General features: G+C 59.5%; 89 protein-coding genes and 6 pseudogenes (1 of these 95 running past the window's edge). 66 read left to right on the top strand and 29 right to left on the bottom strand.

What is annotated here, in order from left to right; translation table 11 throughout:
- The 4 genes from AWB69_RS10185 to AWB69_RS10170 form a co-directional block, all read left to right on the top strand.
- Window positions 1–1,829: the 3' portion of a hydantoinase B/oxoprolinase family protein gene (locus AWB69_RS10185; protein WP_062084773.1), read on the top strand. The gene continues 187 nt to the left of window position 1, outside the view; the window shows 1,829 of its 2,016 coding nt (coding positions 188–2,016); the start codon falls outside the window, past its left edge; its stop codon occupies window positions 1,827–1,829.
- Window positions 1,830–2,094: 265 nt separating this feature from the next.
- Window positions 2,095–3,627 (top strand): ABC transporter substrate-binding protein, encoded by a 1,533-nt coding sequence (locus tag AWB69_RS10180; protein WP_062084815.1) that lies wholly within the window; start codon window positions 2,095–2,097, stop codon window positions 3,625–3,627.
- Window positions 3,628–3,657: 30 nt separating this feature from the next.
- Window positions 3,658–4,935, top strand: a complete 1,278-nt coding sequence (locus AWB69_RS10175; RefSeq protein ID WP_062084772.1) for an NAD(P)/FAD-dependent oxidoreductase — start codon at window positions 3,658–3,660, stop codon at window positions 4,933–4,935.
- Window positions 4,936–5,169: 234 nt separating this feature from the next.
- A complete protein-coding gene (locus AWB69_RS10170; protein WP_062084771.1) occupies window positions 5,170–5,805 on the top strand; it encodes a GNAT family N-acetyltransferase in 636 nt (211 codons plus the stop codon).
- Window positions 5,806–5,877: 72 nt separating this feature from the next.
- Here the strand turns inward: AWB69_RS10170 and AWB69_RS10165 are convergent, their stop codons facing one another.
- Entirely contained in the window at window positions 5,878–6,774 is an 897-nt protein-coding gene (locus AWB69_RS10165; protein ID WP_062084770.1) for a fructose bisphosphate aldolase, read from the bottom strand.
- A gap of 805 nt (window positions 6,775–7,579) precedes the next feature.
- On the opposite strand from AWB69_RS10165, the gene fliD reads away from it, so the two are divergent.
- Together fliD and AWB69_RS10155 are read left to right on the top strand one after the other, a co-directional pair.
- Window positions 7,580–9,172 (top strand): flagellar filament capping protein FliD, encoded by a 1,593-nt coding sequence (gene fliD / locus AWB69_RS10160; RefSeq protein WP_082913338.1) that lies wholly within the window; start codon window positions 7,580–7,582, stop codon window positions 9,170–9,172.
- Window positions 9,173–9,353: 181 nt separating this feature from the next.
- Window positions 9,354–9,743, top strand: a complete 390-nt coding sequence (locus AWB69_RS10155; protein WP_062084769.1) for a DUF2306 domain-containing protein — start codon at window positions 9,354–9,356, stop codon at window positions 9,741–9,743.
- Between the two features lie 63 nt (window positions 9,744–9,806).
- Here the strand turns inward: AWB69_RS10155 and AWB69_RS10150 are convergent, their stop codons facing one another.
- Window positions 9,807–10,538 carry a GntR family transcriptional regulator gene (locus AWB69_RS10150; RefSeq protein ID WP_062084768.1) on the bottom strand — a complete coding sequence of 244 codons (732 nt, stop codon included), beginning with the start codon at window positions 10,536–10,538 and terminating at the stop codon, window positions 9,807–9,809.
- 292 nt (window positions 10,539–10,830) lie between these two features.
- On the opposite strand from AWB69_RS10150, the gene AWB69_RS10145 reads away from it, so the two are divergent.
- Entirely contained in the window at window positions 10,831–12,372 is a 1,542-nt protein-coding gene (locus AWB69_RS10145; RefSeq protein ID WP_062084813.1) for a methyl-accepting chemotaxis protein, read from the top strand.
- Here the strand turns inward: AWB69_RS10145 and AWB69_RS10140 are convergent, their stop codons facing one another.
- Window positions 12,373–13,098, bottom strand: a complete 726-nt coding sequence (locus tag AWB69_RS10140; RefSeq protein WP_062084767.1) for a GntR family transcriptional regulator — start codon at window positions 13,096–13,098, stop codon at window positions 12,373–12,375. It abuts the gene before it with no gap.
- Window positions 13,099–13,339: 241 nt separating this feature from the next.
- Between AWB69_RS10140 and AWB69_RS10135 the strand changes: the two genes are divergently transcribed.
- The 3 genes from AWB69_RS10135 to AWB69_RS10125 are packed head-to-tail and all read left to right on the top strand — an operon-like array spanning window position 13,340 to window position 17,239.
- On the top strand, window positions 13,340–14,686 hold the full coding sequence (locus AWB69_RS10135) for a cation:dicarboxylate symporter family transporter (RefSeq protein ID WP_062084766.1): 1,347 nt from the start codon (window positions 13,340–13,342) through the stop codon (window positions 14,684–14,686).
- 19 nt (window positions 14,687–14,705) lie between these two features.
- Complete coding sequence (locus AWB69_RS10130; RefSeq protein ID WP_062084765.1) at window positions 14,706–15,872, top strand: enolase C-terminal domain-like protein; 1,167 nt, start codon at window positions 14,706–14,708, stop codon at window positions 15,870–15,872.
- Between the two features lie 14 nt (window positions 15,873–15,886).
- Window positions 15,887–17,239 (top strand): class-II fumarase/aspartase family protein, encoded by a 1,353-nt coding sequence (locus tag AWB69_RS10125; protein WP_062084764.1) that lies wholly within the window; start codon window positions 15,887–15,889, stop codon window positions 17,237–17,239.
- Window positions 17,240–17,425: 186 nt separating this feature from the next.
- Here the strand turns inward: AWB69_RS10125 and AWB69_RS10120 are convergent, their stop codons facing one another.
- Together AWB69_RS10120 and AWB69_RS10115 are read right to left on the bottom strand one after the other, a co-directional pair.
- The gene (locus tag AWB69_RS10120) at window positions 17,426–18,160 is read right to left on the bottom strand and encodes an ABC transporter substrate-binding protein (RefSeq protein WP_062084763.1); all 735 of its coding nucleotides are present in this window, start codon (window positions 18,158–18,160) and stop codon (window positions 17,426–17,428) included.
- 199 nt (window positions 18,161–18,359) lie between these two features.
- On the bottom strand, window positions 18,360–19,277 hold the full coding sequence (locus AWB69_RS10115; RefSeq protein WP_062084762.1) for a LysR substrate-binding domain-containing protein: 918 nt from the start codon (window positions 19,275–19,277) through the stop codon (window positions 18,360–18,362).
- A gap of 147 nt (window positions 19,278–19,424) precedes the next feature.
- On the opposite strand from AWB69_RS10115, the gene AWB69_RS10110 reads away from it, so the two are divergent.
- Together AWB69_RS10110 and AWB69_RS10105 are read left to right on the top strand one after the other, a co-directional pair.
- Window positions 19,425–20,276, top strand: coding sequence for a class II aldolase/adducin family protein (locus AWB69_RS10110; RefSeq protein ID WP_062084761.1), 852 nt, complete (start codon window positions 19,425–19,427; stop codon window positions 20,274–20,276).
- A 107-nt stretch (window positions 20,277–20,383) separates the two neighbouring features.
- Entirely contained in the window at window positions 20,384–21,748 is a 1,365-nt protein-coding gene (locus AWB69_RS10105) for an MFS transporter (RefSeq protein WP_062084760.1), read from the top strand.
- A gap of 11 nt (window positions 21,749–21,759) precedes the next feature.
- Here AWB69_RS10105 and AWB69_RS10100 read toward each other — a convergent pair whose 3' ends face one another.
- Window positions 21,760–22,452 (bottom strand): GntR family transcriptional regulator, encoded by a 693-nt coding sequence (locus AWB69_RS10100; RefSeq protein WP_062084759.1) that lies wholly within the window; start codon window positions 22,450–22,452, stop codon window positions 21,760–21,762.
- A 244-nt stretch (window positions 22,453–22,696) separates the two neighbouring features.
- Between AWB69_RS10100 and AWB69_RS10095 the strand changes: the two genes are divergently transcribed.
- The 4 genes and pseudogenes from AWB69_RS10095 (at window position 22,697) to AWB69_RS10080 (ending at window position 27,157) form a co-directional block, all read left to right on the top strand.
- Window positions 22,697–24,241: a Rieske 2Fe-2S domain-containing protein gene (locus tag AWB69_RS10095; RefSeq protein WP_062084758.1), complete on the top strand. Its 1,545-nt coding sequence runs from the start codon at window positions 22,697–22,699 to the stop codon at window positions 24,239–24,241.
- A gap of 68 nt (window positions 24,242–24,309) precedes the next feature.
- Window positions 24,310–25,299, top strand: coding sequence for a PDR/VanB family oxidoreductase (locus tag AWB69_RS10090; RefSeq protein WP_062084757.1), 990 nt, complete (start codon window positions 24,310–24,312; stop codon window positions 25,297–25,299).
- Between the two features lie 157 nt (window positions 25,300–25,456).
- Window positions 25,457–26,599: pseudogene (locus AWB69_RS10085) on the top strand (cysteine desulfurase family protein); the annotation flags it as partial.
- A 297-nt stretch (window positions 26,600–26,896) separates the two neighbouring features.
- Complete coding sequence (locus AWB69_RS10080; protein WP_156528797.1) at window positions 26,897–27,157, top strand: hypothetical protein; 261 nt, start codon at window positions 26,897–26,899, stop codon at window positions 27,155–27,157.
- 33 nt (window positions 27,158–27,190) lie between these two features.
- Here AWB69_RS10080 and AWB69_RS10075 read toward each other — a convergent pair whose 3' ends face one another.
- On the bottom strand, window positions 27,191–28,105 hold the full coding sequence (locus AWB69_RS10075; protein WP_062084754.1) for a LysR family transcriptional regulator: 915 nt from the start codon (window positions 28,103–28,105) through the stop codon (window positions 27,191–27,193).
- Window positions 28,106–28,276: 171 nt separating this feature from the next.
- Here AWB69_RS10075 and AWB69_RS10070 point away from each other — a divergent pair, with 171 nt between their 5' ends.
- The 7 genes from AWB69_RS10070 to AWB69_RS10035 all read left to right on the top strand — a co-directional run bounded on the left by AWB69_RS10070 (window position 28,277) and on the right by AWB69_RS10035 (window position 41,470).
- Complete coding sequence (locus tag AWB69_RS10070) at window positions 28,277–29,581, top strand: aspartate aminotransferase family protein (protein WP_082913336.1); 1,305 nt, start codon at window positions 28,277–28,279, stop codon at window positions 29,579–29,581.
- Window positions 29,578–31,077, top strand: coding sequence for an APC family permease (locus AWB69_RS10065; RefSeq protein ID WP_062084753.1), 1,500 nt, complete (start codon window positions 29,578–29,580; stop codon window positions 31,075–31,077). Before AWB69_RS10070 ends, AWB69_RS10065 begins: the two co-directional genes overlap by 4 nt.
- A gap of 226 nt (window positions 31,078–31,303) precedes the next feature.
- Window positions 31,304–31,882, top strand: coding sequence for a DUF1349 domain-containing protein (locus tag AWB69_RS10060; RefSeq protein ID WP_062084752.1), 579 nt, complete (start codon window positions 31,304–31,306; stop codon window positions 31,880–31,882).
- A 127-nt stretch (window positions 31,883–32,009) separates the two neighbouring features.
- Window positions 32,010–32,312: a class II aldolase/adducin family protein gene (locus tag AWB69_RS10055; protein ID WP_156528796.1), complete on the top strand. Its 303-nt coding sequence runs from the start codon at window positions 32,010–32,012 to the stop codon at window positions 32,310–32,312.
- A gap of 893 nt (window positions 32,313–33,205) precedes the next feature.
- Window positions 33,206–39,388 carry an ESPR-type extended signal peptide-containing protein gene (locus tag AWB69_RS10050; protein WP_082913335.1) on the top strand — a complete coding sequence of 2,061 codons (6,183 nt, stop codon included), beginning with the start codon at window positions 33,206–33,208 and terminating at the stop codon, window positions 39,386–39,388.
- A gap of 118 nt (window positions 39,389–39,506) precedes the next feature.
- A complete protein-coding gene (locus tag AWB69_RS10045; protein WP_231937051.1) occupies window positions 39,507–40,301 on the top strand; it encodes an OmpA family protein in 795 nt (264 codons plus the stop codon).
- A gap of 914 nt (window positions 40,302–41,215) precedes the next feature.
- Entirely contained in the window at window positions 41,216–41,470 is a 255-nt protein-coding gene (locus AWB69_RS10035; protein WP_062084748.1) for a hypothetical protein, read from the top strand.
- A gap of 108 nt (window positions 41,471–41,578) precedes the next feature.
- On the opposite strand, the gene AWB69_RS10030 is transcribed toward AWB69_RS10035, so the two are convergent.
- Complete coding sequence (locus AWB69_RS10030; protein ID WP_062084747.1) at window positions 41,579–42,322, bottom strand: TetR/AcrR family transcriptional regulator; 744 nt, start codon at window positions 42,320–42,322, stop codon at window positions 41,579–41,581.
- A 617-nt stretch (window positions 42,323–42,939) separates the two neighbouring features.
- Between AWB69_RS10030 and AWB69_RS10025 the strand changes: the two genes are divergently transcribed.
- From AWB69_RS10025 to AWB69_RS09995, 7 genes are all read left to right on the top strand, one after another.
- Window positions 42,940–43,728 (top strand): enoyl-CoA hydratase/isomerase family protein, encoded by a 789-nt coding sequence (locus AWB69_RS10025; RefSeq protein ID WP_062084746.1) that lies wholly within the window; start codon window positions 42,940–42,942, stop codon window positions 43,726–43,728.
- A 263-nt stretch (window positions 43,729–43,991) separates the two neighbouring features.
- Window positions 43,992–44,249, top strand: coding sequence for a hypothetical protein (locus AWB69_RS10020; RefSeq protein ID WP_156528795.1), 258 nt, complete (start codon window positions 43,992–43,994; stop codon window positions 44,247–44,249).
- 67 nt (window positions 44,250–44,316) lie between these two features.
- The gene (locus tag AWB69_RS10015) at window positions 44,317–46,056 is read left to right on the top strand and encodes a CocE/NonD family hydrolase (protein ID WP_062084744.1); all 1,740 of its coding nucleotides are present in this window, start codon (window positions 44,317–44,319) and stop codon (window positions 46,054–46,056) included.
- A gap of 65 nt (window positions 46,057–46,121) precedes the next feature.
- Window positions 46,122–46,910: an enoyl-CoA hydratase/isomerase family protein gene (locus AWB69_RS10010; RefSeq protein ID WP_062084743.1), complete on the top strand. Its 789-nt coding sequence runs from the start codon at window positions 46,122–46,124 to the stop codon at window positions 46,908–46,910.
- A gap of 112 nt (window positions 46,911–47,022) precedes the next feature.
- The gene (locus tag AWB69_RS10005; RefSeq protein ID WP_062084742.1) at window positions 47,023–48,747 is read left to right on the top strand and encodes an AMP-binding protein; all 1,725 of its coding nucleotides are present in this window, start codon (window positions 47,023–47,025) and stop codon (window positions 48,745–48,747) included.
- Window positions 48,748–48,820: 73 nt separating this feature from the next.
- Complete coding sequence (locus AWB69_RS10000) at window positions 48,821–49,717, top strand: hydroxymethylglutaryl-CoA lyase (protein ID WP_062084741.1); 897 nt, start codon at window positions 48,821–48,823, stop codon at window positions 49,715–49,717.
- Between the two features lie 88 nt (window positions 49,718–49,805).
- Window positions 49,806–50,180 (top strand): BON domain-containing protein, encoded by a 375-nt coding sequence (locus AWB69_RS09995; RefSeq protein WP_062084740.1) that lies wholly within the window; start codon window positions 49,806–49,808, stop codon window positions 50,178–50,180.
- 49 nt (window positions 50,181–50,229) lie between these two features.
- Here the strand turns inward: AWB69_RS09995 and AWB69_RS47565 are convergent, their stop codons facing one another.
- A complete protein-coding gene (locus tag AWB69_RS47565) occupies window positions 50,230–50,412 on the bottom strand; it encodes a hypothetical protein (protein ID WP_156528794.1) in 183 nt (60 codons plus the stop codon).
- Window positions 50,413–50,690: 278 nt separating this feature from the next.
- Here AWB69_RS47565 and AWB69_RS09985 point away from each other — a divergent pair, with 278 nt between their 5' ends.
- The 3 genes from AWB69_RS09985 to AWB69_RS09975 are packed head-to-tail and all read left to right on the top strand — an operon-like array spanning window position 50,691 to window position 54,556.
- Entirely contained in the window at window positions 50,691–51,662 is a 972-nt protein-coding gene (locus tag AWB69_RS09985; protein ID WP_062084738.1) for an amidohydrolase family protein, read from the top strand.
- 22 nt (window positions 51,663–51,684) lie between these two features.
- Window positions 51,685–53,154 carry an aldehyde dehydrogenase family protein gene (locus AWB69_RS09980; RefSeq protein ID WP_062084737.1) on the top strand — a complete coding sequence of 490 codons (1,470 nt, stop codon included), beginning with the start codon at window positions 51,685–51,687 and terminating at the stop codon, window positions 53,152–53,154.
- A 28-nt stretch (window positions 53,155–53,182) separates the two neighbouring features.
- Window positions 53,183–54,556 carry an MFS transporter gene (locus tag AWB69_RS09975; protein ID WP_062084736.1) on the top strand — a complete coding sequence of 458 codons (1,374 nt, stop codon included), beginning with the start codon at window positions 53,183–53,185 and terminating at the stop codon, window positions 54,554–54,556.
- 71 nt (window positions 54,557–54,627) lie between these two features.
- Here AWB69_RS09975 and AWB69_RS09970 read toward each other — a convergent pair whose 3' ends face one another.
- Window positions 54,628–55,014 carry a MarR family winged helix-turn-helix transcriptional regulator gene (locus tag AWB69_RS09970; protein ID WP_331712665.1) on the bottom strand — a complete coding sequence of 129 codons (387 nt, stop codon included), beginning with the start codon at window positions 55,012–55,014 and terminating at the stop codon, window positions 54,628–54,630.
- 541 nt (window positions 55,015–55,555) lie between these two features.
- Here AWB69_RS09970 and AWB69_RS09965 point away from each other — a divergent pair.
- The 5 genes and pseudogenes from AWB69_RS09965 (at window position 55,556) to AWB69_RS09950 (ending at window position 61,287) form a co-directional block, all read left to right on the top strand.
- Window positions 55,556–57,205, top strand: coding sequence for an FAD-dependent monooxygenase (locus AWB69_RS09965; RefSeq protein ID WP_062084734.1), 1,650 nt, complete (start codon window positions 55,556–55,558; stop codon window positions 57,203–57,205).
- Window positions 57,206–57,315: 110 nt separating this feature from the next.
- Window positions 57,316–58,467: a porin gene (locus AWB69_RS09960; RefSeq protein WP_062084733.1), complete on the top strand. Its 1,152-nt coding sequence runs from the start codon at window positions 57,316–57,318 to the stop codon at window positions 58,465–58,467.
- 160 nt (window positions 58,468–58,627) lie between these two features.
- A pseudogene (locus tag AWB69_RS49255) lies at window positions 58,628–58,789 on the top strand (YceI family protein); the annotation flags it as partial.
- 37 nt (window positions 58,790–58,826) lie between these two features.
- A complete protein-coding gene (locus AWB69_RS09955; RefSeq protein ID WP_062084732.1) occupies window positions 58,827–59,411 on the top strand; it encodes a YceI family protein in 585 nt (194 codons plus the stop codon).
- A 208-nt stretch (window positions 59,412–59,619) separates the two neighbouring features.
- Entirely contained in the window at window positions 59,620–61,287 is a 1,668-nt protein-coding gene (locus tag AWB69_RS09950) for a helix-turn-helix transcriptional regulator (RefSeq protein ID WP_062084731.1), read from the top strand.
- Between the two features lie 60 nt (window positions 61,288–61,347).
- Here AWB69_RS09950 and AWB69_RS09945 read toward each other — a convergent pair whose 3' ends face one another.
- Window positions 61,348–64,413: an ATP-binding protein gene (locus tag AWB69_RS09945; RefSeq protein ID WP_062084730.1), complete on the bottom strand. Its 3,066-nt coding sequence runs from the start codon at window positions 64,411–64,413 to the stop codon at window positions 61,348–61,350.
- Between the two features lie 326 nt (window positions 64,414–64,739).
- Between AWB69_RS09945 and AWB69_RS09940 the strand changes: the two genes are divergently transcribed.
- The 3 genes from AWB69_RS09940 to AWB69_RS47560 all read left to right on the top strand — a co-directional run bounded on the left by AWB69_RS09940 (window position 64,740) and on the right by AWB69_RS47560 (window position 66,413).
- The gene (locus AWB69_RS09940) at window positions 64,740–65,540 is read left to right on the top strand and encodes an acetoacetate decarboxylase family protein (RefSeq protein WP_062084729.1); all 801 of its coding nucleotides are present in this window, start codon (window positions 64,740–64,742) and stop codon (window positions 65,538–65,540) included.
- A gap of 92 nt (window positions 65,541–65,632) precedes the next feature.
- A complete protein-coding gene (locus AWB69_RS09935) occupies window positions 65,633–66,019 on the top strand; it encodes a tautomerase family protein (protein WP_062084728.1) in 387 nt (128 codons plus the stop codon).
- Between the two features lie 226 nt (window positions 66,020–66,245).
- The gene (locus AWB69_RS47560; RefSeq protein WP_156528793.1) at window positions 66,246–66,413 is read left to right on the top strand and encodes a hypothetical protein; all 168 of its coding nucleotides are present in this window, start codon (window positions 66,246–66,248) and stop codon (window positions 66,411–66,413) included.
- A 1,072-nt stretch (window positions 66,414–67,485) separates the two neighbouring features.
- Here the strand turns inward: AWB69_RS47560 and trxB are convergent.
- The 6 genes and pseudogenes from trxB to AWB69_RS09905 all read right to left on the bottom strand — a co-directional run bounded on the left by trxB (window position 67,486) and on the right by AWB69_RS09905 (window position 72,263).
- Entirely contained in the window at window positions 67,486–68,520 is a 1,035-nt protein-coding gene (gene trxB, locus AWB69_RS09930) for a thioredoxin-disulfide reductase (RefSeq protein ID WP_082913332.1), read from the bottom strand.
- Between the two features lie 51 nt (window positions 68,521–68,571).
- Complete coding sequence (locus AWB69_RS09925) at window positions 68,572–69,798, bottom strand: CaiB/BaiF CoA transferase family protein (RefSeq protein WP_062084727.1); 1,227 nt, start codon at window positions 69,796–69,798, stop codon at window positions 68,572–68,574.
- A gap of 13 nt (window positions 69,799–69,811) precedes the next feature.
- Window positions 69,812–70,174: pseudogene (locus tag AWB69_RS09920) on the bottom strand (acyl-CoA dehydrogenase family protein); the annotation flags it as partial.
- Between the two features lie 13 nt (window positions 70,175–70,187).
- Window positions 70,188–70,526, bottom strand: a complete 339-nt coding sequence (locus AWB69_RS09915) for a thioredoxin family protein (RefSeq protein ID WP_062084725.1) — start codon at window positions 70,524–70,526, stop codon at window positions 70,188–70,190.
- A complete protein-coding gene (locus AWB69_RS09910; protein WP_062084724.1) occupies window positions 70,523–71,098 on the bottom strand; it encodes a UGSC family (seleno)protein in 576 nt (191 codons plus the stop codon). The genes AWB69_RS09915 and AWB69_RS09910 overlap by 4 nt, the downstream gene beginning before the upstream one ends.
- Before the next feature lie 37 nt (window positions 71,099–71,135).
- Window positions 71,136–72,263 carry a hypothetical protein gene (locus AWB69_RS09905; RefSeq protein ID WP_062084723.1) on the bottom strand — a complete coding sequence of 376 codons (1,128 nt, stop codon included), beginning with the start codon at window positions 72,261–72,263 and terminating at the stop codon, window positions 71,136–71,138.
- A gap of 890 nt (window positions 72,264–73,153) precedes the next feature.
- On the opposite strand from AWB69_RS09905, the gene AWB69_RS09900 reads away from it, so the two are divergent.
- From AWB69_RS09900 to AWB69_RS09885, 4 genes are all read left to right on the top strand, one after another.
- Window positions 73,154–74,407 carry an MFS transporter gene (locus AWB69_RS09900; RefSeq protein ID WP_082913344.1) on the top strand — a complete coding sequence of 418 codons (1,254 nt, stop codon included), beginning with the start codon at window positions 73,154–73,156 and terminating at the stop codon, window positions 74,405–74,407.
- A gap of 363 nt (window positions 74,408–74,770) precedes the next feature.
- Window positions 74,771–75,718 carry a LysR family transcriptional regulator gene (locus tag AWB69_RS09895; protein WP_062084722.1) on the top strand — a complete coding sequence of 316 codons (948 nt, stop codon included), beginning with the start codon at window positions 74,771–74,773 and terminating at the stop codon, window positions 75,716–75,718.
- Window positions 75,719–76,600: 882 nt separating this feature from the next.
- The gene (locus AWB69_RS09890; protein WP_062084721.1) at window positions 76,601–77,305 is read left to right on the top strand and encodes an aspartate/glutamate racemase family protein; all 705 of its coding nucleotides are present in this window, start codon (window positions 76,601–76,603) and stop codon (window positions 77,303–77,305) included.
- 183 nt (window positions 77,306–77,488) lie between these two features.
- The gene (locus AWB69_RS09885; RefSeq protein ID WP_062084720.1) at window positions 77,489–78,121 is read left to right on the top strand and encodes a LysE family translocator; all 633 of its coding nucleotides are present in this window, start codon (window positions 77,489–77,491) and stop codon (window positions 78,119–78,121) included.
- A 249-nt stretch (window positions 78,122–78,370) separates the two neighbouring features.
- Here the strand turns inward: AWB69_RS09885 and AWB69_RS09880 are convergent.
- Window positions 78,371–79,296, bottom strand: a pseudogene (locus tag AWB69_RS09880) (LysR substrate-binding domain-containing protein).
- Between AWB69_RS09880 and AWB69_RS09875 the strand changes: the two are divergent.
- The 7 genes from AWB69_RS09875 to poxB all read left to right on the top strand — a co-directional run bounded on the left by AWB69_RS09875 (window position 79,246) and on the right by poxB (window position 87,969).
- A complete protein-coding gene (locus AWB69_RS09875; RefSeq protein ID WP_231937050.1) occupies window positions 79,246–80,664 on the top strand; it encodes an MFS transporter in 1,419 nt (472 codons plus the stop codon). The pseudogene AWB69_RS09880 and the gene AWB69_RS09875 sit on opposite strands and share 51 nt — an antisense overlap.
- A gap of 215 nt (window positions 80,665–80,879) precedes the next feature.
- The gene (locus AWB69_RS09870; RefSeq protein ID WP_062084719.1) at window positions 80,880–81,659 is read left to right on the top strand and encodes an alpha/beta fold hydrolase; all 780 of its coding nucleotides are present in this window, start codon (window positions 80,880–80,882) and stop codon (window positions 81,657–81,659) included.
- Window positions 81,660–82,479: 820 nt separating this feature from the next.
- Window positions 82,480–83,394, top strand: coding sequence for a LysR family transcriptional regulator (locus tag AWB69_RS09865; RefSeq protein ID WP_062084718.1), 915 nt, complete (start codon window positions 82,480–82,482; stop codon window positions 83,392–83,394).
- Window positions 83,395–83,505: 111 nt separating this feature from the next.
- On the top strand, window positions 83,506–84,339 hold the full coding sequence (locus AWB69_RS09860) for an aldolase/citrate lyase family protein (protein ID WP_062084717.1): 834 nt from the start codon (window positions 83,506–83,508) through the stop codon (window positions 84,337–84,339).
- 23 nt (window positions 84,340–84,362) lie between these two features.
- Complete coding sequence (gene ripB / locus AWB69_RS09855; protein ID WP_062084716.1) at window positions 84,363–84,890, top strand: (R)-specific enoyl-CoA hydratase RipB/Ich; 528 nt, start codon at window positions 84,363–84,365, stop codon at window positions 84,888–84,890.
- A gap of 15 nt (window positions 84,891–84,905) precedes the next feature.
- Window positions 84,906–86,237: an acetyl-CoA hydrolase/transferase family protein gene (locus tag AWB69_RS09850; RefSeq protein WP_062084715.1), complete on the top strand. Its 1,332-nt coding sequence runs from the start codon at window positions 84,906–84,908 to the stop codon at window positions 86,235–86,237.
- Between the two features lie 13 nt (window positions 86,238–86,250).
- The gene (poxB, locus tag AWB69_RS09845) at window positions 86,251–87,969 is read left to right on the top strand and encodes a ubiquinone-dependent pyruvate dehydrogenase (protein WP_062084714.1); all 1,719 of its coding nucleotides are present in this window, start codon (window positions 86,251–86,253) and stop codon (window positions 87,967–87,969) included.
- Between the two features lie 235 nt (window positions 87,970–88,204).
- Here the strand turns inward: poxB and AWB69_RS09840 are convergent, their stop codons facing one another.
- Both AWB69_RS09840 and AWB69_RS09835 read right to left on the bottom strand, forming a co-directional pair.
- Complete coding sequence (locus AWB69_RS09840) at window positions 88,205–89,116, bottom strand: LysR family transcriptional regulator (protein ID WP_062084713.1); 912 nt, start codon at window positions 89,114–89,116, stop codon at window positions 88,205–88,207.
- Window positions 89,117–89,118: 2 nt separating this feature from the next.
- Complete coding sequence (locus AWB69_RS09835; protein ID WP_062084712.1) at window positions 89,119–90,075, bottom strand: LysR family transcriptional regulator; 957 nt, start codon at window positions 90,073–90,075, stop codon at window positions 89,119–89,121.
- A 168-nt stretch (window positions 90,076–90,243) separates the two neighbouring features.
- Between AWB69_RS09835 and AWB69_RS09830 the strand changes: the two genes are divergently transcribed.
- The 7 genes from AWB69_RS09830 (at window position 90,244) to AWB69_RS09800 (ending at window position 96,434) form a co-directional block, all read left to right on the top strand.
- Window positions 90,244–91,068, top strand: coding sequence for an ABC transporter substrate-binding protein (locus AWB69_RS09830; protein WP_062084711.1), 825 nt, complete (start codon window positions 90,244–90,246; stop codon window positions 91,066–91,068).
- A 33-nt stretch (window positions 91,069–91,101) separates the two neighbouring features.
- A complete protein-coding gene (locus AWB69_RS09825) occupies window positions 91,102–91,800 on the top strand; it encodes an amino acid ABC transporter permease (RefSeq protein ID WP_062084710.1) in 699 nt (232 codons plus the stop codon).
- 3 nt (window positions 91,801–91,803) lie between these two features.
- A complete protein-coding gene (locus tag AWB69_RS09820) occupies window positions 91,804–92,541 on the top strand; it encodes an amino acid ABC transporter permease (protein ID WP_062084709.1) in 738 nt (245 codons plus the stop codon).
- Window positions 92,519–93,244: an amino acid ABC transporter ATP-binding protein gene (locus tag AWB69_RS09815; protein WP_062084708.1), complete on the top strand. Its 726-nt coding sequence runs from the start codon at window positions 92,519–92,521 to the stop codon at window positions 93,242–93,244. The genes AWB69_RS09820 and AWB69_RS09815 overlap by 23 nt, the downstream gene beginning before the upstream one ends.
- Before the next feature lie 95 nt (window positions 93,245–93,339).
- Window positions 93,340–94,860, top strand: coding sequence for a Rid family hydrolase (locus AWB69_RS09810; protein ID WP_156528792.1), 1,521 nt, complete (start codon window positions 93,340–93,342; stop codon window positions 94,858–94,860).
- A 31-nt stretch (window positions 94,861–94,891) separates the two neighbouring features.
- Window positions 94,892–95,677, top strand: coding sequence for an SDR family oxidoreductase (locus AWB69_RS09805; protein WP_062084706.1), 786 nt, complete (start codon window positions 94,892–94,894; stop codon window positions 95,675–95,677).
- A 22-nt stretch (window positions 95,678–95,699) separates the two neighbouring features.
- Window positions 95,700–96,434 (top strand): ribonuclease activity regulator RraA, encoded by a 735-nt coding sequence (locus tag AWB69_RS09800; RefSeq protein ID WP_062084705.1) that lies wholly within the window; start codon window positions 95,700–95,702, stop codon window positions 96,432–96,434.
- A gap of 108 nt (window positions 96,435–96,542) precedes the next feature.
- Here the strand turns inward: AWB69_RS09800 and AWB69_RS09795 are convergent, their stop codons facing one another.
- Window positions 96,543–97,442: a LysR family transcriptional regulator gene (locus AWB69_RS09795; protein WP_062084704.1), complete on the bottom strand. Its 900-nt coding sequence runs from the start codon at window positions 97,440–97,442 to the stop codon at window positions 96,543–96,545.
- A gap of 199 nt (window positions 97,443–97,641) precedes the next feature.
- On the opposite strand from AWB69_RS09795, the gene AWB69_RS09790 reads away from it, so the two are divergent.
- On the top strand, window positions 97,642–98,466 hold the full coding sequence (locus tag AWB69_RS09790; protein WP_082913331.1) for an amidohydrolase family protein: 825 nt from the start codon (window positions 97,642–97,644) through the stop codon (window positions 98,464–98,466).
- 148 nt (window positions 98,467–98,614) lie between these two features.
- On the opposite strand, the gene AWB69_RS09785 is transcribed toward AWB69_RS09790, so the two are convergent.
- On the bottom strand, window positions 98,615–99,556 hold the full coding sequence (locus tag AWB69_RS09785; protein WP_062084702.1) for a glutamate cyclase domain-containing protein: 942 nt from the start codon (window positions 99,554–99,556) through the stop codon (window positions 98,615–98,617).
- A 46-nt stretch (window positions 99,557–99,602) separates the two neighbouring features.
- On the bottom strand, window positions 99,603–100,904 hold the full coding sequence (locus AWB69_RS09780) for an MFS transporter (protein WP_062084810.1): 1,302 nt from the start codon (window positions 100,902–100,904) through the stop codon (window positions 99,603–99,605).
- A 338-nt stretch (window positions 100,905–101,242) separates the two neighbouring features.
- Between AWB69_RS09780 and AWB69_RS09775 the strand changes: the two genes are divergently transcribed.
- Together AWB69_RS09775 and AWB69_RS09770 are read left to right on the top strand one after the other, a co-directional pair.
- Window positions 101,243–102,397, top strand: coding sequence for an iron-containing alcohol dehydrogenase (locus AWB69_RS09775; protein ID WP_062084809.1), 1,155 nt, complete (start codon window positions 101,243–101,245; stop codon window positions 102,395–102,397).
- Between the two features lie 42 nt (window positions 102,398–102,439).
- Complete coding sequence (locus tag AWB69_RS09770; protein ID WP_062084701.1) at window positions 102,440–102,850, top strand: cupin domain-containing protein; 411 nt, start codon at window positions 102,440–102,442, stop codon at window positions 102,848–102,850.
- Between the two features lie 5 nt (window positions 102,851–102,855).
- On the opposite strand, the gene AWB69_RS09765 is transcribed toward AWB69_RS09770, so the two are convergent.
- A complete protein-coding gene (locus AWB69_RS09765; RefSeq protein WP_062084700.1) occupies window positions 102,856–103,782 on the bottom strand; it encodes a LysR family transcriptional regulator in 927 nt (308 codons plus the stop codon).
- A gap of 307 nt (window positions 103,783–104,089) precedes the next feature.
- Here AWB69_RS09765 and AWB69_RS09760 point away from each other — a divergent pair, with 307 nt between their 5' ends.
- The 3 genes from AWB69_RS09760 (at window position 104,090) to AWB69_RS09750 (ending at window position 107,457) form a co-directional block, all read left to right on the top strand.
- Complete coding sequence (locus AWB69_RS09760) at window positions 104,090–105,490, top strand: short-chain fatty acid transporter (RefSeq protein WP_231937049.1); 1,401 nt, start codon at window positions 104,090–104,092, stop codon at window positions 105,488–105,490.
- 246 nt (window positions 105,491–105,736) lie between these two features.
- On the top strand, window positions 105,737–106,591 hold the full coding sequence (locus tag AWB69_RS09755; protein ID WP_062084808.1) for an SDR family NAD(P)-dependent oxidoreductase: 855 nt from the start codon (window positions 105,737–105,739) through the stop codon (window positions 106,589–106,591).
- Window positions 106,592–106,833: 242 nt separating this feature from the next.
- Window positions 106,834–107,457, top strand: coding sequence for a class I SAM-dependent methyltransferase (locus AWB69_RS09750; RefSeq protein ID WP_331712664.1), 624 nt, complete (start codon window positions 106,834–106,836; stop codon window positions 107,455–107,457).
- A gap of 204 nt (window positions 107,458–107,661) precedes the next feature.
- Here AWB69_RS09750 and AWB69_RS09745 read toward each other — a convergent pair whose 3' ends face one another.
- From AWB69_RS09745 to AWB69_RS51085, 4 genes and pseudogenes are all read right to left on the bottom strand, one after another.
- Complete coding sequence (locus AWB69_RS09745; protein ID WP_062084697.1) at window positions 107,662–109,131, bottom strand: efflux transporter outer membrane subunit; 1,470 nt, start codon at window positions 109,129–109,131, stop codon at window positions 107,662–107,664.
- Window positions 109,124–110,308: an efflux RND transporter periplasmic adaptor subunit gene (locus AWB69_RS09740; protein ID WP_062084696.1), complete on the bottom strand. Its 1,185-nt coding sequence runs from the start codon at window positions 110,306–110,308 to the stop codon at window positions 109,124–109,126. The genes AWB69_RS09745 and AWB69_RS09740 overlap by 8 nt, the downstream gene beginning before the upstream one ends.
- Window positions 110,298–113,507, bottom strand: coding sequence for an efflux RND transporter permease subunit (locus AWB69_RS09735; RefSeq protein WP_062084695.1), 3,210 nt, complete (start codon window positions 113,505–113,507; stop codon window positions 110,298–110,300). The genes AWB69_RS09740 and AWB69_RS09735 overlap by 11 nt, the downstream gene beginning before the upstream one ends.
- Before the next feature lie 630 nt (window positions 113,508–114,137).
- Window positions 114,138–114,245: pseudogene (locus AWB69_RS51085) on the bottom strand (IS6 family transposase); the annotation flags it as partial.
- Window positions 114,246–114,463: 218 nt separating this feature from the next.
- Here AWB69_RS51085 and AWB69_RS45635 point away from each other — a divergent pair.
- Window positions 114,464–114,805 (top strand): hypothetical protein, encoded by a 342-nt coding sequence (locus AWB69_RS45635; protein ID WP_075643889.1) that lies wholly within the window; start codon window positions 114,464–114,466, stop codon window positions 114,803–114,805.
- Window positions 114,806–115,067: 262 nt separating this feature from the next.
- Here AWB69_RS45635 and AWB69_RS09720 read toward each other — a convergent pair.
- Window positions 115,068–115,343 (bottom strand): annotated as a pseudogene (locus AWB69_RS09720) (malate synthase G); the annotation flags it as partial.

Here is a 115,343-nt window from a genome sequence, read left to right as displayed (position 1 = left end):
GGTATCCGGGTCTCGACTTCGGCGCGGTGATCGACATGATCGATCATTACGAACCGGGCGATATCTGCATGACCAACGACGCGTACAGCGGCTACGTGGCGACCCACACGCCCGACGTGATGATGTGGAAGCCGGTGTTTTTCAACGGCGAGATTGTCTGCTACGTCGGTGGACATATTCATAACACCGACATGGGCGGGGCGGTGCCGGCTTCCCTGTCGCGCACGCTGACCGAGATCTACCAGGAAGGCATCCGTTTCGCGCCGACCAAGATTGTTCGTGCGGGCGTGCTGGACGAGGTCCTGCTCGAACACATGGCCATCAACGTGCGCGCACCCGAGCAGAATCGCGGCGACCTGAAGGCGCAGATCGCGATGCTGATGACCGGCGAGCGCCGGGTGCTGGAGATCATCGAACGTTTTGGAATCGAGCAGTTTCGCGCCGGGATGGAGGCGCTGCTCGAGTACTCGGAAGAGCAGGCGCGCACGATTGTCAGGAGCATGCCGGACGGCGAATATTTCTTCGCCGAATACGCCGATGAGGATTCGGTCAATGGCAAACCCCTGCGTGTTGCGTTGACGCTGACCGTCAAGGACGGTTCGCTCGTCTTCGATTTCACCGGCAGCGATCCACAACTGAATTCGTCGCTGAATATGCCCACGGGCGGCAAGGAGCGGCACGTGCTTGCGCTCGTCGGGCTGAACTACATCCTGTACTCGCTCAATCCCGATCTGCTGCTCAACGCCGGGATGCTCAAGGTGGCGCGCTGCATCCTGCCTGAAGGCACGATCATGAATTGCGTTCCGCCGGCGGCGGTCGGGATGCGCAGCCTGACCGCGAAGGTCGCGCAGTACGTGACCTTCGGGGCGTTCTCCATGGTGTGCCCGGAACATTTGCCGGCGTGTCCGGCTGGCGGCATGTCGATTCTCAACGTCAAGACCGTGGACCGCCGGGGTCGCGCGGCGATCGCTTCCATCGGTCCGGTGGGCGGCGGCGCGGGCGGCATGATCTCGGGCGACGGGTCGGATGCGTCGGGCGCAAACGTGGCGTTCCTGCGCAATACGCCGGTGGAGATCAACGAAGCCGAAGTGCCAATCCGGATCACCAGGTATGGCGTCGTGCCCGGCAGCGCGGGTGCGGGCAAGTACCGCGGCGGGCTGGGAACCGTGATGGAGTTCAGGGTGTTTTCGCCGGGCACGCTGGTGACCGCGCGCAATCGCGACCGCTCACGCTTCGCGTCCTGGGGCGTGCTTGGCGGCAAGGCGGGCGCCGTCTCGCGCTTTACCCGCAATCCGGGCCGCGAGGACGAGGAGGACCTGGGCGTGACGGACCTCGTGATGTGCGGTCCCGGCGATGTCATCCGCCTCGAAGGCTGCGGCGGTGGCGGCTACGGCCATCCTCACGAACGTGACGCTCAGAAAGTGGCCGAGGACGTGCGGCGCGGTTACCTGCGAGTCGATCAGGCCCGCGAGCTTTATGGCGTGGTGCTGGTCGACGGGGCGATCGACACAGCGAAGACGGCTCAACTGCGCGAAGAGGCGAAGCGGATAACGGACCAGACGGTCACCGCTCATTTCGACTATGGCGCGGAGCGCAGCGCGTATGAGGCGAAGTGGACACGGGAGCGTTATGACGTATTGACCGGCATCCTGGCTCGCGCACCGGTGGTATGGCGTCATTTCCTCAAGCACAAGATCTTCGATGCACTCGACGCGAGGGAGGCGGCCGGCACGATGACGGCCGGCGCTGGAATTATCGACGAACTCCATGCCGGCGTGCTGCGGCGATATCCGCAATTGCTTGACGTGGAGCAGGCCGCCGTTGCCTGACACATGAGGGAAAACGAGCACGTTTTCATCACCGGGTTGGCGGCCATGCAAAGCACCGCGTTAGCGATGCGATAACAAGCGATTTATGCTGTTTCGCGGTTTTTGTCGGTGTTTCACGCGGATTCTGCAAGCATACGATGCTGCTGAAGAGACGCGATAAACCTTGTCCCCATCGCCTCCCGAGCGTTTTTTTCAGATCCCTTACCCGTCCGGAGTCATTCAAGTGAAAGATGATACAAAAAGCGGTGGCGTAAGCCGCCGCGACATGATGCGCGTGTTGGCCGGCACCGGCATGATGGCAGTCACCGGTGGCGGCCTGCTGTCTGTATCGGCGTCTGCGCGGGCCGCCGATACCCCGAAGAAGGGCGGCAGCATCCGGGTGGCGTACGACGCAGGTTCGGTCTCCGACACGCTCGACCCCGCCCTGGGTTCGACGGGTAGCGACTATATCCGTTTCTTCATGTTCTACAGCGGCCTGACCCAGCTCGACGAGAGCCTGACGCCGCGCATGAATATAGCGGAGTCCGTATCAAGTACCGACGCGAAGACGTGGATCATCAAGCTTCGCCAGGGCGTGACTTTCCACGACGGCAAGCCGCTGGCTCCAGCCGACGTGGTCTATTCGCTGATGCGTCACAAGAATCCGCAGACGGCGTCGAAGGTGAAGACACTCGCCGATCAGTTTGCCGATATCAAGGCGAGCGGCCCGAACGAAGTGACCATGGTGCTCGACGTGCCGAACGCCGACTTGCCGGTGATTCTTGCTACGCCGCAACTTGTGATCGTCAAGGACGGTACGACCAGCTTCGGCTCGGGGATCGGGACCGGGCCCTACAAACTCAAGAGTTTCAAGCCGGGTGTCAGCACGGTCGGTGTGCGCAACGACAACTACTGGAAGACCGGACAACCGTACCTCGACCAGATCGAACTGGTGGGCATCAGCGACAACGCCGCCCGAGTGAATGCACTGCTCGCGGGCGACGTGCACCTGATCAATTCCGTCGATCCGCGCTCGACACAGCGGATTGCATCGACCCCGGGTTATGCGGTCAAGGAAACCAAATCCGGTCTTTACACCGACCTGATCATGCGTCGCGACAACACGCTCACGGGCAACCCCGACTTCGTGATGGGCATGAAGAACCTGTTCGATCGTGAGCAGATCCGCACGGCCGTGTTCCGGGGCTTTGCAGTGGTCGGCAACGACCAGCCGATCCCGCCCGGGCACCGCTACTTCAACGCTTCGTTGCCGCAGCGCAAGTTCGATCTCGACAAGGCCAAGTTCTACATGCAGAAAGCGGGTGCGGTCGGCCCCGCCTTGCCGCCGATCTACGCCACGACCGACGCGAACGGTTCCGTCGAAATGGCCGAGCTGATGCAGCAGACGGCGGCGAAGATCGGGGTCAACCTGACCGTCAACCGGGTTCCCGCCGACGGCTATTGGTCGAATCACTGGATGAAACATCCGCTTGGTTTCGGCAGCATCAATCCACGCCCTAGCGCAGACGTATTGTTCACGCAGTTCTTCAAGTCCGACGCGCCCTGGAACGAGTCGGGCTGGAAGGACCCCCGCTTCGACCAGTTGCTGTTGAGCGCGCGCGCTGAAACCGACGAAGCCAAGCGTAAGGCGATGTACGGCGAAATGCAGGTGCTGGTGGCGGATCAGGGTGGCATCGGCATTCCGTCGTTCATCAGCTTGCTCGACGCCAACGACAAGCGGTTGAAGGGGTTGGGCTCGATCCCGACCGGTGCGATGATGGGCTTCTCGTTCGCCGAACATGTATGGTGGGCTGCCTGACGAACCGCGCCACATTCAACTGAAAAATCAATGAAGCTTGATTCGTATTGGCTGGATACGGCGCCCGTATTCAGCGAAGGTGTGCAGGGTCCCGTGGAAGGCCGCGCCGATGTGGTGGTGATTGGTGGCGGCTTCACGGGTTTGTCGGCTGCGCTCGAACTCGCTACGCGCGGTGTGTCGGTCACCGTGCTGGAAGCAGGGCGCATAGCAAGCGAGGCGTCCGGGCGTAACGGCGGCCAGTGCAACACCGGTGTCGCGCAGGACTTCGCTTCGCTGGCCGCGAAAGTCGGACTGGAGCAGGCCCGGAGTTTCTATCGCGCGTATGAAAGTGCGGTGGCGAGCGTGGAGTCGATCGTCTCCCGTCATCAGATCGATTGCGACCTGGTCCGCACGGGGAAGCTCAAGCTCGCGGCCAAGCCCGGGCATTTCGAAAAACTGGCGCGTACCTACGAGGTGTTGCGTCGCGAAGTGGATCCCGAAGTCGAGTTGATTCCGCCGGACCGCATGCGCAGCGAGATCGGCTCGGATGGTTTTCATGGCGGGCTGCTGCAGCGCAATGGCGTGCAGATGCACATGGGCAAGTTCGGGGTCGGGCTGGCACAGGCTGCCACGCGTCACGGCGCGCGTATCTTCGAAGGCGCGGCGGTGACGCAACTGAAACGCCTCGACGGCGAGCGCTACGAGCTCACGTCGGCGCGCGGTGTCATCAGGGCGGACCGGGTGCTGGTGGCAACGGGGGCATCGCGCGTGGGGCCGTTGCAGTGGTTCCAGCGGCGCATGGCGCCGGTGGGCAGTTTTATCGTGGTGACGGAACCGCTGTCCACGCAGCAACTCGACGCGTTTTTCCCTCACCGGCGCAGCTATGTGACGTCGCTCAACATCGGCAATTATTTTCGGGTGACACCCGATAACCGGCTGCTGTGGGGCGGCCGCGCGCGCTTCGCAATGTCCAATCCCCGTTCCGATGAAAAGAGCGGCAACGTGCTGCGTAAGGGACTCGCGAAGTACTTTCCGGAGCTGGCCAACACGAGGATCGACTACTGCTGGGGCGGTCTCATCGACATCACCGTGGACCGGCTTCCCCGTGCGGGACAGCATGAAGGACTCTACTATTCGATGGGTTACAGCGGCCACGGCGTGCAGATGTCGACGCATATGGGGCGCATGATGGCCGACATGATGTCGGGTTCCGAACAAGCCAACCCGTGGCGTTCGCTACCCTGGCCGGCTGTGCCCGGACATGCCGGCCGTGCGTGGACGCTGCCGTTGGTCGGCGCGTATTACCGGTTGCAGGATATTTTGTTCTGACCCGAGGCGGGGCCATCTTGTGAATTTGACTCACGTCGCGGCGCGGGCGGAGTGCATTGGTTGTCGTCCGGGCAAGGACCACGAAGACCTGCACCACCGCAAATAAAAATGCCGTAAAGCCGCAAGCGACTTGCATATATATGCCGTAAAACATGAAATATTTACGGCATTTTTTCTTGTTATCAACCGTCGAGGAATCCTACACTTCTGGCAAATGATGAGACCGGGGGTGTCATGTCGAAGCAACACACAGCAACGAAGAATCACACGCGTATCAGCTATGTTCATCGTGGTGTGGGCAGCGTAGTGCTGAGGCGCTTTGACCCGGCGTGCGATTCGTTCGAAGAGTTGACCCAGATGCTGCACCGGTCATTCGCGCGGCTGGGCGCGATGGGACTCAACTGCACGTGCGTTGACCAGTCCGCGCTGGTTACCCGTGCGCGTGCCACGCGCGGCGACTGTTATGTCGCGGTATGCAACTGCCGGCTGGTTGGAACCATGACGCTGTACACGCAAGATAGCGAGTCGTTATGCGGGCTTTATCAGCGGGATGATATTGCGAGCGTTCGCCAGTTCGGTGTTGAGCCTGCCTACCAGAGCAGGGGGATCGGAAAGTCGTTATTGGCCTATGCGGATCACTGGGCCGCCATTCGCGGTTACGCGGAGCTCGCGCTGGACACACCACAGCCCGCTACCCATCTGATTGAGTTCTACCGGGGCCAGGGTTTCCGGATCAACGACTTCATCAGGTTCGCAGGCAAGCAGTACGACAGCGCGATCCTGAGCAAAACACCCATCGCTTTCCGCCATCTTGCCACCTGGTCGCGCCGTCTTGAACTGCCGCAAGCAAGCGTTGCTCGTGCGGCATGACAGACAGGCCGCACTCATGCCTCAAGTGCGGCCTGTATCAAAGTTCCATGAAACCCCGGTGAAACCTGAAATTCAGACCTTTACGACCGAGGCCTGGTAGATCTCATCGACAGACGTTGCCAGCGTTGTGTCGAACTCGCTGTCGCTCATCGACTTCTTGAGCTCGTTGATCAGCGCCCGGGAGAAGCTCGCGATCATGCCGTGATTCTTCGTCAGGCGATTGCATGCGTCGGTGCGTGAATAGCCGCCGGAGAGCGCCACCACGCGTACGACGGCCGGGTGCTCGATCAGCGGACGATAGAGATCCGCCACGTCCGGGATGGTCAGCTTGATCATGACCTTGCTGCCTTCGGGCAGTGCGTCGAGACCCTTGAGCAGCTCAGCCAGCAGGATGGTTTCCGCTGCCGCCTTGTCCGGAATGTTGATGGACACCTCGGGTTCCAGAATGGGCACGAGGCCGTGCGCCTGGATCTGCGCCGCGACTTCGAATTGCTGTTTGGCGATGGCCGCGATTCCTTCCTCGGACGCATGGTCAACGACCGAGCGCATCTTCGTACCGAATACGCCCAGCTTGACGGCACGCTCGAGCAACGCGTCCAGCCCGGGGATCGGTTTCATCAGACGCACGCCGTTCGCTTCCGCCTCGAGTCCCTTGTCCACTTTCAGGAACGGAACCACGCCGCGGTCTTCCCACAGGAAGGCCGGGACGGACTTCCCTTCCGCCTCTCCGTCCATGGTGGCTTCGAAGAGAATGGCGCCGATAACCTTGTCACCAGTGAAGGCGGGTGCGGTCATGATGCGTACCCGCATCTCGTGCATCAGCTTGAACATCTCGGCGTCGCCGTTGTAGTCGCTTTCCGGAATTCCATAGGCCCGCAGGGCGCCAGGGGTGGATCCGCCACTCTGGTCGAGGGCCGCGATAAACCCCGGTTTGTTGCTCATTTGCGCCAGCATCTTGTCATTAGCCACGTACGTTTCTCCCTCTTAACTATCAAACACCGGACCCGGTTTCTCTGGTCTGGACCATTGCTTTCGATTCAATAAGTGTACTGGATTGGCGGATGGGCTTCGAAAACAAACCAATGGTGGCCGTCTGTTTTACCGCACTGTGCCGGGCGAGCGACTGCCGGACACAACCGCCGACCCGGCGAGAGGCCGCTTTTCCCGGCTTCGATCCTCGCATAAGCGTCTGAATTTCCAGAAGTTCGCTTGGGGTCCATGCGCGCCGCCTTTAGAGCTGCAAGTTTATTTTGAATTGCGGTTTTAAAGCGATTTTTAAAAACGAACTAACGCGCGTCACAATCCAGTGCGACCGGTTGCATCGCGGACGAAACTCCTCGCAAGAAAGGTGCCTCGATGACGGCGCTCAGCCCCTTCAGCTCCTCTACACGATGTTTCATTGATCTCGTCCTGCCTGGATTGCACGTGGCCGTGCTTCGCGCTCAAGCATCCGCGAAAAATATTGGAATAAAAATCAAAAAATGGCGGCAGTGCGCGGGCATCGACAGTCCCGAACGGCCTGGACAGACGCGTGGAAATCTTTTCAAAGATTTGGAAAGAACCTGCGGGAGGCGCGTGTTGCTCGCCGTTTCACCCTTGCCTGAAGTGCGCAACCATGACTGTGCCGATAGACGATGGTCAGCCGGCGGTGCCCGGCCCGGGCAACGCGCGGCTGCCGCATCGCGTCGCGCGTCCTGACGCTTGCCGCAAGCGGGCAGTCCATAGGCGGTTCTCATCCAGGCTCAACAGCAAACCTGACGTACGGAGCATTTTAATGTCGACGATTTCCAGCGCATCCAGCGCGCCCAGCGTACCCAACCCTTCAAGCGTGCCCGCCCCGGTCGCCGCCATTCCGAGCGCAGCCGACACGACGGCCGCCGCCAACTCGGCCAGGGCGTTCGCCGCGCAGTCCGTCATCAGCGGCTCGACGGGCAACGCATCGCTGGATGTGTCGTCGCTGGTCACGAGCCTCGTCAACGCGAAGGTGGCGGGCCACACCGGCTCGCTGATCGCGCAGCAGCGCAACGACAACACCAAGCTCTCGGCGATCGGTGCCCTGCAGGCCGGGTTATCGGCGTTGCAGGCGGGCATTGCGCCGCTCTCGAACGGGACCGCTCTGGGCCAGTTCACCGCGACCGCGGACGGTACCGGGCTGACGGCAAGCGGCAGCAGCGGCGCGGCGACCGGCAGCTATTCCGTCGCGGTGACGCAAATTGCCAGCGCGCAGACGCTCTCGTCGGCAGCGTTCGGGGCCACGACCGCACTGGGCACCGGCTCGATGAACGTCTCGGTCGGAGACAAGTCGATGAGCGTCGACATCACGTCGGCGAACAACACCGTGAGCGGGATTGCGAGTGGGATCAACTCGTCGTCGAGTAATCCTGGCGTCACGGCAACTGTCGTGACCGGCACGGACGGCGCGCACCTGATCTTGCGTTCGTCGGCCACGGGCGCATCGAACACGATCAATGTTTCAGTGGGCGCCGTGACGGACGATGCCGGCCTGTCCAGCCTCGGCGTAACGTCCACGGCCGGCGCCAGCGCCGCGGACCCATCGACTATTGCATCGGTGTCCGCCACGAGTCCGTGGACGCAGACCGAATCCGCCAAAGACGCCATGTTCGCCATCGACGGCACGGCCGGCACCAGTTCAAGCAACACCGTGACCACCGCTATCCAGGGCGTCACGCTGAACCTGACCGCGGCGGCCATTGGCGTGCCTGCCGGCACGCCGCAGACGCTGACCGTGGCGCAGGACACCACGTCGGCATCGGCTGCCATCAATAACTTCGTCAACCTCTATAACACCCTGGTGACCACTTACAGCCAGGTTGCCGGTTTCGACAGTGCGAAAGCCAAGGGTGCGCAAGGCGGACCGCTGCTTGGCAACGCGATGTTCAACACGGTCAAGAACACGCTTGCGAGTATTGTCAGCGGCGGCGTCAAGAACGGCAGCGCCAGCATCTCGCTTGGCGCTATCGGTATCACGCTGAACAAGGACGGGACGCTTACAGCCGACAGCACGAAGATGACGAACGAGCTGACGAGCAATCCGCAGGGAGTCGCGGCCTTGTTCAATTCGACGACCGGCGTGGCCGCGAAGATGACCAAGAGCCTGAACGGATTCCTGGGCGAGGGCGGCCTGATTGCGAATAACCAGGACCCGCTCAACGCGGACCTCAAGGGCATCAGCACGCAGCAGGACACCCTCGCGAGCTACACGGCCCAGCTCACTCACCAGTACCAGGCGCAGTTCACCGCGCTCAATACGGTCATGGCGACGATGAACAAGAATTCGCAGTACCTGACGCAGCTGTTCGGCGGCGCCAACAGCGACGGTGCGCTGGCGAAAGGCAAGCCCGGTTGATTGACGAGGCAGCGATGAGGCGGGAGCAGGCAGTGACCCGACCGGCAACCCGCACGCCTCGCGCTAATTTATCAACCCCTGGCGACAGGATTCGCAGGCTTCGTCGCAAGCTGCTCGAAAAAAATCCGGCTGCTGCGCAGACTCCACGCATTGCGTTCGCGCGTCTTGCCGGGAGTCCAGCATGCGTACCGTCATTGCTGTCCATATCACCGCGGCCGTCCTGTCCCTCGTGGTCGGGGCGTCAATGCTCCTGCTCCAGAAAGGCACCACGCGCCACAGATTGATGGGCCGCCTATGGGTGGCGGCCATGTTCGTCACCGTGCTGAGTTCGTTCGACATCCGGGAGTTGAACCACGGTCATTTTTCCTGGGTTCACAGCCTGTCGGTGCTGACCGCGCTTAGCCTCGCACGCGCGATCTGGGCTATCCGGCAAGGTAACGTCAGCAGCCATGCAGCCGCCATGAGCGGATCGTTCATCGGGCTTGCGGTGGCCGGCATTGCAGCCGTGGTGACGCCGCATCGTTTGCTGAACATCATGCTTGGCGGCTGGTTTGCGCACACACTCTGGTAGCTGTGGCCCGCGTTTTGCCAGGTCCTTTGGCAAGCGCCAATGCATTTCGGCGCGGCAAGCTCTTTACGGCCGGTCGCGCCGAAGCCGCATTGAAACCTGCATCCTGTCGGCCGGGTGAACCGTCACCGTGATCTCGAAGGCTTCGTTCGCCTTGTCGAGGTATCGACGAATAATTTTCAATCCCGGCGTACCTTCTCCCGCATTCAGGCTTTCCGCCATCCCGGCTGCGAGCGAGATCGCGCAAATGGTTTGCTCGACTTCCGCCACCCGTTTGCCGAACTTCGATTCAATGAGCGAGCTGACAAGCTCGGTCGGCGATTCCTTCAACAGTTTCGGAATGTCCGCGTAGGCGGGGTCCAGATACGCGTCTGTCCATCCAATTGGCAACGTGTCGCTCTTGCGGTCCAGCCGCAGTATCTGCATGCGCACCCACTTGCTGCCCGGCGTGCATCCCAGCTCGCGTGCGAGCGCCCGGTCTGCCACGATCTCGTCGACCGCCTTGACCACACGCTCCTGGTCTTCGGCAAGTTGAACAAGGCCGTCGAGCGAGGCGATTGACTGAGTGTAAGCACCCGATGGAGAACTCGATTCCACCCGCGTGCCTACATGCTTTCGTCGCGATACCAAGCCCATTCCCTGCAATTCCTGCAGCGCGAGCCGCACGGTGGGACGGCTTGTTCCGTAGTGCTCACAGAGTTCCATCTCGGTCGGCAATAACGCTCCAACCGGATACCGTCCCGATCCGATAGCCTCGGCGAGATCCTGTGCGACCCGGGAGTAAAGAGGGCTTGCCATGTGGGTGAGGGAAACAGAAAGATCGAAAGGAACGGAAATAGTAGCAGGGCCATTATTCGGGACGGACCGGGCGACAGGCCCGAGCGCTGTTGGCGCTGCGGGGTTCGCCAAACCGGAAAAGGCTTACCGGATTCGATCTAGTAAGGGTTTATACCTATCCTTTAAGCGCGACCGCGACCGATATCTATATGTAATCACATATTGATATCGGCGTCGTGAGCTGGCGTCGTCAAGCGGTCGGCCGCGTCTCCTGCCCATCTTGCGCACTTCCATGTTGAATAGGTCAATGTCCATGTTCTCGAATTTTTCGATCAAAGCGCGCATCGCCCTTGCGTTCGGCTTGCTCGTTGCGCTTTTGCTGGTGGTAGCGGCCTTCGGCCAATACGGAACCAAAGCGGGCAAGGACGCGCTGCACGACACTTATGCTGTCCAGCTGTCGTCGGCGATTGCGATCGGAGACATGAAATACAACCTGGCGATAGCACGGGTTTCAATGGACCGCGCGCTGCTTCATCCGCAAGCCCCGGATGTCCCGGCGTTGGTGACGAAGGCGCGCAGTTACATTGACCCGGCGAGGAAGGCTTACGCGCGCTATCTCGCGCTACCCAAGAGCGCCGGCGAACAGGTTCTGGCGGACGACGTGTCGAAGACCTTCGATAGCCTGGTCACCGGCGCGATAGAGCCGACATTGCAGGCGCTGCAAACCGGGGATGCGGCCACCGCAGACCGCATCACGATGACGGACATGCCGGTCCTTTCGCTTGCGCTCACCAAAAGCACGAACGCGCTCAACGACTACCTGATGCAACACGGGGCCAGCAACTACGAAGAATTCCAGTCGACGCTGCGCGCTGTCAGCCTTGCTTCCGGCATCCTGTTTTTCCTCGCCGTGGCCGTTGCGCTGGCGAGCGCCGTTGGCCTGCACCGGGCGATCTCGCGGCCTCTGGCTGAGGCGCTCGACGCATGCTCGTCGATGGCGCGAGGCGACCTGTCACAGCGAATTGAAGCGCATGGCCGCGACGAGATGAGCGCGCTGATGCGCGGCTTGTCGACGATGCAAAGTGGTCTCGGTGAGACCGTGTCGACCGTTCGCACGAGCAGCGAGTCCATGGCGACGGCAACCCATCAGATTGCATCGGGTAACGCGGATCTGTCGCGTCGAACGGAATCGCAGGCTGCCGCATTGGAGCAAACGGCTGCCAGCATGGAAGAGCTGACCGCGACTGTCCGGCAGAACAACGAGAGCGCCAGCACCGCGAGCAACCTGGCAAGCGAGGCCGCCAGGATTGCGGAAACCGGCGGCGCGATGATGGGCCGCGTGGTCGACACCATGTCGGGGATCAGCAATCAGTCGGCGAAAATCGCGACCATTATTGGCACCATCGAAGGCATTGCTTTCCAGACCAACATCCTCGCGTTGAACGCAGCCGTTGAAGCTGCGCGTGCCGGGGAACAAGGCCGGGGTTTCGCGGTAGTCGCAACCGAGGTTCGAACGCTTGCGCAGCGCTCGGCCAGCGCGGCGAAGGAGATCAAGGCGCTGATCGACAGTGCTGCGGTGAGCGTCGCCGAAGGCACCGGTCTGGTCGGCTCCGCAGGCACGACCATGGACGAAATCGTTCGCGCGATCCGGCGAGTGAACGACATCATGAGCGAAGTGGCCGCCGCATCGAAGGAGCAAAGCGACGGCATTGCACAGGTCAATCGTGCGGTGGCGCAAATGGACGAGGTCACGCAGCAAAACGCCGCACTGGTTGAAGAGACGACGGCAGCGGCTGTGTCGCTGGCTGAGCAGGCGCAGATACTTCGCGAGGCTGCTGTCCGCTTCCGTATCTGATCAATCGTGCCGTCGAAGCTGCAGCGAGTAAGTGAACCGGTCGGCGGGAAAAACGCTGACCGTCGCTTCGAAGACAATGCCGTTTTCATCGACGTAGTGCCGCGTAATCTCGAGCGCGTGTCCGTCCGGTTCGGTCATGAGCTGCCTGGCGACGCGAGCGGGCACGCCTATCGCCCGGATTTCCTGCCGCACTTCCTTGACCACGCGGCCGAAACGCTGCTCGACCATTTCGCAGATCAGGCCCGTGCTCTTGCGCAGTTCCCGCTTGATACCCGCACCCAGCGTGGGCTCGAGGTACACGTCTGTCCAGCAGATGGGCGTATCCGGCTTGGCCGGATCCACACGCAGCATTTCGGTCCTGAGCCAGCGTGAACCGGTGACCACTCCCAACTGTGCGGCCAGTGATGGGCTTGCCGACACTTCGGTGACCGACTGCACATGACGCTCGGTGACGACCGCGAACTGAATCAGGTCTTCGACGCTTGAGAGCGACTGGTCGAACGCTACACGCGGTTTTGTCGCTTCGACGCGTATGCCGGCCCGCTTGCGCCGCGATATCAGGCCAAGGTCCTGCACCCGCTCCAACGCTGAGCGCACCGTCGCACGGCTGACGCCGTACTGGGCGGACAGGTCCAGCTCGCTGGGCAACGCGGAGCCGACTTCGAACGTTCCGTCGCCGATAGCCTGGATGAGCTGCTCTGCCAATTCGGCGTAACGGGGTTTCATCTATATCAATCCTTTTCTGGTTTCAAAGCCGCTGCAGTGCCGCGGCGCGCTAATGCTAGCTCGCAGCACGCGCATTGCCAAGCGCATGGGCGGCTCAGGCAAAAACGCGGATGTTCATCAAGGTAAACCCGAGATTGACCCGTTGCACCTATAGCTAATATAGTCCGGACATATAAAACAAGTACGGACATATTGAGCGAGCCGGTCCATGCCTGGGCAGCCGCTGAACCAGGAGAAGAGCATGGCTGTTCATACGGAGACCGCACCTCACCACGGCCCTGACGCGGAGCCGGCAACGGCGCGCAAGAAGACGCCGTTCTACGCCCGGCTCGGCGTGCAGATTGTGGTGGGGATCGTGCTGGGCATCACGCTTGGTTTCGTCGCGCCGAAGCTCGCGGTGGACATGAAGGTACTGGGCGACATCTTCCTGCGGCTCATCAAGATGATTGTCGCGCCGCTGGTTTTCCTGAATGTGGTCCTGGGTATCGTTGCCGCGGGCGACCTCAAGAACGTTGGCCGTATCGGGCTGCGTGCGCTGATCTACTTCGAGGTCGTGTCGACCATCGCGCTCATGGTTAGCATGGTGATCGCCAACCTGTCCGGCGTGGGAATGGGCATGCATCTCACGCAGAGTCCCGAGGCAGCGGCTGCCGCGCACGCTCAATACGGCAAGGCCGGCCCGGTGTCGGTTGAACATTTCCTGCTGACCCTGTTCCCGGACAACTTCGTGGGGGCTTTCGCAAATGGCTCCCTGCTACAGGTTCTCGTGATTTCGATTGGCTTTGGCGCAGCGGTCCTGATGTTGAAACAGGACCAGCGCGTCAGCGTCGAGCATGCGTTGTCGCGGATGTCCGACTGCTTCTTCAAGTTCGTCGACGTCATCATGAAGTTTGCGCCGCTGGGTGCGTTCGGCTCGATTGCCTTTGCGATTGGAAGCAGTGGCATGAACGCGGTGATTTCCCTTGGCTACCTGCTCATCGTGATGTACCTGTCGCTCGCGTTCTTCGTTGTCGTGGTGCTCGGCATCGTGCTGCGCCTATACGGCTTCAACGTATTCCGCTTCTTGCGTTACTTCAAGGAAGAAATCTTCCTGCTGTTCGCCACGGCCTCGTCAGAGAGCGCGTTGCCCCGGCTGTTCGAAAAGCTTGAACGGCTCGGGTGTTCGCGACAGTCCACGGGACTCGTCCTCCCTACCGGCTATGCATTCAATCTCGACGGCACGGCGGTCTACATGTCGCTCTGCGTGATGTTCATCGCCAATGCATACGGTGTGCCGCTCGACTTGCATCAGCAGCTTGGCCTGCTCGTCATCATGCTGATTACGTCGAAGGGTGCCGCCACTGTATCGGGCGGAACGTTCATTGTCTTTGCGGCCACCGTCACGGCGTCGGGTATGTTGCCCATTGAAGGCCTGCCCATTCTTTTCGGTATCAATCGATTCACATCGCAGGCGGTCTCGATCTGCAACGCGATGGGTAACAGCGTGGCAACGCTGGTGATCGCCAGGTCGACCGGCGAGTTCGATGAGAGCGCCGCGCGCAGCGAGTATCAGCGCGTATTCGGCGCGGCTCCCGGCAAGGTCATCTGATTTCAAAGAGGGATTAGTCATGCGTATTACCGCGGTCAGGGAAATATCCGTCCCGCTGGAAGGGAACGTTGCGAACGCTCTCGTGAGTTTCGCTGAGCATGATGTATCGCTTGTTGCGCTGGAAACCGACGTGATGCGCAACGGCAAACCGGTCACGGGTTATGCGTTCGACTCCATCGGCCGATACGCTCAGGGCGGCATTCTGCGCGACCGGATGATTCCCCGTCTCATGGCTGCAAAGCCTGGGGATTTGCTCGATGCGTCAGGGCATTTCCTTGACGCTGAGAAGGTGCTGCAGACCGTCCTGCGCAACGAGAAGCCGGGTGGTCACGGTGACCGCGCCGCGGCGGCTGGCGCAATCGAGCTGGCCGTATGGGACTTGAATGCAAAGCTGCTGGATGAACCCGCGCACGTCACCATCGCGCGGCACTACGGCAGGCAGGGGAAAGCCGATGGCGTGAACGTCTATGCGGCGGGCGGTTATTACTATCCTGAGGAAAGCACGCAGCGTCTGGTCGATGAATTCAATGCTTATCGCGAGCTGGGCTTTGACGCGTTCAAGATGAAGATTGGTGGAGCGAGCCTTGAGAAGGACATCGCACGTATTGAAGCCGCGATGACGGTTGCGGGAGAAGGGCAACGCCTTGCAGTCGACGCAAATGGCCGTTTCGATCTGAAGACTGCGCTTGCTTATGCGGAAGCCATCACACCGTATGACTTGCGCTGGTTCGAAGAGATTGGCGACCCGCTTGATTTCGATTTGAATCGTCAGGTCGCGCAGGCTTACGCGGGGCGGATTGCCACGGGCGAGAACCTGTTCTCGGTGCCTGATGTAAAAAACCTCGCGCTGTTTGGCGGCATGCGGCCGGGCAAGGACGTCTTCCAGATGGACGCGGGGCTTGCCTACGGGCTGACTGAATACGCGCGGATGATCGACCTGATCGAGAGCCGTGGTTTCACCCGCGCGCAGGCGTATCCGCACGGCGGCCATCTCATCAACCTTCATATTGCGGTTGGTCTGGAGCTTGGCGGGTGCGAGGCCTATCCGGGTGTGTTCCAGCCGTTTGGCGGATATCCGCCGGGTTGCGGTGTGGGCGGCGGACGTGTGCGCCCGACCGATGCAGCGGGCTTCGGACTTGAAGAAAAAGATGCGCTGCGCCCATGGCTTGCGCGCCTTGCAAACTGATTGAGGAATAGGCAATGGCAACGACAGTTTTCGACTCGGTACTTTTCCGCGACATGTTCGGCACGCCCGAGATGCGGGAGGTGTTCTCGGACGAGGCGTATCTCCAGCGATGTATTGACACCGAGACCGCGCTGGCGCGGGCGCAAGCCAAGTCGGGCCTGATTCCGGAGGAAGCCGCGCGCGATATCACCGCGCGGGCTGACTTCGCGAAGCTTGACCTGGGTGCGCTGCGCCATGAGACAGAAATAGTTGGTTATCCTATCTTGCCGTTGGTCAGACAGGTGAGCGAAATGTGCGGGGAGGCTGGCCGGTATCTGCACTGGGGCGCGACGACGCAGGACATCATGGATACGGCCACGATGCTGCAGTGTGCGCGCGGCGTGGCGATCATCGAGAAGCAGCTGGACGAAGTGCGCGGGGCGTTGCGCGAGCTGGCGCTCAAGCATGCCGATACGGTGACGGCCGGACGTACCCATTTGCAGCATGCGTTGCCGGTGACGTTTGGATTCCGGGCTGCCGTGTGGTTGTCTGCACTGAACCGTCACGCTGAGCGTCTTCAGCAGGCGAAGGCGCGGGCATTGATGGTTGAGTTCGGCGGAGCGTCGGGCACGCTGGCTTCTCTGGGCGACCCGGAGAGGGCGTTGGAAACGCGCAGGCTGCTTGCGGAAGAACTGGGTTTGCGCAATCCCGAGATCACGTGGCATGTTGCTCGCGATGGGTTGAATGAGTTGGTATCGCTTCTGGCGAGCATTGGCGGGTCGCTTGGCAAGATTGGGCTTGACGTGATGATGATGGCTGCCTCGGAGTTTGGCGAAGTGGCTGAACCGTTTGTCCCGGGGCGGGGCGCAAGTTCCACCATGCCGCAGAAGCGCAATCCGATTTCGAGTGAACTGATGTTTGCGGCTGCGAAGATGTTGCGTGAGCGGGCAGCGCTTATGCTGGATGCCATGATGCATGACTTCGAGCGTGCGACGGGTCCGTGGCATCTTGAATGGAGTGCGGTACCGGAGAGTTTCCTGCTTGCTGCGAGCGCGCTGTTCCAGGCGAACTTCATGTTGCGCGGCCTTCAGGTCGATAGCGAAAAGATGCGCAAGAACCTGGGTCTGACGGGTGGATTGATTGTGGCGGAGGCGGTGATGATGGGGCTGGCGCCAGCCATTGGCAGGCAGCACGCGCACGATGTAGTGTACGACGCGTGTCGTATTGCCATTGAGAGTGGCCGTACGTTGCATGACGTTCTGATTGAAAACACGCAGATACGGGAAAGCTTTGGTGAGGCCGAGTTGCGAACGCTGACTGACCCGGCGAATTATCTGGGTGCTGCTGCTCATATGGCTCGTTCGGTGGCTAACGGGACGTCAAGGTAACGGTGATTGATGGTGTAAGCGATTGCCAACCCGCCTTCGGCGACGTCAGCGACTACAAGTATTCAGGACTCCGTCCGTTGCTTGATGATTCACTGACTCATCCGTCAGTCGAGGGCATGCGCGTGATTGAAGCGCTGTATCTTCGCGTGCTCGGTCCTGTCAATGCGCAAGCAGTGGCACACGTGATCAGGACACGGGTGCCACTGAGGCACCGCCAATCTTGTGCCGCTGCAACGCGTCCGCAACGAAGCCTGACGCTTTCATCTCCTCTACGAAACGCCGGAGATAATCAGCCGCAGCATTGCCACGGCTCTTCGGCAATCCCATTGCTTGCTGGATCACCATGAAGCGCTCGCCGAGCAACCGAAGGCCCGGTGTTTTCGCGGCATCGCTTTCGAGTTGTTGTTTTACCCCTGCCGCGACCTCCAACTCCTGTTCGAGGAACGTCTGCACCACGGCAGGCGACGAAGGCGCGCGAATAATTTCCGCGTGCTTCAATTCCCGCGATAGAAACAGATCATAAGCGCTGCCCTTACCGACCGCGACGCGCGTATTGGCGCTATCGACCTCGTTGTTGTGCTGTATCGGAGAGTCGTTGCGGACCATGTAAAAGCCTTCGATCAGCACATACGGCGCGGTAAACGCAATGCTTGCTCCTCGCACCGGATCGATTGCGAAGAAGCCGATATCCGCGCGTTCGTCGCCAACTGCTTCAACGGACTTTCCGGCGGTATCGAAGACGACGAGATCGACCGGCAGCCCCAAGCGCTTGCCGAGTTCCCGTGCCAGGTCGATAGAAACACCGACCGGCTCGCCAGTAACGGTATCCTTGTTAGCGAGAATCGGATTGCCCAGGTTGATGGACGCGCGCAGCTTGCCGGTGGGCGCGAAAGCGGACAGCACTGATGAGTCGGTTGTCATGGAGTCTGAGCAATAGAAGGTTGGCGTAAGCCTGACGTGGGGTTTGAGAATGTTGCCGATGCGCGAAACCCGGCAGGCCGACAAAATCCGGAATTGAAACCGCGAGTATTTCCCATGCACCCTATTTTGCGTTTCACTATTTATAAATGCAATGTTCGGGGTGCCTGATTCGTGCGGCCCGGTTGACGGCGAGCATCGTTTACAACGTGGCGTCGGCTTGCCACTGAGCGGTCATTCCCGCTATGTCGGCAAGCCAGAGCCTGAACAACTTGACCTTGTCGAGGTTGCGTTCGTTCGTCCGGTACGACAGGAAGTGGGTCTCGCGCAGGAAGGGCTTGAAGTGCCCCTCACCAAACTCGATCAGTTCACCGCGCGCGAATTCGCGTTCGGCCAGACGCGTGGTTTCCAGCGCGATACCCATGCCGTCGACTGCGGCCGATATTGCCAGCGCACCGCGATCGAACGAGGAGCGAGGCTTGTTCGGAAACGCCAGGCCGTTCAACGTGAACCAGTCCCGCCATGTCACCCGGCTGAGTTGCGAATCGATCAGTGTGAAGTCGACGATCTGCTGCTCGAGCGGCACCCCTTCGCGCAACATGCCCGGCGAGCACATAGGCACGATCCGTTCCGCGCCGAGCGGAACCACATGTAGCCCGGGGCGCTCCACTGCCATGCCGTACGAGATGGCGATATCGACCTCATGCACGCGCGTCAGGTCAATCGGTTCCGCTCCGGACGACAACCGGATCGTGATGTCGGGATGCGCCTGCATGAATTTAGGCAGGCGCGGGCCGAGCCATTTCACCGCAAGGCTGGGCGCGCAATGAACCGCGAGCACCTGCGCCTGGGGCGATAACGCGACTTCGCTGCAGGCGGCTTCAATCACATCGAATACGCGCCCGAGGCTGTCGAACAGCCTTCTGCCTTCAGCGGTGGTTTCAACGCGCCGGTTGCGTCGATGAAACAAGGGCAGACCGAAATACGTCTCCAGTTCCTTGACCTGATGACTGATCGCGGATTGTGACAGATGCAATTCCTCTGCCGCCAGCGTGAAGCTTTCAAGTCGTGCCGCCGCTTCGAACGCGCGCAGCAGCACGAAATTCGGTATGCGTCGCATGCGCGTGCCGTCTCCGTCGGAATGTTTTTCACCAATGCATGAATCCTGTTCATCTTTCTATGAACAGTCATCGTTTGTCAATGAGGGTCATGCGGACGACCATGAAGCCCTGAAAACAATCCCACTTGTTCCACAGGAGAAAACCAAATGGCGGCTGTCATGCAAGCGCGTCCCGACGCACCGGAAAAGCTGGTGAAGGACGGCAGGATATCGATTTATCAGCCGGAACAGGACGGGCTGATCTTCCCGGAATTGCCCACGTTCGCGAACCCCGCGGCACATCGGCAGCACTTGAAGGAGCGCCTGGTCGGAGCGTGCAGGGCGTTCGCGCAACAGGGCTTCGACTATGGTTTCGCCGGTCACCTGACTGTGCGCGATCCGGAAAATCCCGGCTTGTACTGGACGAATCCGATGGCCATTCACTTCTCGCAAGTGAAGGTATCGAATCTGATTTGCGCGGATCACGAAGGCCGTGTGGTCGAAGGCAATCATGCGATCAATCGAGCAGGTTTTGTGTTGCATGCAGCCGTTCATGAGATGCATCAGGACATTGTCGCGATGTGCCATGCGCACACGGTATATGGCACCGCGTTCGCGGCGCTGGGTAAAAAGCTCGAACCGGTCACGCAGGACGCCGCTGCATTTTTCGAAGACCATGTCGTGATCGGCGATGAAGCCGGACAGGTTGCGGTTGAAGTAAAAGCGGGCCATAAGGTCGCGAGTGCGTTCGCGGGTGTGAAAGCAGCCATTCACCAGAATCACGGTTTGCTCACCGCAAGCCGTCACAGCATAGAGTCCGCCGCGTTCTGGTTTATCGCGCTGGAACGCTGCTGCCGGCAGCAATTGCTGATTGATGCGACCGGCATCACGCCGAAGCTCGTCACGCCGGAACGCGCTCGTTATAGCCGCCAGCACGTGGGTAGCGAATACATTGGCTGGCTGCATTTCCAGACGATCTGGAATGATCTCGTTGCCACGCAGCCCGACATGTTCGACTGAGCAAGCCATGCGTTGAACGCAGTTCAAGCAAGTCAGCAAGGGGACGACACAGTCGCCATCAAGAGAAGGCTGGCGTCCCCCTTCCATTCGTCCCCAGGAGACAAGACATGAATCCCGCTAGTCCGGCCGCATTCAGCAAACGCGACGAAGCGTCCACGTTTTCCAGGATTACGTGGCGACTATTGCCGTTCCTGTTCCTTTGTTATTTGTGCGCCTATCTGGATCGCATCAACGTGGCGTTTGCGAAGCTGCAAATGCTCAAGGACCTTAATTTCAGCGATGCCGTTTATGGCGCCGGCGCGGGCGTGTTCTTCGTCGGCTATCTGCTCTTCGAAGTGCCCAGCAATCTACTGTTGTTGAAGGTGGGCGCGCGGCGCTGGATCGCACGGATCATGATCACGTGGGGCATTATTTCGGCCGGCATGATGTTCGTCACCACGCCAGCCAGTTTCTACATCATGCGCTTCCTGCTCGGCGTGGCGGAAGCGGGTTTCATCCCCGCAATCCTGTTCTATCTCACGTACTGGTTCCCGTCGTCGCGACGCAGCAAGGTGACCGCGCTGTTCATGACCGGCATTCCCATGTCGGGTGTTGTTGGCGGCCCGCTGTCGGGCTGGATCATGAACCACATGGGCGGCGCGCATGGGCTCGCGGGATGGCAATGGCTGTTCGTGCTCGAAGGCATTCCGACCGCAATCTTCGGGCTGATCGCGCTGGTCTACCTCGACGACAAGGTCAGCGACGCCAAGTGGCTCTCCGCGCCGCAGCGAGCCTTCCTTGAAAGTGCATTGGTCGAGGAACGGTCGGCGCACGTGCTGCATTCCGTGAAGGACGGCCTGCTGCATCCGAAGGTCCTGCTGTTGAGCGTGATCTATTTCTTCTTCACGATGGGCCTGTACGGCGTGAGCTTCTGGCTGCCGACGCTGATCAAGGCAAGCGGCGTGGCCGATCCGCTGGACATTGGTTTGCTGAGCGCCATTCCCTATGCCGCGGCGGCCGTGACCATGGTGCTCGTCAGCCACAGTTCGGATGCCAGCGGTGAGCGGCGCTGGCACCTCGCGTTGCCGGGCATTGCCGGCGCGGTGGGTCTGTACTTCAGTGTTTCGTATGCCCATTCCACGCCCATTGCAATGATTGCGCTGACCCTTGGCACGATGGGCGTGATGACAACGATCTCGCAGTTCTGGGTTCTGCCACCTGCCATTCTGGGCGGGGCGGCTGCGGCGGCCGGCCTGGCCGTCGCCAACTCGGTAGGCAGCATCTCGGGCGTGGTCAGCCCCTACGTGATCGGGTTGATCCAGACCGCGACGGGATCGACAGGAAACGGCGTGCTCGGGCTTGCAGTGAGCTTGATCATTGGCAGCGTGCTCGTGTTCACGGTGCCAGCAAAACTCGTGAACAGCCGCAAGCGCGAAGCGATGAAGGACATGGAGCGCGACGTGATCGAAAGCGGCGCGCAGACGCGTGCTTGAGACGGGTTTGCTTAAGGAGTGTGCGCCGCGTCTTCGAGTTCCTCAGCCAGCACTTCACCCAGCCGTCGCACCAGGTTCTCGCGGGCGCGGCTGGTGTGGAGGTTGGTGAGTTCCGCGGCGCGTTGCGCGTCGCCTGCGGCGATAGCCTCGGCAATTGCCGCGTGTTCGTCCCAGATGGATTTGCGTTGAGCCGACGATTGCAGCACGGCGCCCATCACCCGGCGCAGATGAACCCAGTGAAGATGCGCTGTTTCCGCAATCAGCGGATTGCCCGATGCAAGGTAGATGGCGGAATGAAAAGCCCAGTCTGTGTCGATCATGGCCTTGACGTCGTCACCTTTCGACGCGCGGCGGCCTTGCGTGATCAGCGCCTTGTCGAGCTTCGCGCCGCGTTGCGCCGCAAGACTCGCGGCGAGGGAATCGAGCGCGCCGCGGATTTCGTAGAGATGCGCGATCCAGGTGGGGTCGAGCGGGGTGACAAGAAGTCCGCGCCCCGGTGCGTCCTGCACGAGTCCGTCCTTCTTGAGCAGACGCAGCGCCTGCAGGACGGGTGACCGGGAGACCGCGAGCTGGTCGGCAATTTCTTCCTGCGTGATGCGGGTTCCCGGTGCAAGCGATCCCTCGCTGATGGCGTCGAGCAGCACTTTATAGACTTCATCGACATAGTCGGTACGTGCCTGAAGCTTCAGAAGTTTGGCGACCATGATGGCTCTCGATAAGTTTGGATACTGAGTTCAACAGGTTACAGGCTGGCGCCGGACAGCGTCAAACGGATTGACCGGATAGCGTGAAACGGAGGGTACCAAGCGTTTACCTGTAGAGACAGTGTGGTATTCCGAATCGTATCTTTGTATACAGAGTTCGGAGTTCAGAATCTAGAGATTGAAGACAAACGAACCGGACGACAACCCGGCTCGGCACGATGGATAACCCCAGCAGAGGATCCCCATGAACATCAAGTCGGACAAAGCAGAAGGTCAGAAGAGCGCCGGTGGCGGCGTGGTGCAGAAGAAGCTGGTGCCGTTTGGCGGTTACTACACCAACAAGGTCCCGGGACACGATCCGGAATTGACCGAGACCGGCCCCGGTACGCCAATGGGTGAATACATGCGGGCGTTCTGGCATCCCGTCTGCATGTCGATCGAACTTACCGACACCCCGCGTTTTCTTAAGATCCTGTGCGAAGAACTGGTCGCATTTCGCGACGGCAGCGGTCGCGTGGGCGTGCTGCATGCGCATTGCGTGCATCGCGGGGCATCGCTGGAATATGGTGCGATCCAGGAGCACGGTATCAAGTGCTGCTATCACGGCATGGTCTTCGACGTGGACGGCACCTGTCTTCACGTGCCGTTTCCGAAGGGCGAAGAAAAGGAAGCCGACAAATACGCGTGCTCGATCCAGCAGGGCGCGTACAAGGCCATCGAACGCAACGGCCTGGTGTTTGCGTACATGGGGCCGCCCGACAAGGAGCCGCCGTTTCCGGAATGGGAGGGCGACTTTACCGTCGCGCCCGGCGATGAACTCGTGGCTTATAGCAACTTCCAGCATTGCAACTGGCTGCAAGTGCAGGACAACGCAGCGGACAACTACCATCCAACCGCGCTTCACGCCGGCAAGAACGTGGTGAACGGCAAGTACCAGGGCACGACGTTCGACGAAGTGGGCGCCAAGTCCATGGAGGTCGCGCCCGACATGCATTTCGTGCCGGTGCAGCAGGGCCGCAGTCTGGCTTGCGCGGGAGCACGACGAGTCGATAAAGACAGGCTGTTCGTGCGCGTCCAGCATCAGGTCCTGCCCAACCTCAGCTTGCACGCGTACACGTCCGAAGATGGGTCGAAGAAGAAGTTGTTCAGCCGTTTCCACATCATCCGCTGGACGGTTCCTGTCGACGATGAAAACAGCAAGATGATCGGCTGGCGCGTGATGGGGCCGGGTATTGACACGCGTGGTATCTGCGATAAATCGCTGGTCGGCTACGAGACGATCGACTTCCTTGAAGGGCAGGTGGCCATGCGCCGTCCCGAACGCTTCGGCAAATACAAGCTGGAGGATTTACCGCCCATCCCGCCGAACCACCGTGATCGGGAGAACTACAAGGACGCTCAATACGCCCCCGGTGATTACGAAGCCATCATCAGCCAGCGGCCGATCGCCGTGCATGCGCTCGAGAATCCGACGAAGTTCGACGCTGGCCTGTTCATGTTCCGCAAGATGCTGCGCGATGCGGTGCGGGGGACGAACCCGGCGGCGTCGGCGGATAACTTCGTGGAGTGGTTCCGGGCTAACGCGGGCGCACCGAATAGTTATTGCTCGGGCAATGTGTTCGATATCCCTGAAGGCGAGACCGTCGAACAGGAGGTGGCGAATCGCCGCAACGTGACGAAGCGGATCGTCGCGATCCTGACGGAAAGCGAGACGCTGAAGGGCGAAGAGCGCGCCGCATTCGTGCGTGAAAAATTCGATGCGCTCGAGGCTTCAGTCAAGGAGGGTTGAACGGAGTTTTGAAGGGAAGGTAACGTGCGAGTTGCACGTTACCCGGCTTGTATATGCAAGGAAAGGTAATGGCAAGTTCAGATAATGCGGCGGACGACCGTACACTCGAGTTGATGGTGCGCCAGATCCGCTTCGAAGGCAGGGGCATCCATTCCTACGAGTTCGTCGATCCGTCAGGTGATTTGTTGCCTGTGTTCACCGCAGGCGCACACATCGATGTCCATTTAAGCGACGGGTTGATCCGTCAGTACTCGCTCAGCAATTCGCCGAATGAACGGCATCGCTATGTGATCGCGGTACTGCGTGACGAAACGGGCAGGGGCGGCTCGAAAGCGTTGCACGACAGATTGCGCGTGCAGGACAAGGTGCGCATCAGTCGCCCACGCAATAACTTCGAACTCGTAGCCGATGCCGGTAAAGTCATTCTATTGGCCGGCGGTATCGGCGTGACGCCGTTGAAATCTATGGCCCACCGGCTTGAAGAAAGAGGCGTTGACTATGAGATGCACTACTGCGCCAAGGATGAAAGCTGCACGGCCTTCGCGGCGGAGCTTGCGCCCATGCATACCAGCGGCAAGCTGCAATTTCACTTCGACAACGGTGATCCTTCGAATGGGCTGGATCTAAAGCGCTTGTTAAGCGAGGCCGCGCCCGGTGTGCATGTCTACTACTGCGGTCCCGGCGGGTTCATGAAAGCGTGTGCTGCGGCGACTGAGCACTGGACGGCCGGTACGGTTCACTTTGAACATTTCAAGGCGCCGGAACGGGCAGTGAGCGAAACAGTCGCCGCGGCTGCGGGCGAGTTCATCGTGAAGATTGCCAGCACCGGGCAGCAGATACCGGTGTCAGGCGACCAGAGCATCGCCGACGCGTTGGAGGAGGCCGGCGTGGCGATTGAAACGTCGTGCCGCGCCGGATTGTGCGGCACTTGCAAGGTGCGGTATTTATCGGGTGAAGTCGAACACAACGACTGCATTCTCGGCGACGACGAGAAGCAGGAGTACCTGACTGCTTGTGTGTCGCGGGCGTCAAGCCGGGAACTGGTGCTGGACCTTTAGACTGGAGGCCGTGCGCGACTCGCACACGGCATAGAATAAAAATCTAAGGTATCGGCTATTTCTTTGATCTGGTTCTATCGGTCCGCGAAATCATCGAAATATTTGGGAAATTATTTCGATGTCGTCACCTTAAAATTAGCGCTCCGCCAACACTTGAATAACAATGAGCGCTGACCTGCATTACTTCGATTACGCGGCCACCACTCCGGCGGATCCGCGTGTCATCACTTCAATGGTCAACTGCCTGGGAATAGACGGGGTGTTCGGCAATCCGGCATCCAACTCGCACGCGGCAGGTATCCGGGCACGAGGTCTGGTCGAACAAGCGCGTGAGCAAGTTGCAATGCTGATCGGCGCCCGCACGGACGAGATCATATGGACTTCCGGGGCAACGGAGTCGAACAACCTCGCGTTGAAGGGATTCGCCGAAGCAAGCGGAGCGCTGCCGCATATTGTCACTAGCGGGATCGAACACAAGGCCATCCTGGACACGGCCGCCAGCCTCGAACGGCGTGGATTGTCGGTGACTTATGTCGAGCCCGATCAAGACGGCGCCATCACTGCCGCCGCGGTTAGCGCGGCACTAAGACCAGACACGGGCATGGTCTCGCTCATGCTGGTCAACAACGAAATCGGAACGGTCACCGACATCGCGGCGATCGCGCTTATCGTTCATGCCGCGGGTGCGTTGTTGCATGTGGACGCGGCTCAAGCGCTTGGCAAGACACCAATCGACGTCAAGGCCCTGGGTATCGATTTCATGTCGATGTCTGCCCACAAGGTCTACGGGCCGAAGGGTATCGGAGCACTGTACGTCGCTCGTGAAGCGGCTAACCGGCTTGCACCGCAGATGCACGGAGGAGGGCATGAGGGCGGCTTGCGCTCAGGGACCCTTGCTACCCATCAGATCGTGGGCATGGGCACGGCCTGTGCAATCGCCATGGCTGAAATGGAGGCCGACACCGCGAGAATTACCGCGCTCGGCAAACGGCTGCTCGATGGTGTTCTGTCGGTTGACGGTGTCGAGAAAAATGTGCGCGACGGTTTGCACATTCCGCATACGCTTAGCTTGCGAATTGACCGCGCGGGTTTCTTCCCCTTCATGCTCGCCGCGGATCTCGCCATCTCTTCCACGTCTGCTTGCAGTTCGGCCTCCAGCGCGGTGTCGCACGTATTGAGTGCGATTGGACTTGATGAGCATGCAGCGGCCCGGACAATACGCGTAAGCCTCGGGCGCTTTACCACGGAGCAGGACGTGGATCGAGCCGTTACCTGCATTCGGCAGGTAGTGGACCAATGCCTCGTGATGCAGTAAGGCCTGTATCGTCGAAGCGCAAAGGCGTTAGTGTATTTGCGGCCGGTCAAGTGTCATTCTGACTTGGGCACGAGCCGGCACGGAAGCCTTTTCGGTGCTTCCTTGAAGGCCCCACTCGAATGAAAAATCGAATTACTAACGTTCGCGGCTGAACTCCAGATCGCACGGAGCCGACACAATTCATTTCCATTCGAAGTCCATGAGCGGCCTGGCGCGTCGAGAGCGTTCGGCGAATGAAATCCGCTCGCTGCGAGTAAGTGCATGATCTTCAGAGCCCAAGCCATGAGCAAGCCGCAAAGTCCGTTTCCTGTGCAACTGCGCTTAACCGGATCAGAGTTGCTGTACGCACTGGAACTGATAGCGCCCGATGCGTTCAAAGTCGGGTTCGACCGCCAGCATCCACAGTTGATGGGTGTGATCGTGATCGCTGGAACCGCGGTGCCCTCCAAGGACTTCTGGAGTGCCGCGCACGAGTGGAAGATGTCGGCAGGTGCCGTACTACCGGCTCGAGCGGATAACCTGCGCGACCGACATTCCTCCTAGGCGTTGAGGTCGGCTGGCAAGCTTTCCAGACGCTCATGTCGCCCGACTACTCCGGCTACGCAATTTCGCCGCAACCTCGATCGCGATTCGCACAAAGTTGGCCGCGGCCACCGTAGGTTCGTGTGACACAGCTACTGCAACCGTACATGGCGGCATGTCTCTGATAACCGGGAAAGCTACGCCAGGCCGGGCATAGAATTGAGCAGTGGAATAAGCCGTGATGCTAATGCCCCGGCCCGAAGCGACCGTCTGCAATTCGCTTTCCACGGTCGCTGCTTCATGGACAACAGGGGCAGCGCGTCCTCCGCGATACTCGTCTCCTGTCCAATAGTTGCGCCATACGCCGCTGCCAGGCGCAGCAACAATAGGATCGTCCAGCAAATCAAAAATGCTGACGGATTCGGCGCTTGCGAGCCTGTGACTGGCCGGGAGACAAGCCACGCAGGCCTCTTCGATCAGCGTTTCACAAACAAGCCCTTCCACGCCGACCGGTGGCCGCAGGACGGACACCTCCATGCCGCTAATGATGCCGGCCTCGGGTGCGGAAAAATCGAACTCCTTTACGATCACGTTGACATCCGGATATCGCTGACCGAACGCCCGGAGAATTTGCGGCATCAGGTCGACCCCGGCACCAATCAGGAATCCTACTTTTAGTGTTCCCCGAATCCCCCGAGCGTAGTCACGCGCGTGTTCGGCGAGATGCGACACGCGCTCCAGGATCTCCCGTGCGTCCTTCAGGAGTTCCTGGCCGGCCTCAGTCAGTGCCACGGACCTTGTGGTTCGATCGAACAACTGAACGCCCAGCGTGCTTTCAAACTGCCGGATAGTTTGCGACAGCGCGGGTTGCGATATGAAAAGTCGTTGGGATGACCGGACGAAATTCAGTTCTTCAGCGATTACAACAAACGCCTGAAGCTGCCGGACGTCAATGCCCCGAGTGTTCACGCATCTCCCCCGAACTGGATCAAAGTGGTCGGACTGTCGCACCGATAGTGACACGATATATAAGCACGATCAATATATCGGTTTTTATTTCGTCTTTATATCTTCCCGTTGTCACCGCATAGGATTGAAGCACTCGAGCTCGACCGAGTCCTGACACTTATAGGAGACGACATGAACCATTTGAATTCGTTGGCCGATCTGGACGTGCCGGCAACGCCCGTAGCCAAGCAGCCCTCGGCAGAAAAAATCACGCTGGTCAAAGCGCGAGGCTCGCTCGTCTGGGACGACGCCGGCCGCGAATATATCGACTGCACAGCGCAGGCCTGGTCGAACAATCTGGGTGCAAACGATCCGCGTGTTGTCGAAGCGGCCGTCGCGCAACTACGCGAGATGACGCATATTCGCCCCAATTTCGAGTCGATCCCGCACAAGAATCTCGTCGCCAAATTGCGCGAGATCTCGGTGGGTTCGCTCAATCAAACGGGCTTCGCGCTGCACGGAAGCCTGGCTGGCGAAATGGCGATGAAACTGGCGTTCAAGAACCGCCCGCACGCGCAGAACCTCGTCGTGCTTCAGGATGGTTATCACGGACGTTCGCTGGCCACACTGGGCGCGAGCTGGCCGCATCCAAACAATCCGTTTCTCGCGATCCAGCCGCGCTTCACCCGGGTGCCGCACCCGTATCCGTACCGGGCGCGCATGGGCATGGACCCTGAGGCCGAGTCGCAACTGTGCCTGGGTTTGCTCGAAGACACGATAGTCAAGGGCGTGGATGGCCCGGTCGCAGCCGTCATGATGGAGCCGATCCAGGGCAACGGCGGTCACATCGAATTCCCGCGCTCTTACTATAGAGGCGTGCGTGAAATCTGTGATCGCCACGGCGTGCTGTTGATTTTTGACGAGGTCCAGACTGGATTTGGCCGCATGGGTACGATGTGGGCGGCGCAATACTATGGCGTGACGCCGGACATTATCGTATTTGGCAAAGGCGTTGGTGGCGGTTTTCCGCTCGCCGGGATCCTTGCCGATGATCGCCTGAAATGGTTCGACGAAGGCGAGGAAGCATTGACCTTCGGCCACTTCCCGGTGTCCCTCGCGGCGGCATGCGCGACCATCGACGCGATCCGCGATGACAAGCTCTGCGAAAAGGCGAAGGACTCCGGTGAGTACGTAACCGGGCGGCTGCTCGAGATGCAGACGCGCAGAAAGCTGATCGGCGATGTCCGATGCCCGGGCTTGATGGCATCCATTGAACTCGTGACGGATCGGGTCACCAAGGCCCCCGCGCGGTATGCCTCCCAGGAAGTCTATCGACGAGGCGTGGAACTTGGCGTTCTGTTCGGCGAAAGTCGTTATGCGGGCCTTGGCAACCTCATCAAGGTCAAGCCGCCGCTTGATATTGAACGGCCGCTGCTCGCTCGTGCACTGGACGTCCTGGACGAAGTGCTGGGCGCTATCGAGGAGGAAGGAAAATGAACTCGACCGTCAAGTCGATAGGGGCGGCGATGGAGCCATCGCTTGCCGATTCCGAGAATAGTCGTGACGACGCGGATCTGGCGGCACTCGGATATAAGCAGAAGCTGCATCGCACAATGGGCCCGTTTACCTCGTTTGCACTTGCCTTCTCGATGGTCTCCATCAACACGGGTGTGGTGACGCTGTTTTCCGACCCGTTCACGCGGGTCGGCGGCGTCGGCATCTTGTTGTGGCTGCTGGTGATACCCCTCGTTTTCTGTATCGTGCTGGTGTATTCGCATCTCGCCGGCCGGATTCCGTTGACGGGCTACGCGTATCAGTGGTCCAGCAGGCTTGCCGGAAATCACTTCGGCTGGTTCACCGGCTGGGTCGCGTTCGTGTCTTTCCTCGCGGGGACAGCGGCAACCGCCGCGGCAATTGGCAGCGTGTTTGCGCCGGAGATCTGGGCGCATCCAACCCAGGGGCAGGTCCAGGGCTTGAGCATTGCGGCGACGCTTGTGGTCGGCTTGCTGAACATATTCGGCATCAAGCTGGCAACCCGGATCAACGACATTGGCGCAAGCATTGAACTTGTCGGCACCGTGGTCCTGGCTATCGTCCTTGTTGCCGGGGTGTTCTTTTTCTTCGGGCATACGCAGGGATTGCACATTCTCGTATCAGCAGAACCTACCAGCAAGCAGCCGATTCACTTCGCCACCGTGGCGCTCGCCACCTTGCTGCCCGTGTCCGTACTGCTAGGCTGGGAGGGCGCGGCGGACCTGGCTGAGGAAACGAAGGATCCCCGCAGAACCGCACCCCGCGCAATGATTCGTGCCGTAGTTGTATCCAGTGTGCTCGGGTTCGTTGTCTTCGCGTTGCTGGGGATTGCCATCCCCGGTTCGGTGTCGGACCTGCTTGCCCAGCCTGAAAATCCGGTCATTCAGATCGTACGGCTGCAACTCGGGCGCATTGCGGGCAGCTTGATGGTCGCCGTTGCCTTCGCCTCCATTCTTGCGTGTCTGATTGCAAACATGGCGGTGGCGACGCGCATGACGTTCGCCTTGTCCCGTGATCGGATGCTCCCTGCGTCAACATTCCTGTCGTCGATCAACCCGCGCTTTGGGACGCCGGTCGGCGCCATCGTTTTGATCACGGTCATTTCGGTCGCGCTTAATCTGGCCAGCGGCGGCTTTGTGACCGCCATCTATTCGATGGTCGGCCTGACTTACTACCTGACCTATCTGCTCACGCTTGTCGCCGCGTATTACGCTTACAAGAATGGGCGCATGCCGTCTGCACCCACGGGTGTGTTCGATTTAGGACGATGGCTTGTACCGATGATCGTGATCGGCGCGATCTGGGCAGTGTTTGTCATCGTCACGCTGACGTTGCCCGATGAGAATCACAGCGCCGCTGTTACGACGGTCATCACGATCGCGGTGGGTGTGATCTGGTGGCTGGTTTCGCTGCGTGGGAGGCTTAACGCGGGCAAGGCCGGACCGAGCCACAGTCTTTAAACGTGGTGCGCGGGGTTTAACCGCGCGTCCTGCCGGCTGCACGTCGACAGCCGGCACGGTACGGTGTTGCGCTAAAAGCGGCTAGCATATAGTTTGCCGCGGCGCATCCGGTCGCGTGCTAAAGCAGCATGGATCCAGCGCGGTGCTATTGACACATAGAGTAATGGACGACCCGGTCGCAGACGTTCGTCTACCAGATCCGGAACGTCATTAAAGGGGGAGCGGCATGGCAAGATTCGAAGAGCTCAGATGGTTGAACCAGCCCGAAAATTTTGAAATTTGTGGAAACGAGTTGTATGTTCGAACCAATGGCCAGACTGACTTCTGGCGCGAGACCTTTTATTCGTTCTGGCGTGACAGCGGGCATTTTGCCTATCAAACGGTGGAGGGCGATTTCACCGCGGAGGCCACGATCAATGGCCGCTATGAGACCCTGTACGACCAGGCCGGCCTGATGGCGCGCCTCAGTGAGACGCACTGGGTCAAGGCGGGTATCGAATATTCAGACGGACAGAGTTACTTCTCGGTAGTTGTCACCAATGACACCTCGGACTGGTCCATGTTGAGAATCCCCACTTCTACTTCGGGACTGCGTCTGCGTCTGACGCGTCATGGTGAAGCAATCCGTGTTCAATATTTCGATGTCGAAAGTCAGTTGTGGCAAATAGTGCGTCTCGCCTATTTACCTCGTTCGGCGGCCATCGATGTTGGAGTAATGTGCTGTTCGCCGGAGCGGGAAGGATTCGAGGTGGTTTTTAGCGATTTTACAGTTGGACCCGCGATCGAGCGGAAACTGCATGATTGACAGGATCACTTAGCTTAGGAAGCTATCGTGAAGGAACATTGTGTTGCTGGTGTTCTTGCCCGAGTCGGCTCAATACCTTGCCTCCCGCGGCACGTACCCTGATCGGGTGAGGGCGATCTTGCGGCGCATGGGTCACCACATAGCGGGCAAGGGCCGCTACCTGGCTCGTGCGCTTGGCAATGCGAGCGTGGTGCTGCTGCGCGGGCACGGCTCGGTGACGGCCGGGCGCGATCTGCCGGAGGCGGTCTTTCGCGCGGTCTATCTCGAACTCAATGCAAGAATTCAAACCAATGCAGTGGCGCTGGGCGGCGAGATCGAGTTCCTGACCGACGAGGAGGCGCACGCCGGAACCGAGGCCGACGCGGCCCAGACCGCTCGTCCGTGGGCCCTATGGTCCGAGCAGGCGCAGGCACGCCGGGCGATGCGCTGAGTCGGTACGAACTCGAAGCGGGGCGTCGCGGCGCTTCATCGCGCGTTGACGGCCGGGCGGTGCTACGCCAGGCTCCGCGCTCACCTCTATTAACTAACCCACTACGCTTGATCGATGCACACACGTCTACCGGCGGGTGAGCGAAGCTGCGTCCGTTTGGGCGCTGTGCTCAAGTCGGTATTTGAGCTCCGTTGCCATCGAACCCCGTTTGCTATTGCCCAATTGTTAAATCTCGCGACGTTCCCCGGTTTCATGCAGAGTTTCGGTAGACAAATTAAAACGCTTATGCCAAAGTTTTATTAAGAACTTACCGGAACTTATCTTATATTACGCAACGTCACGGAACGTGCGCGTTGACGCAAACGTTTGCCGGCCATCAGTTCACATAGTGCGAAAAACGCAGTTGAAACAGAAATGACGCTTGTAGCGCGGCACGTGTGCGTTTGCCATGTCGCGCTGAGCGTACGATCGAAGCACTTCATCGGGGAACCGGTAATTATGAGTATTCCGGGCAGAACAGTGAAAAGCAGACGTTTGACAAACAAACGATCGCATTCAGATAGGCAATTGGCGCGTTTTCACGCCGTTGTCGTTAATACGCCGTGGTCCTTCGGACCTTCATAAGCCAAGCGCCCTCTGCAGTCTGCGCGGCCAGGATGCCAGAAAACAGGCACGGTCTGGCCGCCCCTTATTGATACCTTCGTCATGTAAATTTCCAGGCATGAGGACGGCGCACGTCAGTACTTAGGATTTCTAAGTACTAAGGCAGAACACAAAAGAATGCAGTTCCCACACCAAAGCAACGCAACGCCAACACTTTCTTTGTGATTTGTATATGTAGTAATCCTTACAAAAAGTAAAGGCGAGCGCTCGCAATATCGAACAGGAAAAATATGAACAAGGTATATCGGTCGATCTGGAATAAGGCGCTGGGCGCCTTTGTAGCTGCCTCCGAGCTGGACAGGTCGTGCGGGAAGGGCAGGTCGGGGGCGGGGGCCACCGTATGCGACGGGCGAAGCGATCAGCGTGATGGGCTCGGCGCCTCTACGCTGCACGGCCCTGATTCGCGCGTCCTGACCGTACTGTTGTTGATGGGCCTGGGCGGATGGGGCGCGCAAGCGCAGGCGCAAGTGAGCTGCGCTACGGCACCCTTCAACTTCTATAGCGGCAGCACCACGTGCGTGGGCTTTCAGTCCACAGCCTCTGGAGGCGGAGCCACTGCGGTAGGTTTTGCCGCCACCAGTACGGGACTTAATGCCTTGTCCCTCGGCTTTCAAGCCATTGCTAGTGTTACCAACGCCATTTACGTGGGCGCGCGCACTGCCGCGGGTACCGGCGCGACCGCGGAGTCGGCGATTGGCATCGGTACGGATGTTGCCGCTAGCGGCTCGGGGGCCATCGGTGTTGGCGTTGACGTTGTCTCGAGCGGCAACCTTTCGACTGCCGTCGGCCCCTCAGCTAAAGCAACTGGCGACAACGGCGTTGCACTGGGTGCGAGCGCCAGCGCCGCCGCGTCGGGGGCGGTCGCAGTGGGCGGCGGGGCCACCGGTTCGCAAACCAACGGTATAGCCGTTGGCTCGGGAGCCAATGCCAGCGGTGCCAACGCCGTTTATCTAGGAGCGCGCACTGCGGCGGGCACCGGTTCGACGGGGACGGCGTCTATTGCCGTTGGCACTGACGTTACCTCTAACGCCGACTATGCCACCGCGATTGGCTTCCAGGCGGTGGGCAGCGGGCCTGCGGCCGTCGCAATGGGTTATACCGCCACTGCGTCCGGGACGCATGGCGTCGCTGTCGGCTTTCAGTCCATCGCCAGCGGCCTCAACGCGGTTTATCTTGGGCCGCGTACCGTCGCAGGCACGGGCGCAACGGCGGCGGGGGCGATTGGCATTGGCACGGATGTCACTGCTTCCGGTCCATCTTCGCTGGCCGCCGGCACAGTGTCCAAAGCCTCGGCACAGAATGCAGTGGCATTGGGGGCGGGCGCCGCCGCATCGGGGCTCAACGCGCTCGGCATGATGAACGGCTCCAACGCCAGCGGTGCAAATGCGATAGCGTTGGGGGGAGCGGATTCCATCGCGGAAGGCGGTGCATCTGCCCCCGCGACGGTGGCGGGCGCCGCGGCGTCGGGCATTCGCGCCATTGCGATTGGCTCCGGCGCGAGCTCGGCTGGCTCCTCGTCCATTGCGATAGGCGATTCGGCTCAGACGGGAGCCAACACCAATGCCGTAGCCATGGGTACCTCCGCGACGGCTAACGCTACCAATGCTTCTGCCATAGGCAATGGCGCGCATGCGCTCGCCGCCTCCACGGTCGCCCTCGGCGACGGCAGCACCGTCACTGCGGCGGCCGGCGCGGGTTCGTTCGCCGGCGGACAGAATTCCCAGGTGCTTAGCGGGACGGGCGCGGTGGCGCTCGGTCAGGCGCAGACCGTCAGCGGCAACGGCGCCGTCGCGATTGGCGATCCCAATACCGCGACCGGCAATGGCGCGGTCGCCGTGGGCGCGAACAATACGGCCACAGGCAATGGTGCGGTGGCGCAGGGCAACGGCAATACCGCTAACGGGCAGGGCGCGGTCGCACTGGGCAACGCAAGCAACGCGACCGGCGCGAGCGCGCTTGCATTCGGCGATACAGCAGTAGCGAACCAGGCCGATGCGGTTGCATTGGGTGCAGGCGCGTCGGCCGGCAATGCGAAGGCGGTTGCGCTGGGCTCGGGCAGCACCACTGCGGCGGCAGTGGATACCGCCAGCGTCACGGTGGGCGGCGTGACGAGTACGGTGGCAGGCGCTACGCCCGGCAGCACCGTGAGCGTGGGTTCGCTGGGCCAGGAACGCACGATTACCAACGTCGCGGCTGGCCGTGTGAGCGCGACCAGCACGGACGCGGTGAACGGCAGCGAGCTGTATGCGACGAACCAGGCGGTCAACAACCTGACCAGCGGCGCCGCAGGCCCGTTTGTATCCAACAGCTCGGTGACCTCGACACAGCCGGTATCGTCGGGCGCGAACGCTGCTGCCGGCGGCTTCGGCGCCGTTGCAACGGGTGCGGCCTCGTTGGTGGTCGGCAATCAGGCAACCGACAATGGCGTAGCAGACTCCACTGTGCTGGGCCAGGGTGCGAGTATTACCGGCGGCGTGACCGGCTCGAACGTGGCACTGGGCCAGGGCGCGTCGGTGACCTCTGCCGCAGTGCCGACGGCCAGCGGCACGATCGACGGCACCACGTTTACCTACGCGGGCGGCACGCCCGCCGGCGTGGTCAGCGTCGGCACGTCGGCGGCGCCGCGCCAGATCACCAACGTGGCGGCCGGCCGCGTGACTGCGGCAAGCACGGATGCGGTGAACGGCTCGCAGCTATACGCAGCCGATACGGCGATCACGACGGTGGGCACACAGGTAACGAACCTGGGCGACAGCGTGGCGTCGAGCCTCGGAGGCAGCAGCACCTACAACAGCACGACGGGCGCGCTGACCACCAGCCTGAACTACGGCGGCAACACCTATACGTCGGTGCAGAATCTTGTCAACGCGATCACCGGCGGCGGCACGACGCCGGGCATCAAGTACTTCCATGCGAACTCGACGGCGCCGGACAGCCAGGCGCTTGGCGCCAACAGCGTGGCGATCGGTCCGAACGCGGTTGCCAATAACGCAGGCGATATTGCGTTGGGCTCAGGCTCGCAGACCGCTGCGGCAGTGCCCACCGCGAGCGCGACGATCAACGGTACGGTCTACAACTTCGCCGGCGCCACTCCGGCCAGCGTGGTGAGCGTAGGCGCGGCAGGCGCTGAGCGTCAGATCACGAACGTGGCGGCAGGGCAGCTCAGCACTGCGAGCACGGACGCGGTGAACGGCTCGCAACTGTTCGCCACCGACCAGGCAGTCAATACCCTGTCCGCCACGGTGACGGCCAACAAGACGCATTACTACAGCGTCAACGACGGCGGTATCCAGGGTACCAACTACGCTGACGACGGCGCCACCGGCACCGACTCCCTGGCTGCGGGTGTAGGCGCCCTGGCTTCGGGGGTGAGCAGTACAGCAATGGGCAATGGTGCGCAGGCGCAGGCGGACAACGCGCTTGCACTCGGAGCGCAAGCGACTGCCTCGGTGGCCGGCGGCGTGGCTATCGGCTCGGGATCGGTCTCAAGTCGCACGGTTCTGCCCGGCACAGGATCCATCGCCAATGGCACGCACGCGATTCCGTTCAATACGTCCGATCAGACTTTGTTGGGCGCGGTGTCTTTTGGCAGTGGCACTTCCTATCGCCAGTTGACCAACGTGGCCGACGGCACGCAGGCGCAGGATGCGGTCACCATCAGGCAGCTTGCCGGTGCACTCTCGTCATTCTCCGTAACGGGTCAGTTGTACTTCCACGCGAACTCGACTGCGGCCGATTCGCTGGCGATCGGAGCACAGTCGATTGCGGTGGGACCGACAACCGTCGTCAACGGTGACAACGGGGTCGGTGTCGGCAACGGGGCAGTGGTCGATGCGACGGCGCCCGGCGGGATCGCGATCGGCCAGCAAACGCAATCGGCCGCGGCAGACGCAATCGCTCTCGGCAGCGGCGCGGTCGCGAGCGGTGCACAGTCACTCGCGCAAGGCGCAAACGCGAATGCCGCCAACCAGGGCGGGATTGCCTTGGGCTCAGGCGCGCAAAGTAGCGCCACGGATGCGGTGGCGCTTGGCGCAGCCGCGAGCTCGACGTTCGCCAATAGCGTGGCGCTGGGCAGCGCTTCGACAACGGCCGCGGCGGTGGCGACCACAGGCGGCACGATCAACGGCACGGCATACACCTATGCCGGGGCTGCACCGACAAGCACGGTGAGCGTGGGCAGCGTAGGCAACGAGCGCACGGTGACCAACGTGGCGGCGGGCCGGGTGAGTGCCACCAGCACCGATGCAGTGAACGGCTCGCAGTTGTATGCGACCGATCAGGCAGTCGACAATCTGTCCACGACGGTAACCGCCAACAAGACGCACTACTACAGTGTCAACGACGGCGGTACTCAGGGCGCCAACTACAACGACGACGGTGCCACTGGTGTGAACGCCTTTGCGGCAGGCGTGGCTGCCAGTGCGACGGGCACGAACAGCACGGCCTTGGGCCAGGGCGCAGTGGCGAGTAACGTCAATGCCGTTGCGCTGGGCAGCGGTTCGACGACAGCTGCGGCGGTGGCGACGACCGGCGGCACCATCAACGGCACGGCATACACGTATGCCGGGACTGCCCCGACGAGCACGGTGAGCGTAGGCAGCGTGGGTAATGAACGTACGGTGACCAACGTGGCAGCAGGTCAGGTAAGCGCGACCAGCACCGACGCGGTGAACGGCTCGCAGTTATACGCGAATGACCAGGCGATCAACAGCCTTGCAACCACGGTGGCAGCCAGCACGACGCATTACTACAGCACTAACGATGGTGGTACACCGGGCGGCAACTACAACAACGATGGCGCCACCGGCATCAACGCATTAGCGGTTGGCGTGAACGCCGCGGCAAGTGGAGCAAGCAGCTTTGCCGGCGGTAACGGCGCGCAAGCACAGGCGGACAACGCACTTGCGCTTGGATCACAGGCGAGCGCCTCAGTGGCAGGAGGGGTTGCTATCGGCTCCGGATCGGTATCTGACCGCGCCGTCCTGTCGGGCATCGGTTCAATTGCGAATGGCACTCACGCGATTCCCTTCAATACTTCCGATCAAACCTTGTTGGGGGCGGTATCGGTTGGCAGTGCCACAGGAAATACGTATCGCCAGTTGATCAATGTCGCTGACGGAACGAAGGCGCAGGATGCCGTCACCGTCAGGCAGCTTGTCGGCGCGCTATCGTCATTCGCCGTGACTCCGACAATGTACTTTCACGCGAACTCGACTGCGGCCGACTCGCTGGCCGTGGGCGCGGAGTCGATCGCAGTCGGCCCGACAACCGTTGTCAACGGTGATAACGGCGTAGGTATCGGCAACGGCGCCGTGGTGGACTCAACAGCTCCCGGCGGAGTCGCAATCGGCGAGCAAGCGAATTCTGCCCAGGCGGACGCAATCGCAATCGGCAGCGGTGCAGTCGCGAGCGGCGCGCAGTCACTTGCGCAAGGAGCCAACGCAAAAGCTGCGAATGCGGGTGGAGTCGCCTTGGGTTCAGGCGCGCAAAGCAGTGCTATTGATGCCGTCGCCATTGGCGCAGGCGCAAGTGCAACGTTTGCAAACAGCGTGGCCCTGGGTGTGGGTTCTGTCACGACTGTCGGGGCGTTGAGCAATTACATCGCGTACGGGCTTAGCAGCCCGCAGTCTTCGGCGGGAGAAATCAACGTCGGCAATCGGCAGATCACAGGGGTTGCAGCAGGGAAGGCCGGTACCGATGCGGTGAACGTAAGCCAGCTTGATGCGGTTGCCACGCAATTGACCTCGCTGATAAATAATCAAAGCGGGGGTAGCGGCGGCTTTCCGTCGACGCCGGGTTCTTCTACGTCCGGTTCTTCCACGCCACCCGCGTCCACCGGATCAAATTCGTCCGCGGGCGGGCAGGGTGCGGCCGCTTCTGGCCCTAACAGCACGGCGGTAGGCAACTCCTCCACAGCGTCGGCGAATGGATCCACTGCCGTGGGGCAGGGAGCGACATCGACCGGCAGCAACTCTGTTGCAATTGGTGCGGGCAGTGACGACGGAGGACGCGCAAACGTCGTATCGGTGGGTTCAGCCGAAACGCCGAGACAAGTCACTAATGTTGCCGCCGGCACGGCACCCACGGACGCCGTCAATGTCCAGCAGTTGAATTCGGGCGTCTCCAGCGCCGTTACGCAGGCAAACAGTTATACAGACAGTCAAATTCAAGGTCTGCGGCGTGACGCGGACGCCGGGGCCGCGACGGCAATGGCCGTGGCTGGATTACCGCAACCGTCAGGTCCGGGAAAAAGCATGGTGTCGATTGCCGGGAGCATTTATCGAAGTCAATCGGGGCAGGCGATTGGAATTTCAACCATCTCTGAAAACAACCACTGGATCTACAAGGCTGCGGTGTCGACGAACACACGCAACAACTATGGTGCGGTCATTGGCGCAGGTTACCAATGGTGAGAACACGAACGCGGCTTCCGATGGGCATCGCTACCCGTACGGCCATGCAACTTCGTTGTAACGGCTGCCGGCGTATAGCGGATGTCCTGCTAATAATTATTCGATGCGAGGCACAGAAATGAAAAATCAACGGGTTCTTGCGGTGTTCTCCAGTTTTGTCGCAGCGGTGATGCTTGGCGGCTGTGCGACCGCCGAATCTCCTCCGACGTTTCCGGATCCTCAATCAACGACGCTGACTGGTGGTACGTTCGTCAATGTGAACAACCTGCGAAACGTCGGCCCCGGGCTGACCAAGGACCAGATGTATGACCTGCTTGGGCCGCCGCACTTCCATGAGTGGTTCGTTGGCGGTCACGTGTGGAACTACCTGTTTGACTTTCGCCGAGGAAATGAGGTCGTAACCTGCCAGTATCAAGTTCAGTTCGATAGCCATATGAAAGTGAGCGGCACCTATTGGCGTGACCCGTCCTGTGCCGGTTTTCTCGAGCCAACAACGCTGACAACGTCCGAGCCCGTTGAGTCGGCGACTGCGCCTGTCGAGCAATTTACGCTGCAAAGCGACACGCTATTTTCATTCGATCAATCGAGTCTGGACTCCATGTTGCCCGAGGGAAAGGCGAAACTCGACAAAGCAATCGAGCAGATCAAGACCCGCGAAGGCGTGAACGAAATCAGGGTGGTCGGCTACACGGACAGGATAGGTTCCGCGGCTGTCAATGAGCGATTATCGCTTGCACGAGCGAATACCGTACGCGCCTATCTCATCACCCACGGATTGGATGGCAGCGTTATCCACACGCAAGGTGCGGGCTCCAGTCAGCCGATATCGCATTGCCCGGACGGGATTTCGCGCGCAGTCATCGCTTGCCTGCAGCCGGATCGGCGAGTGTCGATTGTGGTGGTGAAAGGCTAATGAATTAACGCTGGTGGATGGGATGCGAATTTTTAATAACTTCGGAATGCAGATTACTTTCGCATAACTCATAGAGTCGAATCACCATCGCTTGCAGATTCGGCCGGCGTTGGTGATTCACCAACGCCATTTCATCTTTCAGCCCGCGGAAGAGGCCGGCGCTGGCGGTCGAAAAAATGAAACAACCCAAGTTATCTAACAAAAAATAGAACGACAGAGCCGTCACGGTCGAGGGGGCCGTTGCCAAATTCAAGGGGCTAGTGACGAAACGTGTCTCGCGACCGGCTGATGTCGTGCCGTTTCATAAACCAGTCAAAATCCTCTTCCTTTCCCGGAAGCGGTGAAGTGAATGCTCTGAAAACAACAAAGCCGATAAACAACAGAATACAGATAACCGATGGAATCTCGAATAGTACGTGATTCATGGAGCCTCCCGCCGCACCTCAATGAACGCAAATGGCCTTACGTGGTTCTATCGTAGGCCCATCGCCTTGCCTTGAAAAACGATTAAGTTTCACGTGTATGTGAGAAATATTCGCTTCGCGCGGTAGCCTGGCTGTATCAGTTGAGTCGCATGCCATGGCGGCGGGTGAATCGACTCGGGGGAGTCTGGTAGGGCGTTCATGGCAGACACTGATATACAGGACGCGCTCAACAATCTGACAATTCCTTTTCGAGGATTGGCAGCAGTTTGATCGCCCTTGCAGGAGCTCGGTCCGGGGGACGTGCGATTTCCACTGGAGTTGTGGTTTTCAAATGCTCTTTCAGACATCGCTGAAGGGCCGAGATGGTCCTCGCGAAGCCCTCGTTCTCGATGCTCGGCACGATTGCACCAATGGTGCGTGAGCGGCGAGTCGAGAGAGCGCGCTGCGCCGTTCGGCATGTAGCCGAGCTCTTCGCACGCTCGTCTCACTTTGAGACTTGTTCAAAGCAGCCTGGACGCGGACAACATTCATTTCGAGGTTGTGTACGGCGTCTGCGCCAATCAGCGAGGATGGTACGCGAATCCGGGAGCGGTGAAGATCGGCTATGTCCCTCTGGAGAATGCCGAAGACCACGTGATGGAAGTGGAGGCGCACTTTGATTCAGAAGACGAAGTCGGTCGTCTATTTCAGGGCGGCCCGTTTTGCAGCATCGAGTTCGACGGGTCGACCGACCACGTCGAGTGACAGGTTCACGCTTACCGGTTAGCGCACGGCAACCCAATGGCTAAACTCGTCACTTCGCGTGGTGGACAGGCCATCACTGGCTCCAGGGTGGTGTGAGCGCCGCGGGGGTCACTTCGCAGTCAACTGCGGCTCCTTGAGCGACCCGGCACGCGGTTCGGCTTGCTTGGTCCGGCCGGCAGGCTTCTGCTTGTGGAAGACGAGTTCCTCAACTGTTTGCCAGTAGGCATCGGCCGTGGCGGGATCTGATGCGGAAACATTTGCGGTCGCCTGCATCTCTGGGCCGAAGCCAGAAAGGGTCGACGTCAGGCTGATTAACAGATAGTGGAAAATGATGGGCTCGCCTTGTGGTATCGCACCTTCATCTTGTGCGGCACGAATTTGTGGCAGCAGCCAGTTGATCAGCGGCTTGAGCACCGTGTCCGCGAGCCATTGCAGCCTCGGGCTATATCCGAGGGATTCCTGGTGCATGAAGCGATGAAACTCAGGATAGTCGACCGTGAATCTGAAAAGCGCCTTGTACACCGCACGTACACGCTCTGCAGCGCTCCCGGTTAGCGTATCTGCCAGATAGATGTCCCATTCACGACGGATACGTTCGAAAACATATTCAGCTACCGCACGCCATAGAATATCTTTGGAGCGGTAATGGTAGGTGATGAGCGGGTGCTGTACTCCGACTCGATCGGCGATGCTCCGGATGCTAGCAGCCTCAAAACCCTTTGCGGCGAATTCCGAGAGCGCAGCGTTCAAGATCGCGGCCCGCGTTTCCTGCGCACGCTGCTGTTCGGCGCGCTGGAGTTCAACTGGACGACCGTTGCTACCGGAGTTCTTGCTAACCTTACGTTGCGCCATTCTGGTCCCTTGAATAGGAAATTCGTTGCTGCAGCACGCTCGCCTTGAGGCTTGGCAAGATGGCGTTTGGTACTGCCTTCTACAACCTGCCTTAGATGTCTGCATCGCGAGCACGGCAGAAAAACTATACAAAAGTATAATACAACGGACTATGCGTGCTGCTCTTCTGAGAACCGGTGTCGGCCCGCCGTGGGCGAACTTCGTGGCCCTGTTCGAACGAAGCATTTCTGCGTATCAAATGTCGTCGGCGCGCAACCATCCCCCCAGCGATAAATTTTCTTGCGCGCTAGCGTTCGCCTGGCGCCTGCCCGCAAGCCCAATCCTAAGCAAAATCATCGGATGAAATCTGCGCACGCTTCTGAGGAGTCGCGATCCGTACAGGAACATTTCCGGACAAGTAAACAAGGAAGTCAGGACGCACTTGTTAAATTTAACAGAAGTAAAATATAATAATTTCGTTGATGCGAGGAAAACCTCAATGTAGCGCCTGGGACCGGCGGTTGATTGATTGACCACTAAATTCGAGGCGCTAGTCGCAGCGCGACCCTAGATGCATAAACGCACTTGAACGCAGCTGAGTTTTACCACCTGAATTCCTTGAATGCAGGATTCGCCAAATGCAGAGCAACATCACCTTGACCTCCCGTGACGATCTCGCCGTCATCACCATGGGAAACGAAGTTCGGGCGAACTCGATCGATCTGGAGTTCTGCGATGCCATGTTGAGGGCTCTCAGCGAGATTGAGGCGCAAGAGAAGTATCGTGCAGTCGTTTTGCGTGCCACCGGGCGAATATTCTCGAGCGGAGGAAACCTGGTTCAGATCCTGGACGGGCTGCACAGATCCGATAGCTTTCTCGAAACGCTGATCAGTGCGCTTATCTCAGTCATTCTGGCGCTACGGCGTTTGCCAATTCCTGTGATCGCGAGTGTGCAGGGCGCTGCCGCCGGTGCAGGCTTTTCGTTGGCAATGGCGTGTGACCTGGTCGTAGCTTCACGTTCGGCTCGCTTTGTCGTCGGATACGGCAAGCTTGGTACCTCGACCGACGGAGGACTTTCTTTCCATTTGGCGCGCCGCCTAGGGGCGGCACGTGCCCTGCAACTTCTGCTGGTGACGAATTCGTTGAGTGCGGAGGAAGCGAATTCATTGGGCCTTGTGCAATGTGTTGCGGATCCACTGGCGCTGGAAGAGGCCACCCTTGCTATGGCACGGGATGTTATGGACTTGCCGCCATTGGCGGTCAAAGAGATGAAATCGCTCGTAAGCCAGGCATCGGAGCACGGACTTGCACAACATCTCGAGGACGAGAAGCGCGCATTTCTGAAGTGTGCCTCGAGCGAAACGTTCTATCAACGAGTTGCCGGGTTCGTTGAGCGATCGCATTCGCCAAGGAACTTGCCAGGCTGAAGGCGGAGGGTCAATCCGCGGAAGACTCATCGCTCGAGTCGTACGCGGTGTGGTGGAACTGTATCAGGCGATTTCGGCGCCGCCCCGTCTGGCGGGCGTATGGAATTGGAAATGGTCGGTTGTGAAATTGCCTGTACGTCTTACTAATTTTGTAGTACGAATGATATCTGTGAAAACCAGATATGACCGTGAGGTAAGCCCCGCTTGAGAATCTGGCGGCATGTTTTCCCGCCAGAGTGTCAGCGGCCGACGATGCAATCCTATTGAAGGTCGGTCTGGAATTGGCGATCTCAGGCATTGGCGATCCGTCAGAAGATGTCGGTGAGCTTTTGCTTCAAGGCCAAACGGCGCTGCGCCAGCGCGGCCTTCCCGATAAAAACGGCAGCATTGACGATTCCGCACCTCACTCACTCCTGGGCGTTGCCCGTCTTGCAAACTGTACAACTGTGAAGTATAGTGATTTCCACAGCGTGCATCGTCACAGGGCAGCGGCAGACGCGAAGTTCGACATCCGAAAGTGAGGACCGCTTTCGGATGCAGCAGCGGCCGCACGCTAAAGCCGAAAGTACCAACAAATCTGGAGGGGACATGATTGAAGAACGCGACGTCATCGTCACGATGCGGGATGGAACTCGTCTCGCGGTCGACGTCTATCGACCGGATGGGAAGGGGAAGTATCCGGTGCTCTATGCTTCGGCTCTGCACAACAAGGATCTTCAGGGCCCGGACATTGCCGACGTGCTGCCTCCGCAACCCGCCCATGCGCCGTTGTGGTTCGGGCCAATAGAAGCCGGTGACACTCGTCGCTTTATTGCGAACGGCTACGTGCACGTCATTGCCCAGCCGCGAGGCTCGGCCAAGTCGGAAGGTCACTATGGTGAAGAGAACACCGATCATTACGACATGATCGAGTGGATCACTCAACAACCGTGGTCGGACGGCAAAGTCGGGATGGTGGGCATTTCGGGTTTTGCGGGGGAGCAATGGCGCGCGGCCGCGCAGGGACATCCGGCGCTCAAGGCGATCTTCCCTTATGACGCCTGTAGCGCATATGGGGGCATGTTCGGGTTTCGGGATTTCAATCCAGGCGGTGTCATCCATACCTTCCCGTACTTGCTCGATGTTTTCAGCACCGTGCATGAGTCGCGCGGTGTGCCTGGGCCACTACCTGATGAGCAGGAGGAGCTCTGGCGCGTGGCCATGCGTAATCCCGACTACAAGATGTACATCAACCTCTACAACATTCTGACGCAGAAGGGTCAGCGCACGTGGGTGATGTACCACATCATGACGAACCCTTGGGAGCCGGACGGAACACTCGAGCGAGCCGAAGAAGTCTTCAAGTCGATCAAGGTGCCGTTCTATACGGGGTCCGGTGCCTATGCTTACACCTATAAATTGCATTGGCTCGGTGCTCAGCACTACTTCGGAAACGTCAAGCAGCCGCGCAAGCTGGTTTTTACCGGTCCTGCACATCTGGAACGACCTTTCCACCAGTACCACGACGAGGTCATCCGCTGGTACGACTACTGGCTCAAAGGTGTCGACACCGGCATCATGGATGAGCCCCCGGTTCGTTACTGGGTCATGGGCGCCAACGAATGGCGCACGGGCGGCGACTGGCCTTTGCCCGAAACCGAATGGGTGAAGTATTACCTGGGTGGTTGGGAGCAGCTTTCCACGGACACACCCCGACCCTCGTCCGAGGTCGGCAATGCGCATCGGGAACCGGATGTCTTTACGCAAATGCCGCTTAAGAAGACCACCAAGGTTGAGCGGTTACGCTATATGACGGATCCGCTTCCCCACGACGTGCTGGTGGCTGGTCCGATCGCGCTCACGCTCTATGCAGAGCTTGACCAGCCGGATACGAACTGGTTCGTCATCCTCAAGGATGTGGGCCCGGACGTCTCGGTCGTTACGGCGCGCGTTGGTGAACGAACGGTTCCCGAGACGTTGCCGGAACGCGAATTGACTCGTGGTTGGCTGAAAGCCTCATACCGGGCAACGGATCCTGATCGATCCACACCTGCGGAACCCTTCTACAAGTTGACGAAGGATTCCATCGAACCGGTGACCCCGGGCGAGATTGTCAAGTATGAGATCCAGGTGCTGGCGACGGCCAACCAGTTCAAGGCCGGTCATCGAATCTGTATCGAGATATGCAGTCTTGACGTACCTACTGGAACGGGTGCAATGACCGATGTCGAGTACATCCCGTATCACGTATGCAGCAGCAATACGGTCACCCACAAGATTTACCGCGACGCGGACCGCCCTTCACATTTGCTGCTTCCCGTCATTCCAATGAATGGGACCCGGTCTTGAGCAGCCGATTCTTGAAGGGCATCGTTGGTGCCCGGTGTATTTGTCCGACAACATGAGGTTCTCCAATGAAAAGCATACGTTTTGAGCGCGAAGGAAAGGTCGGGAATATCGTACTGGCAAATCCGCCATACAACCGGCTGGATCTGCGCTTTGCCCAATGTCTGCGCGAGGCGGTTCACGAGGCGAGTGAAAGCGATATCCGCGTGCTCGTCGTTCGCGCAGAGGGGCCGCATTTCAGTCTCGGCGGTGAGGTTCGCGAATGGCCAGGTAAGGACCTGAACTGGTTCCGTACGTTCGTGGCGGAAGTCAACACGTCGTATCGCGCGATCGAGGCCCTGCGTGTCCCTACGGTGGCCGTGGTGCAGGGTCTGGCATTTGGTGGCGGCCTTGAGCTCGCGTTGGGTTGCGACTTCGTCGTGGCGTCGACCGACACCGTCTTCCGTTGCGTCGAGGTAACGACCGCGATGTTGCCCATCGCGGGGGCGTTGCAACGTCTGGCTGAGCGAGTGGGGCGTAGTCGCGCGTCGCGCTTCGCCATGCTGGGCGAGCCGATTCCAGGCAGTCTGGCCGGGGAGATCGGGCTTGCCACGCACGTGGCAGAACCCGATGAACTCGAACGTGTCGCCAAGGAACTGGTGACGCGACTTTCGGACGGTCCCACGCTTTCGTATGCGGCGACGCGCACCCTGCTCAAGACATGGTCAAGTGGCGGCGTGGCGGGTGCCGATATTGCACTGCTGGATGTTTGCATGGGCCTGTACCACACGGAAGACGTCACACGGGGCTTTGCCCACACTGCGGAAGCGTTCGACCGCGACCAGGAGCCTACTGACCTGGTGTTTTACGGCAGGTAACTGGAAGCTTCGGTGGGGATCAGCACGGCACTACAAACTGATGAGCATTTCACGGCCTGTCGAAATGAGGTGCCCTGCTCTTCTGGGCACAGCAGCGTTGGAGAATGGTTTTATGCAAACGTTACCCGGTTCCCTTGCGTCTATCGCACCCGTCGACGGCATGGCGTACGTCCGCGGCGCGACGGATGTTCCATTGAGCGAAGCCACAATTGGCGAGTTTCTAAGCAACATAGCGCAGCGTTTCGCAGAGCGGCAAGCTGTGGTGTTCCGCGAACAGGGCGTGCGCTGGACATGGAAGGAATTTCACGAACGGGTCGACCGACTCGCCGCGGGTCTCTTGTCCTTGGGCATAGCAAAGGGTGATCGCGTCGGTATCTGGTCGCCCAACCGATTCGAGTGGCTGCTCACGCAATTCGCTACGGCACGCATCGGTGCGGTTTTAGTCAACATCAACCCTGCCTATCGCGTTTCGGAGCTCGAGTATGCCTTGCGCAAGGTGCGGTGCAAGGCACTCGTGACGGCAGAGCAATTCAAAACGTCGAAGTATATTTCCATGCTGCTCGACATTGCCCCAGAGCTGGCGTTGCAGCAAGCGGGTGATCTGCATTGCGCGCGCCTGCCCGAACTCCGTATTGTCATATCCACTGGTGACCCCGGCATATCGGGCGTGACGCCATTCTCCGCCGTAATGGACGAGGGCGAGGCAATCCTGCGCGACGAAGAACAAACGACCTTCGCGCTGTCTGCCCACGACCCGATCAATATTCAGTTCACGAGCGGTACCACTGGCAGCCCGAAGGGCGCAACGCTGACGCATCGGAACATTGTCAATAACGGGCGTTTTGTGGCGATGGCAATGAAGCTGTCCGAGGCCGACTCACTCTGTATCCCGGTTCCGCTCTACCACTGTTTTGGAATGGTTCTCGCCGTCATGGCGTGCGTCTCCGTCGGCGCGCAGATGGTCTTCCCAGGCGAAGGATTCGACGCCGGCGCGACCCTCGCGTCAATTGCGGAAGAGCGCTGCACGGCACTTCACGGGGTGCCGACGATGTTTATCGCAGAGCTCGAGCATCCGGAATTTGCGGCGTTTGATCTAGGCAGTCTTCGCACCGGCATCATGGCGGGTTCGCCGTGCCCCGTCGAGACGATGAAGCAGGTGGCGTCCAGAATGCATATGCAGGAGGTCACTATTGCGTATGGTATGACGGAGACCAGCCCGATATCTTTTCAGAGTGCAACCAGCGACCCGCTCGACAAGCGCACGACCACGGTTGGGCGGATTCAGCCGCACCTCGAAGTGAGGATCGTCGATTCCCTTGGAAACACCGTGCCCGTTGGTGCAACCGGAGAGCTCTGCACGAAAGGATACTCGGTGATGCTGGGGTATTGGGAAGATGAGGAGAAGACACGCGAAAGCATCATCGACGGATGGATGCACACGGGCGACCTTGCAATGATTGACGCTGACGGTTATTGCAATATTGTCGGCAGACTCAAGGACATGGTGATTCGCGGTGGAGAGAACATCTATCCTCGCGAGATAGAGGAATATTTGTTTAGGTACCCAGCAATCCAGAATGTCCAGGTGTTCGGCGTACCGGATGAAAAAAATGGCGAGGAGTTGTGCGCGTGGATTGTGCTTCGACAAGGCGAATATGTTAGCGAGGAAGACATCCGCGAATTTTGCCGGGGACAAATCGCTCATTACAAAGTGCCCAGGTATATCCACTTTGTCGATGAAATGCCGTTGACCGTGACGGGGAAGGTACAGAAGTTTGTGATGCGCGAGGAGATGATTCGGATTCTGAATATGAGCGATAAAAAATCAGGAGGATAGCTAAGTGATGGCTGGATCGGTCACTGGTGGTCTCAAACGGGGCCGATCTGCTGAATTTCGCAGGAGTTGAGTGATGGAACATGTGCGCATCGTCGAAGTCGGTCCGCGCGACGGGCTTCAGAATGAAAAGCAGAACGTCTCCACCGCGATCAAGCTGGAGCTGATCGAACGCCTGGCCTCCGCGGGCTTGCGCGATATCGAGGTTACATCGTTCGTCTCGCCCAAGTGGGTCCCGCAGATGGCGGATCAGGCAGAGGTAATGCAGGGATTGCAACGTCGACCGAACGTGAACTACCCGGTGTTAACGCCGAATCTGAGGGGCTTCGAGGCCGCAGTGGCTGCAGGCGCGAGCGAGGTGGCCGTCTTCGCGGCCGCGTCGGAGGGCTTTTCGCGGAAGAATATCAACTACTCGATCGATGAATCGATCGACCGGTTCGTTCCGGTGCTGGACGCTGCCAGGCGTCAGGGTGTCAAGGTCCGAGGCTACGTGTCCTGCGTAGTGGCGTGCCCGTACGACGGTGCGATCGCGCCGCAGAAGGTCGCGCACGTGGCCGCACGCCTATACGAGCTGGGCTGCTATGAGGTGTCGCTTGGAGATACGATCGGCACCGGCACGCCAGGTTCGGTGCGGCGCATGCTCAATGCGGTAGCGGCGAGGGTACCGGTCAACTGTCTGGCGGGGCACTACCACGATACCTACGGCATGGCGGCGGCCAACGTCCACGCGTCGTACGAATTCGGACTCCGCGTGTTCGACAGCTCGGTCGCCGGGTTGGGAGGCTGTCCTTATGCCAGAGGCGCGACTGGCAACGTCGCGACCGAGGACGTCGTGTATCTATTGAACGAACTGGGCGCAGACACTGGTGTTGATCTGGACGCGCTAGTGGATTGCGGCACGTGGATTTCAGCTCAACTTGGCCGCGACAACGGATCTCGAGTGGGACGGGCGGTTCTCTCCAAGCGTTCGTGATTCGGGGTTGGAATCGATCATGTGCGTTGAAACATAATCGGGTGCATGAGTCGAACGAGCTTAATCCTTGAGACACCATGGTGGGTATATGAAAATGAAGTATGAAACGACGCTGTTGGCGTTAGCGGCATGGCTGTCAACAGGTGCTCTGGCTCAGGGGCTGGCGTCTGGCGCGACCACGAGCGCGGCAGTAGCCAGTGAAGCGTCCCAATCCGGCATTTCGATTAAAGGGGAGCGCGCTGCGAACCGCTTGTTTGCGAGGAGCGTGCACCTTGCGTTGAACAAAGTGAAGGACCTCGAAGGTGCAGATATCGCGGTTTTTGCAAATTCTCGAACTGGTGAGGTGATTCTAGGCGGCTTTATCGATAGCCAAGACCAAGAGCACATTGCAACGGAAGCTGCCGGCAAGGTACCGGGCGTCAAGTCAGTCACCAGCAAAATAGTGCTGCGACCTCAACTTTAACTGCTCCAGGGTAAAGATATTTTGAAGCAGACGGCTGGCCCTTCAATCTTCAGGTTGAAGGCGAGTTCAGTCGAGCAAGGTCATCAAGCGCACCAGCGTTGTCGCATAGCTTGAGCAGCAAGGTGCTCAGTACCCGAATGTCGCTTTCCGGTAAACAGTTAAGGATCGCTGATAAATATTGGATCGCAACAGGAACGATGCGAAACACCAGTTCGGCTTCCTTATCTGTCAAGGCAACTTTGATTGACCTTCCATCCGTCGCGCTCCTCTCGCGCTTGACAAGTTTCCGATTCTCAACACGGTCAATGATTCTCGACAGCGCGTGAATATGCGACGTCGGATGCGCCGGCAACAGGCAGAGGGTTTACGCGAGTGCCAATGTTTGAAAATTCAACTATACTTCAACGAAAATATAGTTGAAAAATCACGTAAATATAAACCGGGCGACCTCGGATGGTCCACCTCTCCCTGACTTAAGCAAGGCGTTTTATCCTGAACCGGAGCTGATTAATGAAAGACAAGATAGCGCTCGAAGAGCACTTCGCGATAGACCTCACTATCGGGCAGTCGAAAGGTTATGCACCTCCCCACCTCTGGGAGATCCTGAAGTCGAACCTGATGGACATTGAGCAGCAGCGACTCGAGCGGATGGAGCAGGGCGGAACTGCGTATTCAATCCTGTCGCTTAACTCGCCTGGCATTCAGGGTATTCCGGACATCAAGGAAGCGATCGATGTCGCGAGGCGAGCCAACGATGTCCTCGCTGAACACGTTTCCCGCCATCCAACTCGCCTGGGTGGATTCGCTGCTTTGCCTATGCAGGATCCCGAGGCTGCGGCACGTGAACTCGAACGCAGCGTAAAGGAACTCGGATTTCACGGCTTCATGGTGAATGGTTTTTCCCAGGTGGGTGACGCGGAAAATGTCGTGTACTACGACGCTCCGCAGTACACCGATTTCTGGTCGAATGCGGCGGCGCTCGGCAAGCCTTTCTATATGCATCCCCGGGATCCGTTGCCGTCCCGTGAGCCGATCTACGATGGTTTCCCGTGGCTGACCGCCGCGACCTGGGCGTTCGCCGTTGAGACGAGCATTCACGCACTCAGACTGATAACCTCAGGCCTCTTCGACCGCAATCCCGACTTGCAGATGATTCTCGGCCATCTGGGCGAGGGCATTCCATTCAACATCTGGCGTGTCGACCACATCCTGGAAAAGGCGCCACGAGGACTGCCATGCAAGCGCACCGTGGGCGAATATCTGAGGGAGAACGTCTACGTTACGACGAGCGGGAATTTCAGAACTCAGACACTGCTGTCCACCATGCTGGAAGTTGGGAGTGACCGGATCATTTATTCGGTCGACTATCCTTTCGAAACGCATGATGAGGCATCCACATGGTTCGATACGTGCTCGATCAGCGAGACCGATCGCGTCAAGATCGGACGGGAAAACGCACGACGTCTGTTCGGTCTTCAATGATTCGGGAAACAGGAGAAACAAGATGTCAGTGACAGAACTGGCGCCAGCAGACGTGTGGCGCGACAAGATCTACAGTGGCGGCTGGAAAACCGGAGGCGCGGGTACGATCCCGGTGACCGAGAAGGCGACCGGCGCGGAACTGGGATCGATCGGCTGTGCGTCTGCCGCCGACGTGTCCGCTGCCGCCGCTATCGCCAAAGAGGCGCAATCTTCCTGGGCGGAAAAACCCGGTCCTCAGCGTGGGGACATCCTGCGCGAGGTCGTTCGTTTGCTGCAGGTTCATCGTGACGAGATCGCGCTTCAAATTGTCCGTGAGACCGGGTCGATACGGCAGAAGGGGCAGATGGAAGTGCAGATGGCGATTCGGGAAATCCTCGAAGCTGCCGCGTTGGGCAGCCAGCCATCAGGCATGATCACGGCCAGCGACGTGAAGGGGCGGCATAGCGTTGCGCGCAGGATTCCCCTGGGTGTGGTCGGCGTCATCACGCCGTGGAACTCCCCGTTCATTCTGGCGGCACGCGCCATCGCGCCGGCGCTTGCGACCGGCAACGCGGTGCTGCTCAAGCCCGATCCTCAATCGTCGGTCAGTGGCGGCGTTCTGTATGCGCGGTTGTTCGAGGCCGCGGGGCTGCCCGAGGGGTTGCTGCATGTCCTTCCGGGAGGCGCGGAAACGGGTGATGTCCTGGTCCGGGACCCGCTTGTCAACATGATCAGCTTCACGGGATCCACGCGGGTTGGGCAGGCGATCGGCGCCGTGGCGGGAGGACTGCTCAAGCGGGCGAACCTCGAGCTCGGCGGCAAGAATCCCTACATCGTGCTGGATGACGCTGACGTCGAAGCTGCAGCGAGCGCCGGGGCATGGGGGTCGTATTTGCATCAGGGCCAGGTCTGTATGGCCGTGGGCCGGCATCTCGTTCATGAGCGGATTGCTGAGGCCTACGTTGAAAGCCTAGTGCGGAAAACCGAAGCGCTATCGGTTGGCGATCCCTTCAAGGGCAATTTCCACCTGGGTCCCATCGTCAATGAACGGCAGGCTGCAAACGTCGATCGCATCGTCGAGGACTCGGTTAGCAAGGGTGCGAAGATCCTGGCCGGAGGGTCGCGCGACGGGTTGTTCTTCAAGCCGACCGTCATGGTAGACGTCGCACCGGGAATGCCCGTGTTCGAGGAAGAGATCTTCGGCCCCGTCGCCGCGGTGACCGTGTTCAGGAACGACGATGAAGCGGTAACGCTCGCCAATCAGACCCGCTATGGCCTGGTTGCGGCAGTGGTGTCCGCCGATTTGCGTCGCGCCCAGCGGATTGCGGACCGGTTGCATGCCGGTATCGTCCACATTAACGACCAGACGATCATGCACGAGGTGTTTGGGCCGATGGGCGGTCTGGGTCTCTCGGGCAACGGGCAGAACTACAGCACGCTGACCAACGCGGACCAGTTCACGGAATGGCAGTGGGTAACGAGCCGCGAAAGCCTGCCTGCTTATCCCTTCTAGACAGGTTCAGATCAAGCGAGGTGCAAAATTGACCCCCTCTACGGTGCAGCGAGTAGAAGAGACGCATGCTTCGATCGTTGACATTGGCGCGTTAATCGACAGCCAGCCACTTGGCACCTTCCAGAAATGGATCATGGTGATGATCGGTTGCTCGGTGGTCATGGATGGGTTTGACGTCCAGACAATGGGGTTTGTTGCACCCGCGATTGTCCGTGCATGGGGCATTGGCCCGGCCGAGCTCGGTCCCATTTTCGGGGCCGGCCTCCTTGGGATGCTCGCGGGTTCGATCATTTTCGGCGCCCTGGCCGATCGGGTGGGGCGCCGGCCGGTGCTGGTCGGTGCGACCATTTTCTATGGGCTATGTATGCTCGGTACTACTCAGGTTCAGAGTGTGCCGGAATTTCTCGTGCTTCGTTTCCTGACCGGTTTCGGCATCGGCGGCGTGATGGGTAACGCTGTTGCACTGGTCAGCGAGTACAGTCCGCGGAAACATCGGGCGGCGCTGATGACATGGGTCTCGTGTGGCTTCACGGGTGGGGCAATCGCCGGAGGGTTTCTCTGCGCAGCCCTGCTCCCCTCGATGGGCTGGAGGTCGGTGTTCCTCGTCGGGGGCCTATTGCCGCTCGTCATTGCCGTCGTGATGGCCAGGTATCTGCCGGAATCGCTCCAGCTTCTGGTGACCAAAGGGCGTAGCCCGGAAAAGATTGCCCAGTGGCTTGGGCGAATCGCACCGAATGTCCGGCTCGGGCCAGGGACCCGCTTTGTGGTTCGTGGGCAGCCGCAGGCGAAGGCCTCGGTTGGCGAGCTGTTTCGCCATGGCCGCAGCGCGACTACGCTGTTGCTATGGGGTATCAACTTCGCGAACCTGCTCGATCTGTTTTTCCTGTCCAACTGGCTTCCGATGCTTTCCTTGCGGGCCGGTCACGCGGTCTCGACAGCGGTGCTCATCGGTACCTCGTTGCAGGTCGGTGGCACCGCGGGTGCGCTATTGCTGGGTCCGTTGATGGACCGCTTCGGTTTCTATCGTGTGCTGGCGCTCAGCTTTCTGGTGGCGACATTCTCGGTATCGTCCGTGGGTCTTCCTGATCTATCGACGGGATTGCGCTATGCCGTCGTGCTGATAAGCGGAATCTGCATCGTGGGTGGACAACCAGCCATCAATGCGTTGACAGCGACGCACTATCCCACCTCGCTGCGGGCGACCGGGGTAGGGTGGAGCCTGGGGATCGGCCGGGCGGGTTCAATCATTGGTCCAGTCCTGGCCGGACAACTGGTCAGGCTGCAATGGTCGAACACCGCGTTGTTTGTTGCGGCCGCGGTGCCCGCGCTGGCATCGTGTCTGATGCTTGTTTTCCTTAGCCGTGCTTCGGGGAGAAGCAGGATAGATTGCGTCGAGTGTTAGCGGATTACGACAGATTCAGACAGACGCATTCGATCTTTAAATATGTCGCCACTGACGGCGAATGTATCGAGTCAAGCGAGGTCGTCAAGCGCGCCAGCGTTCTCGTATAACTTGAGCAACATGGCGCGAAGCACCTGAACGTCGCTTGCCGTGAAGTCGGTAAGGATCACCGACTCATGTTGCTTCGCGACCGGGACTATGCGCAGCGCCAGTTCGTCCCCCTTGCTTGTCAGGGCAATCCTGATTGACCGTCCATCCGTCGTGCTCTTCTCGCGCTTGACCAATTCCTGACTCTCAAGACGGTCAATGATCCGGGACAGCGCGGATATATCCGACGTTGCGTGCACCGATAATTCAGACAAGGTCTGGTGCGGAACATACAGCAGCGAGGCACAGACTCGCCACTCACTGAGGTTCAGGCCAAACGGTTTCAGTGCCTTCGCGAATGCGTTTCCCATTCGGCCTCCGGCCCGTGTCAACAGAAAGGGAATCGCCTGTTCGAGTTCTTCCGGTCGCTTGCGTGTCTTCATGATGATCGGCGTGTTGAGGGTTTACATGGGTAGGTATGCTTGAAAAATCAATTATACTCCATCAGGAGTGTACTTGAAGAATCAAACAAATTCCATCCGTGTGACTTCGGATAGCTTGCTCCTTCTTGAGCGAAGCAAAGCCTCATACGCTGAACCGGATCAAATTCCGGGATCGTGTCTGATACTTGTTTTACCTGACCATGCGTTTGGGATGAATCGGATCGATCGCGCCTGAGGTTAGCTGGATATGAAAGGCTCATAGTTCTAACTCTAGTTTAATTTGTTTGTATTACTAAATAAAAACGATGGCTGTGGCAGCGACTTCTGCGCTGGGTTCATCCAAAAACTACCGCGCGATTTTCAAGCCAGAGTGCGACGGGCGTCGTGAAGAAACGAGTGTCGGCGAAATGAATTTGACACAGCCCCAAAGGTGCGTCTGAAGACAGGGGATGGAAAGCGGAGGTCAGATTTGGAAACTCAAGTCATCATTGTTGGAGCCGGACCGGTAGGACTGACACTTGCGATCGACCTTGGCAGACGCGGCATTGCGTGCGTGCTCGTCGAGCAAAAGGCGGCACCCCAGTTCCTGCCGAAAATGGAGCGTTGTAACGCGCGGACCATGGAGATTTTCCGGCGGCTTGGGCTCGCGGACCGTATCCGGGCCGCCGGTATGCCCGAGGACGTCCCCATGGATGTCCAGATCGTCCGTTCAATGGTGGAGCCACCCATCCTGCGCCTGCCTTATCCGTCGGTAGCGCAAGCTCGCGTGCTCACGCGTGAGAGCCACGACGGTCGCCTGCCGCTCGAACCTTATCAGCTCATCTCCCAGTACACGCTGGAGCCGCTTCTTCTGGAGGTGGCCGAGCAATTGCCGGCGATCACCGTGATGCGCAGCACGACGTTTCTGGAGTTCACTGAGCAGGATGATGGTGTTCTGGTGGCGGTCGATGATGCCGGCGGTGTGAGAAGAACACTGAGGTGTGCTTATCTCGCAGGCTGTGACGGTGGAGCGAGTCCTGTACGCAAGCAACTGGGCATCCGTCTGGAGGGCGAGGGCGACATTGCGCGGCTGAGGCAGGGGCTGTTCTATTGCGAACAACTATACGACCGACTGCCTATCGGCAATGGACCGGGCAGGGGACGGCACTATCTGGTAGCAGGCGGCCCGCCTACTTTCATGATCATGCAGGACTCGACGCGGCACTGGACGGTCCATTCCGCCGTCGAGAGCGATGACGAGATGCGACGGATGTTTGAGCGGATCATCGGTATTGATCTGCCCTACGAGATGTTGTATTGCGCGCAATGGCGGCAGAACCTGCTGCTCGCCGAACGCTATGGAGAGGGAAGGGTGTTTCTCGCAGGAGATGCGGCGCACCTCGTGATTCCAACCGGAGGTCTGGGCATGAACACCGGCGTTGGCGACGCCACCGATCTTGCCTGGAAACTGGCCGCCACGCTTCAAGGATGGGGAGGCCCGGGCTTGCTCGCCTCCTACGAAGCCGAACGGCGCCAGATTGGAGAGCGGGTGGTTGGCGCATCGCGCTACGCGTCGCTGGGATATCGCGCCTGGTTGGCCGAGGTGCGCGCCGAGATCGGAGACGACACGCCCGCAGGGTCGGCTGCTCGTGCCCACCTCGTCGAAGTGGCGAACGTGGAGCAGCGCAAATCGAACGAGATGATCGGCGCGGAACTGGGTTATCGCTATGTGGATTCGCCCATTATCGACAATGTGCCGGGAGGGCCGCCGCACGATCTGCGTGCCTATCTTCCCACTACGTGGCCGGGTGCGCGGCTTCCCCATATGTGGCTCATGGATGCAGACGCCATCCAGGACCGGCTGCGGCCGGAGCGTTACACGTTGATCGACGTCGTGGGCGGGCACGATGCGAGCCCGCTTTTGGCCGCATTCGAAACGCTCGGTGCGCCGCTCGATGTGCTTGTGGCAGCGGATCCGGCGCTTCGCACCGTCTATGAGCGCGACCTTGTCCTCGTGCGGCCCGACATGCATGTCGCGTGGCGCGGCAACCGGCTCCCGCAGGCCATCGAAGATCTCGCCGCGAAGGTGACAGGACAGAGCAACACCGACCGCGCATCGGGTTCGGTCAGCAACCGCTGACCGAGCGAGCTGAATCGAATCGATATTCGGTCAGCCCACGCTGCAGACTCGACGCGCGACGGCGCAGGTGTCGTCGCCTTGAGATTTCGACAACATTGGAGACGAACAAAATGACTGCACGGTTGAATCGGGCCAGAGATGCCAATTCATGGCACCGGGGATTTCGGTGGACGCTCTCGGCGCTGGCGGCATGTGCGTCAGGCGTATCGCATGCGCAGAGCTCGGTCACTCTGTATGGGGTCATCGATACGGGCGTTGAATATGTGACGAACGTTGGTCCACAGAAATCCAGCTCGGTGCACATGCCGTCTCTCACGGCCTCTCTGCCATCCCTGTGGGGCCTGCGTGGTAAAGAAGATCTCGGTGGTGGCCTGAATGCGGTCTTTGTACTGGAGTCGGGTTTTGCTCCCGGAACGGGTTCGCTGAATCAGGGAGGGCGTCTGTTTGGCAGGCAGGCCTATGTGGGGCTCTCGGGGCAGTGGGGAACGGTGACCCTCGGGCGGCAATATTCGCAGATCTTCTGGGCGGCATTGACGGGCGACACGCTGGCTCCGAATATCTATGCGGCCGCCGATCTGGACCCCTACCTGACCCAGCCGCGCGTCGATAATTCGATCACCTATACATTCAAATCGTCAGGACTGACCGCGTCCGCGTCGTATTCGTTCGGCCGCGACGCGGTGGATAGTGCGCCGGCCGGAGGGTGCGCCGGCCAATCGCCGACCGACTGGCGCGCCTGCAAGTCCATGTCTGCGATGCTGAAGTACGACGCGGGCAGATGGGGCGCGGCAGCGGCCTTCGATCGCAATTACGGTGGGGGCGGAACGGGCTCGGCTTTGCCACTTAGCTCGCAAACCGATACACGCGCCCTTATCGATGGCTATGTGAAGTTTGGCAACTCGACCCTCGGCGCGGGATTCCAGCACCGCATCAATCACGGAGAGCAGACGCCGACCGTTTTCGATGCGACCAGCAACTACTGGTGGATCGGTGGATCCTATTTGCCCGTTGCTGATATTGCTCTTGACGCACAGTTCGGCCATATCACCGTGAGCGGCAAGGACCTGGGAGGGTCGGTGATCGCGGCGCGCGCGATGTACTTCTTTTCCAAGCAGACCTCGGTGTACGTCACAGCAGGGCATGTGTTCAACCAGCGCAACGCGAGTTTCTCGATTGACGGTGGCGTGCCCCCGCCCACTTCGACGCCATTGCCAGGCGTGAATCAAACCGGTGCGATGGTGGGTATTCGCCACCTGTTCTAGATGGCCCGCGGCCGCTCGATGTGGCTGCAGGGCAGACCGGGGTCGTTCGTTGAGGCGACGGCCCCGGGTATTGATTCCTTCCCCAGGTAGCAGGAGGCCCCAGCAGATATGAGACTCACTCCACAACTGATATTCGCCGCTACGGGCTGCCACGTGGCTCCTGCCGAGCACCGTCACGCAGCAGGGCGCGACGCAAACCTTCGACGGCACCTTGCCGATCAAGCGTAGCCAGTTCGACATCGGCTCAGGCGAATGGAAAGACACGTCGGTCGCCGCCGACGAAGTGACGATCAGGTTTCACCTTGTTGAAGCCAAAAAATAAGCAGCAAAAGCCACTCAGACCATCCAGGAGAATCTCAATGAAGAAGCAACTTTTGACAGCGGCGATCACCGCTCTGGCAGCCGGCATATCGTTGAGTACGCTGGCAGCGGAAACCGGGTATCAACTGGATCCCTCGCACACGTACCCCAGCTTTGAAGCTGACCACTTCGGTGGAGTCTCGATCTGGCGCGGCAAGTTCAACAAAAGTAGCGGCACGGTGACAATCGATCGTGAAGCCAGGACCGGTACGCTCGAAGCGGTGATCGACATGACCTCGGTGGATAGCGGCAACGCTGCACTGGATAAGGTGTTGAAGAGCCCCAAATTTTTCGATGCAAGTCAATTCCCGACCGCCGTCTATAAGGGCACATCGATGAAGTTCAATGGCGATATGCCGGTCGAAGTGATCGGCGAGTTGACGATGCACGGCGTGACGAAGCCGCTGAACCTGACGATCGAGTCGTTCAAGTGCTTTCAGAACCCGCTGCTCAAGCGCGAGGTTTGCGGCACGGAGTCGACAGCGACTTTTGACCGGTCGGACTTCGGGGTGGACACAGGCAAGAGTTACGGCTTCAGGATGCAGACGGTGCTGCACATCCAGGCTGAAGGTATCAAGCAATGAAGCGGGATCGCATGCCGATTCTCCGGCCGCGCAGGCCGTCGAAGTCCCGTAGCCGCAGCGTAAAAGCCCCGTAAAAACCGCGTGACGACCGGATCATTACCGAAAAATAACCGAATCATCACGCTTCGCGGCGGCGCCAGGTTTAGTCTGGCCGGCATCTTCCCTCGTTGAGCAGTTGCGACGATCTGGTGTCCCGACGGAGCCTGGCATGAACGATGTCGTTGCGTACGAAAGCCTTTCGAAAACAGACGGGACGCCGCGAAGCGTAGCGATCCCCTGCGTTTCGTCCAGGACGGGCGAGCTGCGCGCGATCTCTCCCTCGCATCTCCCGCTGGACAGCCTCGCCGCGGAGGCTCTGCACATTGCACGGACCAGCGGCGCCCGGATTGACTTCGGCTTTGCGGAACTCAGGCTCGATATCGAACGGGCGTGGCAGACGGTCATGCACCTCGATTGCAGGGACGCGCTCGCCATCACAGAGCTGATCGAACATCTTTCGAGCCGGCTGCCTGCGACCGCGACGAAAGCGCTCCGCTGCGAGATCGCGGCGCTGCGCGCGGTGGCACTCGTATTGCAGGACGACAATGCGGCCGCGTTGCCGGCCGCATTGTCGGCGCGCGGCCCTGACGCAAGTGCGCGGACTGCGCACGTTGCGTCGACCGTTTGCCGCAGCGTCTATTGGCGGCTCGGCGATCTGGAGAGTTTCCACGCGGTGGAGCGCGTCAAGCTGGACGACCGGCCGGGCCGGATGCAGGCGGTGTCAGCGCTGTTCGATCTGGCGTTGGACGCCGCCGTCGCCCTCGATCAGATGCGCTTCAGCACGGCGCGTTTGCTGGCCGGGCACGCGCTTGAGATCGGGCGCCGCTTTGTCGGCACGCACGTCCTGGCCGATGCATTTCCCGCCTGCATCATTGCGCAAGTGCTCTACGAACAGGGCCAGGTGGATGAAGCCGAGGCGCTGCTCGTCGCCCGGATCGCCAATATCCGCCAATGTTGCACGGTCGAAAGCGCGCTGCGTGCACATGCGCTGCTGGCGAGCATCGCCGCAAGCCGGGGGCAGCATGGCCGCGCGCTGGTGATTCTCAGCGAAGCGGAGGCGCTCGGCGAGCGGCGCGGCTGGCCGAGACTGCGGGCCGCGAGCCTCGCGCACCAGGTTGAGGTCGAGGCAGGTTGCGGGCGCGTCGAGCAGGCTGCAAGCTGTCTGCAGCGTCTCGCCGAACTCGCGGCCGAAGAGCGCGCCGTAAGCAGCAACGTGCGCTTTGAGATCGCGCGTTTTTACACGATCGCACAGGCGCGCGTCGCGCTAACCCGCTCGCCTTGTGCCGTCGATATGATTTCCTTGCGGCAGGTTCATCGCGACACGGTATGGCGCGGTGGTCTCTACGCAGCGGTGCCGGTTGTCCTGTTGCTGGTTGAAGCCTTGCTCGTGATGGGGCAACGCGGCGAGGCGGTCGAGGTGCTCGTCGGTCTGCTCAGGCTCGCGCCCTCCGTTGGTCTGCATCAAACCCTGGTTGATTGCAGTGTGCGCGTCACTGAGCTCATTGAAGCCATCGTGCAACAGCGAATCGTTCCGGACAGCGATATCCGCGAACTGCTGCCGTATGCGAGCATGCTGCTGGTGCACCGGCAACGCGACGCGAGCGAGGCCAATGAGACGTTCGCAGCGCGACGCCCGAACCTCAGCACGGGACTTAGCGAGCGCGAGCGCCTGATCGTCGCGCTGATGGGGCGAGGGCTGTCCAACAAGCAGATCGGGGTTGAGCTTGGCATCGCCCCTGAAACGGTGAAATCGCACGCCAAGCATCTTTACACCAAGCTGTCGGTCAGAAACCGGACCGAGGCTGTCACGCTCGCGACCCGTCTCGGTTTGCTCTAGACACCCAGGAGACTTGCAAGATGCCGGCATCGGCCGGCGTCTCCCGGACGTGGATGGGGGCTAGCTGTCTGCCTCGAGCGTGGCGCGCAGAGTGTGCCCAGCGGGCAAGCTTGCTGCAAGCGCCGTTTTTTTACTCGCCGCGAGTTCGGCGTGACGAGCAGCCGCTACCACGTCACCAGTCAGGCCATACGCTTCGCTCGCAGTGCGATGAATGCGCCAGTCGGCGAGCGGGGTCTGGAAATGCTGCGTGGCTGCGAACGCCTTGTCCAGGCAACGCACGGCATCCGTCACAGTGCCAAGCTGCAGCGCCACACGCGCGTGTAGCTCCCACGACAAACCTTGCCAGGTGCGCTCTTCCGTGCCGGTCGCAAGCCTGACCAGACGCGCGGCATGCGCCATTGCTTCGTCGAGTTTGCCCTCCGTAAGCGCAAGGTTCGCGAGTCCCCATTCGAGCGCCAGCCGCCAGTACCAGTCGAAAATCACCGGTTCGTCATCCATGCGCTGCATTACGTCGAGCAAATGAACGCGCGCGGCGCGGGTGTCGCCGAGGCCAAGATGCGCCAGTCCCTTCAGGAGAATGGCGAGCCGCTGCTCCGCAGGCAGGGTCGATCGACGCACGGCCGTCCCTGTCAGGGTTTCCGCGAGAACCTGCGTGCAGGACTCGAGCATGGCATCGAAGCCCAGTGCATGGAATTGCACCCAGCAGCGATACAGTGTCAGCGTATCCGCACCGTACTGATTGCCGTTGGCGGTATACATCGCAATCGCCCGGTCGAACTCGTGCTGGGCGCGCCCAAGATCGCCCAGATACAGCAGTGTCCAGGGCACGCCGAGATTCACCATCCATGTGGCGCGCGCCATGTTGAACTCAGGGCGGTTCTCGTCATTGTCGACAAGGAACTGGTAGCTCGCGAGAATGGTGTCCTGGGCCTGCTGATAGCGCGCGGAGACCATCAATACCATGGCGTATTCGCACTGCGACCAGGCGGTCGTGAACGGATCGGCGCCGTTACGCAAGGCCTCGAGCGCGCCTTCGCATTGACGGATGTCGTCGGCGCGCCAGCCACGTACCCACATTCTCCAGACATAACCACTGATGCGGGTGCGCGCCTGCTGCTGCGGATCGGTCTGCAGTTCGCTGAGGGCCAGCGCTTCGTCGATGATCCGGCTGCAGCGCAATTGATCGCGCCAGCTATAGGCGTAAGCGAGGCTCAGCAACGCGCGGCTCTGGATGTCGATCAGACCGAGTTGCGCGGCACGCTTTGCCAGTTGCTCGCAAGTCTCGAGTGCGCGCCGGTCATGGGATGCGGTGAAGATTGACGCGCGTCCCTCGAGGAATTCAGCTTCCGCCGCCGCCCGTGCATCCTCCGGCAGATTGGCGGCCAGCATCATGGCGCGATCGAGAACGGCGAGCGCGTCGTTGTACGCGAGGCGTTTTTTTGCCGTCTGGATGGCGATGCGCAGGTAGCCCAGCGCGCGCGACCATTGCCTCGCGGCCGCGAAATGCTGGGCCAGCTCGGCCGCGATGCCGCCACGCGCTTCCGGAGCGCAGCGTGCTTCGAGTTCCTCGGCAATCCGAAGGTGGGAATGCGCGGTTCGCAGCGCGCCCTGACGCTCATAGAAAGTCTGACGGTACATCGTATGGCGGAACGCGAACGTGCGTGCCACGACCATGTGGTCGAGCGGTGCAGGTGCCTCGCGGCGAATGAAGCTTTCCTGCCGGCACAGCGCCTCGCACGTCTCCTCGACACATTCCTGGTTCAACTGGGCCACCGGAGCCACGACAGTCGCGTCGAAGCTGAGTCCCGCCACACTGGCGGCCTCCAGGACGCGTTGTTGATCGTCCGTCAGCCGTTGAATGCGATGCTCAATGACCTGGCTCAGCGTCAGTGGCACTTCGAGCCGAACTTCTGACGGCGACACATGCAGCTTCCATCCATCCGGCGTGGACTGGGCGATTCCCTGGGCGACAAGATGATCGAGCGTCGCCACCATGAAGAGCGGATTACCGCCGGAGCGCTCGGACACGAGTTGCGCGAGACCGTTTTCGTGAGCTTGCTGCGCTTTGCCTTGAAGGTACTCGGCAATGGCGCCTTGGGTCAGCGGCCCGAGCAGAATGTCGTGGCAGAGTTTTTGCAAGCCGAGGTCGCGGTTCAACCGGCCCAGCGGATGACGAGCGATTTCCACATCCTCGGGGCGATAAGTGGCGACCACCATCAACCGTGCATGGGTGCGATGGCGAGCGATGGCGGAGAGCATGTCGACCGTCGAGTAATCCGACCAGTGAAGGTCTTCGAAGACGAGCGCGAGCGGCCTTTGCACCGACAGCGCGGCGAAAAACTCGCAGATTTCACGCAGCATGCGGCCACTCACGGCGCCAACCAACTGGTGTTGGAGCGCAGCGTGATACCGCTCCGGCACCGAACCGGGAAGCTGCGCGGCCCAGGTCGGGGCGATCGAAATCAGGCTGCGCATGATGGCTGCGCCAGCTTCGCCGCGCACCAGTTGAGCGAGGGCTTCGAGGACGGGGTAATACGGCTCGGTGCCGCCGTAACCCTCCACGCAGCGCCCGAGCGAAGTCAGCACGTCGGCACGGCCGTCGAGTGATTCGAGGAACTGGTCGACGAGAGTCGTCTTGCCGATACCTGGTTCCCCAGCGATAAACACGACCCGGGACTCGCCTGCGCAGGCCTCGTCGAACAGCGTTTTGAGCTTTTCCAACTGCGGGGTGCGTCCGACGAATGTTCCGTGAGCCTGTCCCTCTGCATCGGCGGCAGTGGCCCTGGCAGCGGTATTGGCGGGCATGCGGGTTCGCACAGGCGCGATGAAACGATAGCCGCGGCCGCGAAGCGTCTCGATGAATGTGGGGTTGGCTGGATCGTCGCCAAGCGCGGCGCGGATCGACAGCATGTGCCCCTTCAGAACCTGCGGTTCCACGAGAACCTTTTGCCAGAGCGCGTTGAGAAATTCATCGTGCGTCACAAGGCGGCCGGCATTGTCCACCAGATACTGAAGCATGTCGTAGGCACGCGGCCTGAGGTTGAGCCGGCGCTCGCCTCCGTCTGGCGTTGATTGCCAGACGCATTGATTGGCTCGATCAAGCCGAAAAGGCGGAAAATCGCTCAAGTTTGTCTCCGGCCGTGCGGCTCATGCATTCGTGTCATCCAGTTTTAAACTTCCTGCCGATTCTAACCCGCGAAAATCTCGAATGGTCCGGCATGGACAACCGCAGTCCGCAAGGCCTTCAACCCGCAACGTCGTCCCCCGTTCGGGGGATTGGACGCACTAGCACCCTCGACAATAATGGTTCATGGCGATGGGTCGAAGGAGCAATGCATACCGCCGGCCTATGCCTTCGGACGGCCCGCGTCAGGTGATGCACGGCGATTTCCAAAGACGCCTGCACCCCATGAACGGCGACTTCCGGTCGCTCAAATCGAGGACGAAACGAAATGCCCAAAGCGTTTTCAGTTCCCCTTACCCGCCAAGGGAAGTCCGCACTGGCGACACTGCCGCCATGGCATTATTCCAGCGACTGTCTCGCCATTGAATACTGGGCCGACCAGAAGGCAATCGCGGCGCTCCTCCCGCCAGGCGTCACGGTGGACGAGAAATCCGGCGGCCGTGCCTTCTTCTGGTTTCTGGATTGGCAGTTCACGGGTTCCAATGACGAATTGACCGACCCCGCCCGGTATCAATACCGTGAAGCCTTCGTTCTGGTCGAGGCCGTCTTCGAAGGTATGCCGGTCAACTATTGTCCGTTCATCTTCGTCGATAACGATGCCGCGATTGCCCGTGGATGGGCGCAGGGATTTCCGAAGAAACTCGCCAGCGTTTATCAGACGCGCAGTTTTTCCGCACCCAGTCTCGCCGCTGCGCCGCTTGCGAAAGGCAGCCGCTTCGGCGCCAGCGTGTCCGCACACGGGGAAAGGCTGGCGACCGCCCGTCTCCAGCTCGAGGAAGCTGTCGCTGACCCTGCGACCGTTTTCAATCGGCCTACCACGATGCGCCGTTACTTTCCGCAACTCGCATCCGGTTTTCAGGAGAAGCCGCCGGTCGACGAACTCACCATGTCGCTGACGGACAATCTCGCGATCGTGGACGTCTGGGCCGGCTCGGCGGAATTGAAGATTCCCGAAGTCGCCGGAGAGGAGATGCATCTGATTGCGCCAGTGCGCGTCGGCCGGGGCTATCGGCTCGGTATGGCGTACTCCGTGACGGATCTGCGCATTCTGAAGAACTACGCGGCGTGAGCGCTGTGATGGCCTCCTGACCTGGCAGGGGGCCAGGGGACCCCTGGCGCCAACTTGAATGCTCGCAACATGTCCGAACAGGAGTCGTGCCCATGCCGCTCTACACCTTGACCACGCAGGTTGGGGTACTCAACAGTGAGGCCAGGTCCAGGCTCGCGGTCGAACTGACTGACCTGCATTCCGAATATTCCGGTGTGCCAAGGAATTGGGTGCACGTGGTGTTTCAGGAATATCCACCTGGGAACGGGTTCACCGCCGGAGAAGCCGCGGCCACCGCCGCGCTCACACTTCTGATCCGAACCGGCCGCACGCCTGAATATAAGCGCGGCTTGCTACAGCGTCTCTGGACATTGTTCCAGGCCGCGACGGGTGCGCCCGATGATCAGATTGTCATCGGCATTCAGGAGGTGCCGTCCAGTCAGGCGATGGAAATGGGACAGATCATGCCGGACGTCGCGAGCGAACAGGGTGGCGCTTGATCATTCAAGCCAGGGTAACGCCCGTGGGGAAACAATGAACGTTGTGAGTTTCTCGTCGGGCTGGGTCCACACCAGATCGAATTGCATGGCATCCGCGTTCCCGCGTTCGGCAGCGTGAAGACGTGAGGTCTATTAAGGAACTGGCCGTCCAATCCCGACGCCTTCTCGGCTTCGGAATCTTTTCCTTTTTGTGCCGGGGCGTTCAGACGCTGTATTTCAAGGGTCTATGAGTACCATCAACAACGACATGTCTGCCCGCGTAGCCGATTTCAGGAGCCTTAAAAAGGTGTCAACGGACTATGGACAACTGCAGGCCGCCGATGTCGTCGTTGAGGCTGCTACAGAAAAATTTGAACTTACGGTGGATGGTTGGCTCGGTGTCCATGTCGCATAGACTCGCGGGTCAAAGCGGGTCAAAGCGGGTCATGCGTGTCATCGTCTCGCAATCCATGCTGGTGAAATTTCTTCCCTGATTCTGTATTCGATTTTGCGCTGCGTATCGCCGCATCAAAGCTCTCTGCTGTAGCTACATGTTTGTTATCGACGGAGACGAGCCATTGCGTACCGGAGAGACACCACCGAATGCGGCGGTCCTCAAACAAAACGGAAAACCAACGCCAGATCGCAGCGTCCTCCTGGTTGGCCGATGCTGCTGCTGCGTGTCGTATTGCCGAAAAATCTGCCCTGTTGCACTCCATACGGTTCCCCGCGCGGGCAATCACCAACCGCCCGCCTTGACCTATCGCCAGTATCTGGTGAGATACGGAAGTTTACCCGCCCAACTGATGATTTGTCACATTGAGGCTCGGCTTGCGAATCGCACGCTAAACGAGTCGGGCGTTGCTTACGCTCGATCGCCGTGACAGTGCGTGAGGCGGCAGTCAAGATTATTCCGGTGGGCATCCATCACAGACATGGATGGCAGCGCGATATTGTCTGACATAGACAGGAGTCCGACTGACCGAAGCATCGAAGTGCGGATCTCGTAGAGTTGCCCGGATCGAGACTATAGATCGTCGGCGACGTCTAGTGTTTTGGAGCGAAGCATATGTGCGCAGCGTCCACTGGTGACAGACCAGCATGAAAGAAACTCTGCAGGCATTTCAAATTTTCGGTGCTCGGTTGATAGGGCGGGGTAATGAATCCGGCTCTCAGTGCTTCGTGATACCAATTCCAAGTCCAGGCCCGCATTGCTCGGTCACGAGAGCGATTTGACTCACATATCGATTTATCATGCATTGTGTTGTCCGGCGGTTTGATGGTTGAACTCCCCGTACTGGGTCGCTGGGTCGAAAGTCGTCGTTCCTTCAACCTTGAACGTGGTGATCGATCGCCGCACAAAACGGCCCCTGCGGTGAGTCGTTACCCGCGGTGAAGAATTCCTGGAGCTGCGAGCACCCGATCGACTGGAAAGCCGGATCAGATGCCGATACCGGCAATGCTCAGCTCCAAACTTCCATGCCACGTCAGGCAAGGGCGGATCCCGGCACTTCTGCCGCGGTCTGGTCATGTTCGGTAAAACTCTTCTTTTCAGTCACTGACGATCCTGCCTGCTCGAAAAAGCGTTGCGCGTCCAGAGCGGCCATGCAACCAGTCCCTGCGGAAGTGATAGCCTGCCGGTAGATAGAATCCTGGACGTCGCCTGCGGCGAACACTCCTGGGATGCTGGTCATCGTCGCCATCCCGCTTGCACCGCCTCTGGTGACCACGTAACCGTCTTTCATTTCGAGCTGCCCCTTGAAAAGGTCGGTATTCGGTTGGTGACCAATTGCAATGAAGCAGCCCTTTAGTTCTATCTCTGTGGTTCCGCCGTCTCTTAGGTTATTCAGGCGTACGCCGACTACTCCGGAATCGTCACCGAGAACCTCCGTGAGCGTGTGCCAGGTGTGCAACTGCATTCGCCCTGCTGCGACTTTTTCCATTACCTTGTCTATGAGGATGGGCTCGGCGCGGAACCGATTACGCCGATGGATAAGATGTACCTTGCGGGCGATATTTGACAGGTAAAGCGCCTCTTCAACAGCGGTGTTTCCGCCGCCCACGACACAGACGTCCTGGTCGCGATAGAAGAATCCATCACACGTCGCGCAACCACTCACGCCGCGGCCGAGAAAAGCCTCCTCGGACGGCAGGCCCAGGTACTTCGCCGATGCGCCGGTAGCGACGATCAGTGCGTCGCAGGTGTACGTGCCGGCGTCGCCGGTCAACACAAACGGTCGTTGCTTCAGATCGACTTCGTTGACGTGATCGAACACTATGTGTGCATTGAAGCGCTCCGCGTGCTGCTGAAAGCGCTGCATCAGGTCAGGACCGGTCACTCCGTTCACATCGGCGGGCCAGTTATCCACTTCGGTCGTGGTGACCAACTGTCCGCCCTGCGCCAGGCCAGTCACCAGCATGGGCTCAAGGTTTGCACGGGCAGCGTAGATGGCGGCTGTGTATCCGGCTGGGCCGGATCCGAGGATCAAAACGCGCGCGTGGCGCTTGTCGTCGCTTTGCATGGAAATGTCTTCATAAAGATTTAGATTGGTATCTCAATACCCGTAAGTAACCTACGCGCGGACGATGCCATCACGGATGAGGTTGTTGATCTGTTCCTCGCCGAAGCCCAGCAGGCGCTGGAGTACGCCCCTGGTCTCACCTCCCAGACGCGGAGGCGCACTGCGATACTCCACCGGTGAAGCTGAAAGGCGCAGCGGGCTTGCTATCACTGAAACACCCGAAGTGTCGCCATCTGGAAAGTCGACCTTCATGCCTCGATATTGCACGTGCGGGTCGGCGAAAACTGCCGCAAGGTCATTGATGGGACCGCAAGGTACCGAGCGTGTCTCCAGGGTATCCAGCCACTCGGATGTTGTACGCGTAGCGATGACACTCTGTATCAGGGAAATCAGTTCATGACGATGGGCAAGGCGCGCGCTATTGGTGGCAAAGCGATTGTCCGTCGACCACTCTGGCCGGCCGAGTCCCTCACAGAACCGGGCGAATTGGGCTTCGTTGCCGATGGTTATGATGATATGACCATCAGTTGTCCGGAAGTCCTGATACGGCACGATGTTCGGATGGGCGTTTCCCAGCCTCGGCGGTTGTTGCCCACTGGCGAGGTAGTTCATTGCCTGATTGGCCAGGCACGCCACCTGGACATCAAGGAGCGACGCGTCAATCTGCTGGCCTTCGCCCGTCTTGTCGCGATGAGCAAGCGCGGCCATGATACCTACGGTGGCATACAAACCGGTCAGGATGTCGGTCAGGGCGACGCCGACCTTCAATGGGCCGTCACCAGGTTCCCCGTCAGGGTGACCGGTTACGCTCATCAATCCGCCCATGCCCTGGATCAGGAAGTCGTAGCCGGGACGATGTGCGTAGGGGCCTGTCTGACCGAATCCCGTAATCGAGCAATAAATGATGGCGGGATTGGTTACCTTTAACGACTCGTAATCGAGCCCATACTGACGGAGGCCACCAACCTTGAAGTTTTCGATGACAATATCGCAACCCGATGCCAGTGCTTTCACGATCTCCTGGCCCTGCGGGTGTGCGATATCAACCGCGACGGACTGCTTGTTACGGTTGGCACCAGCGAAATATGCTGACTGACGTTCATCGGTCCACCGGTCCGTGCTGGCCCAGGGCGGACCCCAGGCGCGTGTATCGTCGCCACGGTCAGGATGTTCGACCTTGATAACTTCGGCACCCAGGTCCGCGAGTATCTGGCTGGCCCAAGGGCCGGCCAGTACACGGGAAAGATCGAGTATGCGCAGATGCGACAGTGCGCCCATTGAGAGTCTCCTGTCAGAATGCCGTGATGCCGGTGATCGCGCGGCCGGGAATCAACGCATGAATGTCGTGCGTACCTTCGTAGGTGTTGACGACTTCAAGATTGACGAGGTGGCGAGCCACGCCGAATTCGTCACTGATCCCATTCCCGCCGAGCATGTCTCGCGCGAGTCGCGCAATATCCAGAGCTTTTCCGCAGGAATTGCGCTTTAGTAGAGAGGTGACTTCCACCGAGGCGATTCCTTCGTCTTTCATGCGACCCAGCCGAAGGCACGGCTGCAGTCCCAATGCAATCTCAGTCTGCATGTCCGCGAGCTTCTTCTGGATCAACTGATTGGCGGCCAGGGGCTTGCCGAACTGCTTCCGGTCAATGAAATAATGTAGTCGCCGTTCAAACGGCCTGTTGGGCGGAAAGCCAGGTAAGCAACTGCGTACGCGACGCTGCACCGGTACGTGACGCGTGCAATTGGCCGCCCTTGAAAAGCAGCAGCGTGGGCACGCCGCGCACGCCGAAACGGTGTGCAATCTCCGGGTACGTTGCAACGTCGATTTTCTCGATAGCCAACTGACCTTGTGTACTGTTTACAAGCTCGTCCAGCACAGGGCTTAGCGCGGCGCATGGACCGCATCCGGGTGTGAAGCAGTCGATGAGCACCGGAATATCGCTGTGAGCGACAAGCGCCTCCAGATCAGGCGGGGAGAACCTGCTTTCTGATGTAGTGCTGATCATTGCAGTTCGACCTTGGTGGTGAGAGGCGGTTGTGTACCGAGCCAGACTTGCTGGGCCTGTTGCCGGATCTGTTGGACACGCTGGGCGACTTCCTCCTGGGTGATCGAGCTCACCGGATGCATGATGACGACCGGCTCGAGTGCCTTCATGCCGACGGCTTGACGCGTCAGTTCGGTCTCGCGCGCGAACTCGGTCGTGATGATCGCAGCGCTCGGCACGCCAAGCTTCTCCAGCGCAATCGCGTCACGGATACAGGCCGAGCAGCACGAGCCGCAGTCACCGATCGCGGTCAGCACCACGTCGTTCTCTGCAGCGATCTTTTCGATCAGCTCCGGCGTGGCGTCCTTCGAGAAGCTGTGTTTGACGTAATAGTTCACCGCGGCGAACGCGACGTCCTCGGCGAGCGCGGCAGCCGCGCCGCGCAGCAGCTTGTTGGCGTTCCACTTCGAATTGTCCAGAATGCCCAGGCGCAGCCCGGCCAGCTTCTGCTTGCGCGGCGCGGTCGCTACGTTCTCAAAGCGGATGCTTCCCCGCGGGTCATACACAGTCACAGTATTGGTTTTCGTCAACATGTCTTTCTCCTGGAATGCAGCTGGGCTGCCGTCATCGTTACAGTGCGCAGGCGCCGCCCACGCATTCAGCGCCGTTGTCTCCCGCGCCGCTGCCTTCGACTGCACGCAGTACGGGCGAGCTCATGTGACCCCAGCCGGGGATCAGCACCGAGAAACGGCCGGCCTCGCCACCCATCACGAACAGGTGGATGTTCTCCGGACTGTGAATGATGGGGATGCGCGTGTTGTCCTCGCGCTTGTAGTACCTGGGCAGATTGCGGTTGTAGACCTTGCCGTAGCGGTGGCCGTACGCCAGATCGATGAAGCGGTTGCCATGATTCTGGAACAGGTAGTTGCGCACATCGGCGCGTGACCATCCGTGCTTGCCGATCGTCTGCGCATGTTCCAGGCCGAGCACCACGGCGACATGGCCGCCGAGCACTGCGCTGTTTGAAGCGATCGTGCTCATTGCCGAGCACATCGTGTCGAGGATGCCCTCGGGATCGTTGGAGATGTGGTTGGTGACGCTGTGCGGCGCCTCGGCGGCCATCACGAACACCGTCGAGTCTTCCGGCTTGTAGCCGTGCTCGACGTGGTACGGAGCAAGCGGGCTCTGGGCTTCGTTCTCGGTCACGCAGTACGTGTATTTGCCCGGGTGGCCCAGCGTGCTCTTGTCCAGATCGCCAGGCCAGCCGCCGCCCACGTTGAGCATGATCAGACGCAGCGCGCGGCCAATGGTGGCGTTCGCGCGGTTGCCCGAGCCGAACGCGTTCACGCCGCCGTTCATCCCGATCTCGCGGGCGATCGGGCCGTTGACGATCAGCAGCGGCGAGGCTACGTGGGTCGTAGCCTGCACGCCATTCAGGTTGAATGCCTGATCGGTGAGCGCCTTGACCGCAGCCAGCACCACCGGCGTGTATTCCGGTTTGCAGCCCGCCATGACCATGTTGATCGCGAGAACCTCACGGGTCAGGTCACCCCAGCGCGGCGCAATGCGCGCTTCCACGAACGACGCATCGCCGCCCAGGCGGGCCACGATCTCATCGACCTTCTCCTGCGTTGGCGGAACTACCGGCAGCCCGTCGCTGAATCCCCTCTCGTAATAGTATTCAACCAGATCCACATCGGCCGGAACCGTGGCCATCGCAGACTCCCTCGTCTTGCTCGATTGCAGCACCGCATCCATCTCTCACTCCTTGTCAAGTTTATGGAGAGAGCTTAGGCGGGTGTCGATATTTATTACAAGATCAATCTATTGCGCCAGATAATTTCGCATGAGGTATGAATACTTTATGGTCGAGAGAAAACACGGAGCACTTGCCTGAAGAGAACATGTTGTAGCGGCGGGCGCGTCACCTCGATATGCCTTTGCTCACATTCTCCTCACGCATGCTGCGCATCGAGTTGCTGCGTCGTGGCCAGGTTTGCGATTCCCCCGCCAGCTCATACCCTACGCGCTGGCGCATCAGTTCCGGTGGACGCGGCCTAAGGCCAAACGTGCAATGTGCGAGCGCATCCGTCTCTGGCATCTTCGCCCCGGACAGTGTAAATACGTCATCCTGATCATCATTGGCGGGATCTGTCGCGGTGAGATGCTCATTTCGTTGGACAGACACTCATGATCTCCTCGCTGGGCGCGGCGTACGGCTTCGCAGATCATGGCAGGAGAAGCCTCTTTCTCACCAGCACGCCGAAACATTGCCATCGCGTCGACGCACCGCTGCTCAAGTAATCGGCCCGCTTGCCGGTTCAGGTGCCGGTGACGCTTCGCTCAGCCTGAAGCGCATCCGTGTATACGGTTCGGTCGGGCAGTTGCGATAGAAACCCTGCACTCGGGCCACCAAAGTTGCCGATATATATGTGTTTATCGCAACTATAACCAGAAACAAATTGCGATTGGCATTGGTGCTGGCGAACGCTAGTCTGGGCAATAGCCTGTCAAGGCGAACGTTGCGCTGGCGGGCAGGGAGAAAGGTATGACCCTGTGCGATACGGTTGCGCGGACATATAAGGCCAACCCCGGCGGGTTCGCGGACCGGGGCATAACAGCAGTGCCTGGACAATATGATGGAGACAATGATGTGGACGAGACAGCAGAAGAATGTTGCCATAGCGAGCTACCTGGGGTGGACGCTGGACGCTTTCGATTTTTTTGTAATGGTGTTTGTTTTGAAGGACATTGCTGCGGCATTCCATTCAGACATTAAAAGCGTTGCATTTGCGCTGACTTGCACGCTTGCCATGCGCCCGCTTGGAGCATTGATTTTCGGTAGACTGGCAGACAGATTCGGTCGTAGGCCGATATTAATGTTGAATGTCGTCTGCTTTTCTTTGTTCGGCTTGCTAACAGCATTTTCACCAAACCTGACGTCGTTCTTCATTATCAGTGCCTTGTTTGGTATCGCCATGGGTGGAGAATGGGGGGTTGGCTCCGCTCTGACAATGGAGTCTATTCCGGCACGTTCGCGTGGGTTCATGTCAGGAGTGCTCCAGTCCGGATATCCCACTGGCTATCTTTTCGCTGCGCTCGTTTATGGGCTGGCCTACGAAGTACTCGGTTGGCGAGGCATGTTTGCTGTCACTGCGATTCCTGCGATCCTTGTCTTCTTTATCCGTAGAAACGTACCCGAATCTCCGACGTGGGAGAGGAATGCAACGGTGAAGAGGGAAAGCCTGTGGGGTTGGTTATTGCAGAACTGGAAGCTGACGTTGTACTTCGTCATATTGATGACGGCTTTCAACTTCTTTGCGCACGGTACCCAGGATCTTTATCCAACGTTCTTGCAAACGGAGAAGCATTTCAGTCATAAAACTGTGAGTGTGATCGCGATTGTTTATAACGTGGGAGCAATCATAGGTGGGCTTCTCTTCGGCACAATTTCAGAGCGGCTTGGGCGCCGCAAGGCGATCGTCGTTGCATCCTTGATTGCGCTTCCGGTTATTCCGCTGTGGGCGTTCGGTTCGACTGCTGTCGTGCTCGCGATCGGTGCCTTCTTGATGCAGATTTCTGTTCAGGGTGCCTGGGGAGTGATGCCTGCCCATCTGAACGAGATATCACCGGCTCATGTCCGCGCAACGTTTCCGGGCCTGGTTTATCAATTGGGCAATTTGCTGGCTGCAAGCAATGCGACACTGCAACTATCCCTGGCTCAACGCAGCGATTGGAGCTTGGCGATGAGCATGGCCTGCGTTGTGGGAGTAGTGGCGGTGGTGATACCTATCATGATCACGTTTACACGCGAACGGCGAGGAAAGTCTATTGCAATAGAGCCTCTGGACACGAACCCGGACGATCCGGAGCTCAGTCCGAATGCGCATCGTTTGGTTTAAACACGCACGGGCATGCTGTGCCGTGCTACGACCGGCAGGTCCCCGATTGTTGGCTCGCGCGCAATACGACATTGCGCTGCGTGCCTCAACGGTTAGCACTCAGTTGCCCGGGCGGAACACGAAGGCCCGGGCAGCGAGCGTCAAATTTCGCTCTCCAGTCCAGACCGGACCTTCACGTTGTAATCGATCACTCCCTTGGCCGGCACCAGGATTTCATAGGTAGCGCTCTAGTGAATGTAGGGGGCTGCGTTTCGGTCCCACCGATAGTCGAGTCGTATTCATCTAATGTCAGGATTGGTTTATTTGAGGACTTAGTTGCGGAATGCGCATAAAATAGTCACGCACGCCTTCGAGGGATATCACATGAACAAAAGTGCCATTCCCGATCTGAGTTCGCGCGAGTTGCTTGCCGTATGCACTATCGCTGAACACGGCAGTTTCATGGCTGCCTCCCTGACGCTCAACATTTCTCAGCCCGCGCTTACACGCACCGTTCAACGCGTCGAACAGGCAATTGGACTTGAAGTTTTTCGACGGACTACGCGGCGGCTTGAAATCACGCCGGCGGGTCAGGAGTTTATTGCGCTCGCGAACCGCATCCTCGCGGATCTACGCATTTCATTCGAGAGCATGCGCGAGATATCCGACGAACAACGGGGGCAGGTCATCGTGTCCGCAGTGATGTCCGTCGCGTATACGCAGTTACCCAGGATTGTTGCCCGATACCGTGAATCGCGTACCCGCATCGAAATTCAAATACGCGAGGGTGTGCATGGGACTGTACTTGATGATGTACGTAGTGGTGTCGCTGACCTTGGTGTGACGTACGTCGACGAGGTTCCTATTGAGTTTTCCTCTATCACGCTTGCAACTGAAGCGTTCCATGTCGTGATGCCCAAAGGTCATCCACTTTCGAGCAAGGCCGGGATTACGCTTGACGAGGTGTCGAGGTATGCCATGGTTTCATTGCCGAAAGAGGCACAGACAAGGCGTTTTCTGGACGGGCTTGCATCGGCAGCAGGCCTGATTCTTCAGCATGCGGTTACGGTCAACCAGTTCGCAACTGTGATGCAGTGCGTTCATGCACGCGTTGGCCTTGCGATTGTGCCTGGGGGAGCGGTGCCATCCGCTTTGAGCGCAGGACTGATTTCCCGGCCGTTGACCAAGCCTGCTGTCAACCGGACCGTCGGGGTTGTTTTGCTCAGAGACAGGGGGCTTACGCCAAGTGCACGTGGGTTCCTTGGTCAGCTTCAGGACGACTGGTCGCTTTCCGGCAAGGACGAGTCCGTTCGGCAGGAAAATAGCGTCTGATTTATATTTCAGTTGGAATAACCATGACGCCAGTCCGGCGTCGAGATCGTGACAGTCATGATGGTGCCGTCAGCCGGCCTCTCCACTTGCACAGGACGAACGTCAGCGAAGTTGCTCCATCGTTTGGCCGGTTGCGGTGGTGGCGGGATGATTGCGACAGGTATTCTTCCGTCCAGTCGTTATTTCCGCTGCCAATGATTTCGCAGTATGAATCGGTATCCTACCCGGCCGACATATTGAGAACAGCAAGCATGGCATTAGCTATGTTAGGAGCTAGTTTAATCAAAACCGAGTCGGGGCTAGACGGATTGTTCGGGACCGTGAAGCGTCGCGACTCGTCATATGAAGATCGCGGCCGCGGGCTGCGATTTTGGTTGCAGCGGCTATATATGCGCAGATTGAAGTCGACTAGGTTAACAGTAACTTCTTGAATCCTCTTCGGATGCGGAGTTAGAATTTTCAGATATTTATCTGGGCAGTCTAGCTGTCGTGGCCGTGGTTACTCGCAAGCGTTGCCATAAGCATGGAAGATTCCAGCAAACAGCGCGCTTTCGCCATCGCTGCGCGCTCAGTCATATTCATCAGGATGCGGCCCGCTCGCCGTGTCTACGCCACAATACGGTGCTTCTCTAGCGGTGAATCGGGACCGTTGTTCCCTTTCGCTCCGGGCCAGGTTTCAGCTGCGTGGTTGATGAAACCGATCGATGCTGCTTACCCAATCCCCATTTTTCCTTTTGTATGGAGGCCTCGTTTCAGACTGGGAAAGTAAGCTTCAGGTCGCGGGCATACCGAACTCGGTGAGTGGTGCGTCAACTGGTGTGAAATTTATTTTCAAGCTTGACATGGGGCGTCGCGTTTTCCTTTAACTTCTGGAGAGATTGCTTGAAAACCATAGGTATTGTCGGCGGTGTCGCGTGGCCGAGCACGATCGTGTACTACCGTGTAATTAATGAACTCGTCGCACAACGTCTGGGCGGAGCCGGGTTGCATTGCGCGAAAATCGTGCTCGCCCAAACCGACTTCGAGGAGATCGAGCGTCGACAGCGTGAAGGGCGATGGGATCTCGTTGGGGACCTTCTCGCCGCTGAAGGCAATAAGGTAAAGGCTGCGGGCGCCGATTTTTTCCTGCTGGCGTGCAATACAGTTCATACGGCAGATGAGCGGGTGGAAAGCTCGGTCAATCTGCCGTTCATTCATATCGTCGACCCGACGGCAAGAGAGGTGCTTGCACGCGGCTTCAAAACGGTTGGCCTGTTGGGAAGTCGATACACCATGACAGGGACGTACTTTGTGGGGCGCCTGAAAAAGCGATATGGGCTGGACGTATTGGTCGCGCAGGGAGAGCACCAGAATAATGTGCACAATGCGCTCTATGACGAACTCGCGAAGGGTATCTTCTTGCCTTCCACTCGCGAAAAATTCCGTGCAGCGATTCTGGATCTCGTGGCGCGGGGGGCGGAGGTCATAATTCTTGGTTGTACTGAGTTTGGTATGCTCGTAAAGCCCGAAGACAGTCCGGTGCTGATCATCGATACGACCATTGCCCATGCGCAGGCAGCTGTAGAAATGGCTTTGGCCGCTGAGTAGCCGATAGCTGTCGCACGTGGGCAGACAAAATTAGGGGGAGCCGGAGGCAATTCACGACACCAGAAGAAAGCCTGGCTCCGATCTGCTTGCTCAGGCGGGGGCGAAAAGGGGCGCCACGCCCGACCAGCAGAGGGTATGAGTTCTCTACCCAACAGCGTTGATCAATGGTCAAGGAGATGTGAAATGCCTGAAAGCGCCAGATTGCTCACGTTTGGTTTCGTCTGCCTCGGAATGGCGCTCACGCCCGGGCCAAATATGGTGTATTTGATCTCGCGCTCGATCTGTCAGGGTCGCACCGCCGGTCTGATCTCGCTTAGTGGGGTCGCGCTCGGCTTCGCGTTCTATATGTTATGCGCCGCGCTCGGCGTCACCGCCCTGCTGCTGGCCGTGCCATACGCGTATGACGCCTTGCGCTTTGGCGGTGCACTTTATTTGCTCTGGCTCGCCTGGCAGGCAGTCAAGCCAGGGGGGCGCTCGCCGTTCCAGGTGCGCCAGTTGCCTACCGACAGCCCACGCAAACTGTTCGCAATGGGTTTCGTCACGAATCTGTTGAACCCAAAGAGCGCGGTGCTCTATCTTTCGCTGCTGCCGCAGTTCATCGAACCGCGATACGGCCATGTGTTTGGACAATCGCTGATACTGGGGGTCGTGCAGGTCACCTTGAGTGTTACCGTCAACTCGATTGTCGCGATGACGGCTGGCTCGATCGCGGCATTTCTCGGGCAGCGGCCGTTTTGGCTTGTCGTTCAGCGTTGGCTAATGGGAACGGTGCTCGCCAGCCTTGCCGTTCGCATGGCCACTGAAGCACGCCGCTAGGCGCGTGTTAAGTATTTTGAAGCATTGCTCGTGGTAACTAGCGTGAGCGTCGTGAAGGCGACAAGGTGAAGGCCGGTATTGGTTTCGTCCAGCAGTTCAAAACTGGAGGACATATGCCGATAGCCGGGGCGAGCTTACTGCCGCCCTCGCGGGCATCGACGTGTAAAGGAACGTCATTGCCTTGGAAACGGGGCTTGAAGTGACGCTGGGTGTCGAGTTCCGACACCGACCGGTCAGAAATACGAGTACCTACCCACAAGTGCCGGGAGAATCTTGAGCCCGGGCTTGAACCGTTCTCGCAAGTTCGGAAAATGCTTCTTCCTGAGGCGATAACTTTCCAGCGCGCAGAACCAGCCATATCGTGGAACGAGCACCGCTTTCGCGCAGGGGGCGGTACGTCACGCCCGCGACGTTCAGGCTTCCCAACGATGCAGGCACGAATGCTACGCCGAGACCGGCGGCAACAAGGCCGAGAATTGTTGGGGTTTCACGCGCCTCCTGAGCAATTCGCGGTGAGAATCCCGCATGGTGACACACGGCGATGATCTGGTCATAGACACCGGTACCACTGTTTTGCCGGTACATAACAAATCCTCGTCGCACAGTACCTTGGCTGACAGCGGGAGGGAAGGGGTAGCAAATCTATGCCGCGGCGGAAGGGCAACCACGAGAGAATCTTCGAATACGTAAGTTGCCGTGAGCGTTGCGGGAAGATCCGGATAGCTTGAACTGCGTACGAATGCGACCTCAAGCCGGCGCTCAAGCATGGCCGTTATCTGCTCTTTGGTCGTCAGTTCTTCGAGGTGCAAGTGAACATTTCGGAAGCGCTGCCTGTGCGCAAAAATCAACTGCGGAATCACTGAACTGAGCGCGGCAGAACTGGTGAAACCCACGCGGAGTTCGCACAGTTCACCGCGTTGGGCGCGTGCAGTAACAGCGCCTGCCCGCTCAGCCTGTGCAAGTAACGTGCGGGCCTCTGGCAACAGCGCCTTTCCCGCAGGTGTGAGTTCTACGCGACGATTGTTTCGCTCAAACAACTGGGCGCCAAGTTCACCTTCCAGTGCACGAATCTGGTGGCTGAGGGGGGGCTGAGCAATGTTTAGTCGTAGCGCGGCCCGCCCGAAGTGGAGCGTTTCGGCGAGTACGACAAAGTACCGGATACGGCGCAGGTCCATGATATGGATTTTGTATCAAACGGCGATAAAACGATATTGGACGCGGTCCCGCTTCTGGCCGACTATTCCCAGCAATCGTTAGTATTTATCCGAGGCATTAGTATCATGTCTGAGCATAGCAGTGAAACCTTGAACGCAGCAGTTCGCTTCGCTGAGTCCGCAGAACTCGCCACCGAGGTGGTGATTGGAAAAATCGAGCACGGCACACCTGCTTTCATTCGCACCAACAGTGCGCTTTTCTCAGCCGGATTTGCCACCTTTGCGTTGCTGTACTGCGTGCAGCCGCTGATGCCGGTCTTTTCCCACAACTTCAAGGTAAGCGCAGCGGGCGCAAGTCTCTCACTGTCGCTGACCACGGGGCTGCTGGCCGTGTCTATGCTGGTCGCGGGCGTCCTGTCGGAGGCCTGGGGACGCAAACCGATTATGGTGGCGTCGTTGTTCCTGTCTGCCATGTTCGCGATAATCAGTGCGGTGCTGCCTGCATGGACGGAGTTCCTGGTGACCCGGGCGGCGATGGGAATTGCGCTGAGCGGGCTACCCGCGGTCGCGATGGCGTATGTTGGGGAGGAGATGCACCCGCGGTCACTCGGTCTTGCGATGGGTTTGTACGTCGGTGGAACCGCACTTGGCGGGATGGCGGGCCGATTGTTGACCGGCGTAGTAACGGATCTCCTGGGGTGGCGCGCTGCCGTCATGACCATGGGGATTCTGGGACTGCTGTGCATGGGCATCTTGTGGCGCTGCTTGCCCGCGTCCCGACATTTTGTTGCACGGCCACTTCGGTTCGCTGCCTTGAGTCGAGCATATGCGACGCATGTGCGTGACGGTGTGCTGCCCTTGCTCTTCGTGGAAGGTTTCCTTCTGATGGGCGGATTCGTTACGGTCTACAACTACGTGGGCTATCGCCTGGTCGCGCCGCCGTTTTCGCTGAGCCAGACCGCAATGGGCTTCATATTCTCGGTCTATTTGTTTGGCGTTGCCAGCTCAGCGTCTGCCGGCAGTCTGTCGGAGTGGTTGGGGCGGCGCAACATGCTGCCTGCCACGTTGTTAGTCATGCTCATCGGAACCGTGCTCACAACTGCTGACTCGCTTTGGATAGTCGTTGCGGGGATCGCGGTGTTGACGGTCGGCTTTTTCGGCACGCACTCTGTTGCTAGCGCGTGGGTTGGGGCGCGCGCGCAATCAGACAAGGCACAGGCATCATCGCTTTATCTTTTTGCCTACTACCTTGGATCCAGTGTCGTGGGCTCGCTGGGTGGGGTGTTTTGGAATCGCGGAGGATGGAATGGCGTTGTGGGGATGACGGGCGCGTTGTTCATTGTTGCGATCGCCGTGGCTCTCTGGCTGAGAATCCTGCAGGCGCGATAGGTCAGACCGGGCAGTTCAAAGTTCTCCACTTGCGTACACTGAGCAGAACCAGCGCGCTCCCCGCGATGGGCACGACGTGTCGATTCGGTACGGCCAGCCGAGCGACTAGCGTTGCTACCATGCTGATGGCACCTAATTTGCATAACTAAGGTATTTTGGACTAGAACCGCTTTGCGTCGACCCGAATCGAACCTCTACGGAAGGAGAATCAGATTATGACGATGAATAGACGTAGTTTCTCGGCTGCACTGATAGCCGGGGCCGCCGCTACACTCGTTTCTACTCGCGGTATGGCGGCAACTCCCGCGCCGACGAAAGCGCGGAACGTCGTCCTTGTGCACGGGTTGTTCGCCGATGGGTCGTCCTGGTCAGAAGTGATCGCGCGACTGCAAGCAGCGGGACTCAATACCACGTCTGTCCAGAACCCTCTGACGACGTTGCCCGAGGCGGTTGCTTCGGCCCGACGCGTGCTGGCGCGCCAGGACGGCCCGACCGTATTGGTCGGGCATTCCTTCTCCGGGATGATCGTAACGGAGGCTGGTGTGCACCCGAATGTTTCTGCACTTGTCTATGTGGCGGCTCGGGCGCCTGACGCGGGCGAGGATTACTCGGAGCTGGCCAAGAAATTTCCTGCGCCGCCGGCGTCTGCGGGGATTGTTTTTGACGGCGATGAAGGTCGCCTGAGCGAGGCAGCGTTCCTTCGCGATTTTGCGGGCGATCTACCGGAAGCGAAGGCGAAGGTCCTCTATGCAGTGCAGGAGCCGTTTCAAAAGGCGCTGCTAACCGGCAAGACCACACAGGCTGCCTGGCGGTCAAAACCGAGTTTCTACGCTGTTTCGACTGAAGACAGGACAATTGATCCTGATCTTGAACGTTTCATGGCGAAACGCATGGGTGCCACGACCATCGAGTTGAAGGCAAGCCATCTCTCGTTGATCTCTCATCCCGACGAGATCACCCAGCTAATCCTGAACGCGGCGGGGCAGCGTAGCTAAAGAAACCAGAGCGTTCTGGCGCCCGGGTGTTTCACCTGGCACCGGTATGAAAGGGCGAGTGGCGAGTCACTCGCCCTTTCATACCGAGTCGACATGGTGTGTCCGTGGTTTGGAGCGCGAAGGCTCTGCCAGCGGCACCGAAGGTCGCTATGAGCGGCCCGATTTCCCAATGGAGTTCAAGCGACAGGTTGCCGAATAATCGTTCGAACCTGGCGCTTCCGTGGCGTTGATCGCCCGTCAGAACGACGTCAACGCGAACCCGCTTACAGCCGGCGGCGCTGGTTATTGAGAGTCAGAAGCCGACGTTATTGCCTGTTTCAATTGTCGAGGACGCGCCGGCCGCGACGCCAGCGACACGCGCATCGGTAACGGAGGGTAACCAAGGCTGAAATCGTGGTAGATCCCTTGAACCGACCCGTTGGATATTTTTAATACTGCAAACAAATAAACGGGGAGCGATTGTCGCGGCAACCTTGCTTCGCTTCAAACTAAGCCAAGCGATGACACACCGGCAACGAATCCGGAAAAGTCCAGGAACGCTAGCGGAGTCGGTATAGCCATACCATTCGATCACCGACCCGATGAGGCTCGCAGTGGCCGCGCGCCGCTGCATCGTACGAGCGTGTCGAAAGTTGGGCGCACGATCGCGCGCGTTGTCTTTTGAAGGGTTCGCCACGTCTGTCTCCGTTTGTTGATTTTGTAGGGCCATTGTCCAAAGCGCGACGTTCGGCGACAATGCGTAATTCGCGAAGGTATCCTTCGGGTTTCCCGTAGGCCTGATCGTTCGTGGAATCAACGAAAACGAAGGCGGAGACACTTCATGCGCTTCGACATAGCGGATTTGCGGCTTTTCGTGGCCGTGGTGGAAGCGGGCAGCATCACGCACGGAGCAACGCGTGTGAACCTGGCGCTAGGCTCGGCGAGCGGACGAATCAAGCAAATGGAGGAGGCTGTGGGCGTGCCGTTGCTCGCGCGCCAGCGGCTCGGCGTTCAGCCTACGGAAGCTGGTCATACGTTGTTGCGCCATGCACGCGCAACGCTCGCCTCCATGCAGCGATTGACCGACGATCTTGGCCAGTTCGCCCATGGACTGAAAGGCACAGTGCGGCTGCTCGCAAACACGAACGCGCTGACGGAGTTTGTGCCTACGCCTGTCAGTCATTTTCTCGCGGCTCACCCCAATGTGAACATTGAAGTCGAGGAGCGCCTTAGTCATGAAATCGTTGAGGCGTTGATCGATGGTGTGGCGGACATCGGCATTGTGGCTGCTGCGGCCGACATGGGGGCGTTGCAAGCTTTTCCTTTTGTCACCGATCGCCTGTGCGCTGTCGTGCCTGCGTCTGCACCCGGTTTCGAAGGCATGCGCGGCATTGCGTTCGAGCAATTACTCGAACACGATTTCGTCGGCTATGCGAACGGTGCATCGATTCAAATTTATCTGGAGGGTCATGCACGCAGATTGCATCGGCGGATTCGCCAGCGCATACAACTACGGAGTTTCGATGCTATCTGCCGTCTGGTCGAGAATGGCGTGGGCGTATCAGTCGTGCCCGAATCGGCGGCGCGCCGCTGCAAGCGCACCATGGGAATTCGTGTTCTACGTCTGCACGATAGCTGGGCGCTGCGTGAAATGTGCGTGTGCGTGAGCGAGCGAGACGCGCTTCCAACCTACGCTCGTCTGCTGTTTGACCATCTGATTGCAATTGGCCCCAAGCAGTCACGTGGCAAACCCTAAAAATCCAGGCTTCAAGATTTCCGAAGGCTAGCACCATAATTGCCGCATTGTCAGTGGCACGCCGCATCACGAGAATGAGCAGGTCAAAACATTCTTCAGGTGCCAAGCGTCATGTCCGATCATTCCGTTCTTGCCACTCGTAGTTGGCTCTTCACACCCGCCACCCGTCCTGACCGCTTGCTGAGCGCAGCCAGGAGCGGCGTGGATGTTTCCATCGCCGATCTCGAAGATTCCGTGTCCTCCGCTGAGAAGCCGGATGCACGAAAGAACCTGCTTGCGTGGCTCAACACGCCTCTCGACGAAATCATGCCGCAGCGTGCGGTGCGCATCAACTCGGTTTCTACGCGCTTTGGTCTGGACGATCTTGCCGCATTGCTAGACGCCTCGCGCATGCCCGATTTCCTCCTGCTGCCGAAAATTGAATCACCGGACCAGGTGGCATTGGTAGCAAGTCTGTTCGATAAAGCCGGCAAGACGAGCGTGCTTGTTCCTCTGATCGAGTCAGCGCGTGGCATGTTTGCGGTTGAATCGATCGCAAGTGCCAGTTCGCATGTTGGGGCGCTCATGTTTGGCGCGGCTGACTATGCCTCCGATGTGCGTGCCCAACCCGATTCGCTCGCGCTGCAAGTCGCGCGTTGTGGTGTTGCCGCGGCATGTGGGTCGGCGGGCATCGAGGCGATCGACGCGCCGTGTTTCGCCATTCACGACGCCGACCTTTTGCAAGCCGATCTGGCTTTCGCGCTCGCCAATGGCTTCCACGGCAAAGCCGCTATTCATCCTTCACATATTGAATCAATCAACCGTGCGTTTACGCCGTCCGCCGATCGCGTTGCGTGGGCGAAACGTGTGCTCGAAGCAAACGAACAGGGCGTGGGCATCGTGGACGGGCACATGGTCGACGAGGCCATCGCTCGAGAAGCGCACAGCGTGCTGGCCGCAATCTGAACTTATCTATCTAGGACACCATCATGACATCTTCCATTTCCGCGTATCGCCAGATTGGGGAAAACCGTTTCCGTGAAACGTCTGGCCTGTACTTCGAGGACTTTGTTCCCGGAGCCATTTACGAACATCGGCCGGGCAGGACGATCACCGACGTCGACAATATCTGGAACACGCTTCTCACCATGAACACGCAACAAGTGCACTTTGATGCGGCCTATGCCGCGAAGACCGAATGGAAAAAGCTGCTGGTCGACAGCACGTTCACGCTCGCTGTGATCACCGGAATGAGCGTACGCACCGTAAGCGCGAAAGTGGTGGCAAACCTGGGCTGGGACAAGGTCAAGGCCGTGCATCCGGTATTTGCGGGCGACACGCTTTATGCGGAATCCACCGTGCTTTCCAAGCGTGAGTCGAAGAGCCGCCCAACGCAGGGGATCGTGACCGTGGAAACAAAAGGACTCAACCAGGACGGCGAGATTGTCATGACGTTCGAACGCACGATGCTCATTTACAAGCGCGGTCATTCACCCGAAGCCGACGCCAACTATTAAACCGGAGTTGTACTCATGAACACCAGATTCCAAGTCGAAGAGTTGTACAAGAGCAAGCTCACTTCCCCGGCGCTAGCAGTCTCGACATTACGCAGCGACTCGTCTATCGCGCTCGGGATGGCGATGTCGCAGCCACCCTCGTTGCTAGAGGCGTTAGGGGCGCGCGCCGAAGCAGGGGACATTGATGCGCTGAAGGTCTACTACTTTCACTCTGAAGCGTTTTTGCGAGAGAGTTTGCTGCGCTATTCGCTCATGGGTCGGATCCTGCCGCATTGTATGTTCATGGGCGCTCCTGAGCGGGAGCTCGTCAAGCTGGGTGTTGAGGACGGAAACCGCAAGGTCGTGTTCTACGTGCCCAACTCGTTTAGCCAGTCTCCTCGGCTATTCGCTGACCATATCCCCGTCGACACCATGCTGGTGATGGTGTCGCCCATGGATGCGCATGGTTACTTCACGTTCGGCACAAACAACGACTATACGACGGGCGTGGCGCGTGCCGCACGCAGGTTGATTGTGGAAGTCAATCCGAACATGCCACGCGTCTTCGGCGATTCGTTGCTGCACGTGTCGGAAGTGGATGCGATCGTGGAATCGAATCACGCGATACCCGAGCTCAAGCCTAAGGCGGCGACTGCGGACGACAAGACGATCAGCTCGCTGATTGCCGAGCTTGTCACCGACGGCGCTTGCTTGCAGATGGGTATCGGTGCATTACCCAACGCGGTATGTGCCGCGCTTGCCGGCCATAGTCATCTCGGGATTCATACGGAGTTGCTGACACCGGGACTAGTCGACCTGATTCTGCGCGGGGTAGTGGACAACTCCCGCAAGACGCTTAATCGCGGGAAGACCGTCTTCACTTTCGCGATGGGCGACCGCGAGATGTACGGGTACCTGGACAACAATCCTTCGATCGAAAGCTATCCGGTGAGCTACGTGAACGATCCGCATACGATCTCGCGCAACGATAACGTCGTATCGGTTAACTCGACCATTGAAATGGACCTGACCGGTGCATGCAATTCGGAGCATGTGAAAGGGCATCAGTACAGCGCAACCGGCGGGCAACTCGACTTTGTTCGCGGGGCATACGCATCGCGCGGCGGTAAATCGATCATAGCGTTCCACTCAACCGCAGGCGGCGGGAAGGTATCGAAGATCGTTGCCCGACTCAGCGGGCCGGTCACCACGCCGCGTACTGACACTCATCTTGTGGTCACAGAATACGGAGTGGCGAACTTGAAGGGTCTGTCGTCGACCGAACGCGCGAACGCAATCATTCGTCTTGCACATCCCGAGTTCCGCGAGGCGCTGTCGGCGCAGGCGCGCGAACTTCATTTACTTTAATCAGGAGTCCACTATGGGCAAAACAATCGCCGATCATTTGGCGCAAACCCTGGCGGCTGCCGGTGTTGAGCGGATTTGGGGAGTAACGGGCGACAGCCTGAACGGCCTTTCCGACAGCCTCCATCGAATGGATTCGCTCCGGTGGATGCACACGCGGCATGAAGAGGTCGCGGCATTTGCTGCCGGCGCCGAGGCTGCTGAAACGGGGCGGCTTGCCGTGTGCGCGGGCAGTTGCGGGCCGGGCAACCTGCACCTGATCAATGGTCTTTTCGATTGCCACCGCAATCACGTTCCGGTGCTCGCTATCGCGGCGCATATTCCATCGACTGAGATTGGCCTTGGGTACTTCCAGGAAACCCATCCGACGGAGCTTTTCAAGGAATGCAGTCATTTCGTCGAACTCGTCACTAGTCGCGAGCAATTTCCACGCGTGCTCGAGCGTGCAATGCGAACCGCCATTAACGAACGCGGTGTGGCGGTCATCGTGTTGCCGGGTGACATTGCACTCGGCGATGCGTCGCCGGGATTGTCGTCCTGGGTCGACGCGGAACCGCCGACGATCATTCCGGCTGCGCGCGATCTCGATCGGTTGGCGGCGCTGCTCAACGAATCAAGCGCCGTTACCTTGCTATGCGGTAGCGGCTGCGCCGACGCACATGACGAGGTCGTTGCTCTCGCGGACAAGCTTGGCGCCCCGGTTGTCCATGCATTGCGGGGTAAGCAATATATCGAGCACGATAATCCGTTCGATGTTGGCATGACCGGATTCATCGGTTTTAGCTCGGGCTATCACGCGATGATGTCTTGCGACACGCTTCTTATGCTGGGTACAGACTTCCCCTATCGCAACTTTTATCCTTCGCGAGCGAAGATCGTGCAGATAGATATACGGGGCGACGCGCTCGGCAAGCGCACGCCGCTTGCGCTCGGACTGGTGGGTGGTGTCCGCGAAACGCTGACTGCCCTGCTGCCTCGCCTGGAACGCAAGACGGACCGGCGCTTCCTCGATACCGCGAGAAAGCACTATTCGTCGGCACGCAAGGGGCTCGACGACCTCGCGCGACCTTCGCCAGCAGGCCGGGCGATTCATCCGCAATACTTGACGCGGCTCATCGACGAAATCGCCGAGAAGGATGCTGTCTTTACAGCCGACGTGGGCACGCCAACACTGTGGGCGGCACGCTATCTGACGATGAACGGCAAGCGCAGCCTGCACGGCTCGTTTAACCACGGGTCGATGGCAAACGCGATGCCGCAAGCGCTTGGTGCGCAGGCGGCAGATCCTGGGCGGCAGGTCATCTCACTTTCAGGTGATGGCGGACTGTCAATGCTGCTTGGGGACCTCCTGAGCGCACGGCAACTTGACCTTCCAATCAAGGTCGTCGTGTACAACAACAGTTCGCTTGGATTTGTCGCCATGGAGATGAAAGCGGGAGGTTATCTCGACACTGGCACTGATTTGAGCGCGACGGATTTTGGAGATATAGCGGCAGCGGCGGGGATTTTTAGTATCCGGGTCGAACAATCCGAGGACTTACCCGACGCATTGCGACGTGCGTTCGCACGGCCGGGGCCCGCGTTGATCGATGTGGTTACTGCCAAGCATGAAATCGCATTGCCACCGAAAGTGCAGTGGGCGCAGGCAAAGGGCTTCAGCCTATATATGTTGCGCGCCGTGCTGAACGGCCGGGCAGATGAAGTCATGGAATTAGCGCATACGCATTTTCGTTGACCGTGAATTACGCACGCGCCCCGGCTCTGGTGCAAATAGCCGGTACGATCGATATGCTTCTTATAAATATGGATATCTTAATAATTTTACAAGATGGCATCCCAGACGGAGGGCGCTGCGGTGTCCTTGGGGCGAGAGGGCAGAGGTCGAACTGCTCCTTGCAAATGCGATGCATCAGCTCGATGCCAGAAACAGCAGCCGGAAAGCGATGACCGTTCGATGCAGTTGGTTGCGCTTAACGAGCTGCCGGTTGTTGACCACCCGAACTGAAGTCGCAACAACGCCGTGCGACATCGGCAACCATGTACCCCAGCGCGGAATGTGAGTGTTTCAGAAAAATAGCATCGTAGCGAACCAGCGGCGCGGGCGGTTCGGTAATCACGATTTGCATCAACTGGTGTTCAATTTGCCGCCTGAAAAGTTCGACCGGCAGCAAACTCACGCCAACCCCAGCTGCCACGAGGCCGCCCACTACGACCGCATTGTTGCCGCCGCAAATACGCTCGGGATTGACGCCCACGCTCTCGAAGTCCCTTGAACTCAGGATCGTAATGATGGATATGGGAGTCTGCTCGATGACAGGAACGGTGCCCAGTTCGTGCAGCGGCACCGTGCGCTTGCGGTCGAACTCACCTGGGCGGCAAAACCAGGCGAAGCGAGCACTTCCGAGCGTCACTCGCGTGACCGATGCGGGGAGCTCTGGCTCGGGCAGGATCGCGAGGTCGAGGCGGCCGTCGATCACCTGCTCTTGCAGCGGCCCGGACATGTCGACGTGTGGTTGCAGTATGAGATTCGGAAACATCTCGCGCATCTGCTGCAGGAACGCCGAGAACCAGGTCAACGCCACCAGCTCCGTCAGGCCGATATGCAGCACGCGGGTCATATGCCGGTCCGCGTCCTGGCAGGCCTCCAGTCGCCCAATGCTCTCCAGCAAGTTCTCGCAGAGTGCGAGCATCTCGTGCCCTTTCGCGGACAACCTTGCTTTCTTGCCGCTCCCCTCGAACAAACGTGCAGCGGACTTTGCTTCGACATCCTGCAGGCGCTTGGTTGCGGCGGACTGCGTGATATGAAGTTTGTCGGCTGCACGTTGAACGGTACCGAGTTTCGCTACCCAGTAGAACGTTTCGATCTGCTTGACGGTCAGCATGGCTATTTGGCCTCGCGATCGAGAGTAACGAGCGGTTCGCGGCTGCCGGCGTCCTGATAGCGCGTCCCATAGTTGCACGTTGCGCGGGCGAGCGTAACGACTTTGCGATGGAACGGTGTCAGCGCGTCTTGCCGCGCAACGGCGACATAGCGCACCGGTGGCATCACCGGCCCCACATGAACTTCGCGCAACATACCCAGCGTCACGAGTTCGTCTGAAATGGCATTTGGCAGACAGGCGATACCCAGCCCGGCGCTCGCCATTCCACCAAGCGCCGCGAAGTTGTTACAGGTCAGGATGCTGCGCGGTTGCACGCCGTTGCGCTCAAGCCATTTGCTCATGACATGTCCTGCCGCCGAGTCGCCAGACTGCGACAGCAATGTCAACTGGCCAAGCTCCGATACGGCGAGCCTGCGCCGCTTCAGGTTGAACGTGGGACTGCAAAACCAGCCGTTACGCACGTTGGCGAGCGGAAATCTCAGCATGTCCGCCCAGCGAGGCGAGTCGGGCACGATGGCCAGATCCAACCGCGCGAGTCTGAGCTTTTCGTAAAGATCCGCAGCGACACCGCCCACTTCCAGTTCGACATTCACCAGCGGGTAGGTAGAACGCAGTGCCTCGATGTAGCCGGGCAGCCAGGTGAGCGCCGCGAGCTCAGTCACGCCGAGCCTCAACGACCGCCGCAATATTTTCTCGCTCGCATACTGACTCAACAGGGCGTCGCGTTGCTGAAGAATCGTGCGCGCTTGCGAGAGTACCTCGAGGCCGTCGACGGTCAGCCGTGCCGATCGCGAGCTGCGCTCGAATAGCGGCTTTGGGAATTGGCCCTCCAGTTCGCGAACGTGGCGCGACACGCCGGACTGAACGCTGCCCAATTTGCGTCCAGCCGCTTCGAACGAACCCATGTCCGCGATTGCAACCAGTGCTTCGAGTTGCAGGAACGTGATCTGGTGCGCCACACAGCCCCCTTGGATCAATCTAGTTTTGGAATGGATAATTATGCGCAAATATCTCTTTATTTGGATTTTTTTTACACCAAGAATACGACCTCCAAGTCCCCCGCAATGCAGATCGAGCCCATCAACAGCTTGAGGTTGCGTTTGAAGCACCCGTCTACGGAGAAACGCATGAAATCGTCTAACAAACTAACCGCAGCATTGCTTGGGTTGACCCTGGCCCTGCTGGCGGGTACCGCACGGGCGGACCAACTCGCAGACATCAAAGCGCGCGGAACGCTGGTGTGCGGGGTATTGGCCAACTTCGAGCCATTCGGCTTCCAGGATCCGGTGTCGCGAGAAATCGTCGGTTACGACGTCGACTACTGCAAGGGCGTTGCGAAGGCGCTGGGCGTCAAGCCCGTGTTGCAGGTGGTATCGATGGAAGCACGCATTCCTGAACTGCTGCAAGGCCGCGTCGACGTGCTCGCCGCGGTGCTCGGCTACTCTCCGGCGCGGGCTGAGCAACTCGCATTCACGCATCAGTACTATGTCGCCAAGCAGGTCATTGCAGTGAAGACCAGCGGTCCGTTCAAAGCGCGGGACGATCTCGACGGCAAGCGCGTCAGTACGATCAAAGGATCCAGCAATATCGCAATCATGGGTCGGGTCATGCCGAGCGTGCAGCTTGTCAGCTATGACGACTCGCCATCCGCTTTCCTGGCCATGGTGCAAGGCAAGGTCAATGGTTTTGTCGTCTCGGAACCGATCATGCACCGCTTTGCCGCCAAACTCGGCCCTGACACCAATGTTGCTGCGCTGTCGCCGCCGGTGGGCCTCGAATACTGGGGACTCGGTATCAAGAAGGGTGAGCCGGCGCTGCTCGACGCGGTGAACAACGCGCTGGACGGGATGGAAAAATCTGGCGAAGCCCAACAGATATTCGATACGTGGCTCGGTCCCAAGACGATCTATCAGATGCATCGCGATTTCAAGATCGGGTCGATCAAAGGCTGACTTTAAAGCCGCTCTGTGTGATGAGGATTGCTCATGTTGTTACATCTCGACTTCGCTAGCATATTCGCGGCCCCGAATCTGACACACCTCATGTGGGGAGTGCAGTACACCGCGCTTCTAACGCTGACGAGCTGGGTGCCCGCGGTCGCACTCGGCACGGTGATGGCGACGCTGCGCGCGATGGGTAACCCGTTCATTGAGAGGCTTGTCGCCGGCTACGTTGCATACCATCAGAACGTGCCGATGCTGGCCCAACTGTTCCTCTGGTACTTCGGGTTTCCGACACTGCTGCCTGAAAGTGCCCAAGGATGGATCAATACGCATGGGGGTGAATTCATCTTCGCGTCTATAGCCATTGGCCTGTGCATGGCGGCGTACTACTCGGAGGATATTAGAAGCGGCCTGCGGGCGGTATCGGCGGGCCAACATGAGGCAGCCCGCTCGCTGGGTTTGAGCTTTGCGAAGTCAATGCGTTACGTGATCCTGCCGCAGAGCTTTCGCATAGCAATGCCGCCGTTCATCAACCATACGGTGGTGCTCTTCAAGAACACCAGCCTGGCGATGGTAATTGGTGTTGCCGAACTGACATACACGGTGCGCGACATTGAGAACCAGACTTTTCGAACCTTTGAAATCTATCTCGTTGGAACGCTCATCTACCTGGCCATTTCATTGAGCCTGATGGGTGTGGGGGCAGCGGTCACGCGCCATACCCGTATCCCGGCGAAATAAACGATGCTCGACATACTCATCCACAACGCGCATTTCCTGCTGCTCGGACAATATCCGAACGGACCGATTGGCGGTCTGGCGCTCACGCTGATTCTCGCGCTGCTTGGTCTTGCCTTTGCCGTTCCACTTAGCTTGCTGTTGGCGCTGTGCCGGGTTTCGCCCTACAGGGTGTTGAGCGTGCCCTCGACGGTGCTCGTTTATATCGTGCGCGGTGTGCCGCTCGTGATGCTGGTGTTCTGGAGTTATTTCCTTGTGCCGGGGTTGATCGGCCATCTCGTCAGCGCTTTCACTACCCTGGTCGTCACGCTGGTGATCTATCAGGCGGCTTACCTGAGCGAGATTGTCCGCGCAGGTATCGAGTCGTTGCCCAAAGGGCAGACCGAGTCCGCACGATCGCTCGGGATGAGTTACGGGTCGACGATGCGCCACGTGATCTTGCCGCAGGCGCTGTACAACATGCTGCCGAGCATTCTCAGCCAATGCGTATCGACGGTGAAAGACACGTCGATCGGCTATGTGATCAGTGTCCAGGAACTGACGTTTTCGGCCCAGCAGGTCAACTCCAGTCTGCTCACGAAGCCGTTTCAAGTCTTCCTGATTCTCGCGCTGGCTTACTTTGCGGTGTGCTACACGCTCACCCGGTGCGTGCAGGGTGTGGAACAGCGTATCTCGCGCCGGCGCGCTACGGGGAAGGTGTCTAATGTCAGGAGCATCATCAATGATTCAGTTCTCCAAAGTTAGTAAGTGGTATGGCGAATATCAGGCGCTCGTCAACGTGACCGCCGAGGTAAAGCGAGGTGAGGTGGTGGTCGTGTGCGGCCCTTCGGGGTCGGGCAAGTCGACGCTGATTCGTACCGTCAACCGCCTCGAGGAAATTCAGGGGGGCGAGATCATGGTCGACGGAACAAGCGTGCATCAGTCCATGTTAAATCTGAACCGGTTTCGCAGCCGTGTCGGCTTCGTGTTTCAGCAGTTCAACCTGTTTCCCCATCTATCGGCGCTCGACAACGTCTGCCTCGCGCCGATGAAGGCGTCCGGAAAAAACCGCAAGGATGCGAAGCGGCAGGCATTGGCGCTGCTTGATCGCGTGGGATTGGCCAACAAGGCGGATTCATATCCACAGCAGTTGTCGGGAGGACAGCAGCAGCGCGTCGCGATTGCGCGTGCATTGGCGATGGAGCCGCCCGTGATGCTGTTCGACGAGCCGACGAGCGCGCTCGATCCGGAAATGGTTGGCGAAGTGCTCAACGTCATGAAGTCGCTTGCCAGAGACGGCATGACGATGATGTGCGTGACCCACGAGATGGGATTCGCACGCGAGGTGAGTGACAGCGTCTGGTTCATGGACCGCGGTGAGATTCTTGAAGTAGCCGATCCGCAAACGTTCTTTCGGTCGCCCGAGCACCCGCGTGCGCAGGCATTCCTGTCTGACTTGCGCCACTAGCCGACTGTCCTCGATGTGAAGCTGCTCTCTGAGAGATTCATGCCAGCCGGACAAATCCGATGCACGATAACCATCAATCTACGACGACACGCAACATGATCAACCCAATTCCCGCGGACCTGGTACCGGCGGTCTCAACACCTTGCTTTGTGGTGATGGAAGACCGCGTCCTGCACAACCTGAAGGTCACCGCGCTTGCATGCGGCGGTGTCGATCGCCTGATGCCGCACGTGAAGACTCACCGCGCAGCGTGGCTCGTTGAGTTGCTGCTGGCCAATGGCGTCGACGCTTTCAAAGCCAGCACGCTCGCCGAGGTCCAGATGGTACTGGCCGCAGGCGCCACGCGCGTCGTCTGGGCGTTTCCGACCGTCAATCCGCAAAACATCGGCCGTTTTATCGAATTGGCCGCCGTGTTTCCGAAGGCCGAGCTCACGGGTTTGGTCGATTCCCGCCACGGACTGGATCTGTGGACCCGGCTACTCGACGGCGCCTCGCCTGCGATTCGTCTTCGGGTCGACCTCGATCCGGGAATGGGTCGCACGGGGGTCACCATGGACGAGGCCGCACTCGACCTTGCGCGCGAGGTCGCCCGGCTCGGGCGGCTTGCCGGGTGGCATCTTTACGACGGCAACGTCCGGGGCGAGTATGACGAGCGTAAAGCCGAGGTGCAGAAGCTTGCCGATGCGCTGGAAGTACTGCAGTCGCGCCTGCTCGAAGACGGCATCGACGTCGACGTGGTCGGAGGTTGCAGCTATACGTTCGACCTTTGGCCGCGTTCCAGGATGCGTTACGTATCGCCCGGCACATGGGTGTATTCGAACGCTCAACACCTGAGGGAACTGGCCCATCACGATTGGGTGGCGGCCGGGTTTGTGTTGACGACCGTTGTTTCTACACGCAATGGAACATCTACGCTGGATGCGGGCAGCAAGGCCATTTCACCGGATAAACCGCTGCGGCAGCGTTTTCAAGGCGCTGACGAAGTCGTGATGATGAACGAAGAGCACACCGTGATCCGTAGTGACTCGCTCGACACCGGTGATCGGCTCTTGCTGGTCCCGGAGCACACGTGCACCACTGCCTACCTGTACAGCAATGCCCTGGTTCGATCCGTGGACGGACAGTGGGAATATCGCGATCAGCTCGGCAATGAACGTTCGGTCGTTGCGTTGACCCGGCAACCGCTAAGAGGCGAGCGTACGCAGGCGCGCGAGCGTGAGACTTCACCGATGACCGAATCCAGCAAGCAACCGTCCAAGGGCGGCCACTATAGTCTCTGGCGCCGCGCGGGAGACCTGATTTTTGTGGCGGGCCAGGTCCCGCGAGATCCTGAGCGAAACATTCTCGGCGACACGATCGAAGAGCAAACGACCGCGGTGCTCAACAATTTGCGCCTCGTTCTGGAAGATGCCGGCACTGATTTCAGTCGGCTTGTTCGGGTCCAGGCGTATCTGTCCGACATCAGCGAATTTCAGCGTTTCAATGCTGTGTACGCCGAAGTGATGGGCAGTGCCGCTCCCGTGCGAACCACCGTCGGATGCGCGCTCAACGGCGTGCGTGTCGAAATCGATGCTGTCGCGGAAGCCGGAGACGATTCGATCGGAGCGCAACAATAACCGGGTCACCGGTTTTTCATAGGGAAATAAAATGGACCTGCAGCTAAAAGACAAGACCGCCCTTGTGCTCGGCGGCGGTGGTGGCCTCGGTGGCGTAATCGCTCGAACGCTTGCGGCCGAGGGAGTACGCGTTGCCGTTGCGGACATCGATCTGGATGCAGCTGAAAAGACTGCAAAGGCGGTGAGAGAAGCGGGCTCGCAAGCAATCGCACTTCAGTGGGATCTCGGAGATCTGTCTGTCGTAGACAGTCATGTCGCCCGGATCGAGCGGGATCTCGGGCCTATCGACATACTGGTGAACAACACCGGAGGGCCGCCACCGACGCCGGCGCATGGACAGGATCCGGCGCTCTGGCGCAAGCATTTCGAGAGCATGGTCTTGTCGGTGGTATCCATCACCGACAGGGTACTTCCGGGAATGCGCCAACGTGGTTTTGGCCGGATAATCACCAGCACGTCATCGGGCGTTGTTTCACCCATTGCGAATCTCGGATTGTCAAACGCGCTGCGAATGTCCCTGGTCGGCTGGTCGAAAACGCTGGCGCGGGAAGTTGGCCGCGACGGCATTACCTGCAACATCGTCTTGCCCGGACGTATCGCTACAGACCGGATCCGCTTCCTTGACAACGCCAAAGCCAAGCGCGAAGGGCGGTCAGTCGAGGACGTTGCTGCCGAAAGCACGGGATCGATCCCCGTGGGTCGGTATGGCGAACCGCAGGAGTACGCAGACGTGGTGACTTTCCTTGCAAGTCCTCGCGCTTCGTACATTACCGGCTCGACGGTCCGGATCGATGGCGGCCTCATTGCCAGCATCTAATCATTCTTTGGAAAGGCTAACCATGACCATCGACTCCCTTCAGCTTGACGAACAGATCGTAGCTGCCCTCTCTGGCGTATCGACGGCGACACTTACGACTGTCCTGCTCAAGCATGGCCTTCGCAACGTGTGGCTTCGCGGTACCCGCCCAATAGCGGAAGGTCAACCGCGACTCGTCGGCCGTGCATTCACCCTCCGTTTCGTGCCCGCCCGGGAAGACCTTGCGACGCCCGCTTCGTGGGGCTCGCCCATTTCAACTCGCGCTGCGATTGAAGCAATGCCAAGTGGCTGTATTGCCGTAGTAGGCGCACTCGGTGTAACCGACGCTGGAATCTTCGGTGACATCCTCTGCGCACGGATGCAAAAGCGCGGAGTTGCAGCGCTTGTCACCGACGGTGTGGTTCGCGATATTGAAGGCGTGCTGAATACGGGCCTTCCGGTCTGGTGCCAGGGAACGGCATCGCCGCCATCCGTGGCCGGCTTGACCTTCGTCGGTTGGCAGGAGCCTATCGACTGCGGTGGCGTTGCGGTATTTCCAAACGACGTAATCGTGGTCGATCGGGATGGCGCAGTGCTTATTCCGGCCGCGCTCCTTGACGACGTGGTTGCTGCGTCGGTTGAACAGGAGCAGTTGGAGAACTGGATCATGAGCGAGGTGGAAACTGGCGCTGCTTTGCCAGGTCTCTACCCGCCCAACGAGGCGAACCGGGCTCGCTACGAAGCAGTCGCTGTTTCCAGAGCACACCGTGCAGAGTGAGAGCGCCGAGATGTTCCCGTTTAGCGAGTCTTGAATCCACATGACGCGCCTTGATGAATAAGCGCCGGTTGACATGGCGGCTGCGGTTCTCGCGCCCGGGACTGGCGATCAATCGGGAATCAGTACACGGCTGCGCGTGAGCACATCTTTCGCAAGCTCGACGATGGTATTCACGCCACTGTGGCGCTCGTCCTGATACGCCACGAAGAACCCTTGCTGGGTGATGGGCCGTTCAGTGTTCAGCACATGAATCAGCCCGGCGTCGATATCCGGGCGCATGATCGCGGGAGACAGCACAGCCGCCGCATGCCCCGCTGCCACGAGCCGCAACATCATCGACAGGGAATTACATGAGCTGACGTTTTCCGGCGTGCACCCCGCGCCGCGAAACCAGTTCATTACGAGGGAATGGTTTGACGACGGCGGGGACACGGTGATGACCGGCACGGACACCAGATCATCAGGCGTGACATTGGGATCCGGTACGAGCCGGGGCGACGCAACCCAGTGAAGGTCGGTATGTCCGATGGCCGTCTCGACGACATGCGGTGCGTCGGTGGAATCGTTCAGTATCGCGACATCCAGTTCGCGCGCGCCGAGCTTGCGACCGAGCGCGACACCCACGTCGATTGTGAGTTCGATCTTCATTTGTGGATATCGCGTCTTGAGTTGCGTCAATAGATCGGCAAGACCCGCGTGAGCAATCGACTCGTTCGCACCAAGCCGCAGCAGTCCCTTCAAAGGGTCGCTATGCTTGCCGATCCGTTCGAGATTGTCGGCAAGCTGGAGCAGTTTTTCCGCTGTGGCGAGCGCGTCACGGCCCGCCGGCGTGAGTCCCGAACGGCTCCGTCTGCGCTCGAAAAGACGCACGCCAAGGTGCTCCTCCAACTCCTGAATGCGCGCCGAAATGGTTGGCTGCGTGAGATGCTGGTGACGTGCGGCCGCGTGGAATCCGCCCAGGCGCGCAACCCAGTAAAACGTTTCTATTTGCTGCAAGGAAATGCGCATGATCGTGAGTTTTAATCAGATAGCCCTGCCAGGATTGATTATCTCCTGTCAAATTTGCCCTCGTATAATCGATCTACCCGTTTCATTAGGTTCTTACTGACTAGTCCGTCGCGGCAATTGCCGCGTAAGGCGCCGGTTTCCCGGTCCCGGTCCTTGGTCTCAATACGCAATACTGAATTTATCTTTCCGGCAGAAGGAAATGGCGCGAGCTGACAACGGTAGCGGGAAGATGACGGACAGTCACCACCATATCTACGACTCGCGGTATCCGATCGACCCGGCTGCGCAATTGCGACCCGCCGACGCAACGGTGGCCGATTATCGTGCGCTGCGGCAAAGGCTGGGTATCGGGCGACATGTCGTGGTGCAACCGTCCACGTACGGGACCGACAATCGCTGCCTGCTCGACGCGCTGTCGCAGTTCGGGGCTGACGCTCGTGGCATCGCAGCCGTCGCCGACACGGTGACCGATAGCGAACTGCGCATTCTTCACGACGCGGGCGTGCGAGGACTGCGCTTCAATCTCGAGTTCCTCGTCGGACTGACGGTAGCGATGATCGAACCGCTAGCGAAGCGGATCGACCCGTTGGGCTGGCATATCCAGGTCAACGCCAGCGCCGCTCAGATAATGGAGCACAGGCAGTTACTCGCGAGCCTGTCGTCCACTCTCGTGATCGACCATATGGGGCAGATCCCGCAACCGGCCGGCGTGGTGCATCCCGCGTTTCGGGTAATAGAAGACTTGATGGCTCATGGCCGGACCTGGGTCAAGCTGAGCGGACCCTACCTGGTGTCGAGAACCGGAGCGCCCGACTACGCCGATGCCGGCGTGGTCGCGCGAAGCCTGGCGAAGCTTGCGCCGGATAGGGTGATATGGGGGTCGGACTGGCCTCATCCGACCCAAAGCGCTGACAACAAGCCGGACGCCACACGTCTTCTGGAAGATCTGACAATATGGATTCCTGATGATTCGACAAGACATCGAATCCTGGTCGACAACCCGGCGAACCTGTACGGTTTCTAGGTTTCGGCCTCGCGGCATGCCGAGGTAGGCGACTACGTCGATCCCGGCCAGCTTGCCGTGCAGGGTGGCTTCAATCGTCGTTCGCGCCGGCTTGTGATCCGGAAAATAGCGTCTGTCGAAAGTCAGGAGATGAATAAAGCTGCCGTATTCATGGGCGCTGCAGATCCGCGAGATATCCATCGACGTGCGCCCTGAGTTTCCCCAGTACTTTCGCATGCTCTTCCCACGAAAGCCGGTCGACACTCATCTTGGGTGTCGCGGGGCGGTCGATGCGGCTATCGTCAACGGCTTGCCCAACGTCGACGGCGGCAGTGAGGTAAGCCCGGTCCCGGTCCGGCGTGAAGTCGGCGAGAAGCTGCACCGCCGCTTCCTTTGGCGCGACCATTGCCATGGCGGAGACCAGTCCCCAGCCGCCCCAGTTCGACACACTCGACACGATCAGGTAATCCGCGGGAACGGCCGCACTGATGAGGCGGCCATTGGGGATGTCGTCGCGAACGATCTCCTCGGGCAGCACGCCCATGCCGATCTCGTTGCCGCCGTCGCCGATGCCGATCGTGACCCAGGGGCGTTCCCAGCCGGGGTCGTCGAAGAGCAGGTGCAATGGCGCCGTATCGTCCGACATGTCCGCGCCGTATTCGCGGTGGGGCTTGCCGTCGCTTGCGGGCGACACGCGCTCGATCGCGATCAGGTGCGTGACCGGCCGCTCGCCGGCGCTCAGCCGGCCCCTCAGCGACTTGACCGACGCCGCGCTCAGCGAGGTGATCTCGAGCGCCACGCCCTTCGGCAGTTCCGTCGTGACCGCCCAGACCGCCTTGCTGCATGGCGCGTCCGAAATGACCGTCACGGGTATGCCGAGGTTCGCGAGCGCGGCGGCCATATGTGCCATGCCGCCAAGACCGTCCGTCTCCGGCGAGGGCGGCACGGCGTTGCGGATGAAAAAGCCCGTCACAATGCCGACGTGGGCATTCGGCGTGCTCATGATGGACCGTGCCGCCGCTTCCAGCTGACCTGCGACGAATCGCTTCATGCGGCCGATATCGCGCCGCACGGTCTGGCCAATGATATCTTCGACTTTTGCTATTCCCATTTTCCTATCTCGGAGCAACCTGATTCATGTGAGGCGCGCGGACCGCTTAGACCGGAATCTTTGTTTCAAAGTCGATTCCGACCGAACAGAGCAGGAGCCCGACGCCCATTGCGGCGAAACACATCAACGCGAGAAAGTAAGAGCCGGTGTATTGGACGATCGCGCCGATCACGATCGGGATCATCATGCCGCCGATGTTCCCGCCGAAATTGAGCAGGCCGCCGAGCGCGCCCACCTTGTGGCGCGTAGCCAGCATCGCGGGGATCGACCAGTAAAGACCGCCCCAGCGCAGGAAGAAGAGCGTGATGGACAACAGGATCACGACGGTCGCCGGGCTCTTCGCATGCGCCACGGAAAACACCGCGACCGTGGCAACCACGCCGGCAACGCCGAAGATCGTGCGCATGACGAGGTTCGGCGCGGCACCGCTCGCCAGCCACTTGTCGGCGATATACCCGCCCACGAGTTCGCCGATAAAGCCGCATAAAAAGATGATGAAGCTGGCGCTGCCCATTTGCTGAATGTCGAAACCCTGCACCTTGTGCAGATAGGTGGGCATCCATGTCAGCAGGCCATAGTAAAGCGTCGTACAGCACATGAAGCCGATAAACATCAGTATTACAGAACGATATTTGAAGAAATCGATCGTGTTACCCGAGAGTTCCTTCGCTTCTTTTTCGTATTCGTGCTGCCGTGCCTGTTCAATGTGTTCGGCTTCAGCGTCGTTGACGCCCGCGTGCTCTCGCGGCTGGTTCCTGATGTAGAACCAGGTGCCTATTCCGCAGAGGATAGTGCCGACGCCGGCAATGGCAAACGCCGCGCGCCACGAATGAGCGACCACGATCAGCCAGGCGATCAGTAGCGATCCCAGCGCCGCGCCGAGAGGCGAGCCGCCGTCCATCAGCGACGCGCCGCGCACCCGCTCGTGCTGCGTTAGCCACATTGCGTTGAGCGCGCCTCCCGCGGAGGCCACGGGAGCTTCCGCCACGCCGAGCCCGAGCCGCGTGAGCAGCAAGGACACCGCATTGGTCGTCAACGCGCCCAGGCCCTGGAAGGCGCCCCACAGCAAGGTGCAGAGCGCGAGCACCAGCCGCGGCTTGAAGCGATCGACGGCCATGCCGCCTGGAATCTGCATCAGCGTGTACGACCAGAAGAACGAACTCATGATGAGGCCCTGCATGACCGGCGTGAGCGTGAACTCGCTTGCGATCATCGGCATGGCGACCGACAGGGACGCACGGTCGATGTAGTTGACCGTGACCAGCAGCAACAGCATCAGGAAAATTTTCCAGCGAACCGAGGTCTTCGCCTGGGCGTGTTCTGTGACGGGTGCGATTACCCTGCTCATGCCGTTCTCCTTGGTTCGCTGATTGAATACCGGCTTCGCACCCGAGGCGCTTCGCATTGGCTATGCAAGAACACGGCATCCGCGCCGCGAACAAGGGTTCCGGACTAATTGAAACCGAGTATAGCGACGCAAATTTGATCGAAGATAATCGAAAGTGACGCGCTTGATCGATAGAAATTTCCGATCACCCGAAGCAGTGCACCAGCCGAAAGTCACGGCCGGTAATTGTTCTCTACTTCTGCTGAATCTATTCAGGTTCTGCCGTTGAATAACTGTTGGCGACACGACATCATCAACTCTTGGCGGCCGATCCCGCACGCATTCAACAAAAGGACATCATGCAAAACTTTACCTTCCGCAATCCAACCAAGATCATCTTCGGCGAAGGACAGATCGCCGCGTTGAATGCAGAAATTCCGCCTGATGCCCGAGTGTTGATTACGTCCGGTGGCGGCAGCATCAAGAGCAATGGTGTGCTCGCCCAGGTGCAAGTTGCGCTGGGGGAGCGTGCATGGTTCCTGTTCAGCGGGATCGAGCCGAATCCAACCTACGAAACCTTGATGCAAGCAGTCGCGATGGCGCGCGAGAAGAACATCGACTTTCTGCTGGCAGTTGGTGGAGGTTCCGTCATCGACGGTACGAAGTTTATTGCGGCTGCGCTGAAGTTCGACGGCGAACCGTGGGACATTCTGGAAAAGCAGGCGGAGGTGCGTGACGCAATGCCGTTTGGAAGCGTGTTGACGCTGCCCGCGACCGGCTCCGAAATGAATAGCGGCAGCGTCATCAGTCACCGCGCGCGCGGCGACAAACTTCCGTTCAACAGCGAAGCGACTTATCCGCGCTTCTCGGTGCTCGATCCCACAACGACGTATTCGCTGCCGCCAAGGCAAATCGCCAACGGCGTGGTGGACGCGTTCGTTCATATCGTGGAGCAATATCTGACCTATCCGGTAGGCGCAAGCGTGCAGGATCGTTTTGCCGAAGGACTTCTGGTCACGCTGACAGAGGTTGGCCCGCAAGCACTCGACGAACCGCACAACTACGAGGTTCGCGCGAATCTGATGTGGGCCGCCACCATGGCGCTTAACGGTTTGATCGGCGCCGGCGTGCCTCAGGACTGGGCCACGCATATGCTTGGCCATGAAATCACTGCGCTGCACGGACTGGATCATGCTCAGACGCTCGCCATCGTGCTGCCGGCGATGCTGAGCGTGCGTCGTGAGGAGAAGCGTGCAAAGTTGCTGCAATACGCCGAACGTGTCTGGAATATTACGCGAGGCAGCGAAGAGGACCGTATCACGGGGGCAATCACGGCAACCCGCGTGTTCTTCGAGCGGCTGACTGTCGGCACCCGCTTGCGCGACTACAAGATCGGCGGCGCTTCGATCGGCACTCTCGTCGCGAAGCTTGAAGAGCACGGCATGACGGCGTTGGGTGAACACTGCGGGGTGACACCTGAAGTGGCTCGCCAAGTCTATCAAATGTCCGTGTGACGAAGACCAGCTGTCATGCAGAACAACGTAAAGGACTAGAAAGTGTTCAATTTTTTCGATATTAATGAAATCATTAAAACGTTTCCCGACGAGGCTGTCAGCACAATCGTCGACACTTACCTTACTGACGAGGCTTCAGCAAGCTCGCGAATCTTTCGTGTTTATTACCCCATACCTCGCCACTACCATGAGACGTGCGAGGAGCATCTTTATCTCCTGACCGGTAAAGTCAAATTTGCCATTGAAGAAGAGGATCCACGTGTGCTGACGGCCGGGCAACTGGTCACTTTCGAGCGAAACACCGTGCACGCGATTACCGAGATTCTGGAGTCGCCCGCCGTGTTTTTTACGGTTGACGCTCCCCGGCGTGTGCCGACCGACGTGGTGTACGTCAATCCCGAGGACGCAAAGATCCGTCCTTTTGTTACCCACCTGGACGACCTCAATCAATAAGACCGTCAAGCCTGATACTGCACCGGGACGCCGCTCTTTGAAACCAGCAGATCGAGAAAGGCCCGGGTGATCCGGTCGGATGGTTGTCCATTGTGTCCCTTGAACGCGACGATCAGCTCCCAGCAAGGCGCTGCACTGTCGGACAGTTTCGACACTGCGATCGGGCTTGCCCGAACATCCCTTGCACGGGCACGCGCGATGGACTCGGGCACCATCGCGATGCCAAGCCCTTGAGCGACGAGATCCAGCAGCGTGGAGACATCGTTCACTTCGAAGGCGGTCGTGCGGGTGGCTGAAAGGGCAGCAAAGCCGCGGTCCAGCAGACGCCTCATGCCCCAGTCGGGCTTGAGATCGACAAATGTTTCGTCTAATAGTCCGAGCATGTTGGTCGCGGGCCCATCGGCCAATGGATGCATGGGCGAACAGACCACTACGATATCCTCGCAGGCCAGCATTCGTGACACCATCCCGGCACCGGCTTCTCCGGGTTGAGTGAAAACGAGATCGAGCCTGCCCTCGTTCACTTCGTCGAGCAAGGGGGTTGCGCCATCGAGCAGTAACTGGACATCGATGCCGGGAAACCGGTTGCGAAATAGCCCTAGCGAGGCCGGTAGGTCAACGAACGGCGCCAGGCTCTGAATCGAACCGATGCGCAACTGTCCACGGGCGAGGCCGTGCACTTGCGTGACGGCCAGGCGTGCTTCGCGGGCCGCGGTCAATACGTGCGCTGCTTCCTTCAAGAGAACTTTTCCCGCGGGTGTCAGATCGACCCGGCGCGTGCTGCGAATGAGCAACGGACCCCCGAGCTCGTCTTCAAGCATCCGTATTGTTTGTGAAAGACCGGACTGCACGACGTTCAGCCGCCGTGCTGCCCGCGTGAAGTGGCGTTCTTCGGCCACGGCAATGAAACACTCAAGTTGCTTTAGATCCATTTACTTGTCCCGGATAAGCCGAGTTCGTGCGGCAGTCCGACTATAACAATTCCATTTTCAGTTCGCTGACAACCTCAGTCGAGCGGAGTTGCGAGCAATGCGTCTTGCGGATGCGCCCGCCTGGATGGCGAAACCGCGCAGCGCACCGGCACTGCAGGCAGATCCGAAATCAAGTATGGTTCGACGCTGCGAGTACGAAACTCCGCGAGCACGTGTTCCACACTTATCACCCCTTGTCCGACCACGCTGAGCGAGGCGTCCAGACGGGGGCGATGGCACGAGATCCAGAAAATCAGAGACCAGATAAATGGACAATAGACACACCGGTTCAGATCATATGAATCCCGGCACCCGCCAAAGAGGCGTCGTAGCGGGTCTTGTCTATGTTTTCGAGCAGGTCATGCCGGACCCGTTCGTCCTTTCAATAGGTTTGACGGTTGTTGTCAGTCTGCTTGCCGTGGCCTTCGCGCCGCATGGCTCGTTGCCGGCCGTGCTCAGGTCCTGGTATGCGGGCACTTTCAACATCCTCGGCTTTGCCTTGCAGATGATCTTGATCCTTGCAACCGGATACGCAATCGCCGATGCGCCTGTCGTCCAGCGAGGCTTGCGCGCCATGGCGGCACGCGTGCAGACACCGGCTCGCGCCGCGCTTGTCGTGTTTCCGATCGTAGCGGTTGCGGCGTGGTTTAACTGGGGGCTTGGCCTGATCGTCGGCGCACTGTTGTCGCGCGAGATCGCGCGGCGCGTGAAGGTGGACTTTGCGTGGCTCGTCGCGGGTAGCTACTCTGCGTGGTCGGTATGCAATAGCGGGCTATCGAGCTCGATTGCGTTGTCTCAGGCTTCTCACGGGAACGCCTTGAATCTCGTGGAAAAGGCCACGGGGCAAGTGGTTCCCTTGAGCGCGACGGTTTTCGCGCCATTTGTCTTCATACCGACGGTGCTCGTGGTTGTCGTCATGACCGCCATTTTCATCTGGATGCACCCGAAACCGGAACACGTTGTTGCGTTCAACGATGCGCAGACCGGCGATTCGTCAGGTGCCGGGAGCGAGGCGGACCCCCATGCGCGCGCTGCGGGGACGTCTTCGTTCGCGGCACGCGCTGAAAAATCGCCACTCGGCACGTGGTTCATGCTTGCTCTGGGCGTTGGCTATCTCGCGATCACCTGGCACGCCACGGGCTTCGAACTCGACATCAACACGACGATCCTCATCTTCCTGCTCGCGGGCCTCGCATTGCAACGCACCCCGATCGCCTACGCCGACGCAATCCGCCGCGCTGCCAGGCAAACCGGTTCGATGCTGCTGCAATACCCGGTCTACGGCGGCATCATGGGGATCATGACCGGCACGGGGCTCGCATCGATGATCGCGAAGACCTTCGTGGCGATCGCGACACCGGTGACGCTGCCGGTATTGAGCTTTTTAAGCTCCCTGATTATCACGCTGCTCATTCCGAGCGCCGGCGGGCACTGGGCAGTGCAGGGACCGTTCGTCCTGCCCGCTGCGCTCAGCCTGCACGCATCGGTTCCGCGCACGGCGATGGGTGTCGCGATGGCGGAAAATGTCTCGAACATGCTGCAGCCGTTCTGGGCGGTCCCCGTCGTTGCGATCGCGGGCATTCGGATTCAACGCGTCATGGGCTATACGGCGATTACATTCGTCGTGTCGCTTGTCATCTACGCGGCGGCGCTCTGGCTGATCCCATGACCCACGAGAGATTGCGATTGATCTTCAATTCTGCTGAATCTATTCGGGTTTTCCCGTTGAATATCTGGCGACTCAGCGACATCATTTTCTTTTGGAACCGCGACCGCGGTTCACGATGGCAGGTCTACTCGAAGGGCGCTTTGTGTCTTTGCGTAAGCCCATGCGGCATGACCGCATGAAGCGTCCCGAGTCCTGGTAACGAAATGGGTGACTGCCGAACCCGACAGCTATAACGAAGGATTGCTCATGACACTTTCTGCCCTCGCTCCACGCTCTGTGGCTGTGGTAACAGGTGGCGCCGCCGGGATCGGCCTCGCCGCTGCCAAGCGGTTCGCACAGCTCGGTTTTCGCGTGTGCATCGCGGATCTGAATGCAGACCGGCTCAATGCGGCGGCCAAGGAGGTCGCCATGCTTGCCGCGAACGGAGCGGATGACGTGCTCGCCGTGGAGACGGATGTTAGCCGGGTCGAAGACCTACGCCGGCTGCACCGGGTGGTCGGCGATCGCTTCGGCGGAACAGACATTCTGATGAACAACGCCGGCATCCAGCCCGGCAGCGCCATCTTTGGGCCCGCAGACAACTGGGAGCGAGTACTCGCAGTCAATCTGTCGGGCGTCATTCTTGGCACGCAGATCTTTGTTCCTTCAATGATCGAACGCGGACGTCCGGGGCTGGTCATCAACACTGGGTCAAAGCAAGGCATCACGACTCCACCCGGCGACCCGGCCTACAACGTTTCGAAGGCGGCCCTGAAGGCTTTCACAGAGGCGCTGCAGCACGAACTCCGCAACATGCCGGACGGAAAGATCAGCGCGCATTTGCTGATTCCGGGCTTTGTTTTCACGGGACTTACCGCCCGGGGACGCAGCGAAAAACCGGCAGGGGCCTGGACGCCGGAGCAGACGGTTGATTTCATGATTGAGCGGCTGGATGCGGGCGACTTCTATATTCTCTGCCCCGACAATGACGCCGCCCGCTCGCTGGACGAGCGACGCATCATCTGGGCAGCGCAGGACATCGTCCAAAACAGGCCACCCCTTTCGCGGTGGCATCCAGACTACGCCCAAGCATTCGAAGCCTTCATACAAAAACAGGACTGAACGGCTCTCTCGACAAGGCCATCGGCGCGGGTGCCGTGGCCGGCGCGGTTGGCCCCTTCGCTGGCAAGCCAGCGTTCGGCCAAGACCGCATGTCCCCTGTGAAGCCCGAAGGTTTCGTTCTTCCCGCGAACGGCTGGGCCCAACAGCCGGGTCTTGCCCATACTTCCATACTGAGGCATCCTGCCGGTTAAAGAAGGGGACGAGAGGGTTTCTGCATTCGAGCAATCCTGCGCCCGCAACCGATGGCCCGCGCACTAGACCGAAGCACAAACCAATCCATGACATACGGCAGTCCAAACTCGGATTTACAGCACTTTTTACGATCATGGCTTTCCGACCCATTGCGCGTCTCGGCGGTCGCACCGTCCGGAGACGCGCTCGCTCGCCTGATGACCCGGGAGATATCTCCATGCGACGGTCCCATCCTCGAGCTTGGTCCAGGAACCGGTGTGTTTACCAAGGCGCTTCTGGATCGTGGTGTATCCGAATCCGAGCTCACACTGATTGAAAATGGTCCCGACTTTGCCGGGCTCCTGCGGCATCGATTCCCGCAGTCGCGGGTGCTCCTGGCGGATGCGGCGCGGCTGGCCCGGCTCGACTTGTTTCCGGCCGCGTCGGTTGGCGCCGTGGTCAGCGGCTTGCCGTTGCTTTCCATGTCGCCGCGACAGGTGCTGTCGGTCCTTCGTGGAACCTTCGGATACCTTCGCCCCGACGGGACGTTCTATCAATTTACCTACGGGTTTCGCTGCCCCGTGCCGCGTCCCATTCTCGATCGTCTGCGGCTGAAAGCCACGCGAGTCGGTCAGACAGTTCGAAATCTGCCGCCGGCTACCGTCTATCGGATAACCCGGCGGCTCTCGAATTGAATCGCCAAACGCGCCTATGCCAGGACGAAGGAACTCGTCCGTGCAAAGGAGCGAGTGACGTATTTTCTCGCGAATATTAATTCTAAGGAGTATGAAGTATTCAATTTTTCGGCGTTCGATAGATCGCCAGGAAGTTGATACGCGCACGGCGACCCTCTTACCTGACCGTGCCCGTCAAACCTCTGCGCTGCCGTGCAGAAGCCATCAATTGGTGTTGTGTGCCATCGTGGTTGCGACGAGTGCCGGGGTCGCAGCCACTTGAGCGAGTTCATCGCGCGACCATCCACCGCCGAGTGCGTTCAGCAATTGCACGTTTGCGCTCAACTGGCGAGTCTGGATATCGAGCACGCTGCGCTGTGCCTCCAGTGCGACGGTCTGCGCCTGCACGACATCGAGATAGCCGACCGCGCCGTGCCGATACTGCTGCAATGCGAGGTTGACGGAGTACTGCGCGGCATTAGCCGCATCCGTTTCTTCGCTAAGCGCGGTGGCGAAGTACGACAGCAGGGAGAGGTTATCTTCGACCTGCTGGAACGCAGCCAGCACCACGCTACGGTAGCGATCTCCGGCTTCCTCGGTCGCCGCTTTCGCAGAAGCAAGCGTCGCACGACGATAGCCGCCGTCGAAGATGTATTGCACAAGTTGAGGGCCGATTGCCCAGAACAGGTTGGGTGCGCTGACCAACCCGGCATAGGCAGAGCTTTGCACACCGCCTTCAAGGCTAAGCGTGATCGACGGGAAATAAGCTGCTCGAGCCACACCAATTTTTGCGTTGGCCTCGGCGACCCGGCGCTCTGCTGCAGCGACATCGGATCGTCGCTGCAGCAACGTCGAGGGCAGGCCGGTCGGGATGACGGGCAGCGCGATCGCGGCGGTCCGCTGCGGCAGGCTGAACGCGGACGGCGTTGTGCCCACCAGCACGGCGATCGCATGTTCAAGCAGTGCTCGTTGCGCCAGGTTTTGCGACAACAGCGACTTTGCCGACGACAACTGAGTGCGGGCGCGGGAAACGTCAAGGCCGGCCACGATCCCGCTGCCATGCAGCGTCTCGGTAAGTTGCAAGGCTTTCGCGTAGGCGTCGACCGTCTCGTTCAGCAGTTCCGTTTGCTGGTCGAGGCCGCGCAGGCGGATGAAAGTGTCGGCCAACTCGACCTGCAGGCTGAGCTGGACGGAAGCGAGATCGGCCTTGGTCGCTTGCGCCTCATCCTTGCCTGCCACCACGGAGTCGCGCACGCGACCCCACAGGTCGAGGTCGTAATCGACTTGCGCGCCGAGCGTGGCGGAGGTGTAGTCGTTCGGGCCGCCCACGCGCAATGGCCTGTTATCGGACTGACGATCCCGCTGCGGCACCGCGCTCACGCTAAGTGTCGGGTACAGTCCCGCCTCGACCTGCGCGACGAAAGCCTGAGCCTGCGCGTAGTGCGCGAATGCTGCACGCAAATCAGTGTTGTTCGCCAGCAGGCGCTGTTCGAGATCGTTGAGTTGCGCGTCGCCGTACATCTTCCACCAGCCGTTGCGGTCTATGCGATCGGCTGGCTGTGCAGTGGTCCACGGGCCCACGGTTTTGTATTGCGCGGCGATTGGCGTCGGCGGCACCTTGTATTCCGGCGCGAGTGAACACGCGGACAGGCCGACCACGCCAGCAAGAAGTGCCGGAAGTCCAAACTTAACCATGTGCGGCTGCCTTCTTGTCGGTCGCCGCGACTTGCACGCTTTCGCCGTCGATCAGTCCGTCGGGCGGCGTGTCGATCACGCGATCGTTAGCGGTGATTCCAGAACCAATTTCCACCGAGTCGCCGAAGTCGCGGTCGATCTTCACCTTTTTGAACAGAACGTGGCTGTTCTCACCGAGCGTGGCAAGCGACACGCCACGGCCGTCGAAGACGAGGGCGCTTGCGGGGACCCGAAGCGAATCCGCGGGGACGGGCAATGTAAAGTTCAGGCTGGCGAAGCCGCCCGGCATCAGCTTGCCGTTGGAATTGTCGACCAGCAGCTGGACTAGCGTCGTACCCGAACCGGAACTGACGGAGTCCGCCGACGCGACAACGCGTGCGCTGAACTGCTGGTTCGGATATTCCGGTACGGTGAGCGTGGCCGTCGTACCGATGTGTATCGAAGGCGCGTAGTTCTGAGGAACCTGCGCGTACACGCGCAACTGCTTGACCTGCGAGACGGAGAACAGCTGTTGGCCTGTGCCCCCGCTGCCTGCGTTGATCAGCGCGCCGACATCGGTATCGCGTGCGGTCACCATGCCGTCGAATGGGGCGACGATCCGCGCGAACCCCTTGGTGGCGACCAGCCGCTCTACATTGGCTTTGGCAGACGCCACGATGGCCTCCTTGGCAGCATAGTCAGCAGTGCGTAGGTCCACATCCTGCTGGGCGACGGAATCCGTGCCGCTCAGCGCTTGCCACCGCTTGGCCGTTGTGCCCGCCACTACCGCGTTGGCCTGCGCGGTCTGGAGATCGGCGCGTGCCTGCAGTATTTGCTGGTCGAGCTCGGGTGTTTCGATTTCAGCGAGCAACTGACCCGCTTTGACCGGAGCGCCGATATCGACCGTCCATGATTTCAGGTACCCGTTGACCCGCGCGAAAATTGGCGCCTGCGAATAGGCCTCAAGCCGTCCGGGTAGCTGCAGCGACGGTCCTTTCGGATCGCGCATGGGCTCGATCAGGCTGACCGTCGGTACGGCCTGGGCATCGGTCCAGGTTTTCAGTTTTCGTGCGTCGACGGCGCGAAGCGTGATGCCTGCGGCGACCACGCCCAGGGCGATCAGAACGCCAATCACGCCGGCGGCAAGAAGCTTGCGCCGCGACGGGGTTGTAGTGGGGAAAGCGGTTTCAGACGACATGGGCAGGACCTCGCGAAACGGATGCCGGGGTAGCCGCGCGCCCGGGGCGCGCGTGGACAATACAGAAAATGACTGGGACGAGGAACAGCGAAGCAGTGGTGGCGAAAAGCAGCCCGCCGATCACGGCGCGGCCAAGCGGTGCATTCTGTTCGCCGCCTTCGCCGAGGGCGAGTGCCATCGGCGCCATGCCGATGATCATGGACAGGGCGGTCATCAACACGGGTCGAAAGCGTGTAAAGCCGGCTTCGAGCGCCGCCTTGAACGCGTCGCCGTGTTCGGCCAGGCGCTCGCGGCAGAAGCTGACCACCAGAATGGAGTTGGCTGTCGCCACCCCCATGCACATGATCGCGCCCGTCAGCGCCGGCACGGACAGCGTAGTGTGGGTCGCGAACAGCATCCAGACGATGCCCGCCAACGCGGCCGGCAACGCCATGACAATCACGAAGGGGTCGGCCCATGACTGGAAGTTGACGACAATCAGCAGATAGATCAGCGCGACCGCGCCAAGCAGTCCGAACAACATCCCGGCAAACGCGCTGTTCATCGTCTGCACCTGACCGAGCAGCGCCACCCTCGAGCCTTTCGGCAAGGTGCCGGCGTTCTCTTGCACGATCCGCTGGATATCGGATGACACCGCGCCAAGGTCACGGTCCTGGATTGTCGCGAAGATCTCGACCATTGGCTGGATGTTGTACTGGCTGACCACCTCGTTGCTGCTGGTCCGGTGTACCGTCGCGAGGCCTCCGAGAATTTGCGCTCCGCCTCCGCTGCCTCCGACGCTTCCGCCGCCGGCAGTGATTGGCAGGTTTTGGAGCGCGGCGAGCGAATCGAGGCTGTATTGCGGTGTTTGCATCACGATCGGATACGACACGCCGTTTGCGTTGTTCAGCCAGTACGTGGGCGCGACCTGGCTGGAACCGGCGAAGTTCACCACCATGCTGTTCGTCACGTCGCGCTCGGTGATGCCAAGCAATTGCGCGCGCGTGCGGTCGACGTCGACGTTGAACGTCGGGTTGCCTTGCGATTGCTGGATCCGCGCATCGGCTACACCAGGCACGTGGCGGACCTGGTTCAGCAAGCGGTCGGCGTATGCGAAGTTGGCGGCGAGGTTGTTGCCGCGGATCTGCAGGTCGATAGGCGCGGGAGAACCGAAGTTCAGAATCTGGCTGATGATGTCGGCGGGCGGGAAGGAGAAGGTGACACCGGGGAATTTGCGCGGCAACTCTTCACGCATGAGGCGAACATATTCGTCGGTTGGACGATGACCTTCGTTCAGCGCGATCTGGATGTCGCCGTCCTGGGAGCCGACCGTTCCGGTGTTGTTATACGCAAGGTTGATGCCGCTGACCGGCAGGCCCATATTGTCGACCACCGTGCCAAGGTCCGACGGCGGGATGATCTGACGGATCGCGCCTTCGACGTCGGCGAAGACCTGAGCGGTCTTTTCGACACGAACCCCGACCGGCGCGCGGACGTGCAGCAAGATCTGTCCGGCATCGACTGCAGGGAAGAAGTTGCGGCCGAGCAGCGGTACCAGCGCGAACGAAAGGGCGACAAAGCCCAGGAAGCAGGCAACGAACGGACGTCTATGGTTCAGAGCAAGCTCGAGCAGGCCGCGATAGCTGCCGCGCACTTTCTCAAAGCGCGCTTCGAAGCCCCGCTGGAAGCGCCGGAGCGGGCCCGGGCGGCGCTGCTCATGTTCATGAGCGTCCTGCGTGTGCTGTTTCAACAGGTATTTCGCCATGGTCGGGACCAGGGTCCGCGACAGGATGAACGACGAGATCATCGCGAAGATCACGGCCTCGGCCATCGGCACGAACAGGAAGCGCGCCACGCCGTTCAGGAAAAACATCGGCACGAATACGATACAGATACACAGCAGCGAGACGAACGCCGGGGTGACGATCTGCGCAGCGCCGTCGAGGATCGCAGTTTCCACCTCCTTGCCGTGTTCGAGGTGCCAGTTGATGTTTTCAATTGTCACCGTCGCATCGTCGACAAGAATACCGACGGCGAGCGCGAGACCACCGAGCGTCATGATGTTCAACGTCTCGCCGAGCGCGGAGAGCGTCGCGATGGAGCCGAGGATGGCGAGCGGAATCGAGGTCGCGATGATGATCGTCGAACGCCAGCTGCCAAGGAACAGCAGGATCATCAGGCTGGTCAGCACCGCTGCGATTACGCCTTCGCGCGCCACGCCCGTGATGGCCGCGCGCACGAACAGCGATTGATCGCCGATTGCCTCGATCTGCAGGTTGTCGGGCCATGACGCTTTGCCCGCCGCAATCTGCTGCCTGATGCCGGAAATGATCCCCAGCGTGGAGACTGAGCCGTTCTTGAGCACGGACATCAGAACCGAGCGCCGGCCATTCACGTGCACGATATTGGTCTGCGGCGGGCTGCCGTCGCGCACGTTTGCAATGTCACGAATGTAGACGGTCGTGCCATTGGCGGCCTTCACCGGCAGATCGCCCAAAGCCTTGATTTCCGACGGTGCGTTGTTCAGTTGCAGCGTGTATTCGTAGTCGCCAATCTTTTCCGTGCCCACCGGCGTGATCAGGTTCTGGCCGGCAAGCGCGTTGGCTACATCCTGCGCGGACAAGCCGCGCGCCTGCAGTGCCGCTGGGTCAACGTCGATCTGCACCTGACGTGTCTTGCCGCCGAACGGATAAGGAATCGCCGCACCAGCGACCGTCGTGAGAACCGGACGCACCGCATTCAGGCCGAGGTCACCGAGATTCTGCTCGGACAACCCGTTGCCGGATAGCGCGAGCTGGATGATCGGCACGGTCGACGCGTTGTAGTTCAGGATCAGCGGCGGTGTTGTACCCGCCGGCAGTTGCCGCAACTGGGTTTGCGCGACCGCGGTCACTTGCGCGTTTGCAGTGCTGATGTTCACGCCCGGTTGAAAGAATATCTTGATGATCCCAAAGCCGGCGACGGACTCCGCCTCAATGTGTTCGACGTCGTTGACCGTGGTCGTCAGCGTGCGTTCAAATGGAGAGGTGATCCGGCCGACCATCTGGTCCGGCGGCAGGCCCGTGTATTGCCACACCACGCTGATAACCGGGATCTTGATGTCGGGGAAAATGTCGGTTGGCGTCTTCATCGCGGACAGCGGACCGATGATAAGGATGAAGATCGCCAGGACGACAAAGGTGTAGGGCAGTCGAAGGGCGATGCGGACTAGGCCGAGCATGAGAATTCCAGGGCTTGGGGGAGAAACGTGAAGGCGTCTCGGTACAGGCTAACGCGATGGCCGGGAATTCCAGGCCGCAATGTTGCTCATGATGCAGATGGTCGATGCGCTTGAGAGATCGCCATATGAGCATGATGGTTTTCTGATTGGGCTTTACGTAATCTTCATGATCTTCATTTCGTCAGAACCGCTCTGGTACGCGATATGGATTAAAAGCTTGCGTCCGTCTTGCATTTATCGGACTAAGGAAGACAATCGAAATCAAGGTGTTTGCAGGGTGACATGTTTCTTATGGTGTACAAAACAAGTAAAGCGGGAATCTACACAAAGCATGAAGACTTTGCTGAAGCGCTTGGCATCAACAGGACGTTTTATCGTAACCCAGCCAATCAAACTTTGCCGACTCGCATGCGGCAGAGAGGGTGTCTGCTTTATGGAATGAAGCGCCGCGAGGCAGATGTGAAGGGGGTGGAAGCGGTCAAATCAAACTAAGACTCGACCACGAACTATTTTATTACCAATTGTTCGAGATCCTAATCCGTCGCTTGGATTGAACGACTGTGATGCGTTCCGACGGCGCTGTCACGCTGAAGTGTTCGCGACGTAATAGCCAAAATGACACGCGTTTGCTCAGAACGCGGACGGATCTTGGGTGAGTTCAGTAAAGCGATGCCACGCGGCAAAACGCGCGGCGAGCTGCTTGCGATAAAGCGAGGTGCGCGGCAGAGGGCGCTTGAGCCTTGAAGTGACAGGTTATGGAAAATCTGTTTTCCAAGGACCATCTCGAACATGACTGAATTGCAATGTTGATGCCATACATTCGTCAGAGTCGTGCATCTAGACTGCCTCTAGTGAATCGTCATCAGGAACAACGAAAGGCTCGATTAGCATCTCCCCGAGCCAGCGGACCCGCTTGACGCTTTGAACGAGATATATGCCGCGCTGGAGGCCGCACTATGCTCAGGTTAACTCTGATTGTCGTTCTTGCCGTAATCTCCGGTGGCTGCGCCGTTGCCCCCGGATACGGGTCGGCGCAGCCATATAGCGAAGATTACGTCTCGGATTATCCGTATGGATATGCTCAGGGTTATGGGGGTGTCTATATTGGCGGCGGCTGGGGCGATGAATACTATGGGCGCGTCCGGGGTGGTCATGCTCTAGACCATGGAGATTGGGGCCACCCCGGCGGAGGATGGCACGGACATGGTGGCGGAGCCCGGACCAGCGGTGGCCACGGCGGTCCCGGGCATGGCGGTGGTTACGGGCATGGCGGTGGTCACGGTGGTGGCCATCGTTAATATTCTGTGCTTGGTGAGAAGGACAGCTGATTTATTTAGACCGCAAAAGAATCTCTCCTGGACCGGCGGCGTTTAACTTTCTTATGCTGCGCCCAACGCAAACATGAAAAGCCCGCCCGCGGCGCCCAGGCCGCACGGCTTTGGAAACTACCCGCTTCCCATCAGGGTCTACGCGTGAGTAGACCGATGGTCGGAGCGGGCCGAAGGTGACGTCGCGGCGCAACGCGCGCGTATTGAAATCGGCCCGCAATTACCACCGCAGCTATGCCTTCGCGCCGAGCCGGAACTTATGCAGCAACGGTTCCGTATACCCGCTCGGCTGCGCACGCCCCTCAAACACCAGCGCCTTCGCCGCCTTGAAAGCCAGCGATGTTTCAAAGTGGCCGGCCATCGGCTGGTAAAGCGGGTCGCCGGCATTCTGCTTGTCGACGACCTTTGCCATGCGCTCGAACGTCTCGCTGACCAGCGCCTCCGACACCACCCCGTGATGCAGCCAGTTGGCAATATGCTGGCTCGAGATTCGCAGCGTTGCGCGGTC

The sequence above is a fragment of the Caballeronia udeis genome, assembly GCF_001544555.2.
Classification (GTDB): Bacteria; Pseudomonadota; Gammaproteobacteria; order Burkholderiales; family Burkholderiaceae; genus Caballeronia; species Caballeronia udeis.
Note: the sequence above shows the minus strand (reverse complement) of the source record. Positions and strands in the feature narration are given on the sequence as shown.

What these genes read in the sequence shown, in the direction of transcription:
- AWB69_RS10180 (WP_062084815.1), top strand. Translation starts at nt 2,095, where the DNA reads ATGATGCGCGTGTTGGCCGGCACCGGCATGATGGCAGTCACCGGTGGC.
- AWB69_RS10175 (WP_062084772.1), top strand. Translation starts at nt 3,658, where the DNA reads ATGAAGCTTGATTCGTATTGGCTGGATACGGCGCCCGTATTCAGCGAA.
- AWB69_RS10170 (WP_062084771.1), top strand. Translation starts at nt 5,170, where the DNA reads ATGTCGAAGCAACACACAGCAACGAAGAATCACACGCGTATCAGCTAT.
- fliD (WP_082913338.1), top strand. Translation starts at nt 7,580, where the DNA reads ATGTCGACGATTTCCAGCGCATCCAGCGCGCCCAGCGTACCCAACCCT.
- AWB69_RS10155 (WP_062084769.1), top strand. Translation starts at nt 9,354, where the DNA reads ATGCGTACCGTCATTGCTGTCCATATCACCGCGGCCGTCCTGTCCCTC.
- AWB69_RS10150 (WP_062084768.1), bottom strand. Translation starts at nt 10,538, where the DNA reads ATGGCAAGCCCTCTTTACTCCCGGGTCGCACAGGATCTCGCCGAGGCT.
- AWB69_RS10145 (WP_062084813.1), top strand. Translation starts at nt 10,831, where the DNA reads ATGTTCTCGAATTTTTCGATCAAAGCGCGCATCGCCCTTGCGTTCGGC.
- AWB69_RS10140 (WP_062084767.1), bottom strand. Translation starts at nt 13,098, where the DNA reads ATGAAACCCCGTTACGCCGAATTGGCAGAGCAGCTCATCCAGGCTATC.
- AWB69_RS10135 (WP_062084766.1), top strand. Translation starts at nt 13,340, where the DNA reads ATGGCTGTTCATACGGAGACCGCACCTCACCACGGCCCTGACGCGGAG.
- AWB69_RS10130 (WP_062084765.1), top strand. Translation starts at nt 14,706, where the DNA reads ATGCGTATTACCGCGGTCAGGGAAATATCCGTCCCGCTGGAAGGGAAC.
- AWB69_RS10125 (WP_062084764.1), top strand. Translation starts at nt 15,887, where the DNA reads ATGGCAACGACAGTTTTCGACTCGGTACTTTTCCGCGACATGTTCGGC.
- AWB69_RS10120 (WP_062084763.1), bottom strand. Translation starts at nt 18,160, where the DNA reads ATGACAACCGACTCATCAGTGCTGTCCGCTTTCGCGCCCACCGGCAAG.
- AWB69_RS10115 (WP_062084762.1), bottom strand. Translation starts at nt 19,277, where the DNA reads ATGCGACGCATACCGAATTTCGTGCTGCTGCGCGCGTTCGAAGCGGCG.
- AWB69_RS10110 (WP_062084761.1), top strand. Translation starts at nt 19,425, where the DNA reads ATGGCGGCTGTCATGCAAGCGCGTCCCGACGCACCGGAAAAGCTGGTG.
- AWB69_RS10105 (WP_062084760.1), top strand. Translation starts at nt 20,384, where the DNA reads ATGAATCCCGCTAGTCCGGCCGCATTCAGCAAACGCGACGAAGCGTCC.
- AWB69_RS10100 (WP_062084759.1), bottom strand. Translation starts at nt 22,452, where the DNA reads ATGGTCGCCAAACTTCTGAAGCTTCAGGCACGTACCGACTATGTCGAT.
- AWB69_RS10095 (WP_062084758.1), top strand. Translation starts at nt 22,697, where the DNA reads ATGAACATCAAGTCGGACAAAGCAGAAGGTCAGAAGAGCGCCGGTGGC.
- AWB69_RS10090 (WP_062084757.1), top strand. Translation starts at nt 24,310, where the DNA reads ATGGCAAGTTCAGATAATGCGGCGGACGACCGTACACTCGAGTTGATG.
- AWB69_RS10080 (WP_156528797.1), top strand. Translation starts at nt 26,897, where the DNA reads ATGAGCAAGCCGCAAAGTCCGTTTCCTGTGCAACTGCGCTTAACCGGA.
- AWB69_RS10070 (WP_082913336.1), top strand. Translation starts at nt 28,277, where the DNA reads ATGAACCATTTGAATTCGTTGGCCGATCTGGACGTGCCGGCAACGCCC.
- AWB69_RS10065 (WP_062084753.1), top strand. Translation starts at nt 29,578, where the DNA reads ATGAACTCGACCGTCAAGTCGATAGGGGCGGCGATGGAGCCATCGCTT.
- AWB69_RS10060 (WP_062084752.1), top strand. Translation starts at nt 31,304, where the DNA reads ATGGCAAGATTCGAAGAGCTCAGATGGTTGAACCAGCCCGAAAATTTT.
- AWB69_RS10055 (WP_156528796.1), top strand. Translation starts at nt 32,010, where the DNA reads ATGGGTCACCACATAGCGGGCAAGGGCCGCTACCTGGCTCGTGCGCTT.
- AWB69_RS10050 (WP_082913335.1), top strand. Translation starts at nt 33,206, where the DNA reads ATGAACAAGGTATATCGGTCGATCTGGAATAAGGCGCTGGGCGCCTTT.
- AWB69_RS10045 (WP_231937051.1), top strand. Translation starts at nt 39,507, where the DNA reads ATGAAAAATCAACGGGTTCTTGCGGTGTTCTCCAGTTTTGTCGCAGCG.
- AWB69_RS10030 (WP_062084747.1), bottom strand. Translation starts at nt 42,322, where the DNA reads ATGGCGCAACGTAAGGTTAGCAAGAACTCCGGTAGCAACGGTCGTCCA.
- AWB69_RS10025 (WP_062084746.1), top strand. Translation starts at nt 42,940, where the DNA reads ATGCAGAGCAACATCACCTTGACCTCCCGTGACGATCTCGCCGTCATC.
- AWB69_RS10015 (WP_062084744.1), top strand. Translation starts at nt 44,317, where the DNA reads ATGATTGAAGAACGCGACGTCATCGTCACGATGCGGGATGGAACTCGT.
- AWB69_RS10010 (WP_062084743.1), top strand. Translation starts at nt 46,122, where the DNA reads ATGAAAAGCATACGTTTTGAGCGCGAAGGAAAGGTCGGGAATATCGTA.
- AWB69_RS10005 (WP_062084742.1), top strand. Translation starts at nt 47,023, where the DNA reads ATGCAAACGTTACCCGGTTCCCTTGCGTCTATCGCACCCGTCGACGGC.
- AWB69_RS10000 (WP_062084741.1), top strand. Translation starts at nt 48,821, where the DNA reads ATGGAACATGTGCGCATCGTCGAAGTCGGTCCGCGCGACGGGCTTCAG.
- AWB69_RS09995 (WP_062084740.1), top strand. Translation starts at nt 49,806, where the DNA reads ATGAAAATGAAGTATGAAACGACGCTGTTGGCGTTAGCGGCATGGCTG.
- AWB69_RS09985 (WP_062084738.1), top strand. Translation starts at nt 50,691, where the DNA reads ATGAAAGACAAGATAGCGCTCGAAGAGCACTTCGCGATAGACCTCACT.
- AWB69_RS09980 (WP_062084737.1), top strand. Translation starts at nt 51,685, where the DNA reads ATGTCAGTGACAGAACTGGCGCCAGCAGACGTGTGGCGCGACAAGATC.
- AWB69_RS09970 (WP_331712665.1), bottom strand. Translation starts at nt 55,014, where the DNA reads ATGGGAAACGCATTCGCGAAGGCACTGAAACCGTTTGGCCTGAACCTC.
- AWB69_RS09960 (WP_062084733.1), top strand. Translation starts at nt 57,316, where the DNA reads ATGACTGCACGGTTGAATCGGGCCAGAGATGCCAATTCATGGCACCGG.
- AWB69_RS09955 (WP_062084732.1), top strand. Translation starts at nt 58,827, where the DNA reads ATGAAGAAGCAACTTTTGACAGCGGCGATCACCGCTCTGGCAGCCGGC.
- AWB69_RS09950 (WP_062084731.1), top strand. Translation starts at nt 59,620, where the DNA reads ATGAACGATGTCGTTGCGTACGAAAGCCTTTCGAAAACAGACGGGACG.
- AWB69_RS09940 (WP_062084729.1), top strand. Translation starts at nt 64,740, where the DNA reads ATGCCCAAAGCGTTTTCAGTTCCCCTTACCCGCCAAGGGAAGTCCGCA.
- AWB69_RS09935 (WP_062084728.1), top strand. Translation starts at nt 65,633, where the DNA reads ATGCCGCTCTACACCTTGACCACGCAGGTTGGGGTACTCAACAGTGAG.
- AWB69_RS47560 (WP_156528793.1), top strand. Translation starts at nt 66,246, where the DNA reads ATGAGTACCATCAACAACGACATGTCTGCCCGCGTAGCCGATTTCAGG.
- trxB (WP_082913332.1), bottom strand. Translation starts at nt 68,520, where the DNA reads ATGCAAAGCGACGACAAGCGCCACGCGCGCGTTTTGATCCTCGGATCC.
- AWB69_RS09925 (WP_062084727.1), bottom strand. Translation starts at nt 69,798, where the DNA reads ATGGGCGCACTGTCGCATCTGCGCATACTCGATCTTTCCCGTGTACTG.
- AWB69_RS09915 (WP_062084725.1), bottom strand. Translation starts at nt 70,526, where the DNA reads ATGATCAGCACTACATCAGAAAGCAGGTTCTCCCCGCCTGATCTGGAG.
- AWB69_RS09910 (WP_062084724.1), bottom strand. Translation starts at nt 71,098, where the DNA reads ATGTTGACGAAAACCAATACTGTGACTGTGTATGACCCGCGGGGAAGC.
- AWB69_RS09905 (WP_062084723.1), bottom strand. Translation starts at nt 72,263, where the DNA reads ATGGATGCGGTGCTGCAATCGAGCAAGACGAGGGAGTCTGCGATGGCC.
- AWB69_RS09900 (WP_082913344.1), top strand. Translation starts at nt 73,154, where the DNA reads ATGATGTGGACGAGACAGCAGAAGAATGTTGCCATAGCGAGCTACCTG.
- AWB69_RS09895 (WP_062084722.1), top strand. Translation starts at nt 74,771, where the DNA reads ATGAACAAAAGTGCCATTCCCGATCTGAGTTCGCGCGAGTTGCTTGCC.
- AWB69_RS09885 (WP_062084720.1), top strand. Translation starts at nt 77,489, where the DNA reads ATGCCTGAAAGCGCCAGATTGCTCACGTTTGGTTTCGTCTGCCTCGGA.
- AWB69_RS09870 (WP_062084719.1), top strand. Translation starts at nt 80,880, where the DNA reads ATGACGATGAATAGACGTAGTTTCTCGGCTGCACTGATAGCCGGGGCC.
- AWB69_RS09865 (WP_062084718.1), top strand. Translation starts at nt 82,480, where the DNA reads ATGCGCTTCGACATAGCGGATTTGCGGCTTTTCGTGGCCGTGGTGGAA.
- AWB69_RS09860 (WP_062084717.1), top strand. Translation starts at nt 83,506, where the DNA reads ATGTCCGATCATTCCGTTCTTGCCACTCGTAGTTGGCTCTTCACACCC.
- ripB (WP_062084716.1), top strand. Translation starts at nt 84,363, where the DNA reads ATGACATCTTCCATTTCCGCGTATCGCCAGATTGGGGAAAACCGTTTC.
- AWB69_RS09850 (WP_062084715.1), top strand. Translation starts at nt 84,906, where the DNA reads ATGAACACCAGATTCCAAGTCGAAGAGTTGTACAAGAGCAAGCTCACT.
- poxB (WP_062084714.1), top strand. Translation starts at nt 86,251, where the DNA reads ATGGGCAAAACAATCGCCGATCATTTGGCGCAAACCCTGGCGGCTGCC.
- AWB69_RS09840 (WP_062084713.1), bottom strand. Translation starts at nt 89,116, where the DNA reads ATGCTGACCGTCAAGCAGATCGAAACGTTCTACTGGGTAGCGAAACTC.
- AWB69_RS09830 (WP_062084711.1), top strand. Translation starts at nt 90,244, where the DNA reads ATGAAATCGTCTAACAAACTAACCGCAGCATTGCTTGGGTTGACCCTG.
- AWB69_RS09825 (WP_062084710.1), top strand. Translation starts at nt 91,102, where the DNA reads ATGTTGTTACATCTCGACTTCGCTAGCATATTCGCGGCCCCGAATCTG.
- AWB69_RS09820 (WP_062084709.1), top strand. Translation starts at nt 91,804, where the DNA reads ATGCTCGACATACTCATCCACAACGCGCATTTCCTGCTGCTCGGACAA.
- AWB69_RS09815 (WP_062084708.1), top strand. Translation starts at nt 92,519, where the DNA reads ATGATTCAGTTCTCCAAAGTTAGTAAGTGGTATGGCGAATATCAGGCG.
- AWB69_RS09810 (WP_156528792.1), top strand. Translation starts at nt 93,340, where the DNA reads ATGATCAACCCAATTCCCGCGGACCTGGTACCGGCGGTCTCAACACCT.
- AWB69_RS09805 (WP_062084706.1), top strand. Translation starts at nt 94,892, where the DNA reads ATGGACCTGCAGCTAAAAGACAAGACCGCCCTTGTGCTCGGCGGCGGT.
- AWB69_RS09800 (WP_062084705.1), top strand. Translation starts at nt 95,700, where the DNA reads ATGACCATCGACTCCCTTCAGCTTGACGAACAGATCGTAGCTGCCCTC.
- AWB69_RS09795 (WP_062084704.1), bottom strand. Translation starts at nt 97,442, where the DNA reads ATGCGCATTTCCTTGCAGCAAATAGAAACGTTTTACTGGGTTGCGCGC.
- AWB69_RS09790 (WP_082913331.1), top strand. Translation starts at nt 97,642, where the DNA reads ATGGCGCGAGCTGACAACGGTAGCGGGAAGATGACGGACAGTCACCAC.
- AWB69_RS09785 (WP_062084702.1), bottom strand. Translation starts at nt 99,556, where the DNA reads ATGGGAATAGCAAAAGTCGAAGATATCATTGGCCAGACCGTGCGGCGC.
- AWB69_RS09780 (WP_062084810.1), bottom strand. Translation starts at nt 100,904, where the DNA reads ATGAGCAGGGTAATCGCACCCGTCACAGAACACGCCCAGGCGAAGACC.
- AWB69_RS09775 (WP_062084809.1), top strand. Translation starts at nt 101,243, where the DNA reads ATGCAAAACTTTACCTTCCGCAATCCAACCAAGATCATCTTCGGCGAA.
- AWB69_RS09765 (WP_062084700.1), bottom strand. Translation starts at nt 103,782, where the DNA reads ATGGATCTAAAGCAACTTGAGTGTTTCATTGCCGTGGCCGAAGAACGC.
- AWB69_RS09760 (WP_231937049.1), top strand. Translation starts at nt 104,090, where the DNA reads ATGGACAATAGACACACCGGTTCAGATCATATGAATCCCGGCACCCGC.
- AWB69_RS09755 (WP_062084808.1), top strand. Translation starts at nt 105,737, where the DNA reads ATGACACTTTCTGCCCTCGCTCCACGCTCTGTGGCTGTGGTAACAGGT.
- AWB69_RS09750 (WP_331712664.1), top strand. Translation starts at nt 106,834, where the DNA reads ATGGCCCGCGCACTAGACCGAAGCACAAACCAATCCATGACATACGGC.
- AWB69_RS09745 (WP_062084697.1), bottom strand. Translation starts at nt 109,131, where the DNA reads ATGGTTAAGTTTGGACTTCCGGCACTTCTTGCTGGCGTGGTCGGCCTG.
- AWB69_RS09740 (WP_062084696.1), bottom strand. Translation starts at nt 110,308, where the DNA reads ATGTCGTCTGAAACCGCTTTCCCCACTACAACCCCGTCGCGGCGCAAG.
- AWB69_RS09735 (WP_062084695.1), bottom strand. Translation starts at nt 113,507, where the DNA reads ATGCTCGGCCTAGTCCGCATCGCCCTTCGACTGCCCTACACCTTTGTC.
- AWB69_RS45635 (WP_075643889.1), top strand. Translation starts at nt 114,464, where the DNA reads ATGCTCAGGTTAACTCTGATTGTCGTTCTTGCCGTAATCTCCGGTGGC.